The sequence below is a fragment of the Serratia sp. J2 genome (genome assembly GCF_046269175.1).
Lineage (GTDB): Bacteria > Pseudomonadota > Gammaproteobacteria > Enterobacterales > Enterobacteriaceae > Chania > Chania fonticola_C.
In genome coordinates this window covers 1-115343 of record NZ_JBKABN010000002.1, presented here as the reverse complement: position 1 = coordinate 115343, position 115343 = coordinate 1, and the positions used below count along the sequence as shown (strand labels likewise).

Annotated in this window: 92 protein-coding genes and 1 riboswitch (1 of these 93 running past the window's edge); of the genes, 34 read left to right on the top strand and 58 right to left on the bottom strand. The window is 54.1% G+C overall.

Going from position 1 to position 115343, the window contains the following annotated elements; genetic code table 11:
• On the bottom strand, positions 1-644 hold the 5' portion of the coding sequence (locus ACKWMY_RS02440; protein ID WP_409485833.1) for a nucleoside recognition domain-containing protein. 91 nt of this gene lie to the left of the window's left edge; 644 of the gene's 735 nt are visible here — the first part of the coding sequence; its start codon is at positions 642-644; the stop codon falls past the left edge of the window.
• 559 nt (positions 645-1203) lie between these two features.
• Complete coding sequence (locus ACKWMY_RS02435) at positions 1204-1974, bottom strand: histidine phosphatase family protein (RefSeq protein ID WP_409485832.1); 771 nt, start codon at positions 1972-1974, stop codon at positions 1204-1206.
• 475 nt (positions 1975-2449) lie between these two features.
• Between ACKWMY_RS02435 and ACKWMY_RS02430 the strand changes: the two genes are divergently transcribed.
• Positions 2450-3841 (top strand): M24 family metallopeptidase, encoded by a 1392-nt coding sequence (locus ACKWMY_RS02430; RefSeq protein WP_409485831.1) that lies wholly within the window; start codon positions 2450-2452, stop codon positions 3839-3841.
• Positions 3842-3891: 50 nt separating this feature from the next.
• On the opposite strand, the gene ACKWMY_RS02425 is transcribed toward ACKWMY_RS02430, so the two are convergent.
• From ACKWMY_RS02425 to macA, 4 genes are all read right to left on the bottom strand, one after another.
• A complete protein-coding gene (locus tag ACKWMY_RS02425) occupies positions 3892-4551 on the bottom strand; it encodes a 4'-phosphopantetheinyl transferase family protein (RefSeq protein ID WP_409485830.1) in 660 nt (219 codons plus the stop codon).
• A gap of 68 nt (positions 4552-4619) precedes the next feature.
• Entirely contained in the window at positions 4620-23984 is a 19365-nt protein-coding gene (locus tag ACKWMY_RS02420; protein ID WP_409485829.1) for an amino acid adenylation domain-containing protein, read from the bottom strand.
• A 169-nt stretch (positions 23985-24153) separates the two neighbouring features.
• Complete coding sequence (gene macB, locus ACKWMY_RS02415) at positions 24154-26100, bottom strand: macrolide ABC transporter ATP-binding protein/permease MacB (RefSeq protein ID WP_024529101.1); 1947 nt, start codon at positions 26098-26100, stop codon at positions 24154-24156.
• Positions 26100-27209 (bottom strand): macrolide transporter subunit MacA, encoded by a 1110-nt coding sequence (gene macA / locus ACKWMY_RS02410; RefSeq protein ID WP_024529102.1) that lies wholly within the window; start codon positions 27207-27209, stop codon positions 26100-26102. The genes macB and macA overlap by 1 nt, the downstream gene beginning before the upstream one ends.
• Before the next feature lie 931 nt (positions 27210-28140).
• Here macA and ACKWMY_RS02405 point away from each other — a divergent pair.
• On the top strand, positions 28141-28509 hold the full coding sequence (locus ACKWMY_RS02405) for a dTDP-glucose pyrophosphorylase (protein WP_233169583.1): 369 nt from the start codon (positions 28141-28143) through the stop codon (positions 28507-28509).
• Positions 28510-28579: 70 nt separating this feature from the next.
• Here ACKWMY_RS02405 and ACKWMY_RS02400 read toward each other — a convergent pair whose 3' ends face one another.
• The 8 genes from ACKWMY_RS02400 to ACKWMY_RS02365 form a co-directional block, all read right to left on the bottom strand.
• Positions 28580-29407, bottom strand: coding sequence for a hypothetical protein (locus tag ACKWMY_RS02400; protein WP_024529104.1), 828 nt, complete (start codon positions 29405-29407; stop codon positions 28580-28582).
• A gap of 79 nt (positions 29408-29486) precedes the next feature.
• A complete protein-coding gene (locus tag ACKWMY_RS02395; RefSeq protein WP_024529105.1) occupies positions 29487-30017 on the bottom strand; it encodes a fimbrial protein in 531 nt (176 codons plus the stop codon).
• Between the two features lie 15 nt (positions 30018-30032).
• Complete coding sequence (locus tag ACKWMY_RS02390; protein WP_024529106.1) at positions 30033-30521, bottom strand: fimbrial protein; 489 nt, start codon at positions 30519-30521, stop codon at positions 30033-30035.
• Positions 30522-30534: 13 nt separating this feature from the next.
• Positions 30535-31071 carry a fimbrial protein gene (locus ACKWMY_RS02385; protein WP_235163279.1) on the bottom strand — a complete coding sequence of 179 codons (537 nt, stop codon included), beginning with the start codon at positions 31069-31071 and terminating at the stop codon, positions 30535-30537.
• 64 nt (positions 31072-31135) lie between these two features.
• Positions 31136-31885 (bottom strand): fimbria/pilus periplasmic chaperone, encoded by a 750-nt coding sequence (locus tag ACKWMY_RS02380; RefSeq protein ID WP_024529108.1) that lies wholly within the window; start codon positions 31883-31885, stop codon positions 31136-31138.
• A gap of 8 nt (positions 31886-31893) precedes the next feature.
• On the bottom strand, positions 31894-34470 hold the full coding sequence (locus ACKWMY_RS02375; protein ID WP_370592667.1) for an outer membrane usher protein: 2577 nt from the start codon (positions 34468-34470) through the stop codon (positions 31894-31896).
• A 122-nt stretch (positions 34471-34592) separates the two neighbouring features.
• Positions 34593-35129 (bottom strand): fimbrial protein, encoded by a 537-nt coding sequence (locus tag ACKWMY_RS02370; protein ID WP_024529110.1) that lies wholly within the window; start codon positions 35127-35129, stop codon positions 34593-34595.
• Positions 35130-35198: 69 nt separating this feature from the next.
• Entirely contained in the window at positions 35199-35738 is a 540-nt protein-coding gene (locus ACKWMY_RS02365) for a fimbrial protein (protein ID WP_024529111.1), read from the bottom strand.
• A 762-nt stretch (positions 35739-36500) separates the two neighbouring features.
• Here ACKWMY_RS02365 and ACKWMY_RS02360 point away from each other — a divergent pair.
• Together ACKWMY_RS02360 and ACKWMY_RS02355 are read left to right on the top strand one after the other, a co-directional pair.
• Positions 36501-36821 carry a FaeA/PapI family transcriptional regulator gene (locus ACKWMY_RS02360; RefSeq protein WP_024529112.1) on the top strand — a complete coding sequence of 107 codons (321 nt, stop codon included), beginning with the start codon at positions 36501-36503 and terminating at the stop codon, positions 36819-36821.
• A gap of 115 nt (positions 36822-36936) precedes the next feature.
• Complete coding sequence (locus tag ACKWMY_RS02355; protein WP_074031253.1) at positions 36937-37716, top strand: helix-turn-helix domain-containing protein; 780 nt, start codon at positions 36937-36939, stop codon at positions 37714-37716.
• Between the two features lie 32 nt (positions 37717-37748).
• Here the strand turns inward: ACKWMY_RS02355 and ACKWMY_RS02350 are convergent, their stop codons facing one another.
• The 10 genes from ACKWMY_RS02350 to ACKWMY_RS02305 form a co-directional block, all read right to left on the bottom strand.
• Entirely contained in the window at positions 37749-38321 is a 573-nt protein-coding gene (locus tag ACKWMY_RS02350; RefSeq protein ID WP_074031252.1) for a type 1 glutamine amidotransferase family protein, read from the bottom strand.
• A 130-nt stretch (positions 38322-38451) separates the two neighbouring features.
• Positions 38452-38877, bottom strand: a complete 426-nt coding sequence (locus ACKWMY_RS02345; RefSeq protein WP_024529115.1) for an RbsD/FucU domain-containing protein — start codon at positions 38875-38877, stop codon at positions 38452-38454.
• An 89-nt stretch (positions 38878-38966) separates the two neighbouring features.
• Positions 38967-39731, bottom strand: a complete 765-nt coding sequence (locus tag ACKWMY_RS02340) for an SDR family NAD(P)-dependent oxidoreductase (protein WP_409485828.1) — start codon at positions 39729-39731, stop codon at positions 38967-38969.
• 35 nt (positions 39732-39766) lie between these two features.
• Complete coding sequence (locus tag ACKWMY_RS02335; protein ID WP_409485827.1) at positions 39767-41074, bottom strand: MFS transporter; 1308 nt, start codon at positions 41072-41074, stop codon at positions 39767-39769.
• 123 nt (positions 41075-41197) lie between these two features.
• Complete coding sequence (locus ACKWMY_RS02330) at positions 41198-42244, bottom strand: LacI family DNA-binding transcriptional regulator (RefSeq protein WP_211136077.1); 1047 nt, start codon at positions 42242-42244, stop codon at positions 41198-41200.
• 397 nt (positions 42245-42641) lie between these two features.
• The gene (locus ACKWMY_RS02325; RefSeq protein ID WP_409485826.1) at positions 42642-42947 is read right to left on the bottom strand and encodes a type II toxin-antitoxin system RelE/ParE family toxin; all 306 of its coding nucleotides are present in this window, start codon (positions 42945-42947) and stop codon (positions 42642-42644) included.
• On the bottom strand, positions 42947-43201 hold the full coding sequence (locus ACKWMY_RS02320; RefSeq protein WP_024529119.1) for a type II toxin-antitoxin system Phd/YefM family antitoxin: 255 nt from the start codon (positions 43199-43201) through the stop codon (positions 42947-42949). Before ACKWMY_RS02320 ends, ACKWMY_RS02325 begins: the two co-directional genes overlap by 1 nt.
• Positions 43202-43334: 133 nt before the next feature.
• Positions 43335-44084 carry a DUF3142 domain-containing protein gene (locus ACKWMY_RS02315; RefSeq protein WP_074031249.1) on the bottom strand — a complete coding sequence of 250 codons (750 nt, stop codon included), beginning with the start codon at positions 44082-44084 and terminating at the stop codon, positions 43335-43337.
• Positions 44054-46231: a hypothetical protein gene (locus ACKWMY_RS02310; RefSeq protein WP_409485825.1), complete on the bottom strand. Its 2178-nt coding sequence runs from the start codon at positions 46229-46231 to the stop codon at positions 44054-44056. The genes ACKWMY_RS02315 and ACKWMY_RS02310 overlap by 31 nt, the downstream gene beginning before the upstream one ends.
• A 121-nt stretch (positions 46232-46352) precedes the next feature.
• Complete coding sequence (locus ACKWMY_RS02305; protein ID WP_199063227.1) at positions 46353-46934, bottom strand: helix-turn-helix transcriptional regulator; 582 nt, start codon at positions 46932-46934, stop codon at positions 46353-46355.
• Between the two features lie 758 nt (positions 46935-47692).
• Here ACKWMY_RS02305 and ACKWMY_RS02300 point away from each other — a divergent pair.
• Both ACKWMY_RS02300 and ACKWMY_RS02295 read left to right on the top strand, forming a co-directional pair.
• Positions 47693-48508: a transcriptional regulator gene (locus ACKWMY_RS02300; protein WP_081375830.1), complete on the top strand. Its 816-nt coding sequence runs from the start codon at positions 47693-47695 to the stop codon at positions 48506-48508.
• 4 nt (positions 48509-48512) lie between these two features.
• Complete coding sequence (locus tag ACKWMY_RS02295; RefSeq protein WP_024529124.1) at positions 48513-48989, top strand: hypothetical protein; 477 nt, start codon at positions 48513-48515, stop codon at positions 48987-48989.
• Between the two features lie 19 nt (positions 48990-49008).
• Here ACKWMY_RS02295 and ACKWMY_RS02290 read toward each other — a convergent pair whose 3' ends face one another.
• Positions 49009-49905, bottom strand: coding sequence for a LysR family transcriptional regulator (locus tag ACKWMY_RS02290; protein ID WP_024482999.1), 897 nt, complete (start codon positions 49903-49905; stop codon positions 49009-49011).
• 261 nt (positions 49906-50166) lie between these two features.
• Here ACKWMY_RS02290 and ACKWMY_RS02285 point away from each other — a divergent pair, with 261 nt between their 5' ends.
• The 4 genes from ACKWMY_RS02285 (at position 50167) to ACKWMY_RS02270 (ending at position 55487) form a co-directional block, all read left to right on the top strand.
• The gene (locus ACKWMY_RS02285) at positions 50167-51483 is read left to right on the top strand and encodes a M20 family metallo-hydrolase (RefSeq protein ID WP_409485824.1); all 1317 of its coding nucleotides are present in this window, start codon (positions 50167-50169) and stop codon (positions 51481-51483) included.
• Positions 51480-52931: a M20 family metallopeptidase gene (locus ACKWMY_RS02280; protein ID WP_409485823.1), complete on the top strand. Its 1452-nt coding sequence runs from the start codon at positions 51480-51482 to the stop codon at positions 52929-52931. Before ACKWMY_RS02285 ends, ACKWMY_RS02280 begins: the two co-directional genes overlap by 4 nt.
• Positions 52932-53022: 91 nt before the next feature.
• Positions 53023-54549 carry a p-aminobenzoyl-glutamate transporter gene (gene abgT / locus ACKWMY_RS02275; RefSeq protein ID WP_409485822.1) on the top strand — a complete coding sequence of 509 codons (1527 nt, stop codon included), beginning with the start codon at positions 53023-53025 and terminating at the stop codon, positions 54547-54549.
• 119 nt (positions 54550-54668) lie between these two features.
• Positions 54669-55487: a shikimate 5-dehydrogenase gene (locus tag ACKWMY_RS02270; protein WP_024529128.1), complete on the top strand. Its 819-nt coding sequence runs from the start codon at positions 54669-54671 to the stop codon at positions 55485-55487.
• A 209-nt stretch (positions 55488-55696) separates the two neighbouring features.
• On the opposite strand, the gene exbD is transcribed toward ACKWMY_RS02270, so the two are convergent.
• Together exbD and exbB are read right to left on the bottom strand one after the other, a co-directional pair.
• Positions 55697-56119, bottom strand: a complete 423-nt coding sequence (exbD, locus tag ACKWMY_RS02265; RefSeq protein WP_021179543.1) for a TonB system transport protein ExbD — start codon at positions 56117-56119, stop codon at positions 55697-55699.
• Between the two features lie 3 nt (positions 56120-56122).
• The gene (gene exbB, locus ACKWMY_RS02260) at positions 56123-57115 is read right to left on the bottom strand and encodes a tol-pal system-associated acyl-CoA thioesterase (protein ID WP_080673357.1); all 993 of its coding nucleotides are present in this window, start codon (positions 57113-57115) and stop codon (positions 56123-56125) included.
• Positions 57116-57719: 604 nt separating this feature from the next.
• On the opposite strand from exbB, the gene ACKWMY_RS02255 reads away from it, so the two are divergent.
• A complete protein-coding gene (locus ACKWMY_RS02255) occupies positions 57720-58376 on the top strand; it encodes a DedA family protein (RefSeq protein ID WP_021806837.1) in 657 nt (218 codons plus the stop codon).
• Between the two features lie 14 nt (positions 58377-58390).
• Here ACKWMY_RS02255 and ACKWMY_RS02250 read toward each other — a convergent pair whose 3' ends face one another.
• On the bottom strand, positions 58391-59296 hold the full coding sequence (locus tag ACKWMY_RS02250) for a LysR substrate-binding domain-containing protein (RefSeq protein WP_409485821.1): 906 nt from the start codon (positions 59294-59296) through the stop codon (positions 58391-58393).
• A 150-nt stretch (positions 59297-59446) separates the two neighbouring features.
• Positions 59447-60340: a LysR family transcriptional regulator gene (locus ACKWMY_RS02245; RefSeq protein WP_074031241.1), complete on the bottom strand. Its 894-nt coding sequence runs from the start codon at positions 60338-60340 to the stop codon at positions 59447-59449.
• On the opposite strand from ACKWMY_RS02245, the gene ACKWMY_RS02240 reads away from it, so the two are divergent.
• Entirely contained in the window at positions 60341-61936 is a 1596-nt protein-coding gene (locus tag ACKWMY_RS02240; RefSeq protein WP_409485820.1) for an MFS transporter, read from the top strand.
• Here the strand turns inward: ACKWMY_RS02240 and ACKWMY_RS02235 are convergent.
• Positions 61931-62836, bottom strand: a complete 906-nt coding sequence (locus tag ACKWMY_RS02235; protein ID WP_029711192.1) for a LysR family transcriptional regulator — start codon at positions 62834-62836, stop codon at positions 61931-61933. The genes ACKWMY_RS02240 and ACKWMY_RS02235 overlap by 6 nt on opposite strands.
• Positions 62837-62941: 105 nt before the next feature.
• On the opposite strand from ACKWMY_RS02235, the gene ACKWMY_RS02230 reads away from it, so the two are divergent.
• Entirely contained in the window at positions 62942-63964 is a 1023-nt protein-coding gene (locus ACKWMY_RS02230) for a zinc-dependent alcohol dehydrogenase family protein (RefSeq protein WP_074031231.1), read from the top strand.
• Here ACKWMY_RS02230 and ACKWMY_RS02225 read toward each other — a convergent pair.
• Positions 63961-64845, bottom strand: coding sequence for an AraC family transcriptional regulator (locus ACKWMY_RS02225; protein WP_223499722.1), 885 nt, complete (start codon positions 64843-64845; stop codon positions 63961-63963). The two genes, ACKWMY_RS02230 and ACKWMY_RS02225, sit on opposite strands and share 4 nt — an antisense overlap.
• Before the next feature lie 221 nt (positions 64846-65066).
• Here ACKWMY_RS02225 and yqhD point away from each other — a divergent pair, with 221 nt between their 5' ends.
• The 4 genes from yqhD (at position 65067) to ACKWMY_RS02205 (ending at position 69081) form a co-directional block, all read left to right on the top strand.
• Positions 65067-66230, top strand: a complete 1164-nt coding sequence (gene yqhD, locus ACKWMY_RS02220) for an alcohol dehydrogenase (protein ID WP_024529132.1) — start codon at positions 65067-65069, stop codon at positions 66228-66230.
• Positions 66231-66386: 156 nt separating this feature from the next.
• Positions 66387-67433 carry an NAD(P)-dependent alcohol dehydrogenase gene (locus ACKWMY_RS02215; RefSeq protein WP_409485819.1) on the top strand — a complete coding sequence of 349 codons (1047 nt, stop codon included), beginning with the start codon at positions 66387-66389 and terminating at the stop codon, positions 67431-67433.
• A gap of 87 nt (positions 67434-67520) precedes the next feature.
• Positions 67521-68336, top strand: coding sequence for a 2,5-didehydrogluconate reductase DkgA (gene dkgA, locus ACKWMY_RS02210; RefSeq protein WP_024529134.1), 816 nt, complete (start codon positions 67521-67523; stop codon positions 68334-68336).
• A gap of 139 nt (positions 68337-68475) precedes the next feature.
• Positions 68476-69081: a transglycosylase SLT domain-containing protein gene (locus tag ACKWMY_RS02205; RefSeq protein ID WP_024529135.1), complete on the top strand. Its 606-nt coding sequence runs from the start codon at positions 68476-68478 to the stop codon at positions 69079-69081.
• Positions 69082-69212: 131 nt separating this feature from the next.
• On the opposite strand, the gene ACKWMY_RS02200 is transcribed toward ACKWMY_RS02205, so the two are convergent.
• Together ACKWMY_RS02200 and ACKWMY_RS02195 are read right to left on the bottom strand one after the other, a co-directional pair.
• Positions 69213-71378 carry a YgiQ family radical SAM protein gene (locus tag ACKWMY_RS02200; protein WP_021179531.1) on the bottom strand — a complete coding sequence of 722 codons (2166 nt, stop codon included), beginning with the start codon at positions 71376-71378 and terminating at the stop codon, positions 69213-69215.
• Positions 71379-71465: 87 nt separating this feature from the next.
• The gene (locus tag ACKWMY_RS02195) at positions 71466-72200 is read right to left on the bottom strand and encodes a GntR family transcriptional regulator (protein ID WP_024529138.1); all 735 of its coding nucleotides are present in this window, start codon (positions 72198-72200) and stop codon (positions 71466-71468) included.
• A 215-nt stretch (positions 72201-72415) separates the two neighbouring features.
• On the opposite strand from ACKWMY_RS02195, the gene ACKWMY_RS02190 reads away from it, so the two are divergent.
• Genes ACKWMY_RS02190 through ACKWMY_RS02180 form a run of 3 tightly spaced genes read left to right on the top strand, consistent with a single transcriptional unit; the run spans position 72416 to position 75764 of the window.
• Positions 72416-73432, top strand: a complete 1017-nt coding sequence (locus ACKWMY_RS02190) for an ADP-ribosylglycohydrolase family protein (protein WP_409485818.1) — start codon at positions 72416-72418, stop codon at positions 73430-73432.
• 8 nt (positions 73433-73440) lie between these two features.
• A complete protein-coding gene (locus tag ACKWMY_RS02185) occupies positions 73441-74838 on the top strand; it encodes a purine-cytosine permease family protein (protein WP_199063198.1) in 1398 nt (465 codons plus the stop codon).
• Entirely contained in the window at positions 74835-75764 is a 930-nt protein-coding gene (locus tag ACKWMY_RS02180) for a PfkB family carbohydrate kinase (RefSeq protein ID WP_199063197.1), read from the top strand. Before ACKWMY_RS02185 ends, ACKWMY_RS02180 begins: the two co-directional genes overlap by 4 nt.
• Positions 75765-75800: 36 nt before the next feature.
• On the opposite strand, the gene ACKWMY_RS02175 is transcribed toward ACKWMY_RS02180, so the two are convergent.
• Positions 75801-77060: a nucleoside permease gene (locus tag ACKWMY_RS02175; protein WP_409485817.1), complete on the bottom strand. Its 1260-nt coding sequence runs from the start codon at positions 77058-77060 to the stop codon at positions 75801-75803.
• 74 nt (positions 77061-77134) lie between these two features.
• Positions 77135-77956 (bottom strand): xanthosine phosphorylase, encoded by an 822-nt coding sequence (gene xapA, locus ACKWMY_RS02170; RefSeq protein ID WP_024529143.1) that lies wholly within the window; start codon positions 77954-77956, stop codon positions 77135-77137.
• 400 nt (positions 77957-78356) lie between these two features.
• Here xapA and ACKWMY_RS02165 point away from each other — a divergent pair, with 400 nt between their 5' ends.
• Entirely contained in the window at positions 78357-79271 is a 915-nt protein-coding gene (locus tag ACKWMY_RS02165; RefSeq protein WP_024529144.1) for a LysR family transcriptional regulator, read from the top strand.
• On the opposite strand, the gene ftsP is transcribed toward ACKWMY_RS02165, so the two are convergent.
• The 4 genes from ftsP to ACKWMY_RS02145 form a co-directional block, all read right to left on the bottom strand.
• On the bottom strand, positions 79268-80683 hold the full coding sequence (gene ftsP / locus ACKWMY_RS02160) for a cell division protein FtsP (protein ID WP_024529145.1): 1416 nt from the start codon (positions 80681-80683) through the stop codon (positions 79268-79270). The genes ACKWMY_RS02165 and ftsP overlap by 4 nt on opposite strands.
• 98 nt (positions 80684-80781) lie before the next feature.
• The gene (locus ACKWMY_RS02155) at positions 80782-81513 is read right to left on the bottom strand and encodes a 1-acylglycerol-3-phosphate O-acyltransferase (RefSeq protein WP_065684664.1); all 732 of its coding nucleotides are present in this window, start codon (positions 81511-81513) and stop codon (positions 80782-80784) included.
• 252 nt (positions 81514-81765) lie between these two features.
• Entirely contained in the window at positions 81766-84039 is a 2274-nt protein-coding gene (parC, locus tag ACKWMY_RS02150) for a DNA topoisomerase IV subunit A (RefSeq protein WP_024529147.1), read from the bottom strand.
• A 13-nt stretch (positions 84040-84052) separates the two neighbouring features.
• Complete coding sequence (locus ACKWMY_RS02145) at positions 84053-84175, bottom strand: hypothetical protein (RefSeq protein WP_409485816.1); 123 nt, start codon at positions 84173-84175, stop codon at positions 84053-84055.
• A gap of 142 nt (positions 84176-84317) precedes the next feature.
• Here ACKWMY_RS02145 and ACKWMY_RS02140 point away from each other — a divergent pair, with 142 nt between their 5' ends.
• Both ACKWMY_RS02140 and ACKWMY_RS02135 read left to right on the top strand, forming a co-directional pair.
• Positions 84318-84899 carry an NAD(P)H-dependent oxidoreductase gene (locus ACKWMY_RS02140; RefSeq protein ID WP_024529148.1) on the top strand — a complete coding sequence of 194 codons (582 nt, stop codon included), beginning with the start codon at positions 84318-84320 and terminating at the stop codon, positions 84897-84899.
• 45 nt (positions 84900-84944) lie between these two features.
• Positions 84945-85250: a putative quinol monooxygenase gene (locus ACKWMY_RS02135; protein ID WP_024529149.1), complete on the top strand. Its 306-nt coding sequence runs from the start codon at positions 84945-84947 to the stop codon at positions 85248-85250.
• A 1-nt stretch (position 85251) separates the two neighbouring features.
• On the opposite strand, the gene ACKWMY_RS02130 is transcribed toward ACKWMY_RS02135, so the two are convergent.
• From ACKWMY_RS02130 to nudF, 6 genes are all read right to left on the bottom strand, one after another.
• Complete coding sequence (locus ACKWMY_RS02130) at positions 85252-86148, bottom strand: LysR family transcriptional regulator (RefSeq protein WP_211134501.1); 897 nt, start codon at positions 86146-86148, stop codon at positions 85252-85254.
• Positions 86149-86240: 92 nt separating this feature from the next.
• Positions 86241-88136: a DNA topoisomerase IV subunit B gene (parE, locus tag ACKWMY_RS02125; protein ID WP_021179517.1), complete on the bottom strand. Its 1896-nt coding sequence runs from the start codon at positions 88134-88136 to the stop codon at positions 86241-86243.
• 89 nt (positions 88137-88225) lie between these two features.
• Positions 88226-88801: an esterase YqiA gene (gene yqiA, locus ACKWMY_RS02120; protein ID WP_065684669.1), complete on the bottom strand. Its 576-nt coding sequence runs from the start codon at positions 88799-88801 to the stop codon at positions 88226-88228.
• Positions 88801-89628 carry a 3',5'-cyclic-AMP phosphodiesterase gene (gene cpdA, locus ACKWMY_RS02115; protein WP_024529152.1) on the bottom strand — a complete coding sequence of 276 codons (828 nt, stop codon included), beginning with the start codon at positions 89626-89628 and terminating at the stop codon, positions 88801-88803. Before cpdA ends, yqiA begins: the two co-directional genes overlap by 1 nt.
• Before the next feature lie 27 nt (positions 89629-89655).
• Complete coding sequence (locus ACKWMY_RS02110) at positions 89656-90081, bottom strand: DUF1249 family protein (protein WP_021179514.1); 426 nt, start codon at positions 90079-90081, stop codon at positions 89656-89658.
• Entirely contained in the window at positions 90082-90714 is a 633-nt protein-coding gene (gene nudF, locus ACKWMY_RS02105) for an ADP-ribose diphosphatase (RefSeq protein ID WP_074031225.1), read from the bottom strand. It lies immediately after the preceding gene.
• 283 nt (positions 90715-90997) lie between these two features.
• On the opposite strand from nudF, the gene tolC reads away from it, so the two are divergent.
• Entirely contained in the window at positions 90998-92419 is a 1422-nt protein-coding gene (gene tolC / locus ACKWMY_RS02100) for an outer membrane channel protein TolC (RefSeq protein ID WP_074031224.1), read from the top strand.
• Positions 92420-92580: 161 nt separating this feature from the next.
• On the top strand, positions 92581-94530 hold the full coding sequence (dhaR, locus tag ACKWMY_RS02095) for a dihydroxyacetone kinase operon transcriptional regulator DhaR (RefSeq protein ID WP_409485815.1): 1950 nt from the start codon (positions 92581-92583) through the stop codon (positions 94528-94530).
• On the opposite strand, the gene dhaM is transcribed toward dhaR, so the two are convergent.
• Genes dhaM through ACKWMY_RS02075 form a run of 4 tightly spaced genes read right to left on the bottom strand, consistent with a single transcriptional unit; the run spans position 94527 to position 98820 of the window.
• Positions 94527-95957: a dihydroxyacetone kinase phosphoryl donor subunit DhaM gene (dhaM, locus tag ACKWMY_RS02090; protein ID WP_309046680.1), complete on the bottom strand. Its 1431-nt coding sequence runs from the start codon at positions 95955-95957 to the stop codon at positions 94527-94529. The genes dhaR and dhaM overlap by 4 nt on opposite strands.
• A complete protein-coding gene (dhaL, locus tag ACKWMY_RS02085) occupies positions 95954-96592 on the bottom strand; it encodes a dihydroxyacetone kinase subunit DhaL (protein ID WP_024528283.1) in 639 nt (212 codons plus the stop codon). Before dhaL ends, dhaM begins: the two co-directional genes overlap by 4 nt.
• 9 nt (positions 96593-96601) lie before the next feature.
• Entirely contained in the window at positions 96602-97669 is a 1068-nt protein-coding gene (gene dhaK, locus ACKWMY_RS02080; protein ID WP_024528282.1) for a dihydroxyacetone kinase subunit DhaK, read from the bottom strand.
• Between the two features lie 50 nt (positions 97670-97719).
• Positions 97720-98820, bottom strand: coding sequence for a glycerol dehydrogenase (locus ACKWMY_RS02075; RefSeq protein ID WP_024528281.1), 1101 nt, complete (start codon positions 98818-98820; stop codon positions 97720-97722).
• A 339-nt stretch (positions 98821-99159) separates the two neighbouring features.
• Between ACKWMY_RS02075 and ACKWMY_RS02070 the strand changes: the two genes are divergently transcribed.
• From ACKWMY_RS02070 to ACKWMY_RS02055, 4 genes are all read left to right on the top strand, one after another.
• On the top strand, positions 99160-99819 hold the full coding sequence (locus tag ACKWMY_RS02070) for a DUF1190 family protein (RefSeq protein WP_024483036.1): 660 nt from the start codon (positions 99160-99162) through the stop codon (positions 99817-99819).
• Positions 99820-99822: 3 nt separating this feature from the next.
• A complete protein-coding gene (locus ACKWMY_RS02065; protein WP_409485814.1) occupies positions 99823-100983 on the top strand; it encodes a glutathionylspermidine synthase family protein in 1161 nt (386 codons plus the stop codon).
• A 157-nt stretch (positions 100984-101140) separates the two neighbouring features.
• Positions 101141-101704 (top strand): glucose-6-phosphate isomerase family protein, encoded by a 564-nt coding sequence (locus ACKWMY_RS02060; protein ID WP_309046681.1) that lies wholly within the window; start codon positions 101141-101143, stop codon positions 101702-101704.
• Positions 101697-102479, top strand: a complete 783-nt coding sequence (locus ACKWMY_RS02055) for a glucose-6-phosphate isomerase family protein (RefSeq protein ID WP_309046682.1) — start codon at positions 101697-101699, stop codon at positions 102477-102479. The genes ACKWMY_RS02060 and ACKWMY_RS02055 overlap by 8 nt, the downstream gene beginning before the upstream one ends.
• A gap of 44 nt (positions 102480-102523) precedes the next feature.
• Here the strand turns inward: ACKWMY_RS02055 and ACKWMY_RS02050 are convergent, their stop codons facing one another.
• The 5 genes from ACKWMY_RS02050 to ACKWMY_RS02030 are packed head-to-tail and all read right to left on the bottom strand — an operon-like array spanning position 102524 to position 106871.
• Positions 102524-103345: a PTS system mannose/fructose/sorbose family transporter subunit IID gene (locus ACKWMY_RS02050; protein WP_024483040.1), complete on the bottom strand. Its 822-nt coding sequence runs from the start codon at positions 103343-103345 to the stop codon at positions 102524-102526.
• Complete coding sequence (locus ACKWMY_RS02045; RefSeq protein ID WP_261161210.1) at positions 103345-104145, bottom strand: PTS mannose/fructose/sorbose/N-acetylgalactosamine transporter subunit IIC; 801 nt, start codon at positions 104143-104145, stop codon at positions 103345-103347. The genes ACKWMY_RS02050 and ACKWMY_RS02045 overlap by 1 nt, the downstream gene beginning before the upstream one ends.
• Positions 104146-104161: 16 nt before the next feature.
• Positions 104162-104662 carry a PTS sugar transporter subunit IIB gene (locus ACKWMY_RS02040; protein ID WP_309046686.1) on the bottom strand — a complete coding sequence of 167 codons (501 nt, stop codon included), beginning with the start codon at positions 104660-104662 and terminating at the stop codon, positions 104162-104164.
• A 9-nt stretch (positions 104663-104671) separates the two neighbouring features.
• On the bottom strand, positions 104672-105100 hold the full coding sequence (locus ACKWMY_RS02035; protein WP_409485813.1) for a PTS sugar transporter subunit IIA: 429 nt from the start codon (positions 105098-105100) through the stop codon (positions 104672-104674).
• A gap of 4 nt (positions 105101-105104) precedes the next feature.
• Complete coding sequence (locus ACKWMY_RS02030) at positions 105105-106871, bottom strand: class I mannose-6-phosphate isomerase (protein WP_409485812.1); 1767 nt, start codon at positions 106869-106871, stop codon at positions 105105-105107.
• A 216-nt stretch (positions 106872-107087) separates the two neighbouring features.
• Here ACKWMY_RS02030 and ACKWMY_RS02025 point away from each other — a divergent pair, with 216 nt between their 5' ends.
• The 3 genes from ACKWMY_RS02025 to ACKWMY_RS02015 all read left to right on the top strand — a co-directional run bounded on the left by ACKWMY_RS02025 (position 107088) and on the right by ACKWMY_RS02015 (position 109238).
• Positions 107088-108098 (top strand): LacI family DNA-binding transcriptional regulator, encoded by a 1011-nt coding sequence (locus ACKWMY_RS02025; protein ID WP_065684683.1) that lies wholly within the window; start codon positions 107088-107090, stop codon positions 108096-108098.
• A gap of 103 nt (positions 108099-108201) precedes the next feature.
• Complete coding sequence (locus ACKWMY_RS02020; RefSeq protein ID WP_098929761.1) at positions 108202-108663, top strand: helix-turn-helix domain-containing protein; 462 nt, start codon at positions 108202-108204, stop codon at positions 108661-108663.
• Positions 108663-109238 carry a PIN domain-containing protein gene (locus ACKWMY_RS02015; RefSeq protein WP_098929760.1) on the top strand — a complete coding sequence of 192 codons (576 nt, stop codon included), beginning with the start codon at positions 108663-108665 and terminating at the stop codon, positions 109236-109238. Before ACKWMY_RS02020 ends, ACKWMY_RS02015 begins: the two co-directional genes overlap by 1 nt.
• Positions 109239-109263: 25 nt before the next feature.
• Here ACKWMY_RS02015 and ygiD read toward each other — a convergent pair whose 3' ends face one another.
• Positions 109264-110046, bottom strand: coding sequence for a 4,5-DOPA dioxygenase extradiol (ygiD, locus tag ACKWMY_RS02010; RefSeq protein WP_409485811.1), 783 nt, complete (start codon positions 110044-110046; stop codon positions 109264-109266).
• Between the two features lie 207 nt (positions 110047-110253).
• Between ygiD and zupT the strand changes: the two genes are divergently transcribed.
• The gene (zupT, locus tag ACKWMY_RS02005) at positions 110254-111021 is read left to right on the top strand and encodes a zinc transporter ZupT (RefSeq protein WP_021806868.1); all 768 of its coding nucleotides are present in this window, start codon (positions 110254-110256) and stop codon (positions 111019-111021) included.
• A gap of 59 nt (positions 111022-111080) precedes the next feature.
• Here the strand turns inward: zupT and ribB are convergent, their stop codons facing one another.
• Positions 111081-111734: a 3,4-dihydroxy-2-butanone-4-phosphate synthase gene (gene ribB, locus ACKWMY_RS02000; protein WP_024528279.1), complete on the bottom strand. Its 654-nt coding sequence runs from the start codon at positions 111732-111734 to the stop codon at positions 111081-111083.
• Between the two features lie 111 nt (positions 111735-111845).
• A riboswitch (FMN riboswitch) is annotated at positions 111846-112007 on the bottom strand.
• A 147-nt stretch (positions 112008-112154) separates the two neighbouring features.
• Here ribB and ubiK point away from each other — a divergent pair.
• Positions 112155-112430, top strand: a complete 276-nt coding sequence (gene ubiK, locus ACKWMY_RS01995; RefSeq protein ID WP_024528278.1) for a ubiquinone biosynthesis accessory factor UbiK — start codon at positions 112155-112157, stop codon at positions 112428-112430.
• Positions 112431-112459: 29 nt separating this feature from the next.
• Here the strand turns inward: ubiK and yjeH are convergent, their stop codons facing one another.
• Both yjeH and hldE read right to left on the bottom strand, forming a co-directional pair.
• Complete coding sequence (gene yjeH, locus ACKWMY_RS01990; RefSeq protein WP_409485810.1) at positions 112460-113713, bottom strand: L-methionine/branched-chain amino acid transporter; 1254 nt, start codon at positions 113711-113713, stop codon at positions 112460-112462.
• 100 nt (positions 113714-113813) lie between these two features.
• Positions 113814-115244, bottom strand: coding sequence for a bifunctional D-glycero-beta-D-manno-heptose-7-phosphate kinase/D-glycero-beta-D-manno-heptose 1-phosphate adenylyltransferase HldE (hldE, locus tag ACKWMY_RS01985; RefSeq protein ID WP_024528276.1), 1431 nt, complete (start codon positions 115242-115244; stop codon positions 113814-113816).
• Between the last annotated feature and the right edge of the window lie 99 nt (positions 115245-115343).

Genomic DNA, 115343 nt, shown 5'->3' with positions numbered 1-115343 from the left:
AACATGACGAGGATGCACAGGCCGATCGAGGCGGGAACCGCCAGGGTGCCGTCAGCGGCAACCAAAGTGAACAGAATGGCGCCGGAGGAGAAAAAGTTGGTGATCATTGCGCCTGCAGAAAACTGAAACATGGTGAAAACGTCTTTTTCATTCTCAGTAATCTGCGCCTCATCAGCCAGCTTGCGCGTCAGTGAGGCACCAACATCCGTGCTCTGCAAGCTGCCGATCATTGCCAAACCGGTATTACCACGTAGTCCCAGCAACGGGCGCAACAGTGGGGTTAACAGTTTACGTGCTGCATTCAGCGCACCGTAGTGCTCCAGTACATTGATCATGCCAAGGGCAAACATGACAGCAGGTATCAGGCCGAAGGCGAAGAGAAAACCATCCATGGCACCATTACCGCCGGTACCACGAAAGGTACTGTTGGAAACGTTTAATGCCTCGTTGCTTTGAGTCACACCACTGACGACTCGTCCGAAAGACCCGTTCAATGTCGTGAAATCAAACACGCCATACCATTCTTTACCGCCGAGAAGCCCGGAAAAGAATACCATGGCAAAAAGTAGCGCCACGTAGGCTCCCCAGCGAACGGGAGCCATTTCTGTAGCAGAGGAGGTAATATTTTGTTGCTGTCCGCTCATGTTATTTCCTTATCAGAGTGTCACAAAATAACCCAGTGCCAGTCATAACAGCATCGGCTTATGAATAGTCTACTGTGTGTATTTTTTGTTCATGCGCATCCTGATGGCGATCAATAAATCCTGCACAAAGGAAAATTTAACTTATAAAACATGACGTTGTTGGCATTTTATTCTGTCCCAAATAACGATTTATTAATGAAATCATGACAAAATATGTGTAGTTATTACCGAATGTGTTCACAACATGGTCTGATTTAGTCTGCTCATAGCATTGCCAACGGGTGCATTACTTGACCAACAGTGTTGTGATTTTTTTATTAATTTTTAATGTTTTATTAAATTAGCAGACTCATAATTAGAGCTTGCATTTTCGCCTGAGCTTATGCATCGATGTGGGTCGGCATAAGTTCCTGCGCAGAAAAAAAGTCGAAAACCAGCATCAGGGACTAAATGATCTTATCTATATGATGATGTGACAAGATTGCCGCTGATGCTGGTTAGATATTGAGGATTATGGAGACATAGTATTCTATTTAATTACCTTTAGCTCACCGCCCAATCAGAGCTTTGCACCTTTTTCTACATAGCTCATATCGCCCAGTTTACCTACGGTAAATTCACGGTTTTTATAAGTAATCTGCGTAACGCTAGCATTAGACAGTGGCCCAACAATGGGTGTAGAGCTCATATCCGCTATCATGGCCAGAATAGCTGCTCCATGTGAAACCAGGAGTACGTTACCGCCCCCTTGAGCTGCCGTTTCCTCAGCAATAGTTTTTAGCTCTGATTGCATACGTGCTTTGACGGTGGCAAACGTTTCGGCTTCACCGCTGGTATCGACCAGAGCAACACCGCCGAACATCTTGGCAAATGGCAATTTCCCTTTGGCAAAATCACCGAATAGCGCTTTTTCCGACTCATAGCCAAGCTTGGTGGCGATTGCTCCCCACATATTGGCATCGAGATCGCCTTCGTAAATACCGAAGCAGAACTCACGCAATTTCTCGCTTTCAACGATGTCCAACTGCTGCCCTTTTGCGGCTAATATAATACGTGCAGTTTGACGCGCCCGCCCCAGATCGCTGGCATACACCTTTTTGAATTCAACATCCTTCAGCCCCTTGCCAAGTTGTTCAGCAACCGTAACGCCTGCGGTAGTCAACGGGGTATCTGCCCAACCCTGAACCCGATGTACGGTATTAAACATGGTTTTCCCATGGCGGGTTACATAAATGGTGACTGTATTATCATCTACTGTTTCAGCGTAAACCAAGAGCGGGCTAAAAATAAGTGAAGATAATAGAGCAAGTAATAGTGAAAACCGTTTCATGGTTATTTCCTCAATGGTTATAGTTTGTATTATTGTTGGTCTTCCGTAGATGGATTATATATCCCCCACATCAGACGAATAGTTTTAAACGCAAGCGGGTTATGCCGTACATCAGGCTAGCCACGTTTTATTGGTCACTCACTCCATCAATAATTTCTTTTGCTGGTCGTTCATACCTCATCACTCTCTGTCGCGTTGCCGGGGTGCCAGCCTGTTGTATAAACCGATCTTGAGGCAAAAAAAAAACCTAAACCTCGGGTGGCGTGCTAACTAATAGCCAACACCACCCGAGGTTTAGGTTTTGCCTGTTAAACAGTAACAATCCTAATTTACAGTCCAATACGCTAACAGTTTGATAAATGAATGCAAGAGCTCAAACCTATAAAAGTAGAAACTGTGATCAAATTAACGCTAAGCTGTTTTACACTGGCCAATAAGTCTTAACCAAAAGCTCCCACCAGGCAGAGAGGATCACATGAAAAACCAGCAAGTAAGCTTAAAAACCATCCCAGAGCCGCAAAAGGACTGCACTGGCGTGCCCGTTGCGCTAACGGATGAAACCATCCAACAAAGAAAAACCCACATCCTCAGCAGGATGAAGCAGCGTGGGCTTGATCAACTGGTGATTTACTGTGATGTGGAGCACGGTGGTAATTTTGAATATCTGGTTGGCTTTTTCACCCGCTTTGAAGAAGCCTTATTGATTATCAACGCCGATGGCGAGATGACGCTAGTGCTGGGGAACGAGAATCTCAATAAGGTCAGCAAAGCGCGGATCCAAGCCAAGGCGGTACATCTATCTCAATTCTCACTGCCAAATCAACCCGGCAGAAGCGATAAGTCGATTAAAGAGCTGCTGGTTGAAGCTGGCATTCGGGAAAATGCCCGCACCGGCCTGGTTGGCTGGAAGATGTTTACCAACGGGCCTGAAATCGACAAGAAAATCTACGACCTCCCGTCATTTATTGTCGATACCCTCCGTAACATTGTCGGTGATGAGGCCTGTTTATCCAATGAGACCGACTTGTTTATCGGCGAGCACGGGGTAAGAACGGTCAATAATGCCAACGAGGTGGCTCACTATGAATATGGTGCCGCATTAGCCTCCGATTGCATTCTGGATGCCATGAATAAGCTGGCCCCGGGCGTCACAGAGCAAGCGTTAGGGGATTGCCTGGTGCGCTTTGGCCAGCACCCGAGTATCGTCACCATTGCTTCCAGCGGCCCACGCTTTATTAAAGGTAACCTGTTCCCAACCGACAACACCGTGAAGTACGGTGATACGATCTCTTTAACCGTAGGCTATCGCGGCGGGGCCTCCAGCCGGGCAGGCTATGCGGTCAATGCTAATGGTGAGTTATCAACAGAGGCGAAAAACTATCTGGATGCGGTCGCCAAGCCCTACTTCTCGGCCTATGCCCACTGGCTTGAAGTGATTAGCGTTGGCATGCGTGGCGGCGATCTGTTTGATCACGTGGAAGCGGTCCTACCGCGCTCAAAGTACGGTTGGTCGCTGTGTCCAGGGCATTTGACCGCTGAAGAAGAGTGGATGTCTTCGCCCATTTATCAAGGCTCTCAGCAAAAGCTGTTGAGCGGCATGATCCTGCAGATTGATATTATCCCTTCAGTGCCCAACTTTGGTGGCGTTTCTGCCGAAAGCACCGTGCTACTGGCGGATGAACAGCTCAAGTTAGAGATCCAACAACAGTATCCACAGCTGTGGCAGCGGATGCAGCAGCGTAGAAAATACCTGATCGAAACATTGGGGATAACGCTGTCAGCAGATATCTTGCCGATGTGCAGCACCGTTGCCTATTTGCGCCCTTATTTGCTGGACAAGGACAGCGCTTTTGTCTGCCAGAGCTGAGCGCCCCGCCATATCGCATACGGCTTTGGCAGAAAACGGCGACGATTAAGTCAGGCCAACAAAGTGTCAAAGGCTAACGAAAACAGTGCGGTGTCATAGGATGTTGAGGCGCAGGATAATACATATTCCCCCCCAATGTTCTGTGAGTACAAGTACCACCGTTTTTCAGCAACATCGACGGTTAAGCCATTGGCAAAAGGGTGAGGTAGGGTAAACGTGGTCGGAGATAAAGCAAAACCCCGGCCATCCGCTTTTATGATGGCTTCTTTCAACGACCACAGACGAAAGAAATCAACGTTTTCCCCCTGAACGAGTTGTGTAAACTCCTCAGGGGTGAGCACATCCTGGTAGTCACGTATGTCAATGGGGACTCTTTTTTCCACATCAACGCCGATATCCCCCTGCGTAGTATAGGCACATACGGCCCAGTCCCCCGCATGGGAAAGATTAAACCCCCCTTTCATTCCCATCACAGCAGGCTTGCCATAGCGGTTATAGTGCAGCCTGGGAAAATGACTTCCCTGATACCCAACATGTTTTTTTAATGCATAACGTAGCAGCATTCTCCCCAATAATGACCGGCGTTTATCGTCATCAAATCTAAACCGATCGAATAAGATCCGTTGGTCTCTATCAAGATAATCCCGCTGCGAATAAAGCAGTTCGCTGCTTAGCTCGTCAATACGAGAGCAGTAGATATAATTGGTCATGTTCTTTAACCCTTCACCGACAGCATGCTGGGCAGGTAATAGACCCCCTGCCCAGCGCCAAGAAAGAATTAGCGGATATGGCTAATCAACTCATCCTCCCTTTCTAGCAAGGTAAAGTGACTGGCTGCTATTTCAAACAGCTGTAGTTGGGCGATATTTTCAACACCAGTATCAATGTTGTTAAACCGATATTGCTGGTATTCCTCATTATCTATCTCCTCTGTCGCCTTAAACAGCACGATCTGCGTATGTTTTAACACGGCAGAAAGTGGCTGTGCATTCAACACCTTATCGCTTATGGCAACCGATTCGACATTATGTCTTAAATAATGTGGGATTTGTAACCGCTCCATCATAGAGTCCAGGTTAAAGGATGAATCATTACGCAGATAATGATCTTCGCTTAACAACCAGGTATCCAGCAGATAGACAGTGATCGCCTTAACCCCACGCGCTTCTAAATTGGCCGCGATCTCCAGTGCAATCTTCCCGCCCAACGACCAGCCTAATAAAGTGACCGGTTGGGTGATATCAAGCACGCGATCGATATGCTCCAGATAGAAACGTGCCAATTCATCAAGCCGCTCGACCTTCTGCTCGTGATAGAAGTTATATGAGTCAACCCCATAACAGCAGTAACGCTCACTCAACCTATTGGCCAAGGATTGGTAGACCGAACAGTTCCCCATCCCAGGGTGAACCATAAACATCTGTGGTTTTTGCGTTACCGTACTAAATGGCACTATCACCTCAAAGGACTTCCCCTGAGCCTGTGCAATGGCTTGCGATAACTCGCTTAGGGTGCGCGCATTGATAATATCAAGCAGACGTATTTTAACCCTCAGCACCTGGTTAATCCGGTTGTTCAGCCTCATCGCCAGGATGCTGTTGCCGCCCAACGCAAAGAAGTTATCCTCCATGCTGATTGCCTCAAAGGAAACTTGCAGCGTATCGGCGAGTAACTCACACAGCGTTTTTTCAACCTTGTTTTCCGGTGCCACGTAGGTCACGGAATGGGTTATTTGCGGCTCAGGTAACAACCTTCTGTTCAGCTTACCGTTGGAGGTCACCGGCAGCGCCATCAAATGAACAAATACGCCAGGTACCATATAATCTGGCAGGGTTTCCCGCAGATGAGCGCATAGCTTTTCGGTGGAAATTTCCTGCGCGGCAACATAATAAGCCACCAGATATTTATCGTTGCTGCCACGCTCACTGGCGATCACCACCGCATGATTCACGTCCGGATAGCTGGCCAGGCGCGTCTCGATTTCGCCCAGTTCAATACGGTAACCGCGCACTTTAACCTGGAAGTCATTACGGCCCAGATATTGGATATTGCCATCGGCTAAATAGCGTACCACGTCGCCGGTTTTATACATCCGGCCATTGTAACCCCGTCGCTTTTCCTTACTGCCCTGGAATGGATTACTCAGGAAAACCTTATCCGTCAATGATTTATTATTCACGTAACCTCTAGCAACACCGACGCCACCAATGAATAACTCGCCAATAGCCCCCGGTGGAATGGGTTGCATTTGTGCATTCAGCACGTAGGCGGAAGTATTGTCGATCGGCTTACCGATTAACACATCCTTGATGGAGCGTGCGTTACAGTCGTAGAACAGCACATCCACCGTCGCTTCCGTTGGGCCATAGAGATTGTGGATCTGGCAATGCGGCAGTAAGCGCTGGCATTTTCTGACTTCCCCCACGTTTAACGCCTCTCCGCTGCAAAACAGGTAGTTAAGGCTGCCCAGTTTTGCCTGCAACGCACTCTGCCCTTCCAGGGTTTCAAGGAATGCCGACAGCATTGAAGGAACGAAATGGAGCGTCGTGACCTGTTGCTGTTCAATCAGTTCTGCCAGATAAACATTATCTTTATAGGCCTCCTGCGAGGCAAAAACGGTACAGGCCCCGAACCAGTTAGCCCAGAAAAGCTCCCACACTGAAACATCGAAGGTGTAGTTGGTCTTTTGCAAGATACGATCCTGCGCAGTGATCGGATATTGCTTGTGCATCCAGACAATACGGTTGATCACGCTGTGATGCTCTAGCATGACGCCTTTAGGATTGCCCGTGGTCCCGCTGGTATAGATGATGTAAGCCAAATCGCTAGACCGCACCGATGAAGGCTGGTTTTCGCCTGGGTAGCGGGCAATATCAGCTGAGGTTTCCCGATCGGCGACATCAATAACGGTTCGGCCGGTTGCCGCTAGGGCAGCGGCTTTCTCATCGCCGGGGTGTGCCGTCAAGATGATATCAATACCGGCGTTGTCCAGCATGTAGCTCACCCGGTCATCCGGTGCCAACGGATCCAGTGGTACATAAGCGCCCCCAGCCTTGAGAATGGCCAGTATCGCGACCTGCATATGCTCAGAGCGGTTTAAACACAACGCCACCAGATCGCCAGTGCGGACAGCAAAGCGTTCTCTCAAGTAAACCGACAAGCGGTTAGCCCGTTCATTCAACTGCCGATAGGTCAGGCTCACGCCCTCAAACACCAGTGCGATATTCTCTGGGGTTCTTGCGACCTGTGCCTCGAACATTTCGTGGATCGTCATATCCCGTGGGTAGTCGCATTCGGTGCAGTTCCCCAGGCAGATGATTTGCTCGTATTGTGCCGTATCCAGGTACTGGAGCTCCGCAAGGGAACGCCCCTGGCTACACAGCGTACCCAGTTGGCGCAGGATATGCTGATAGGTCGCAATGTAGTTCCGCATCGTTTGCCCGTTGAACAGGGCCGTCGCATAGTTGAAGACGCCACCGATCGCCTCTTCACTGTCGTCCATCATTACGGTCAAATCGAACTTCGCTGCCCGATACGCCCCTTCTTGCGCGTCATACTGCTCAAACAGGCTTTCTCCTTCGGTACGTCCTGCTGCGCCAAACGATTGGAGACTGAACATCACCTGGAATATCGGGTGCCTTGAACTGTCCTTTTCCGTTTTCAGCACTTCCACCAGCTTTTCGAAAGGCAGATCCTGATGGGTATGCGCTTCACTGACCTGTTGGCCTGTTTCGCCAATAAATTCTCTGACCGTTTGGCTGACGTCTATCTGCCGTCTGAGGACCAGCGTATTGACGAACAGGCCCAGGGTGTCTTCCACCCCCGGGTAATGCCTGCCCGCTATCGGTGTCCCCAATACGATATCCTGCTGATTACTGTAAACCCCCAGCAGCAGGTAATAGCCGCTCAGCAGTACCGTATACAGGCTGACGTTCAACGAGGCAGCCAACGCCCGCAGCTCGGCACTGGTCGCCGCATCCAGCTGGAAGGTGATATCGTCGCCACGGTAATCCAATTGCAGTGGGCGCACATGGTCCGTCGGCAGGTTGAGTGGTTCATGGTCCGCCAGTTGCCCATGCCAGTAGGCCAGTTGCTTGTCCAGCGTGGCACCTTGCAGGTGTTGGCGCTGCCACAGCGCAAATTCCCGGTACTGCACCGGCGGGACCGGGAGTTCATGGCTGGCCTCTCCGGTGAACACGCGGTAATAGTGCAGCAACTCTTTTAACAGCAGATCCACCGACCAGCCGTCAAACGCGATATGGTGAATGACGATACTGAAATAGTGGTTCCCCGCCAGCGTATAACTGCTGGCTGCAATTGGGCACTCCTGCGCCAGATCAAATACCCGGTGCTGATGCTCATGCAGCCGCGCATGCAGCGCTTGCACGCTGTCGCATGTTTCGTGCGGTAGGCTCAGTGAGAATGTCTCGGCTGGCAGGATCCGTTGATACCCTTGCCCGTCGTCGTCACACAGGATCAGGGTGCGCAGCGCTTCATGACGCGCGATCACCTTCATCAAGGCCTGTGCCACTTTCTGCGGATCGGTACCGGCCTGCAGCTTGAGCGTCAGCGGGATGTTGTAGGCGTTGCTGCCTTCTTCATAACGGTCGATAAACCACAGGCGCTCCTGGGCAAACGACAGCCGCTGCTCCTCAGGCCGGGCGATCGACGGTGCCTGGATGATCTGGCTCCCCTGCGCGGTATTATCAATAAATGCCGCCAGCGCACGGATGGATCTCAGGCGGAACAGGTCAGAGACATGCACGCTTTTTTCTAACGCGCGGGTCAAACGGCCCACCAGCTTGATCGCCAGAATGCTGTTGCCCCCCAGGCGATAGAAGTCGTCCAGCACGCTGAGGCTGTCCTGCGGGAGGGCGAGCAGCTCGGCGAAGACCTCGGCCAGTTGCTGCTCGGTCGCCGTCGCTGGTGCCACCCGGTCTGCCTGCGCCTCAAACGTGGGGACCGGCAAGGCAGCACGATCAACCTTGCCGTTGACGGTCATCGGTAGCGACAGCAGGTGAATCAGGGCCGACGGCACCATATAGTCCGGCAGAACCTGTTGCAGATGAGCGCGCAGCGTCTCCTGTTCCAAGGGGGCCTGCGCGACGTAGTACGCCGTCAGATAGGTATGCCCCGCCGGATTCTCGCTCGCCAGGACCAGTGCCTGCTGGATGGCAGGATGCTCGATCAGCCGGGCTTCGATCTCCCCCGGCTCAATACGGAAGCCACGGATCTTGACCTGGAAGTCATTGCGGCCCAGGTATTCGATATTACCGTCTGGCAGGTAACGGCCCCGGTCCCCGGTTTTGTAAAGGCGGGCGTTTTCACCACGGCTACGTTCGGCATCGCTGCGGAACGGATTGGCAATAAACGCGTCCGCTGTCGCCTGCGGGTTATTCAGATAGCCGCGTCCAACGCCAGCACCACCGATATACAGCTCACCAATCGCACCTTGTGGGACGGGGCGCAGATGGCGATCCATCAGATAGACGCAAACGTTGTTGATCGCCTTGCCGATATTGGTATTGGTATCATTGGGTTGATAGATCCGCGCCGTCGCCCAAACGGTGGTTTCGCTAGGCCCGTAACCGTTGATCAAACGGACTCCGGCCTCACAGTAGCGGTCAATCATCGCCGCATCGATACACTCCCCACCAACGACCAGCGTGGACAGTTCCAGAAGTTCATTTTGTGCCAGTAACGCCGGAGGAATAAAGGCGAAATCGATAGCGTGATCCCTGATATAGGCAGAGAGCGCGATAAAGTCGAGACGTTGGTGTTCAGCCAGAATATGCAGGCAATGGCCATTCAACAAGGCACAGAAGACATCCAGCGCATGAGCATCGAAAACATATTCCGAGTACCACAACGTGTTTAGCCTGGCAGCCTGCTCATAGCCCGTAGGCATACCTAGCAGGTCTGACTGCCCTTGCGCCAGGTTGATTAACGAATGATGTTCAATCATCACCCCTTTTGGCCGGCCAGTGGTTCCGCTGGTAAAGATGATATAAGCCAAATCGTCTGGCTGCGTGCGTGACGGTACATTGCTGTCGTCGAGCTGCGCCAGCCTGTTGGCCAATTGCGGGTTATCAATATCCAGCAGAGGGAAACCACAGCCAGCGATGCGTGCATCATAATGCTGCTGCGTCAGGATCAACACCGGTTTAACGTCGTCAACCAGCAGACTCAAGCGCTCCAACGGTGCCTGAGGGCTAATCGGGACATAGGCCGCCCCGGCCTTGAGCACGGCCAGCATGGCAATGACCATATGGGTCGACTTATCAAAATAGAGGGCAATCGCGCTGTCAGGCTGTATCGCAAAGTTCGCCTGCAGGTAAGCCGCCAACTGGTTCACCCGCTGATTTAACTCGCGATACGTCAACCGAGTATCCTGATATACCAACGCCAAAGCATCCGGCGTTCTGGCGGCCTGCACTTCAAACATCTGACCGACCAGTTTATTTCGCTCCACGGCAACCTGAACCCGCGGCTGGTTTGCTACCAGCTGCGTATAGTCGTCCTTCGTCAGCAGCGATAACGCCTGGGGAGCCATGGCCGGGTCCGCGATCAACTGCTGTACGGTGAGCCGAATTCCCTGCAGCACGCCTTCAATGGCCGAACGGCTGAACAGCTCGCCCGCATAGTTGATCTTGAACTCAATCCGTCCATCCTGTTCGTACACCATGATGCCCAGCGGGTAATCCAGTTTTTCATCACTGTCCTCAAACTCGAGTTTGAACAGGCTCTCGCCGTTATCGGCAGGCACCGGATAGTTTTCAAACACGAATAGCGAGTTGAACAGACGTACCCCCACCTTTTGCAGTGTGATCAGGCTGATATTGCTGTAGCTATTGATGTCATTAATATGGGCCTGCAGGCGTTTGACATTGTCGATGATCGCCTCATCGGTATGTGCCAGAACGACAGGCAACGTATTGATATATAAACCAACAGAGCGCTCTATCTCCTCCACCGGCAGATTACGGCCAGACACAGTCATGCCCACAATCGTCACGTCCGCATGGCTATAAAGGCTGAGCTGTTGGTGCCAGCAATACTGCATCAGCGCATTCAACGTCACGCCATGCTGCCGCGAGAGCGCCTTCAGCCCGTGGTAAAGCTCACCGGCCAATGCGGTCGACACGCTCTGAGGGTCTTGTAAGTGTTTATATTCACTTAAATTGACGTGCTTCATCTCAGGCTTTAGCAGGCCGGTGAGATTCTCTTGCACTTCCAAGCCACCCAGATAGTTTTGCCAGAACTGCTCGGTTTCCTGGCTAACCGTCTGTAGCAATGCCTGCGCCTCCAGATAACTTTGATCTGCGGCTTGCTCCGGCGCGCTTCCCTGTTGCAGGGCCAGATAATTTTGGTGCACGTCGTTAAGCAAGATCGGCAGGCTCCAGCCGTCCAGAATCGCGTGATGGTTATTAAACAGACAAATGTAGTGTTCGGCCGCGCACTTAACGATATACAGCCGGAATAACCCGCTAGCAGACAAATCGAAATGGGTCTGCTGATCCTGCTTGATGAGTTCAGCCACGGTGCTTGCTCGTGCACGTTCGTCCTGCTCACTGATATCGATAAGCTGCCAACCAAAGGTGCCTTGCTTATCGACAATCTGCACAAACTCTTCCTGCCAGGAGAATCTTAGCCGCAGCGCCGGATATTTCGCCTGGCTGCATTGCCACGCCCGTTTTAACAGCTCGACATCCAACGCATTGCGATAGTGCCAGACCATTTGCGTACGATAGGCGTTGTCGACATCGCCTTGCAGTACGTAATGATAAATAAACCCTTGTTGCAGGCTGTTAGCCGGATAAATCGCCGCCACCTCTTCATCCTTCTGGAGGTGCGCTAACAATTCACCGGAGACCACGCCATTAACATCAGACTCGGTGAGATAAGAGCGAGATGACCGCTTAAGCTCGTCGATCAACTGGATTAACCGCTGGCGATAAGTCGTGGCGAACAGTTCGAGCTGTTCCGGGCTGAGATCACCCTCGACCAGGAACTGTAATTGGCCATTGAGCACACCGCCGTTCAGCGCTAAAAAGTCCGTTGTGCGGTTATTCGCTGATAATGCCGACCCCGTAGACTCCTGAACAAACGCCCACTCGCCATCCCGTTCATCACCATCAAACTGGCCAAGGTAGTTGAAGGTCACTGCCGGCAATGCCTGCGCATCATAGCCAACCAACACGCCATAGCCTAAGCCATGGTGAGGAGGGGTTCGCAGCCTGTCTTTAATCAGCGGTAAATTGCGTACAAGGTCACGATGCTCAATACGCAGATTGACCGGATACATGCAGGTAAACCAACCGACGGTATTGTTGATATCCACATCGTCAAACATCGCCTCTCTGCCATGCCCTTCCAGCAGGACATACTGGCTGTCACCGCCAACCACCTGCGACAATGCATCTGCCAGTACGGTCAGCAGAATATCGTTCACCTCGGTGTGATAAACATGATGAAGGTCTCGCAACAGACAACCGGTTTGCTGTTGCGACAGGCTTATCATCGTACGATTGAGCGTCCCCACGCGATGGGCGTCCAAACGCTGGTGCCAGGCGTCCAAATCCGTGGTCAGGTTCTCCCAGTAGTGCCTCTCATCCCTATGGTTGTTCACGGCAACGGCTGGGTAGTTTTGCAGCGAGTTGACCCATTGGCGGTAACTCGTGCCTTTCTGGCCCAGGATAGTTTGCGCATCAGCCGTCTCATCAAGGTTATCGCCTTGTGCTGCAAAGAACTGGTAAAGCGTGCGTAAGTCGTGGTTAATAATCCGCCAGCTGACCGCATCAATATTGAGATGGTGTACCGCTACATGGATACGCGCAGTCTCATCAGCGTAGCCTGCAATATAACCGATATGGAACAGTGGCCCTTCTGCCAGGCAAAAACGGTTCTGCCAGGCCGTCAACTGCGCATCGAGCTGAACGGCTGTGAAATCCTGTTGATTGATCGCATCAAATGGCAAGGTCGCTATCGTTTGACGGTAGTGGCCGACAGCGGCATCATTCGGGTAAACGGCACGCAAAATGTCATGATATTCAACCAGTTTAGCCACGCTCAAACGCAGTAACTCAACGTTTAACGTTGGCACTTTAACCATAAATGCCTGGTTCCAATGCCCAGCATCAGGCAATTTCCCCGACTCGACGGCCTGGAAGAACCAGCGCTGGATCGGCGCCAAGGGTAGCTCATCCGCCAGCATGCCCGCCTCTGACTGGATAACCGGCAAATTGTCCCCCTGACGTTGCAGCAGGTAAGTGCTCAATGCTTTGGCCGTTCTGTGGGCAAAGATGTCTTTCACCGTGAGATGGTGGCCAGATAACTTTTTGAGTTTATTCGCCAGTTGGATACTGCTGATACTGTCCCCGCCCAAGCGGAAGAAATCATCGGTGATCCCTACCGCATAATCCTTAAGCTGTAATACCTCCGCAAATACGCGGCAGATCAGCATTTCACTCTCGTTGGCTGGGGCCACGTAGTTCGCCTCATCCGTTAATATCGGCAGAGGTAAGGCTTTGCGATCCAACTTATTGTTCATGTTCATCGGCAATGCCGTTAAATGAACAAACGCCGTGGGGATCATATAGGCAGGCAAACGCTGTTGCAGATGCTCAGACAGCACATCTGCTGGCAATGCGTCTGGCGCAACATAATAGGCCACCAGGTACTTTTGCCCCGAGTCATGCTCCAGCGCCAGGACCACTACCTGTTCAATCTGTGGATATTGGGTCAGACAACTTTCGATTTCGGCCAATTCGATCCTGAAGCCACGGATCTTCACCTGGGCATCATTACGACCAATATAGTCAATCTTACCGTCGTTCAGGTAACGGACTAAATCGCCCGTTTTATACAGCCGATCGTGACGGCCTCGCGCTTTATCTTCATCACTTTGCAGTGGGTTGACGATAAACGCCTGATGAGTCGCCTCAGGGTTATTTAAATAACCACGGCCTACACAGTCACCACTGATATAGAGCTCACCCACGGCACCCTCAGGGAGCGGCCGTAGAGAACCGTCCAGAATATAAGCGTAAGCATTGCCTATCGGCCGGCCAATGATGGTATTGCTATCGCCCGTTTGGTAAACATTCCTGGTGACAAAGACCGTGGTTTCCGTTGGGCCATAGCAGTTAACTATTTTTACCCCCTGAGCGCTATAGCGCTCTATCACGCTGCTACTGGCCACCTCCCCTCCCAGGATTAGCGTGGAAAGCCCCAGTGTTTCATTGTTATTTAGCAGCGCAGGGGGCACAAAGCCGATATCAATGGCATGTTGTTTAATGTAGGCAGCAAGCGCACCGAAATTCAAACGTATCTCTTTAGACAAGACATGTAAGCAATGGCCGGTCAGCAACGGGCTGAACACATCCAGAACATGCGCATCAAAGGTATAATTTGAATAGAAAAGGTAACTTTTTGTCGGCTCTCCGACCTGGCAGATCTCAGTGCCAAAGATACTCCGCTGAGCCTCCACAAGATTGGCGACAGAATGATGCTCAATCATCACCCCTTTAGGAGTTCCCGTCGTCCCGCTGGTATAGATGACATAAATCAGATTGTCAGGTTTGGTTTGGGTTGCCACGTTAACCACCTGGTGACTGGCAGCCCGCGCTATCAACTCAGGATCGTCCACGCACAGCAGCGCCGTCTTCTGTGGATCAATCAGCTTGGCCAGCGCCTCTTGCGTGCCCAACTCCGTCAGAATAACGCGGGAATGAATATTTTCTATCGTCCAGAGCATTCTCTCTGCGGGCATATCGGGGCTAAGCGGTACATAGGCGGCACCGGCCTTCAACACCGCCAGGATACTCACGATCATGCGCTCCGATCTTTCCAGGCAAAGCCCGATCAGATCGTCCGGTTGTAAAACAAACTGCGCTCTCAAGTAAGCCGCCAACCGGTTGGCGCGTTCATTCAACTGCCGATAGGTCAGGCTCACGCCCTCAAACACCAGTGCGATATTCTCTGGGGTTCTTGCTACCTGCGCCTCGAACATTTCGTGGATCGTCATATCCCGTGGGTAGTCGCATTCGGTGCGGTTCCCCTGGCAGATGATTTGCTCGTATTGCGTCGTATCCAGGTACTGAAGCTCCGCAAGGGAACGCCCCTGGCTGCACAGCGAACCCAGTTGGCGCAGGATATGCTGATAGGTCGCAATGTAGTTCTGCATCGTTTGCCCGTTGAACAGGGCCGTCGCATAGTTGAAGACGCCACCGATCGCCTCTTCACTGTCGTCCAGCATCACGGTCAAATCGAACTTCGCCGCCCGATACGCCCCTTCTTGCGCGTCATACTGCTCAAACAGGCTTTCTCCTTCGGTACGTCCTGCTGCCCCAAACGATTGGAGACTGAACATCACCTGGAATATCGGGTGCCTTGAACTGTCTTTTTCCGTTTTCAGCACTTCAACCAGCTTTTCGAAAGGCAGATCCTGATGGGTATGCGCTTCACTGACCTGTTGGCCCGTTTCGCCAATAAATTCTCTGACCGTTTGGCTGACGTCTATCTGCCTTCTCAGGACCAGCGTATTGACGAACAGGCCCAGGGTGTCTTCCACCCCCGGGTAATGCCTGCCCGCTATCGGTGTCCCCAACACGATATCCTGCTGGTTACTGTAAACCCCCAGCAGCAGGTAATAGCCGCTCAGCAGTACCGTGTACAGGCTGACGTTCAACGAGGCGGCCAACGCCCGCAGCTCGGTACTGGTCGCCACATCCAGCTGGAAGGTGATATCGTCGCCACAGTAATCCAATTGCAGTGGGCGCACATGGTCCGTCGGCAGGTTGAGCGGCTCATGGTCCGCCAGTTGCCCATGCCAGTAGGCCAGTTGCTTGTCCAGTGTGGCACCTTGCAGGTGTTGGCGCTGCCACAGCGCAAATTCCCGGTACTGCACCGGCGGAGCCGGGAGTTCATGGCTGGCCTCTCCGGTGAACACGCGGTAATAGTGCAGCAACTCTTTTAACAGCAGATCTACCGACCAGCCGTCAAACGCGATGTGGTGAATGACGATGCTGAAGTAGTGGCTCCCCGCCAGCGTATAACTGCTGGCTGCAATTGGGCACTCCTGCGCCAGGTCAAATACCCGGTGCTGATGCTCATGCAGTCGCGCATGCAGCGCTTGCACGCTGTCGCATGTTTCGTGCGGTAGGGTCAGTGAGAATGTCTCTGCTGGCAGAATATGTTGATACCCCTGCCCGTCGTCATCACACAGGATCAGGGTGCGCAGCACTTCGTGCCGGTCAACCACCTTCATCAGGGCCTGTGCCACTTTCTGCGGATCGGTACCGGCCTGCAGTTTGAGCGTAAGCGGGACGTTGTAGGCGTTGCTGCCTTCTTCATAACGGTCGATAAACCACAGGCGCTCCTGGGCAAACGACAGCCGCTGTTCCTCAGGCCGGGCGATCGACGGTGCCAGGATGATCTGGCTACCCTGCGCGGTATTATCAATAAATGCCGCCAGCGCACGGATGGATCTCAAGCGGAACAGGTCAGAGACATGCACGCTTTTTTCTAACACGCGGGTCAAACGGCCCACCAGTTTGATCGCCAGGATACTGTTGCCCCCCAGGCGATAGAAGTCGTCCAGCACGCTGAGGCTGTCCTGCGGGAGGGCGAGCAGCTCGGCGAAGACCTCGGCCAGTTGCTGCTCGGTCGCCGTCTCTGGTGCTACCCGATCTGCCTGCGCCTCAAACGTCGGGACCGGCAAGGCGGCACGATCAACCTTGCCGTTGACGGTCATCGGTAGCGACAGCAGGTGAACCAGGGCAGACGGCACCATGTAGTCCGGCAGAACCTGTTGCAGATGGGCGTGCAACTCATCTTGCTCCAAGGGATCCTGTGCAACGTAGTATGCCGTCAGATGGGTATGCCCCGCCGGATTCTCGCTCGCCAGGACCAGTGCCTGCTGGATGGCAGGATGGTCGATCAGCCGGGCTTCGATCTCCCCCAGCTCAATACGGAAGCCACGGATCTTGACCTGGAAGTCATTACGGCCCAGATATTCGATGTTACCGTCCGGCAGGTAACGGCCTTGATCCCCGGTTTTATAAAGGCGGGCATTTTCACCACGGCTGCGTTCGGCGTCACTGCGGAACGGATTTGCAATAAACGCATCCGCTGTCGCCTGCGGATTGTTCAGATAGCCGCGCCCAACGCCAGCGCCACCGATATACAGCTCACCAATCGCGCCCTGTGGGACGGGGCGCAACTGTTCATCGAGTATATACAGCTGGGTATTACTGATTGGCTGACCGATGGGAACGGTGTAATCAAACCCCTGCGACGCCGTATTGGTCAAATAGGCCGTGGCGTAGGTTGTCGTTTCCGTCGGCCCGTAAACATGCACCAACTTGACCTGCGGATAAAGCGCTCTAAAACGATTAACATGGTTAACGGACACCTGCTCACCACCGAACAGCAGGTAGTTCAACTGCTGCAAACCAGGCAGTTCAGCATCCACCAACGTATTAAAGAAGGCGGTCGTGGCAAAGAAATTGCTGATCTGACGATCGACAATAAGCTGAGAGAGACGGTCTAAGTCCAGGATATTTGGCTTATCGGCAATCACCAATGCGGCGCCATTTAACAACGCCCCAAAGATGTCATAAATGGAGGCATCAAACTGATAGCCTGAAATACCAAGAATGCGATCCTGTTCACCGATCTCAACATAATTGGGATTAATCACCAGCCGGTTCACACAGCGTTGCTCTATCAACGTCCCTTTAGGATATCCCGTCGTGCCACTGGTATAAATGACATACGCCAGATCGTGGGGGCCGGTATTGCTGCATGGGTTATCTGTTGCACTGCGCGCCAAACGCGCGGTGGTTTCCGGTGCGTCAAGAGGGATAAGCATGGCGCCGGGTGCCATCTGGTCTAGCCTTTGCAAAGCCTGCCGTTGGCAAAGCACCGCTTTTACCTTGGCATCCGCAATAATATAGCCATTGCGCTCATCGGGGGAATCCGGATCCATCGGCACATAGGCCGCGCCCGCTTTCAGTATGGCCAGAATGCCAATGACCAACTGCTCACTGCGCTCAAGATAGAGACCCACGAGATCGTTGGCGCGTAGCTGGCAACATTGCTGTAAATAGTGCGCAAGCCGGTTCGCCTGTTGATTTAACTGTGCGTACGTTAACACCACGTCGTTAAATTCTACGGCGATGTTGTCTGGTGAGGCGGCCACGCGAGCTTCAAACAGTGCGGCGAGGGTTTTATCATGCTCGTAGGGCCTGCGGGTATCATTCCACTGGTGGATCATCGTTTGATACTGCGCCGCCTGCAGATAACGCAACTCGGTTTGAGACTGAGAGGCACCCTGAACAATATTTTCTACCAGCGTCCTCATCGTGTTCAGCAGTTGTTCGATCAGCACGTCATCAAACAGTTCACCGGCATAATGCAGGCTCAACGCCAGATGTTGCTGTTCCAACACGGTCACCACCAACGGATAATCTTGCTTCTCGTTAGCACTGCCGAAACGTAGCCGTAAATCGCTATCGATGTCCCCACTGGGCATCGGATAGTTTTCAAAGACGAACAAAGAGTTAAACAGGCGTTTACCTGCCGGTTGTAGCTCAGCCAGATTGACATGGCTGCGAGTGTTCGCCTCGTTAATCGCGTCCTGCAGGTTTTGAATAGCCGTGCGGATCGACACAGAAGCCTGATGATCGACGATCAGCGGCAGTGTGTTGATCAATAATCCTACCGTTTGATCCACGCCATCCACGGGCAGGTTACGGCCTGAAACCACCGTGCCAACGATGCTGGCCGCATTGCCAGAATAAATACTGAGCACTTTGTGCCAGCAATATTGCAATAGCGCATTCAGGGTTATCGCGTTCTCGGCGGTGAACAATTTCAGCTGTTGGTAACAAGGTTCATCAAACATCAACTGCTGTGTTTTCGGCGTTTTAATGTGCTTATATTCATTTAACTGAACGTGCTTCGCCTGCCCGCACAGCAAGATATTTAAATCTTCGGGTTCATCCTGTAGTGCCAGATAGTCCCGCCAATACGGTAAATGCTCGCTTTTGTTCGACTGTATATAGCGCTGAACCTGGTGGAAACCGTGGTCACCTTCCTGCTTCAACGTTTCACCACGCAACAATGCCAGATAGAATTTATGCACCGCTTCAATCAGTAGCGGGTTACTCCAGCCATCCATGATGGCGTGGTGGCAGCTGAAAATGCAACGGTAACGTTCATCCGCATTTTTGACCACATAGACACGGAAGATCCCGCTGATCGACAAATCGTAAGGCCGTGCTCGATCCTGGGCAGATAAATCAGAGAAGAAAGCTTGCTGTTGGTGCTCGTTTTTTCCACTGAGATCAAAGAAATGCCAGTTCAGTGCAGCATGGGCATCAACAATCTGCACCAACTCTTCATCCCAATTAAACCGCAGGCGGAGCGTTGGATAATGCTGCTGAGCATGTAACCATGCCTGCTTCAGACAGGCGATATCGAGCGCATTGTCATAGTCCCAGAACATCTGGGTATGGTAGGCATCGTCGACTTCACCCTGCGATAGCGCGTGGTAAATAAAGCCTTCCTGCAAACTATTGGCCAGATACACCGACTCCAGCTCGGTATCACGCTGCAGAGCGTCAAGTGTTGCTTGAGGTATTACCCCGTCAATATCTCGCGCGGTCAGATAAGTGCGGCTTTCCGCCAGCAAGCGCTCAATAACGCCTGCAATCGCCCCCTGGTAACGGCTCGCCAGGTGTTGCAATACTTCGTCTGCCAGGTAACCGGAGAGGCGTATTCTCAGTTCCCCCCCAACTACACCACAGTTGACGCTGAGCAGATGCGCTTCACCATTCTGATGCGCAACGGTTTGTCCGCTGTTTGTAGGGCTGAAGCACCATCCCTCCTGCTGCACCTCATCAAAGCGCCCTAAATAGTTAAAGCTAACCGGTGGCAGCAGGTCGGCGTCATACCCCATCAACGGCGCAAATCCAACGCCCCGGCGCGGGATCCCGCCAACGGTCTCTTTGACGGTCACGATCCGTTGACGCCAGTCCCCCTCGCTACTCAAGCGGACCGGGTACATTGTTGTCAGCCAGCCTACCGTACGGTTGATATCAACGCTGGTATCGAGCGCTTCCCGGCCATGGCCTTCCAACGTCAGATACTGGGTATGCAGCCCGGTAAACTCTTTGAGGATCTCAACAAAGCTCGCTAACAGAAGATCGTTGACCTGGGTATTGAACACATGATGCACCCCGCCCAACAGATGCTGCGTTAAGGTTTTGTTTAACGATAGCTCGCGCTGGCTCAAGGATGGCGAGGTGAAAAGCGGCGCTATCCGTTGGCGATAGTCACCAAGACCGCCAATCACAGTACGCCAATAAAGCGTTTCCTCATTGGCTCCCTGATGGTTGGCATAATCCTGTATCTGGGCAGCCCACTGACGATAACTGGTGGGCTTCTCACCTAAAATCTCAACGGGATCGCTAATACCCGCCGCGTTTCCTGCCAGCGCGCGATAAATCCTCTCCAGATCCTGTTTGATGATATGCCAACTTACCGCATCCATAATCAGGTGATGGAAAGCAAAATGTAGCTTCGCCCGCGGCGCATTTTCACTGTTTATATAGCCAATATGGCACAGCTTACCGCCGAAGATATCAAACTCACTTTGCCACCGATCAAAGAGCGCGATTTGTTGCTCGGCACCCACGGGTTCATCAATAACCGACAGCGGTATTTCGCCGACGTCTGATTGGTAGTGCTGGCTGTAACCACCATCACTGTCATGCGCAAAGACCAGTCTCAGGGCATCATGATAGGCAAATAACAACGCCAGGCTCTTGTTGAGTATGCCAATATCCAACTGGGGAACATCCAGCACAAAGGATTGGTTCCAGTGCTGGTAAGCGGCAAAAGTCCCCTGATCGACACGATCGAAGAACCACTGCTGGATCGGCAGCAACTGCGCAGGGCCGCTCAACATCCCCGACTCGGAGAGATGTTTGATGTGATGTTCATCGGCATCCAGCACGATATTCCGGGCAAGTAAACGCACGGTTTTACAGTCAAAAATATCTTTGACGCTGGCCGCCCCTTTTAGCCTTTGACGGATCATTCTCACCATCTGAATAGCGCTGATACTGTCGCCGCCCAGCTTAAAGAAATCGTCATTAACGCCGACATGACCCGGCGCCTGGCCTAATATCTCACCATAGATCTGGCATAGCGCCATTTCCATCTCATCGGCAGGAGCGACATAGTCATCCTGCCCGCTCAGATCTGGCAGCGGTAACGCCTTACGGTTTAATTTACCGTTAACCGTCATCGGGAACGCCGTTAAATGAACATAGGCCATCGGGATCATATAGTCAGGCAAAGCATCCGCCAGGTGCCCAATGATCTGCTCTTTGCCCAAGGCAACATCCGCAACATAGTAGGCAACTAACGACAGTGCTCCCGTCGGGAGCCTATGTGCAATGACCGCCGATTGGATAATCTGCGGAATTTGCACCAGTTGCATTTCAATTTCGCTTAATTCAATTCTGAAACCGCGGATCTTCAGCTGGGAGTCTCGCCTGCCGACATACTCAATGTGACCGTCGGCCAAGCGGCGGACAAGATCGCCGGTTTTATACAGCCGTGCCGCTTCATTGCGCTGCTTTTGCTCGTCGCTCTGGAAGGGATTGGCGATAAAGGCACGCTCGGTCTGCTGCGTATCATTCAGATAACCCCGGGCCAGGCCAACGCCACTGATATAAAGCTCACCGATCACACCGACGGGGACAGGTGCCAGGTGTTCATCTAAAACATGCACATCAAGATTCAGTAGCGGCAGGCCGATATTGAGGTTGCCATCGCCATTTTCGTAATAGTGCAACGTCGCACAGACACTGCTTTCCGTCGGGCCATAGGCGTTGATAACCGTTGTTCCCTGCGCACGATAACGTTGCATAATCTCACGATTACAAGGTTCACCAGCAACAACCAGAGTAGAGAGCGCTAAAAGGGAGTTTTTATCCAATAATGCCGGGGGAATAGTGGCAATATCAATGCGAGCATCGGCAATATATTCCGCTAACGCGTCAAAATCCTTGCGCTTATTTTCCGGCAAAATATGTATCACATGGCCATTGGCAATCGCCGTAAAGAGCTCAGAGACATGGGCATCAAAAACATAGGCGGCATACCAAAGACATTGCTTTATCGACTCCTCGTCAGGTGCCAAGCCAAACGCTTCGCCCTGAACCAGCGCCAGATTGATTAATCCCGCGTGTTCAATCATCACGCCTTTTGGCTTACCTGTCGTGCCGCTGGTATAAATAATATAGGCTAACTGGTGCAAATTTATGGCGATATCAAGGTTCTCTGACTGCTGCTGAGCAACCAGGTCGCGCTGAAACTGCGGGTTATCAACGGCAATAATCGGCACCTGTGGCAACTCTGCAATCTGATTCAAATAGCTCACGCTGGCGCTATCGCCCAAGATGGCTTTCGCTTGCGTGTCCTGCAGAATAAAACTTAGCCTGTTCCCGGCCTCGCCAGGGTTAAGCGGAACATACGCTGCCCCCGTTTTGAGTATGGCAAGAATACATACGGGCATTGCTGCCGACTTTTCAAGGCACAGGGCGACGAAATCGCCGCTCTTGATCCGCAGTTCACACCTTAGGTAATCAGCCAGACGGTTGGCCTGTTGATTAAGCTGTTGATAGGACAGTGTTTGATTGTCATAGACAACGGCGTTGCGGGCTGGGTAAGTCGCGGCCATACGCTCAAATTGTTCGACAATCGAATGTTGAGGGACTTTAGCCCCAGCGCATACATGCTGGGTGTGGCGTGGCGGCTGCGCAATCAGCGTGATGGTCTTTATTGGCGTGTCTACTTCACCTGCAAGCAGCTTATCAAGCGTATTAATAAACAGATCTTTATACAGATCGATAAAATTCTCAACCAAAGAGGCATCAAGGACGTTGCGATCAAACCTGACGCGATAGTTGATACCACTCGCTAACACCTCCTGTTCAAACAACAGTTCATTCACCAGGTCAATATGGAAGTCGTGATTGGCCGACTCATCCACGATGCCACTAAAATGGGTATGATGATCACGCAGGAAAGTTTGGGCAAAAGCGACATCCAGTACACCGGTGGCCTCACCACAAGCCAGGATCTCATGGACAGGTAAATATTTGGCTTTTGTCTGCTTTAATGCTTTGTAATAACGATGAACACTGGCAATAACGCTACGGATAGTCGCATCATCCGCAAAGCGATAATCGATAGCCAAGGTATTGATATGCGCGCCATACAACAGCTCCTTACCTTCAGAGATCGCCACCGGGTAAGCGAGCGCAACGGCTTTTTGCCCTGACATTTTGTGTAACAGCAGTGCCATGACCATTTGCCCAAACAGGTAAGTGGTCAACTTATACTTGCGCAGTAACAGCTTTACGCGTCGGCTGATATCTTCATCAAAACCAAACAGTAACTCGCTGATCTGACGCCGGGTTGCAACGGTTGTAAGCTGGCGGCCTGTTTGTAAAAAGCGTAAATCAACGCCTTCAAGATCGCCCAGACGCTCGCGCCAGAACTCACGCATTTGCTCGCCTTTTTCTTGCAGAAGCGTGGCGAAATTATGGCAAAGCTGCTGGTGCATAGCCCCTTGATCTTGCAGCGATGGCACCTGATAGTCGATGCCATTATAGCGTTTACGCCATTTGTCCCAGATCTCTTCGGTACTGATGCCATCGACAACAATATGATGAAAAATAAACAATGTACGGTATCGTTCTTCCCCAAGAGAAATCAAATGTATCCGTACCAGCGGATCATTTCTTAAGTCAAAGGGTGCAGAGACTAACGCATAAATTTCTTCATCGGTTAACGGGGTGTCGTGATAGGTGACTAAATTGAAAAAGGGCTCTCTCGGTATCCAAAAGGCTCCATCAGGCCCGTCATCAATGTTATGACGGGTAATAAAATGCTCGTTAAGCAGCTGTTCAAAACTATCGTTATACTTTTTTTTGTCTATTTCGCCGACAATAGTATTGTCGATCACCATATTGTAATCACTGCGATCGGGATCTTGTAGCCACTCATAATAAAAAATTGTCTGATAGGGGGTGAGCGTTATTTTTTCCATATTATTCGCCATGATTATTTTACTCCTTGAGATATTTTATTTATAAATATTTTGGCTGGCTTGAGCCATAGCACGGCCAACACCGTGAGCATCGACTCACAGCAATAGGTATCACCTGAACGTTATTGTGCCGAGGGTTCAGCAGTACTCGCGGATCAGGGTGAAATTATGGTTTGGCTGATTATTCCCGTGCCAATGCGTCAATGGGATCCAGCCGCGCAGCGCTGCGCGCAGGGAGATAACCGAACACGACGCCAATACCGGTGGAACACAGGAACGCACTCAGCAGAGCCACCGGCGGGAAGTTGATCTGCCAGCCCGGCATCGCCAGCTGCACCAGCAAGCCGATGGTGAACGACAGCGCGATCCCTAAAATCCCCCCTACCAGGCAGACCAGCACCGCCTCAATCAGGAACTGTTGCAGAACGTCGCCGGAACGAGCGCCTACGGCCATGCGGATGCCGATTTCTCGCGTTCTTTCTGTTACCGAGACCAGCATGATATTCATCACGCCAATCCCACCCACCACCAACGAAATCACCGCCACCAGGATCAGGAACAGTTGCAGCGTACGGGTGGTTTTTTCCGCCGTTTGCACCAGGCTATCCATGTTGTAGGTAAAGAAGTCTTTCTTGCCGTGGCGCAGCGTCAATAGTCGCGTCAGTTGCTGTTCCGCCTCCTGGCTGTTATAGCCATCGCGGATACGCACGGTGATCGAATCGAAGTAGTCGTTGCCCATCAGGCGATTGGCCATCGTGGTATAAGGCACCCAGACGCTGAGCATCTTGCTGCTGCCAAACATGGTTTGCTTTTCCTTCGCCACCCCCACCACGGTCGCAGGCATATTGCCAATCAGGATCACCTCACCCAGCACGTTTTTTTGTTGCGGGAACAGACGGCGCTGGGTGTTGGTATCGATCACCACCGTCTGCGTCTGGGACTCCACCTGCCTGACATCAATAGCCGTTCCCTGAGAAAACTCCATGCCGTACACCCGGAAAAACTGCTCGCTGACGCCTGCCACATTAGCCGCCACATCAATATTGCCAAAGCGCAGACGCATGCTGCTGCGAGTCATGGGAGAAAGCGCGCTGATATAAGGTTGTGCACTCAATGCACTCAGATCGTCATATTTCAACGCCTGGCGGAGGGTTGGGTCATCGTCACCAAAATCCTTACCAGGATAGACGTCCACGGTGTTGGTACCGATGGATTTGATCTCGGCCAATACCTGCTGTTGGACGGCATCGCCTATCACCAGGATCGAGATCACCGAGGCAATGCCGATAACGATCCCCAGCATGGTCAATAGGGTGCGCATCTTGTTGGCCGCCATCGCCCACCAGGCCATCGACAACGCCTCCCGGAAACGGTCGGCCATCTGCTGCCAGGAAGGGGCTGGCGTGGCCAGTTCCAACGACTTGGCCTGTGGCTTGCTCTGTGCCTGTGGCCGAGAATCGCCAATGATTTCGCCATCGTGGATTTCGATAATCCGCTCGGCTTGCTGCGCTACCGCCGGATCGTGGGTAACGATGATCACGGTGTGTCCCTGCTCGCACAGCTGCTTGAGGATCGCCATTACCTCTTTACCTGAGTGGCTATCGAGCGCACCGGTTGGCTCATCCGCCAGGATCACCTGGCCACCGTTCATCAATGCCCGCGCAATGCTGACACGCTGCTGCTGCCCACCGGACAGCTGGCTTGGCCGGTAGGCGATACGTTCTCCCAATCCCAGGCGTTGCAGCAAGGCCGCCGCCCTGGCATGCCGTGCCGAGTGACTCATCCCAGCGTAAACGGCAGGCACCTCCACGTTATGCGCCGCACTCAGATGTGGCAGCAAATGATAACGCTGGAAGATAAAGCCAAAATGCTCGCGCCGCAGCTGGGCTAATGCATCGCTATTTAGCGTGGCCACGTCCTGCCCGGCCACGCGGTAAATGCCGCTGTTGGGTTTGTCCAGACAGCCGAGAATGTTCATTAGCGTCGATTTACCGGAGCCGGAAGCCCCGATGATCGCCACCATCTCACCAGCATCTATCCGCAGGCTGATGCTTTTCAATACCTCCAGGGTTTGCTCACCGGATTGATAACTACGCCGGATATCACTCAGTTCCAACAGTGCGGCCATCAGCTTCCCTCCACGCCGCCGCGGCTGACAATCACCTCTTCACCGGCTGTCAATCCACTGACAATCTGCACATCCAGGTTGTTACGCATGCCGATCGTCACCTCCCGCAGCTGTTTCTGGCCCTGTTGCAGCACCGCAACGTGGTAACGGTTATCGGCGATTTGTTCCCCTAACGCTACCAGCGGAATAACCAGCGCATCGCTGGCGCCAGCCAACTGAATATGCACCTGCGCGGTCATTTGCAGGCGCAGCAACCCCTGCGGATTTGGCACTTCGAAACGCGCGTAATAAAAGATGGCGTTATTGACCTTCTCTGGGGTGGGTTGGATGTCTTTCAGCACGCCCTCAAAGCGTTTGCTCGGATCGCCCAGCACGGTAAACCAGGCTTTCAGCCCCGGCTTGAGGTGGATCACGTCCGCCTCGGAAACTTGTGCCTTCACCAGCATGGTACTCATGTCTGCCAACGTCAGAATGTTGGGTGCCTGCTGTGCGGCGATCACCGTTTGGCCCTGAAAGGTGGTGATCTGCACCACATCACCGTCCATCGGCGCTTCAATGCGGGTATAGGCCAGATTGATCTTGGCGGTATCCAGGCTGGCTTGATTTTTGGCGATCTGCGCCCGGGTGTTTGCCACCTGCGCCTTTTTCACCGCCAGATCGGTGGTCAATTTATCCAGATCCTGGTGCGAAACCGCCTGCACCTTGGCCAATTCGCGGTTACGCTGCAAAGTGACCTCTGCCAGTTGCTGCTCCGCCTGCGCCTGTTGCAGCTGGGCTTGCAGTTGCCGTAGCGTGGCCTCGCCTTCGCGAATGCTGTTTTGTGCCTGTTGGGGATCGATAATGCCGAGCAGTTGCCCTTTTTGCACCTTATCGCCAATCTCGACCTTCAGGCTCTCCAACTGTCCGCTGACCTGAGCCCCCACATCAACCTTACGTACCGCATCCAGTTGGCCGGTCGCCAAAACGTTCTGTTGAAAATCACGCTGGGTAACCTTAACCGTTTTAAACTCCGCAGGTAACGGTTGGCTGAAATGCCAATAGACCAGCATAGCAATCGCCGCTAAAGCGCCTCCCCCTAGCAGCCTACGTTTTGTTCGTCCTTTTAACATATGGATATTTTTCCCTAGCTATTTCGTCTATTCCTGCCAATTTCTAGCCACAAAGCCGCCATCGAATTAAACCATCACGTGAATCCATAATATTCCCCACCAAGGCCAATATGTGCAGCGAGACTATTATTGATATTCCTTATAACTTCCATCTATTTCATAATGCTTAAGCTATAAATAAAACCATTTACCCATCCTTCGGGAATGGCTTTTATCACGGCACACTGGCGCAAGCCGGATAGCAAAGCCGCTGATCCCCCCCATCGTGTGCCGGACCTGTAATGGGCCAATACGTTTAAATTGACATGAGTGATAATAGAACTGATTGGAATTTTGAATAACAACCATTATTGATTAATTTCTCTGATAGTTCAAATAGAATTTTCCCGTTAACAGCTAAGAATCCCTGCATTTATTGGTACTAATTCCGAACAACTAAGTTATTACTTAACAAAAAACAAGAAGTGTCTTAGCTATATTTAAGAGAGTATGACTCTCTGTCGTGCAGCTGGAAAACCGAGTTATTCATACAGATTATTTATTGGTGTACATCCTGAGCAATTAAGTTATTACCCAACAAGACAAGAAATATCTTATCTACATTTAAGACAATATGAGCAATTGTCACGTAGCTGGAAAATTGAGTTATTCAGACAGATTATTAATAGCGCCAGCTATTGGCACCGTTGACGCCAACATGATGCGGACCCCAACCAAGCACTTGAGGTTAGGAGAAACCCCCTTTAGTGGATGAATAAGAGTGAGCTAAATCCCGTTTTTCAAATTATCTGGCACCCGCTCTTGCTTGAGAGACGAAAAAGGAGGTTTTGTAGAGGGGATGTTCAGTGGGAGCAAACTAACACTCCTGCGGCAACTCCAGACAAAGGCTGACCCAATGACAGACTTATCCTCTTCGCCTAAGACTCTCGCAATGCCAGAAATCACTGGCGTCACCGTAGCTCATGATGGTCTGCATTATCTTAAGCCAGAGTTATTGCTGGATTTTATTAGTGTGACGCCGCTGCAACTAGTCTCCATAACGCCGCTTGCGGTGCTGTATGCCTCGATCGGCGTTTTGCAACGCATTGACCTGAGGAAGATCCCAGTCGCCATCAAGGGGCGAGTTATTTACCCTATTTGCCCCCAGTCCCTCCCCAACCTGCGGGCCAAACTGGTGATCAACGGACCGCTGAAGAAGGTTAAGTTTCAGGGAAGCCTCATCCCGGTCACAGAAGCTCAGTCGGTAAAAAACATGACGCTCATTGGCGTGGCGCTGGAGTTTACGGTGCGAAAGACCTGACGAATAGATCAAACGTGCGCAGCATACGGTTTGAACAACCTCAACCGTATGCTGCGCACGTTATCAACAACTAAGGCATCGTCAGTATTGCGGTGGCCGAACCGAAGAAATCACCTGCCTCCACGGTCCCTACTTTAGTCAGCGTGGAAACAAACTCTACCGGCATCTTGGTTGCCGCCAAAGCACGTATCCTGAGCCCGGTAGAGCCGCTCACCCCGCCAATGGTCAAGCGGCTTTTCAGGCTACCATCGCTTCTGAGATTAACCATACCATTTCCGCCCGCACCCGCAGCGTAGACCATAACGTCCATTGTTTGTGTGCAGCGGATATAACCCGTCTGCCGCGCCTGATTCCCCTCGATATCTTTCAGTTGGACTTGGCCATGGGTCAGTTCAATGCTGGTTTCAGTAAATTCACATTTACCTACCGGCGGCGGTACGATCCCGCATAGGCTGCTGGGCATCATGGCACTACCACCGGAACCTGCGGTCCCCGTTGTCGCTTTATAATACATCCCTACACATTCCTGCGTCACTGCCGGGCCAACGTGGGTTTGAGTTCCGCTGCGCGGTAGCGAATACTTTTGCTGAAATGCCCTACCTATGTCGCCGACCGTCGGCAAATTCTGGATGCCATCAAGGTATTCGTTACCATCTGAAACACCAGGGCCCGCCTCTCCAGCATCACTGTGCCGATGGCCAATAAATACCGTACATTGCCCCCACCTGTAACACGGATTTGGAGTAGCATCTACGGTGTCCCAGTACTCAATAGTCCACCAATATCTGGCGTTCTCGGGCGTGCCCTCACTGCGGGTAATATAAGAATAAATCGCGCTATTGGCGCTATAGGCCGTCAGCAACATGACGGCTAAAAGCATCACTCTAATGGCTTGCATAAATACCCCTGTGATCATCCCTTATCTACCGCGGACTCATTAGTCACACCGTCGATTTCAGGGTAAGCCGTATTACGGGCTACTCGTATTCCAATAAAAACGTCGCGCTGGCGGTAAAGTCGCCAGGGTTAATGGTTTTTTGGCTAATCGCATCGGGCTCACCCTGCACATAGGTTCGCAGGCTGATGGTATTGTTGCCCGAGATCAGCCCTTGGTTATAGCTACCGGTATTGATCGCGACCTTATTTCCCTGTTGCGTTTCAATACCGATGCCAATACCGCTGGTCTGGCTCGCCCCGGATATCGCCAGCAGACCGTTCAGCCTGCTATTTTCCGTGCCGGAAAAGGTCAGCTTGACCATATTCCCCAGGCTAAGATCGCAATCATCAAGATGTAATACCAATGGCACCCCTAGCGTACGGGTGTTGATATAAAGATATTTCTCAACGATCGAGCCAAAATCGATATTGATATTTTCATCCGTGACTCGCAATGTGCAAGGGTCAGCCACCAGAGCGCCTCTAAAGCGCACATTATCAACCGCCTGGGATACGCTGGATAAACCGCCAAGCCCTACAGCCAGGGATATTAACAGTGCCGAAAATCGCATGATAGTTCCTCCCTGTTATTGATAATCAGCCTGCAGCGTTGCCGTTGCTTCAAACGCGCCTTCCGTTAGAACTATGCCGACCTGCTGTACCGGCACGGCTTTAAGCTGGGGTCTACTGGACGGCGTAATGGTTATTTCACTGCCAAGAACAAAGGGTTGACCGTCACGCAGGATTTTAATCCCCAGCCCATTAATATTGGTTTGCACCGCGGCGTTATCAAAAGAAATGGGGTTCCCCGTAAGCTTCAATTTCAACGCCCAACCATGGGTATTTGGCTCACAAACCAGATCATAATTAATGTTCTGCATATAGTTAACGCCATCCACTTTTTTGACACCCACCTTAAGGCCAAAATCAACGATGATATTATTGCCGCTGTTAATGCTACAAGGAGGTGGCTCGAGCAGCGTTCCTCGAAATTTCATATCGCCCCCTGCGGCAAATGCCGTAGATACAAGGCCACTTAAACCCGCAGCCAGTAGGGATAACAGTAGAATTCGCATGTCTTATGCTCCCTTACTGGTAATCAATTAATAACGTGGCGGAGGCGGTAAACTCGCCCCCCGTCAAGGTGGCCCCGCTACGCTTGACCGGCACCGCATACAGTACCGGCTGATTGGGATAGGTGTAGTTAAACCAGGTATTGATATTTAACCGTTGCGTCCCATAGTACAAAGCGATACCCAAATCGTTTTTATTGGTGCTCAAAAATCCGGTCCCAAAGCCCGCAGTGCCGCCCTGAATGCTCATTTTCAGATCGTTGGATTTCTGGATGTCACAATTCAGGCTATAGACAATGGTCTGCTTATAGTTGACGCCATCAATCCGGGTCGTCATCACCTCATCGCCAAAGTCCACCCGAATGGTTTGATTATTATTAATCGTACAGGGCGGTGGCAGTATAACGGTTCCCCTGATATTCACCGGCATCGCGCTGACCGGAACGCTGGTCAGCACGACACTGAATAGCGCCCCGGCAAGGCAATAGCCTGAGACCCTCGATCTCATGCTCCCCCGGCGATGCTTACCAGGAACAGGATAATATTGTTGCATACGTTCTCTCCTTGCAGACCTGACCCCGCGCCCTCTCCCTGTAACCTGGCACGACCGGTTTCAATTAACTCTTCTTCGCCGGTTCCACCTGGCAGTCCGATGCGCCGCAACGGAACGTCAGCACTGGGCGGCCGCCATAATCGTTGACGTAGGTCAGTACTGGCGATCCTCCTAATACCGACGCGCTGATACCTAAAGGAGCACTGCTTTTCGGCTCCAGCATCAGCGGCTCAAAACCCGTTGCGCTGACACCCTTTCTGCTGCCCGCATCCACCAGTGTCACGTAGTACGGCGTCGGGTTGTTCACCACATACTTGTCGCCCTGCTTGGTCAACGTCAGCTGGTCCTGCCACGGCGTCGCCATCTCGGTGGTCGTTTTCACCAGCGCTTTTGGCCGATAGAACAGTTTGATGCGCGTCTGCAACGCCAGTTGCAAGGTGTTAGCCTTGTCACTCTTCGGCGGGATTTCACGCAGGTTGAAGTAGAACAACGTTTCCCGATCCTGTGGCAGTTGGCTCAACACCGGTAACGCCTGTACCTTTACCTGGCTTTTGGCACCTGGTTCGATGCGCTGTACCGGCGGCAGTACCGTTAGCGGACTGGTTACCTTGTTGCCCTTGGTATCCTCTATCCAGCCTTGCGCCAGATAGGGCAATTGCGGGTTGTCATTGTTGACGCTCAGGCTGACCGACTTATCGCCGCCAGGAAAGATGATCCGGGTACGATCTAGCGCGATCGCCGCCTGGGCCTGCGTGGTCAACGCGCACAGTAAGGTTACGGCGACCAGCGCCATTCCCGTATTGGTTTTCGTCATTTCGTATCTCATTGTATTGTCTCAGCCTTTTTCTGTATTGCCGCCAGGTCTGTGGTGTCTTTTTTCGCGGTTATCGCCCGGCAAGGCAGCAAGAGTTCAGCCATGCCGTTCGCTGGTAATACCGCTGGTAATGTCAGTTCACACTGCGCCTGCTCGTCCCAGTGAACCGTCATCGTTTCACCGCGTTCAATACCGCTCAGGTACACGCTGCCAGCGTCGCTGACGATCCCCACATCGCGTTTTTTCAGGTTCTGCACCGTCGCCCCAAACGGCGGCATAGTGCCGTCTGCCAGACGGATCACCGCCATGGCCTTCTCACCCGCTATCACGTCAAACCGGCGGTAGCCTATCGCTCCTTCCGTCAGCGTGGCCTGCACCACCGATTTCATCGCTTCGGCGTTATCCGGCAGCTTGTCCAGATCGATATTCACCCGGTTGCGGTAATAGCTGTTCATGTCGGCCACCACGGCTTTGCCGAAGCGGTTGGTGCGCACTGGGGCACCGTAGTTGCGAATAGGGATATCGGCTACGCCATCGGTGTCGACCAGCAAACGGGTACCGCCCGGAATAGCGACCCGGTGCATCGCAGCACCTTCCGCAGTCGCCGTTACCCCACCCTGCAATGCCAGCCCTACCGTGCTGTAGCTCCCTGATTGAGCACTGGCGGTAGCGTTAATCTGCGCCCAATCCGCCTCATGGCTATAGAAACCACTGGCCAATGCCCCTTTGCGAGTAAAGCCGGTGCTCACCTGATAGCTGCCACGATCCCCGACCCGATCGGAGTAGCTGACCCGGTGGGTGTTGTCATTGCGATCCAGTGTGCCGCTGTAGCTCATCGAACCGCTGTTACCCCATGGCAGCGACAGTGACAGGAATACCCCATCGTCATTCTGCCCGTTGTACTGATTGCGGTAGCCGGTCATCGACAGGCTAAGGTTCTTGAAGCGGCCAATATCCATGTAGCGCATGAGCGACAGGCTGTAGCGATCGTTGGCGTCCCGATCCCAGTAGGTCTGGTGGTCATAGTTCAGGTTGGCCGTTAGCCCTATATCGCGGAACTGCTGGCTGTAGGACACCGTGTACATCTCTTTGCTGCTCTGGCTACGGGTACCAAGGTTACGTACCTCCAGGAATTCCCCCATGGTCATAAAGCTGCGTTCCGAGAAGCGATAGCCGGCAAAGGTCACCTGGCCACCAATCTGGTCAAAGTTCTTCGAATAACGCAGGCGATAGGACCCCCCGCTCAGGGTATCCCCTTGAGGCAAATTGGCCCGCGATTGGGTCACGTCAAACGACAGTGCGCCAAACGCCATCAGGTCGCGGCCAATCCCCACCGCCAACGCGTTGTACTCGTCACCGGCCACCACGCCACCGCCAAACAGCGACCAGCCGTTGCTGACCCCCCACGAGAATTCACCGCTACCAAATAGCGGGCCTTGAGTACGGTGCCGCCAGTCTGTTGGCCTCCCGCTTGCCAGCTTGTAGCGCACCATTCCTGGTCTGGTCAGATAAGGAATGCTCGCCGTGCTGATAGTGAACGTCTGCACGCTGCCGTCCTGCTCTTCGATCCGCACGTCCATCAGCCCCGAAACCGCATTGCTCAAATCCTGAATACGGAACGGGCCGGCTGGCACCAGGGATTCATACAACACCCGCCCCTGCTGGCTGACCACCACACGGGCGTTAGTACGTGCCACGCCACTCACCTCTGGCGCATAGCCGCGCAGGTTCGGCGGCAGCATCGCGTCGTCGCTCACCAGGCTTAGCCCGGTGTAACGGAAGCTGTCGAAAATGTCGGAGTTGAGGAAGTCTTCACCCACCGTCAATTTGGCCCGCAGCCGCGCGATCGCCCGGTAAGCGGTATACTGTGTCCACTCAAAGTTGCGCTGGGTGGACTGCCCTGAGCCGGTTTGATGGTCAATCTGTGTCTGCCAACTGGCACGCAGCCGCCAGCTCCCTGCATTAGCGCCCACCACTCCGTTGCCGCTCAGGTTATAGCCTTTCTCGACACCGTCGTTTTGATCCTGACGTTGGCTCTGAGCGTTGAGGTTGTAATCCAGCAGCAACCCAGGAATACCGTTATCCCAGCGTGCAGGTGGATCCCAATCGGGAGAACTGTATTCCAGGTAAGCCTGTGGAATGCTGAGATAGAGCGTGTTGCTGCCCAACTCGGGGCGCGCCGTCATTCCCTTGAGGCTACCGATCACCAGGCATTGCCCGTTGTGCCACCAGGCCAGATCGCGGGTAAATTCCTCTTTCAGCCCCATTTGTTCCACTAAGGTGGGGGACAAACAGGCTTCGGTAACGCTCGGATCTTTGTCTGTGGGATAAAATGGGATCGTCTGTTCCGGCAGTTCCTGCTGGTTGACGTTGATCAGCAGGCTGTATTCACCCGGCATCACGTAACCACTGCGGGAAAAACGCCCCAAATCGATATTGCCGCGCTCCTGAACATCGAGCACGTCGGTATTGAATTCGATGGGTTTAGCGGCAGAAACCTGGCCATTCACCAGTGCCAGCGCAATCAACAGCGGCAACAAGCGGGTGCGCGGAACCTGTACTCCTACAAGTGGGGTGCTCATCATCCATTGACCTTTATGCGTTAAAACTTTCCCGGGCGTTATGTTTGTTATTAAAGGAAATATCCTGCCGGGGAAGTCAATCTGTCTTGGCGTGCTGACCGTCCATTATCATGTCAGCCTGCTGTTCAGTGATAATCCAACTGGTATCGCACTTGTGCACTATAGGTGCCGGTATGTAACGGCTGATTGTTGGCTACCATGCGTGCGGTGTAGTGCAGCAATATATCTTTACCCTGTAATACCGGCGTCTGTGCCGGCATTTCCTTACCTGGAACCGCCTGATTCCCCAGCGCATCGTTCAGCACCAGTGCTACGCCGCGCGCCTCACCCTCAACACCGAAGTACCCATCTTCATTGCGGCCGTCAAACGTGACGCGAAAGTGCTGCTTGCCCAAAATGTTATCGTTGCTATGCTTAAGCGTGCAGTTCACCAGCCTGATACTGAATGGCCGTGACAATGCCTGACTGTCATTAACAATCCTATCGAAGGGCAGCGTGCCCATATCAACGGTCTGATCTCGGCTGGTGGTGTCAATATCGCAGGCGGAAGCCACTATCGCCCCGTTCATGCTGAGTTGGCTTCCCTCCCCCCAAACCGGCAGCGCCGTGACAGCTCCCACCAGTAAAAACAACGAGGTAGCCGTAAAACTATTCACCGACATCCCTGGCTCCCTTAATGAACAAGGACAGCAAAAACTGCATGCGGAAACCGCATGCAGTAACATCCACTATTAGTTGTATGCCATGGTAAAGTTGGTGGTAGAGGTGAAGTCACCTTCTACGATATCGGTCAACGTAGTACCGGCATGCCCCTGTAGGAAGGCGGTGAAGCTCAGAGTGTTGTTACCCGCAATCAGGTTCTGCACGGTAGTCGCAGTACCCAGGGTGATCGGTTGGTTAGAACCATCAAACATCGCGATGCTTGCACCTTTTGCCGCGCCAGTGATGGCCAGCAGGGTGTTGGTGGTGCCAGTTGCGCCGCCATATGGACCAGCGAAGGTGACCTGCACTTTGTTCTTGCTAGAGATATCGCAACCTTGCAGTTTGATATCAAAGTTCACCACGTTAGTAGATTTACCACCATTCACCAGCTCCACATTAGCCACTTGGCCAAAGCTCTTGGTCTGGTCAATACTTTCTGGAGCGATAGAGCAAGGTGCATCAATGATTTTACCTTCGAATTTTACCTTGCCCGAACCCGCATCAGCATTTGCCAGAGAGACCATACCCAGAGACAGAACCGTAGCCAGCGCAATGTTAGTCAGTTTCATGTTTTCTTTATCCTTAAAACGTTAATTTAACGAGAAATCCAGACATACCTAACCCGACACAATTAAAACGGTGCCTATCAGAACAACGCTGTTTTATTTGGCGGTAATTGATATACCCGGCAGCATCCTTTCATTTGGTATAAAAGAAGGCATCCCTTTCCTTCCCCTTTATTTGCGAAGGGGGCAGTTCACCAGAAAAGACAAGCCTCTTCCGGTGCTTCATCCGATGAATAAAGCGAATTATTAAAATACAACTTTATGCGACACCCTTGAATAGATAGAATTCCGACCATAAAACAGCCACACATCAATTTAATCATTGATCAGGGTATTTATGATAGGAAAATTCTCACACCACTCCATCGGACAACCTCATCTCCTGTCGCCAAAAAATTATTGCAAATACCTATAAATTTTGAAAGTGTTGTTTTCCAAACAGAGCAATTTCGCCATAAAAACCTTATTTATATGCAAGAATATTCTTATTGCGACGACTACGGTCGCAAAAACGAATTACTTAGTATTTTATGCTGCAAAACGCGGTATTTGCGAACTCATTGATCGTAAATTTGGTTTTCACGAAACAATAGTCCATGATAGCTTAGAATGGTAAACTGACGCCTCATAAGGAAGAAATGGGGGTTATGATTCTGACAGTATTCCCCTGTGATCACCTAGAAAAGTTAGCAACAAAAGCAAGCAGCATAGGATTATTCCATTTCGAATAGCACCCATCAAGACGCATTAAAAGGAGGTAGTGACATGTCTTATCGCACCAATAAAGAAAGGGAAAAGCAGTTAAATAATGTTTTTATTGCCCTACAAACCCTTTGCAAGCGCGACATTCATCACACAGGCGTTCCCCCGCAGGTTCAATGGCCCAAAACACGGGAAATCGCAGAATACTCCGAGACGACAATATACCTTGCTCGTTACTATCTGCTGCGATTAGTTGAAAACAAAAAAGCTTATGTTACCTCTGGCGCTGTCAATAACAGTTTACGCTGGTATATTGCTGAACCCTCGCCATCACCTAAACATCATGAAAAAAGGGAAGCGCAGCCCGTTGCGGCGGAAGGCTAAATACGCCTCCCCCTTCTGACTTGTGTTTGATTTTTTTCTACTGACATTTATCTATCCCGTGTCTGCCACGGTGTTTCACGCAAGGCAGACACGCCGGTTGAAAGGAACTCATGCCATGAAACAACCTCTGTCCATCATGATAATCGATGCTGACCGTTATTTTACCCATGGTCTGGGCTTGGGGCTGCAAACCTATTTTCAGGCCCGTCGGCTGGACATCCGTCTACTTGAGGAAACACAGGTTGGCAGCGATATCGACATCATTTTCCTGGGCGATCTGGTCACTAGCTACCCATGGCATTACCGCTTACATCAGCGGAAAAATCATCCGATGGTATTCTTTATCACCGAGCAGGGGCGCAACAAAAACCAGCTCAAGCCAAGGGTGCATTGCGAACAATGCCATACCAGGGCGCTGTACCGGCACCAGACAATATCCTCATTATATGAGCGGTTGGATAGCGTGCTGTTTCCGCCTTTTGGGTCACCAGCAGCGTCCAGCTACGATTGCACATGTATGTCTCCGTTGACGTCGCGGGAAGAGGAGGTTTTGCGGTGCATACACATGGGAATGAATGGGCAGGATACCGGCAACTATTTGCAAATCAGCAATAAAACTGCCAATGCCCATAAGCAGAACGCCATGCGCAAGCTCAATTTCAGATGCAATCAGGAACTGTATCAGTGGCTACTGCAGGGGGGAGGACGCTATCTGAACGAACGGTCGTCAATCACTCTACCGCGCTTGCCGCTGCCATCAACGTTGCCGGCAGAAACCAACCTCATCTCTTCGGCACAACTAGTGGGACGGCAGAGAAAAGACCGCCCTTATGCTGCCTTATCTGCGCACAAACAGCCAGACACCCTCGGCCAGAGAGAGCCTGTCTCCACGTGAAGTGGCTCTCGGCGGCTATTTATAACAGTGGACTAGCCTGGCTTGCGGTGCTCAGCAGCATGCATCGCAAGGTAGGCATTGAGGTTTTCATCCCCCAGACCCAGAGTACGCAAGATTGCGGCCATAAAGCTGACCGGTGCGGTACCCGGTGCCGTGATAACGCGCCGATCGGCGATGGCATAAGGCACATCCTGATAGTATTGCGCACCGCCATAGTTCAGGCTCAACAGGTTTTCTGCCGAATTGGAAGTATGGCGGACCGCATCAAGCACACCCGCCTGCGCTAAAACGCGAGTACCATCGCAAATCCCCGCGACGATGGCGTTACTTTGATAAGCCGCAGCAACCAAGGCGGTAATATCCGGCGCCTGTGCGGTTTGCCAGATAGTGCCCCCGCAGACAATCAGCAGATCGACTTCATCAGGCTGAATGGCTTCTATTGCCAGATGGGGGGAAACCAGCATGCCACCTGAAGAGGTGACCTGGGCTGCGCCAGGGGTGGCAAAACGGCAGTCAAAACCGTAGTACCCACGCCCCGTCGAGTTGATCAAAGCGGTTTCCCAATCGGAAAAGTTTTCAGTCAGGAGGGTAATAGCACGTATCATCAGAGTGTCCTTGTCAGAAATAGGGGCAATTTTCAGGATTTTCCTACCCGCAAAAACCAAGTGTAGCCTGCACTGTTGACAGTTTCTGTCAGTAGCCAACAGAGACCCCTCCCGCAAAGATAACCCGCATTCAATCAGCCAACGACACCGGCGCCACGGTCAGCAGCAGGTTGGCAAAGCGCCGCATCTCACCGCTGGCGATAACCAATAATGTCTCCGGTGATTTTGCCGCATGATAGAAGGCCTCGCGGTTGAGATAATCGATGGGGCAACCGTCAGGCAGCAGTTGCTGATATTCGGCAGCGATGGTGTTGGTGAAACCTTGCGGCCAAGCCATCATCGAGGCATGTTCCACATTAATATGCTTGAGCACCTTTGCTAATATCACGCTGCTGGCGATCATTCCGGGGGCAAGATTCAGATAGACAATGGTGGCCTCTTTCGACGAGTTGGTGACGAACGAATAGTTACCATCGGCGATGAGGATCTGGGTCTTATGCCCGCACAGCGCCAGTGCACCCAACAGTTGCGGATGAATAATGTCGGCTTTGATCATAGTATTTTCCAGTAGGGAAGACAGGTGGGCGCAGCATGCAGCGCCCCTACGTAGTGAATCGGTTGCGGTTTATCAGCGGCTGGGTTGACTCACATACGGTAAATACCGCCGTTAATATCGATGGTGGCGCCAGAGACGAAGCCGTCATATTCCGAGGCGAGGAATTTAATCACCCGAGCGACGTCCTCCGGGCTCCCCGCGCGGCCAAGGGGAATACCGTGGATGGTTTCATCGGCAGATTCCTTGCTGGTATGCAGGTTATGGAAGCGAGTGCCAAGAATAAGCCCCGGCGCTACGGCGTTGACCCTGATGCCATGTTCACCCAGTTCCGCCGCCAGGGAGCGGGTCCAGGTTAATACCGCCCCTTTGGCAGTGGAGTACACCAGTGAACCAGAATGCCCGCCGGAACGGCCAGCCAGTGAGGCCAAATTGACGATGCTGGCTCCGTCCTTGGCGCTTTTTAAGTAAGGTAGCGCGCTTTGCGTGACGTTCAACATGGTCGTCATATTGACATCTATCACCGTCTGCCAGAATTGACGGTCGATCTCACCGAGCCATTTACGGGCGATAATGCCACCCACGTTATTGATCAGTATGTCTATCCCCCCCAGAAACTCAGCGGCGGCAGCGACGCATCGCTGCGTATCTTCGGTATCGGTTAAATTTGCATAACCATAGGCGGCGCGTTGACCGCGTGAATGGGCTAATTCAGCCAGTTCCTTTGGCCCCTCTTCGCCGCTGAAGTAGTGGATGCAGATGTCACACCCGGCGTTAATCAACTGCTCTGCGGTAGCTTTGCCAATCCCCTGCTCGGCCCCGGTAATAAACACTTTCTTACCCGTTAGATTTCCCATTTTATTGCCTCTTGATTATTTGTAGATAAAACCAGTTATGAGCGAATAACGCCTTCACGCTGTTTGGCGCAGTAAAAAATGCAGATCAATCCGGTAACCAATAAACACAGCGACAGGAAAACCAGCCCCGGAGTATTGCTGTTACTGACATCCTTTAATAACCCGACCACATAAGGGGCGACAACCCCCCCGATATTGCCGATACAGCTCACCACTGCCAGTCCGGCCGCTGCCGCCGCCCCGGTAGAAATATTGGCTGGCATGGAAAGGAATGAAGGAACCGAGGTATAGATACCTATGGCAGCCACGCTCAGGAACATCAGCGCGACAAACACGTTATAGTTAAAGAACACCACGGCACCTATCAGGCCAAAGGCAGCAACAATCATGCTGATGCCGGCAAACACACCAATTTTTTTGCTTTTACTGGCCCATAGGCTCCACGGATAAACCAGCAAGGCGGCCAACCCGTAGGGAATAAAGGCAATCAGGCTTACGCGGAAAATATCATCGCCAGAGATAGCCGTAATGATGGAGGGCAGCCACATCCCAAAACCGTAGATCCCGCACACCATGCCAAAATTCAACATGGCGTATAACAGATACTTTTTATTTTTTATGCCCTGCACAAAATCAGACAGCTTGACCTTGGAACCCGATTTACTGCGGGTGGTGTTGTCCATTAGCCAGGCTTTCTCTTCCACATCGAGATAGCCCACATCCTTCGGTGAGTTCTTGATAAGAAAAGGGATAAACAGGCCAATAATCACCGGTGGAATACCTTCAAGGATAAACAGCCACTGCCAGGGTTCCAGGCCAAACCAGCCATGCTCAACGTTAAGGATCAACCCGGAAATCGGTGAGCCGATAGCGTTCGACAACGGCTGTACGATGATAAACATGCCGAGGATTTTGGTGCGGTACTTCTCCGGGAAAAATACCGTGAAGTAATAGACGACCGAGGGGAAAAACCCCGCCTCACAGACACCCAGCATAAACCGACAGATATACAACTCCATCGGCGTGCGGACAAAACCCATCAATACGGCAAATATCCCCCAGGTGATAAGGATCCTGGCAAACCAGATACGTGGGCCAAACTTGATGGTTCCCGCATTACTGGGAATTTCAAACATAAAATAACCGATAAAGAATATCCCAGAGGCAAAGCCAAAAGCCGTGGCGGTTAACCCCAGGCTATCTTCCAATGCCATTGCCGCATAGGCCATATTATTACGATCTAAAAAAGCCAGAAAGTATAATAAGATCATTAACGGGACAATATTCAGCGTCATTTTTCTAATGGCACTGCGTTCAATTTCCTGAGGCGTTCTTTTTTGCATAATAGAATACTTCCAATGTTGTTAATCGGAATAATAATCTGCTACAGGCATGCCTGATGGATACAGGTATATTCACCTGATAATAAATAATGCTATTTAATCGTTCTCGTTACGCTATTCGCGTTATGGCGTAATGGTTATTACCGACTGGCGGCTGACTAACGTCGGCGGGAATATAAACTCTTCAGGGGCTAATGTAGGATCCCCTACGCGTTGCAATAGGCGCCCCACCATCACCTGGGCCATCTCGGCAAGCGGTGGCATGATGGAGGTCAGCGCGGGCCACACCAACCCCGAGAGCGGAATATTGTCGATACCCACCACCGATATCTCACCAGGCACCGCCACTCCCGCTTCCCGCAGCCCCGCCAACAGGCCGATACCCAGAGCATCGTTGATAGCCACCACGCCATCCGGGCGCGGAGAAAGAGCAAGTACCTGAGCGGCCAGGGTAAAGCCCAGTTCGGCCATCTCGGTATCGCCATACTCTCCGCTGGCTTTGCCTTCTATCACCCGCTGCTGAGCGGGCAGGCGATGATTACGCACCACGGTGAGAAACCCTTCAATCTTATGGCTGCGGCTCATGGTCAGACTGGCCTCGGTGGCAAAGACGATATTGCGACAACCGCGTTCGATCAGATGTTGAGCCGCCAACCGCCCGGCCTCTACGTTGTCCATTGAGACGCTGTCGAATAACCGGGCATCAGCGGTGAAGCTCCCCGCCATCCGGTTATCGTAGTTGACGATCATCATTCCCATTTCGGCAGCCTGTGCAAAATGGGTCTTACGGATATCACTCGCCGCAACGATAATGCCGCGCACCCCATGGGCGAACATATCTTCGATAAAGGTGCGCTCTTCATCTTCTTGCCGATAGGTGTTGCCCAACAACACCCGATAGCGGTGTTCTTTAGCCGCCAGGTCAACCTCGCGAGCCAGGGCAGAAAAGCTGGGGTTGACGATCGAGGGGACCAGCAGACCGATCATCCGGGCATGCCCGGTTTTCAACTGCTGCGCCACTCTGTTGGGCTGATAGTTCAATTCGCGCATCACCTGTTCGATACGCAGCCGGGTTTCCGGGCGCATTTGATTACTACGCCCATTTAACACGTTGGAAACGCTGCTCACGGAAACACCGGCGAGATGTGCAACATCACGAATATTGGCCATGTTTTCGCTCCCCCTCCGGTGCTGACGTTAATCGGTTAACTTATGCACGACACGCCATTAATTAACAGAATAATCAATGCATTAAATATACGACCTGGCATTATCTGTATCGTTTTAGTGAAACGATGCAGATCAATTTATAGCGGAGATATGACTCAATCAAGCGACTTTACCAGCCGCGCCGCGGTTGCGTGATGCTTTTGTGAAAGCTATCAAGCCTAGCGCCATGGCATTACTAAACATGGTTAAAATCCTCGGCTGTTTAGTGAGTGTTTAGTGGTGGGGGTTAAAGGCTGGAACGGGGTTTGGATGGGTACTGCATGCTACGCCCCTACATACATAGTCTGCAAAACGGGGGCGCAAAAAAACAGCCAAAGAGAGCTCCTTCATCCTATGTTCATATGCGACGATTTAATAACAACGTTGGTAGGCGACTCTGGTGAACAACGCCGATGATAGAAATTCCATCAGCGGCACGTTGATAATAGGTCGTATGGCTCATATACGGAAAACTCCATATATCCAACCCTAAACTCTCAACTTCATTAGTGCCCATCCCCGGCATATTAGCCAGATGCTGCATAGTGACACGCATTCCAGCCAAGTATTCCCGTGTTATCAACGAACCAAACTGCCTTAGAGAAAAACCCTTTATTTCGCACAAATCCTCTCGCGCATCGTCAGTCAGTTTGTAGTTAACCATTAAAGATCCTTCATCAACTCGTCAAATACCTGTTCACCCTCATGCAACTGGCCAGCCTCTGCCTGAGCAATGGACTGCGCAAGCTTGGCGCGCAAGCTTTGCAGTTTCAACGCCTCAAACTCGTTGTAATCCTCAACAGACATAACCACTACGGAAGGTTTACCGTTTTTGGTGATGCTGATCGGCTCACGCTGAGCTTTAGTTATCATCTCGCCAAACTGGGTTTTGGCCTGGTTGGCCGTAAAGCTAATCATGGCAATTTCCTCAGTCGTTCAAATAGGCATGAATCGTTCGATTCATACCTATTTTTAGACCAGTTAAGTTCTGCCTACTAGCATAAGCAAATAATATGATTATCCAATTGATATACTTATATAAAATCAACAACTACAGGCTCGTATTCAACAAAAAAACCACCTCACCGCGATAATAAGGCGATGTGGTCAGCCGCCGTTGCCACTCGGCGTTCCAGTCGCCCTGCTGCACCAGACCGATTTTGAAGGGGATTTGTAGCTTAAGTAGCGCGGGGAGATAGCGTTCATACTCCGTGACCGTGCGCCGCCCCTGATAGGTTTGGATCACCAACTCATCGATCGGTAATGCATTCAACTGGCTGACGTTACCGGTCTTTGCCCAATCGAGCAGGCCAGTCACCCCCAAAGCATATTCTTTGGGTAAACGACCGCGCAGTTTGTCGAGAAATTCCGCGTACTTATCCAGTTGATAGGTTGCCGCGTCAAAGTCGATCTGTAGCCCTACCACCCGATTGCCTGCCGCAGCCCAACGAGCAGGCAGACGCACCGCCGAGGCCAATACCTCGTCGGATATGTCCAGGGTTGCGACACGTACGGTGATCCAGACGGCAGGCGCCTGGAGCTTGCTCAACGGCAATCCCAGCTTCAGAAAACGAGCGCCCTGGCGGCCGTTCACGATTTCACCCTGATGGAGATAGAGCAAATCGGCCTGCTGCAACGCAGGCTGCGGCCAAACGCCGGACCAAAGCCAGAATGCGCGGTAATCATGCGCATTTACATACCGGCCAGCTGCGTTATCCGCCGCTGCGGCGGTTGCAGAGATTGGCAACCACAGCAGCAGCAATACGCGCATCACCAATAGTATTTGAGCTTTTGTTCCCACTGGTTACCTTTATACTGGCTCTTCAACAGGTTAAACCAACGTTGGCGAGTTTTTTGTGAGATCTCCTGCCGATCGCAGCTGTTGTAGCCGGAAGGTGAGAAACACATCACTGCCCGGTACAACGCATAGGTTTTATCTTCCGGTTCGGCCTTGGGATCGGCGATCACTTGCTGATAATATTTTAATCTGCCGTGCGCTTTATCTTTACTCAGTTCGACCCCAGCCAGATCATCCAACTGTTCATTGCCCCCCATTTCCGCTTCCGTGCTGATATCGGCAAAGGTGGTACGCAAGAACTCTGCCACGCAGTTCATGGCGTGTGCATCAGTCTTGTTCTTTGCCAATACGGCAACGTTAGCGTCTAAAGAAGCACAGAAATAACCAGGCTCCGTCCGGCTGCCATCCCAATCGAAAACGCTGAGTGCAACATCGCCAAACACCTGCGGGTCAGGCGTCTGTTTGATATTTTTTTTCAGTTGGCTGTCGTCAATAAACCCCTGATAGTCACCCACCATCAAATCCTTAAACAGCAGCGTATGCAGAGCGATGGTCTTTTCTTCGTCATTGGGTGCGCCTACGGCCTGCTGTTGCAGCAACGCTTTATTGGCCAGGCTTTTGAGCACCACGGAGCGATAACGCAGGTTATTGATTGGGCTGTCTGGGGCAAAAATAGCCGCCGTTTTATTTTCCTGCACCAAGGCGGTGGCCAACATCAGCTGCAGATACTGTTGCTGGTAAGGGGCAAGCTTCATGCCAAGCAGATGACGCCAATGGGCTTCGGCAGCCTGCCAATTTTCCTGCATCACCAGGGCATCGCCGTAGAGGACCTGTTGGCTGAACGCGATAAGATCGTTCGCTGCCAGCTGTGCCGCAGGCTGGATCGCTGCGGTGACCGCGGCATAATCCTTTTGCTGATAGAACAGCCAGGCATTATGCATATATTCCCAGAGCGGCAGCTGATTGGCGGCAACAAACATCGGTTTGTACCCCTGCAGCATCTCATCGGTCACTTTCGGCATTGACTGGTTATCGAGATTGTACTTGCGCAACCACTTCATGGTTTGGGTAAAGGTCAACAACGGGGCATCGGCACTGCTGACAAAGGGCGGCTCCGCACTGTCATAAGGAATGTTGCGGCTCAGTAGAATTTGGTCCCCTTCATCAATCATCGCGCCAAGCGTATTGATATCGGTGGCCGCGGTTATCTCGCTTTCATACAACTGTGCCAAACGCGGCCAGTCGGACAGATACCAATTCACCCGGCGCTGTAATCCCTGCACGGAATCCACATATTCGCCTTTGGGATAAGCGGCCAGATAGGCCTGCGCACGTTGCAATGCCAGGGCACCCGCCTCTTTATTAGCCCGCTGCGGATCGAACATGCCGTACTGATCCGTGGCATTTTCAGTGATCTGGTTCAAGGCCACACGGAACAGCATATAAGCGGCGGTTTCGGCTACCCAAGGCTGCTCCGATTCTTTAAGCCTTTGGAACCCGGTATCCGCATCAGCGAACTGCCCCTGATAAAACTGTTCCGCACTGGTGAGGTAATCTCTGAACGCCGCTGCATGGGAACCTGCGGCATAGTTTGCCATCAGCGGTAAAAATTGCTCCGGCTGCGCTTCCCCCCGGTAAATTTTGGCCCGGCGCAACGCCAGTAAGTCGCGTTCAGCCTGATCTAGCTGCTGGTCTGCCAGCAGGGCCTGGAAAAATTGGCTTAATGAGTCTGGATTATTAGAAACCCAACGCCCCTCGTTTTCTGTTGAAACCCCGGTTAATCCCGACGGTTTAATGCCTAAGCTTAACGCCTGTATATTGAGAGGATTATCCTGCAGTACGGCAGTTTGAGCAGGTGCGGTGGCCTGATCGGTTTCAGTGGCGGCTTCACCAGGGAACACGCCAAACGTGTATCCTCTGCTGCGGCTAATATCCTGCGGCAACGACGACAGTGCCACGGGTAATTTACGCATTCCCGCAGCCAGCATCAGCAGATTGACGCGGGTATCATTATCGGCGGCCAGGTAGGGCACACCGCCCATTGCGCAATAATCACTCCAACTGCACCCGGTTTCATCGGAGGAGGCCTGTGCGAACTGGCTGGTACCAGCGATGGTTGAGACCACCGCGGCTACTATGAGTTTTTTCATCGATATCCTTACTTATCTCCAGTGCTCACTCTCATCCCGAGTGAATTTTGCCTGAGATAGTGTCGTAAGCATGGAGAAAAAACAATACGGCGAAAACCAACCGGCAAGGTGACCTATTCCCCTACCACAGGCCACCTTGCCGCAGCCAGTAATATAATTCGCCATTACGCTTGAAGCCGAGCTTGCGCATCGCCGTGAGTTTATGGGTGCTGACGGTCTTGACGTTAAGCGAAAGTTTACTCGCGATCTCGTCAGGTGTTAATTCCTCTGAGATCCCTTGCAAAACGTCGCGCTCGCGCGGGGTCAGATGCAAATGCCGACACGGACTTACCGTATTGTCTGTCAGAGACGACCGACTTGCCTGCTCAAACATCTCCTCAACCAAATGCACCACGGCATCAGGCCGTTCCTTGCGACCTAATAGGGCGAGCTCATGCTGACGTATTATATTCTCAGCGGCCGTATCACGTATGATAATCGTCCCAAGCCGCCGATTTACCGGATTTTCCCGGCGGGAATTGAACCGCGATGACCAGCCAAAGGGGTTGACACAAACCATCAGGTCGATCGCTATCCCAGGCGCAACTGGCACAAAACTCCATGTACAGCCTTTAGCGAGAAAATAGTCCTGCAAAATATGTTGAATGCCCAGAGCAAAATAACGGTTGCTATCCTGAATAGTGATAACAATATGTGGTGTCATTTTAGTTCCTTATGAATCGGCAAGAAAACACGGCGATAATATGGGTTTCGTTTATATGGAAAATCATCCTTGACGCTGTCGCCCTCAAACAAGGGATGCGGATACCTCCGCATGCCCAAAATAGGTTATGCCTATAATGACGTAGCCGATTACTGGTCAGCTAAAGTGGAAGCTGGCAACCGCCTTGAATTTGCCTTTGGTAACAGTGGCAGACGCACCATCACCCTGCAGATAGGCAATGAAGCTCAAGGTATTATGCCTTTTTGCAGCTTTTGGATAGTGGTTGACTCAGTCAGTTTAATAGGACAGTTAGCATCCTCAATGACAAGACCAGCCCCAATTTACCAGGGTCTGCGACAGCACCAACGTTGCCTGTGAAGAAAGGAGTCACTTTACCGACTTCACCATTACGTACACTCTTTAAACGCTTTTGCCGGTGGTTTGGCGTTGCGATAAATCTTAATGATCAGATAATGAACAAGCAAAATAACCTGATTAATACACAAAAATTAGAATTAACCACTAAAAATTATCAATTTTAATATATTTAATGTCATTTTGAGCGAAAAAAAACCGATATGCGAGTAGGTAATACTGTCTTGAATTCAACTAGTTATTATTGCTGAAAAAATAGTTCAAATCAGGGTTGACTACGGTAGCGGGTTACCACTAAATTCCTACGCACAGTCAAACCATTAAGACTATTCTTATCACTGGACGCAGTTCAACACTAACACCAAGGATGCTCGGTTATCGCCATGAAATATATAATAAACCTTAATATTATCTTTGATCCTGACAATAGAATATTGACGGTTAAAAATGACATTCAGCAATCTGTTGAATTATCAAAGCCAGCAACCCGGTTACTCAGTGAGTTGATTAACAACAATAGGGTCAACCTTGCTCGCGATGACCTGCTAAAAAACGTCTGGGCGGACTATGGTTTTTCGCCGTCTAATGCCAGCCTGAATAACCATATTAGTGAGTTACGCAAAGCCTTCACTAATCTCGGCGTGAGTAAAGATATCATTTCCACCGTGCCCCGCGTCGGTTTTAGAATGGATGCGGAAATCCATCCGATACAAAAATCGGTTCAGGGAATAACAGAAGCAGCGCCGAACAACGGGGTTCCTGTCACTGACAAATACAGCACCTTTTCAGAAAACCCAGTGCCTACAATGACCGAGCAAGGAGAGCATCAATCTATCTATTTATCGTTAAAAAAACACAAGATGATAATTTACATACTTGCAGTTTTACTGTTACTGACCACGGTAACTGGCACGACTATGCTGAGACATAGCCAAAAAGAGAGCGTGAACTTCGTGGTGACTCATGAAAAATGTAGCATCTATAACTTAAATGATGACAAGCCAAATAAAGCTTTTACCGCTAAGATCATCAAAGAGATAGCAGCAGAAGGCATAGACTGTTCGCGGGAGGAGCTAGATGTTTTTTATGCAGAGGCACACCCTAATAACGACCGTTTCAGAGTCCGGCTGCTCGCTGCCTGCAGTAAAATTGATGCCGCCAGCTATAAAAATTGTTTAAATTACAAAACAGTAGAGTAAAAACATGAAAAAGATCGTCGTAGCCCTGCTGTTGGTTATTAGCTTATGTTCAACTCTTTTTTATATATATCAGGTACAGTCCCGCAAGCCGTTCCATTGCGATGCTCAATTGTTCGCGCACCTCAGAATCAATGAAGCTGACGAAGTTGAGGTCAACACTCATATCGACGTCATTTTCAGGTCGGCTTATGATGGGATTTTGAAATTTTCCGGCTCAATCAAGAATAAGGGCAATGACTATATCCTGCGAAGGACCGTCTACTTTACCGTCGCCCCATCGGAGCTGGAAAACGTGAACGAAATCGTCTTTACCCGAACAGAGAGCCACCCCACGGATAATACGCCAGCAGACCTTTGGCAGAACCGAGTATTACCGCAAACCCCGGGCATCGGGTTTTACTCAAAGATCAGGGGGTTAGATAAAAATGCCATTATTATCAAAGGGTTTACCAATCCTCTGATCGTCTGTATTCGCCACTAGCGGCACCACGGATAGGTGGCTACCGGCAGTGCTGCCTGAACAGGCGAGCCAGGTAGGCCCCCATCGGCGTGAGCGTCGTATCCTTTCGTTGGATCAGGTAGAAGGTAGCTTGTGGTAAGGCTTCGTCCAATTCCAATGCTACCAGATGGCGGCCCAGGATCGGATCGGAGATCACATCAACCGACAAAATGCTGACAAAGTCACTCTGCGCCACCAGGCTGGTACAGGCCATAAAGGTTTCGCAGGTGACGCTGATCGCCGGTGCCATCCCCATATCACCAAACAGTTCATGTAGCAGGCGGTAGTAGCTGCCATTGGGGGTTGGCATAGTCCAATCGCAATGTTGCAGCTCCTTGAGCGTGCGGGCGTTTTCACACGGGTGCCCCTTGCGTACCACCACCTTGTATTCTCTTTCCATCAGCCGCTCAAAGCTCAACTCATTGTCCATGCTGCTGGGGTAGTAGGTATTAATGGTAAAATCCAATTCCCCCTGGCGTAGCTCCGGGATCATCGAGACCAGTTGCCCCTCCACGATGCGCACCTTCACATTGGGATATTCGCGGTGAAACTGGGTGATCACTTTCGGCATTACCGTGCGGGCAACGCTGCCACCGACGCCGATATTGACAGAGCCACCCGCTAACCCCAACCGCTGCTGAATATCTTCCTGCGCCACCCGCAGTTCTTCGAGGATCAGGCTGGCATGCTGAAAAAAGTTATCACCGCAGTCGGTTAATACCACCCCTTTGCTGCGGCGGACAAACAGCTTGGCGCCGAGCACCTCCTCCAACTCCTGAATCGACTTGGTCAACGCAGGCTGGGAAAGGTTACAGGTACGGCTGGCGGCGCGAATACTGCCCTGGCGGCTGACTTCCACAAAGGCGCGTAACTGGTGCAATTTTATCGAGGCTGGCATAGGCGATTTGCGATAACCGTTGTTTATCAGTAGCAAGATATTGGCATCTTATTTAACCCGATACCATTGTGTACATTCGAAAAAAACAGAATAAATAACCCAATCATCATTTCGCTTATTTAAACGCAGTATCGCGCTCAATAAGCGCCATTCACGGCTTTTTAGTAACTAATTACGCAAATATTCAATTTTAATTTAATTGCCTGACCTCCACTGCTGCCTGAATTTCATTCAAGGCGTGATAACTAATGGAAAACTGCTATGAACACTCCGCTTTCAACGTTGGTGACCGAACTGTATCCGCAACTGCAAGCCTGGCGCCGTGACTTCCACCATCATGCCGAATCCGGCTGGCTTGAATTTCGTACCGCTTCGCTGGTGGCAGAAGAGTTGGATCGATTAGGTTACCAGTTGCAACTCGGCCACGAGGTGATCAACGCCGAAACCCGCATGGGACTCCCCTCTGCACAAATCCTGGCGGCGCAGGAACAGCGAGCCATCGAACAAGGTGCCCTGGCGAAGTGGCTACCCTTCTTTTCCGGCGGGTTTACCGGCATTGTCGCCACGCTGGATACTGGCCGCCCTGGCCCCACCATCGCCTTTCGCGTCGATATGGACGCGCTCGATCTCAACGAACTGCTGCATCCCGACCATCTGCCATTTCGTGAAGGTTTCGCCTCCTGCAATAGCGGCATGATGCACGCCTGCGGGCACGATGGGCATACCACCATCGGCCTGGGGTTGGCGCGGGTATTCAAGAGCCTGGAGCCACAGCTGCATGGCCGCATCAAGCTGATCTTCCAACCGGCCGAGGAAGGTACCCGCGGGGCCAAATCGATGGTGGAAGCCGGCGTGGTCGATGACGTCGATTTCTTTACCGCCGTGCATATCGGCACTGGTGTACCGGCCGGGGAACTGGTGTGCGGCAGCGACAGCTTTATGGCTACCACCAAGCTGGACGTCACTTTCCGTGGCGTGGCCTCCCATGCTGGTGCCAAACCCGAGGATGGCCGCAATGCGCTGCTGGCGGCGGCTCAGGCTTGCGTTGGGCTGTATGCCATTCCTCGTCACAGCGAAGGCAGCTCACGTATAAACGTTGGCGTGTTGCAAGCAGGCACCGGCCGTAACGTCATCGCAGACAGCGCCCTTATGAAGGTAGAGACACGCGGCGCCACCAATGAGATCAACGAGTTTGTTTACCAACAAGCGCTCAACGTCATCCGAGGGGCCGCCATCATGCACGGGGTGGAATACGACATCGCCCTGATGGGCGCAGCACAAAGCAGCCAGCCGACGCAACCTTGGGTGGATTACGTCCATCGCCAGGCACTCAGCATCAGCGAACTTAGTTCAGTCGTTGATCGCCGCGAGCAGGCAGCGGGCTCTGAGGATGCCACCTACATGATGGAACGGGTGAAATCTCACGGTGGGCAAGCAACCTATGTGATTTTCGGTTGCGAACTCAGCGCCGGTCATCACAACGAGAAATTTGATTTTGACGAGCAGGTCCTCACCGTGGCGGTAAAAACGCTGGCCAGCCTGGCACTGAACCTACCGACTTTTGGGAGCGCAGAATGAAACAGCCGGAACTGGTCTCTTTTATTCACCATTACATCAATAGCCATCAGGCCCGTTTCAGTGCCTTAAGCGATGAGATCTGGGATCATCCGGAAACCCGCTTTGCCGAAATCCACTCCGCCGAGCTACTGGCAAACGCCATGGAACAAGAGGGTTTTGAGGTTGAACGCGGCGTCGGTGGTATCGAAACGGCGTTTATTGCCAGCTTCGGTAGCGGCCATCCGGTGATCGCCTTATTGGGTGAATACGATGCGCTGGCCGGCCTGAGCCAGCATGCAGGCTGTGCTACCCCGTCTCCGCTGGTGGAAAACGGCAATGGTCATGGCTGTGGGCATAACCTGCTCGGCACCGCTGCACTGGCCGGGGCCTTTGCGGTTAAAGCCTGGATGGAACAGCAACAGTTAACCGGCACGATACGCTTTTACGGCTGCCCAGGAGAAGAAGGCGGCTCTGGTAAAACCTTTATGGTCCGTGAAGGGCTGTTCGCCGATGTGGATGCCGCTCTCACCTGGCACCCGGAAGGCTTCAGCGGCATGTTCAACACCAGCAGCCTGGCCAATATTCAGGCCGCGTTCCGCTTCAAGGGCGTCGCCGCTCACGCTGCCAACTCGCCACATCTCGGCCGCAGCGCGCTGGATGCCGTGACGCTGATGAACACCGGAGCCAACTTTCTGCGTGAACATATCGTGCAGGAAGCCCGGCTGCATTATGCGGTCACCAATACCGGCGGCAGTTCCCCCAACGTGGTGCAGGCCGATGCCGAAGTGTTGTACCTGGTACGCGCTCCCCAGCTCGATCAGGTGCAGGATATTTACCAGCGCCTGGTCAACGTTGCCAAAGGTGCAGCGCTGATGACCGACACCCAGATGACGGTGCACTTTGAAAAAGCCTTTTCCAACTACGTCCCCAATCGCCGCCTGGAAAAGGCGATGTATCAGTACGTGTGTGATTTCGGCTTGCCGGATTACAACGATGAAGAGCGGCGTTTTGCCACGGAGATCCGCCAAACGCTCAGTAAAGACGACCTGCGTAATGCCAAACTGAACATTTCACGTACTGGCGGGGTGGCCGGGCAGGAATGGGTACGGCAGTTGGGCGATAAGGTGTTGATGGACGAGGTCGCCCCCTACGTGGAGTCACAAGAAATCCTGTACGGCTCTACCGACGTCGGCGACGTCAGTTGGGTCACGCCAACGGCCCAGTGCTTCAGCCCCTGCTTTGCTCTTGGGACGCAGTTGCATACCTGGCAGTTGGTCGCCCAGGGCCGCACCTCAATAGCCCATAAGGGCATGTGCCTGGCAGGTAAAGTGATGGCCGCTACCGCCGTCGCCTTACTGAGCGATAACACCTTGCTGAACGCTTGCCGCGAGGAGTTCCGTCAGCAACGTGCCGAACAGCCATACCAATGCCCCATCCCTGCGGGGGTGAAACCTACGCCTTTGAAGTAAATCCCGGCCGTTCTGGCTCCCGTTCCGAGCCAGATCACCATCGCGATCCCTAAAACTATAAAAATCTGATTACGGACAAGAGGGTAATATCATGAGTGAGATAGCATCATCCGCCAATAAAAGCCCCGGGCGTATTTTTTACTGGGTAGAACGTATCGGTAATAAAATTCCCAATCCCTTCCTGTTATTCGTTTATTTAATCGTGGTGTTAATGCTCGCCACCGCGCTCATTTCCTGGTTGGGCCTGGTGGTGAAAAACCCGGCTACCGGGGAAATGATCCAGGTAAAAAATCTGCTGAGCGTGGAGGGAATACAATGGCTCCTCCCCAATATCATCCACAACTTCAGCGGATTTGCGCCATTGGGCGCGATCCTGGCGCTGGTGATTGGTGCCGGTCTGGCGGAAAAGGTCGGCCTGTTGCAGGCGCTGATGTACAAAATGGCCTCACACGTCAGCGCCGGCTACGCCAGCTATATGGTGCTGTTTATCGCCTTCTTCAGCCATATTTCCTCCGATGCCGCGCTGGTGGTGATGCCGCCGCTGGGGGCGTTGATCTTCCTGGCCGTCGGGCGTAACCCCATTGCCGGGCTACTGGCGGCGATCGCCGGTGTCGGCTCGGGGTTTACCGCCAACCTGCTGATTGTCACCACCGATGTGCTGCTTTCCGGCATCAGTACCGAAGCGGCCAAAGCGGTTGACGGCGCAATCCACGTCAGCGTGATCGATAACTGGTACTTTATGGCCACCTCGGTGATCGTACTGACCATTACCGGCGCGTTGCTAACGGATAAATTTATCGAGCCACGGCTACCAAAATGGCAAGGCACCTCCGATGACAAACTTGAAGCGCTCACCCCATTACAAAACCGTGGTCTGATGATGAGTGGTATCGCCGCGCTGGTGTTTATCGCCGTGATGGCCGCGCTGGTAGTGCCAGAGGGTGCCCCACTGCGCGATCCGCAAACCGGCTCGGTGATCCCTTCCCCCTTTATAAAAGGCATTGTGCCGATCATCATTCTGTTCTTTTTCACCGTCGCCATCACTTACGGCGTCGTCACCAAGAGCATCCGACGCCCGGACGATATCCCCAACCAGCTGGTCGAGCCGATGAAGAACATGGCAGGCTTTATCGTCATGGTGTTCCCGCTGTCGCAGTTTGTAGCGTTCTTCAACTGGAGCAACATGGGCAAGTTTATGGCCATCGGCCTGACGGATCTGCTGGAGGCGGCCGGAATGAGCGGCGCACCGGCGTTCCTCGGCCTGATGTTCCTGTCCGCCTTCCTGTGCATGTTTATTGCCAGCGGCTCCGCCATCTGGTCGATCCTGGCCCCGATCTTCGTGCCGATGTTTATGCTGTTGGGTTTTCATCCGGCCTTCGCTCAGATGATTTTCCGCATCGCCGACTCATCCGTGCTACCGCTGGCACCGATGTCGCCATTCTTGCCGCTATTCCTTGGCTTTCTGCAGCGCTACCTGAAAGACGCCAAACTCGGCACCTATTACGTGCTGATCATGCCCTATCCGTTGGTATTCTTCACCGTCTGGACCCTGCTGCTGGTGGTGTGGTACCTACTGGGGCTGCCTATCGGGCCTGGGGTCTACCCGAAAATGGGGTAAACCAATGCCGAAAAAATTGTGCTCAATAACCCGTCTTTTGGCGTAAGCTGAACCGATTATCCCCGCCGGATGCTTGCTAGCCGGTGGGGACACTTATTTCAATGCGCTAAGGACCTGCTATGAGTCGTGAAATCAACAAAGATACGCAGCTGTGTATGTCACTGGCCGGTCGGCCTGGCAATTTCGGCACCCGTTTCCACAACTATCTGTATCAGGAACTGGATCTGAACTTCATCTATAAGGCGTTCACCACCAAAGATATTCAGGCAGCGGTCGGCGGCGTGCGCGCTTTGGGTATTCGCGGCTGTGCGGTTTCCATGCCGTTCAAGGAGAGCTGTATTCCGTTCCTTGATGAGCTGGATGCGTCGGCCACGGCGATTGAGTCGGTCAATACCATCGTCAACGACGACGGCTTCCTGCGGGCCTATAACACCGATTATATCGCCATCGCCAAACTGCTGGCGAAATACCAGATCCCCCCGACCACCTCGTTTGCTCTGCGTGGCAGCGGCGGTATGGCCAAGGCGGTGACCGCCGCCCTGCGCGATGCCGGGTTCAAGAACGGCCATATCATTGCGCGCAACCCACAGGCGGGCCAGGCGCTGGCAGCGCAATATGGTTATCAGTGGCAGCCAGAAGTGGGCGACTTGCAGGCTGAGATGGTGATTAACGTCACGCCGATCGGCATGGCGGGCGGTAGCGAAGCCGAGCAGTTGGCCTTTGAACCGGCCACTATCAAGGCTGCGAAAATCGCCTTCGACGTTGTTGCACTGCCAGCAGAAACCCCGCTGATCCGCTATGCACGGGAACAGGGTTTGCAGGTGGTGACCGGTGCCGAAGTGATCGCTCTACAGGCTTTGGAGCAGTTTGTGTTGTACACCGGCGTGCGTCCCACCGATGAGCAAATCACCCGTGCTGCGGCACATGCTCGTGGCTAAATAGCCCGAGAAAATATCAACCGGCTCACCACGTAGGGGCGCTGCAGGCTGGCCCGTTGAAATAATCAATGGGTTAAGTCGATTGAGGTTGTCAGCAGTATCATGGGAATTAGGGGAGAAGGGGGCAGATTTCGCGGGGATAAACAGGTAATAGCGCCCTCTTCCTCGAGTTAGGCAACCCGAAGAAGAGGAAATGGCTGAGTTTCAGATTACTTGGCCACGCCTTCCATTCCCACCAGCCCCACTTTCAGGTAGCCGGCTTTGCGTAGCGTATCCATCACGCTCATCAGCGTTTCATAATCTACGGTCTTGTCCGCCTGGAAGAAGATGGTGGTTTCTTTATTCGCCTGCGTGCGTTGATCCAGCACCGCCGTCAGTTGTTCCGCCGTCACCGGCTCATCACCCACGTACAGCTGCTTGTCTGCCTTCACCGACAGGAACACCGGTTTTTCCGGACGCGGCTGCGGTTTAGCGGAAGAGGCGGGCAGATCGACACGAATATCTACCGTTGCCAGCGGCGCAGCCACCATAAAGATGATCAACAGCACCAGCATGACGTCGATAAACGGCGTCACGTTGATTTCATGCAGTTCGCCGCTGTCGTCCAGATCTTCATTTAAGCGCATCGCCATAACTCACCCCACCCGCAGTTGGTGCGCATGCTGCGAACGTTTGGCATCGGCCGAAGCCGCCAGATCCAGATCGCGGCCCAACAGCAGCAGCACCTGCGCCGCCACATCGCCCACCTGAGCACGGTGGCCGCCAATAACGCGAGCGAAGATGTTGTAGATCACTACCGCAGGGATAGCTGCAACCAGACCGAGCGCGGTGGCCAGCAAGGCTTCCGCAATCCCCGGGGCAACCACTGCCAGGTTGGTGGTTTGCGAATGGGCAATGCCGATAAAGCTGTTCATGATGCCCCATACGGTGCCGAACAGGCCGACAAACGGTGAAATGGCGCCGATGGTGGCCAGGAAGCCATTGCCACGCCCCAGCTGACGCCCGTAGGCCGCTACGCGACGTTCCAGACGGAAACCGGTACGCTCTTTAATGCCGTTGTTGTCGTTAGAAGCCGCCGACAGCTCCAGTTCGTTCTGCGCATCTTGCAGCAACACCGCACTGATGCTCTCTTGCGAGAAGCTTTGCGCCAGTTCGGAGGCATCGTCCAGCGAACGCACGTCGGCCAGCGCCAACTGCTCACGGCGCAGACGGCGCTTGGAACGAAACAGCTCACTGCCTTTGGCAAACAGAATGGTCCAGGTGACGATAGACGCCAGCACCAGGCCAATCATCACGATTTTCACTACGATATCGGCGTGCTGATACATGCCCCAGACGGAAAGGTCCATACCACGCGTTTCAGGCGGTTGGATGGTCGGTTCAGGATTAACCGGGGTGATATTTTCCGGGGTACCCGCCACTGGGGTTACCGCTGTTGGTGTGGCCGGTGTCGTTGCCGCGGCAACGCTTTCAGCGACTGCTGGTGCAGTGGCCGGAGCCGCCTGAGCGTTGCCCGCCAACCCCACCACCAATACCAGTGAGGCGATCACACTGCGCCCCAATGCGCCCCATTGCCCACGGCCTGCGCCCTGAGCACTTAGATTTGTCATTTTGCCAGCCGTTTTCACGCTGTGCCTCCACCCATTTCAACATTTAAGGAAGAATTCAGCGTGCGATCATATCAAACCAATCAGGGATTGATAGTAGTTATCATTATTATTTGAAGAATTACGCATCGACGAGCAAAAAATGATACACCCCCAGTCACTATCAGGGTTTGCGCGTCGTTTGGCATAACATTGCCTACCCATAATGCTAACAAAATCATCACTCGAACTGCGGCTTTTTACCCCAACAGGCCATAAATGGTGTCAATAATTCACGCCATCACTGCGGGAAAATGCCTATTGGATGACCAGACGAACGCAGTAGGCAAAGTATCTACGTAGAGTCGCCGGTTGATGAGGAGTGGCTAGAATAAAATCACACAGTAAGGCACGAGGTTTTACGGCGTTTTACTTGGCCATCCCAACGGTCGCCTGTACTTTTTCCGAGTTTTACGGCCTTTGCCACATTTTCTATGCTCTGTTTAATGTCCGCTTAAGCTAATAGCGGTACACTATATTGTGCTCTTGGGCCTCACCGCCGTGTGTGGCCTAAATTTACCGGTGAGCATGGCTATAACAGCACGGTAGCCTATAGAAAGTCAGCCCAGGCACCTCAGGATAAAAAATGGATGTATTAAGAGAGATTGTTCACGCACTGTGGACGCAAGACTTTACTGCACTTGCCGATCCCAGCGTGATTTGGGTGGTTTATGCCGTCCTTTTTACCACCTTGTTTTTGGAAAACGGTTTGTTGCCCGCTTCCTTCCTGCCCGGAGATAGCTTACTGCTGTTGGCCGGAGCCTTGATTGCCAAAGGCGTGATGAACTTTATCCCCACGCTGATTATTCTGACGGTCGCCGCCAGCCTTGGCTGTTGGCTCAGCTATCTGCAAGGACGATGGCTTGGCCATACCTCGGTGGTGAAAGGCTGGTTGCTACAGCTACCGGCGCAATACCACCAGCGCGCACACATGCTGTTTAACCGCCACGGCCTGGTCGCTCTGCTGATTGGCCGTTTTTTGGCGTTTGTACGCACCCTGTTGCCTACCATGGCCGGTATTTCGGGCCTCAATAGCGCCCGTTTTCAAATCTTTAACTGGCTCAGCGGCTTGCTGTGGGTAGGTTCGGTAGTCACATTGGGCTATGCCTTTAGCCAAATCCCGCTGGTTAAACGCCATGAAGATCAGGTGATGGCCGGGCTGATGATCCTGCCGATGGTGCTGTTGGTCGTTGGACTGCTGGGCGTGATGCTGGTCGTTTGGCGTAAAAAACGCGCCTCCTGAGTCAGGTGGCGCGACTATAGCGCCATCCTCGCAGGCAGGTGGCTGACCAGCGCATCCACCGCCAGCCGCACTTTCAAGGGTAAATGCGGCGTGAGCAGCCAGACAGCATGCACTTCAAAGTCTTTCCCCGGTACCTCCCCCAATACCTGCTGTAATCGGCCTTCCAGCAAGGCATCACGGATTAGCCAGCATGGCAGCCAGGCAATGCCAAACCCCGCCACCGACGCGTCGGCAATCGCCTGAAGATCGTCCATCAACAAGCGAGGTTTTGGCATCACTTCTCGCGTTGTTCCATCTGCCTGCGGGATCAACCAGCTACGTATCATTGAGGCGTAGCGATAAGCGATGGCATCGTGCTGTTGTAACTCCTCAACGCTAGCCGGGGTACCACAACGAGCCAGATACTCCGGCGAGGCGCATAGGGTCATGCGGTTATCCCCTAACCTTCTAGCCACCAGCCCGGCACTGTCCGGCAAAGGGCCATTACGCACCGCCAGATCGAATCCTTCCTCAGCCAAATCCACCACCCTATCGCTAAATGACAGATCGAGTTCCAATCCAGGATGCTCACGCGACAATGCGGTAAGCACCGGCGCGATACACAGGCGGCCAATCAGCACCGGCATCGAGACCCGCAACCGGCCACTGACCTGCCGCTTACCACTTTCCAACAGGTTCTCTGCGACGCGGATCTCCTCCAACGCCCGTAAACAACGCTCATAGAACAGCGCGCCATCGTCAGTCAGGTTCAGGCTGCGGGTGGTGCGGTGAAACAGGCGCACACCCAACCGTTGCTCCAGCCGGGCAATAGTTTTGCCCACCGCCGAACGGGAGAGATGCAACCTGTTGGCCGCCAGCGCAAAACTGCCCGCCTCCACCACGCTGACCAATACCGAAATGCCGCTTAATCGGTCGTTCATTCTTTGTAGCCTTTAAGAAAAAAATGACAAAGTGGCAATACTGTCGAAATGGTAGAGGTCGAACATGTTCGGTCTGAGCTAATCCATTGATTATTTAGACAGACGTAGCATACAGTGCCCCTATACCACGAATCTGTGGGTTGCGGCTATTTATCCATGCTTGAATAGTTGACTGCAAATAAAATCCACAAAAACCCGAATCTTTGGTGATAGATGCCGACTAGAGGGCCAGACGGCCCAGAAAATCCCCTGCTCCTTAGTATAACCATCAAGCAACGTTTCCAGTTCACCTCTAGCCAACACGTCTTTAACCAGAAAATCAGGCATGTAAGCAATGCCATGCCCGTCAATGGTCGCCATAAGCATTGCCTCCATATTATTCAACGTCAGGGAAGAATTTAGGCGCAACCGGGTTATTTCCGGGTCTGCCGTTAATGTCCAGTCCATGATTTTACCTGTCGTAACAAAACGGTAACGAAGGCAATCGTGCAACTCCAGATCGGGTAACTTCTCAGGTCGCCCTTTACGTTGCAGATAACCAGGGGCGGCACAAAGAACAAAACGGAAAGGCCCAAGCCTACGCGACATCAGCCGCGAGTCCACAAGGTCGCCGCTTCGTATCACCACATCAAACCCATCATCGATGAGATCAACGAGTTGATCGTTGAAATCCAACTCTAACTCAACTTCTGGGTAGGCTTTGCGGAAGTCAGGCATCATTGGTAACAGAAAGCGGTACCCGATAGTGGGCAGACTGACCCGCAAGCGACCTCGGGGAGCTTGAACAGAGTGCGACAGCATGGCCTCAGCGTCCTGTAAGTCATCAAGGATTTTCCGGCATCGTTCGTAGAACATTTCCCCTTCAACAGTGAGGTTAACCTTGCGGGTACTACGCTGAAACAAGCGAACGTTCATAGACGCTTCAAGCCTCGCAACATTCTTTCCTACCGCCGTCGCGGAAATGCCTATGGCACGTGCGGCAGAGACAAAGCTCAGCGATTCTGCGGTTTTCACGAACGAGAGGATGCTGGTGAGACTCTCCATATGATTATGACCTTTTTGTTCATTATAAGCGGAGTTTTAACCCATTTATTAAACATTGCGACCTCTATAGATTTAGTTTCCCAGATTGCTACAAAAATGAGGGATTACGCAATGGGTAATAATTCCGATCACTCCCTACAAAAAGGTCGTTACTACGTTCTCGGTGCTATTTGCCTAGCCGCCTTGGTATTACCGCTGAGTTTCACCGGGGGTGCCGTCGCCACCCCAACCATCAGCAAGGTTTTCAACGCCAGCCCATCTGCCCAAGCCTGGGTAACCAACGCGTTCATGCTGAGTTTCGGTAGCCTACTCATGGCCGCCGGCACGCTTTCGGACATTTATGGCCGCAAACGCATATTCACCCAGGGCCTTCTGCTATTCGTCATCGTCAGCTTACTTCTGGCCAATGCCACCAGCATTGTCTGGCTGGATATATTGCGGGCGGTTCAGGGGATAGCAGCCGCTGCGGCACTCGCTAGCGGTTCGGCCGCTCTGGCACAAGAATTCGAAGGGCATGACAGAACCCGAGCCTTTAGTCTGCTGGGAACGACCTTCGGCCTCGGCCTGGCATTTGGTCCAATGATTACTGGTGCGCTGATTGAACAATTCGGCTGGCGTTCGATCTTCATTACCACCGCAATACTCGCTGCAACGGCACTAATCGCCGCCGTTTCACAGATGCACGAAAGCAAGAATCCGCAGGCTCAAAAGCTGGATCTTCCAGGTTTGGCGAGTTTTTCAGCGATGCTCGTACTTTTCACCACCGGGATCATCCTCGCCCCGCAAGCTGGATGGGATTCATCGTTGATCGTGAGCTTACTTATCAGCGCGCTGACTTGCTTGATTGCTTTCGTGGTTATCGAGCTACGCTCAAAAGAGCCGATGCTCGAACTCAGCCTGCTCAGGCACACACGTTTCATCGGTGTCCAGTTACTTCCGTTAGGAACCTGCTATTGCTACATCGTTCTGATAGTGCTGCTGCCATTCAGGCTGATCGGCGTTGAAGGGATTTCCCCCATACAAAGTGGCTTGGTCATGCTGGCACTTTCGACACCGATGCTGGTGGTGCCGTTACTGGCTGCCTGGTTAACCCGTTGGATCTCTGCGGGCTCCCTCTCTGGCTTCGGTTTTCTGCTGGCGGCCACAGGGCTGTATATCCTCAGTCGAGTCCCTATCGGCGATCACCTGCAGTTGATTTTTGCCATGCTGATCATCGGTATCGGAGCTGGTTTTCCTTGGGGACTAATGGATGGGCTAGCGGTAAACGTTGTCCCCAAAGAACAAGCAGGTATGGCCGCTGGAATTTTTAACACCACGCGTGTCGCTGGTGAAGGTATAGCACTTGCAATCTCCATTGCCATGCTCACTACCCTGGTCAACAGCAGCCTCCTTAGGCTGCAACCGCAGAATGATAATAGCGAGCTGGTCCAACGCCTAATCATGGGGGATATGAGCCTCTCGCAAAATCTAGACCATGCGCAGGTACTGACCGCATACCAGGAGGGCTTTAGCACCCTAATGTTGATACTCTCGCTTTTTACTATTATTTCATCTTGCGCTGCGTTCTTCTTGCTGAGCCGGAAGGCGCGACTATAGCGCCATCCTCGCGGGCAGGTGGCTGACCAGCGCATCCACCGCCAGCCGCACTTTCAAGGGTAAATGCGGCGTGAGCGGCCAGACGGCATGCACTTCAAAGTCTTTCCCCGGTACCTCCCCCAATACCTGCTGTAATCGACCTTCCAGCAAGGCATCACGGATTAGCCAGCATGGCAGCCAGGCAATGCCAAACCCCGCCACCGACGCGTCGGCAATCGCCTGAAGATCGTCCATCAGCAAGCGAGGTTTTGGCATCACTTCTCGCGTTGTTCCATCTGCCTGCGGGATCAACCAGCTACGTATCATTGAGGCGTAGCGATAAGCGATGGCATCGTGCTGTTGTAACTCCTCAACGCTAGCCGGGGTACCACAACGAGCCAGATACTCCGGCGAGGCGCATAGGGTCATGCGGTTATCCCCTAACCTTCTAGCCACCAGCCCGGCACTGTCCGGCAAAGGGCCATTACGCACCGCCAGATCGAATCCTTCCTCAGCCAAATCCACCACCCTATCGCTAAATGACAGATCGAGTTCCAATCCAGGATGCTCACGCGACAATGCGGTAAGCACCGGCGCGATACACAGGCGGCCAATCAGCACCGGCATCGAGACCCGCAACCGGCCACTGACCTGCCGCTTACCGCTTTCCAACAGGTTCTCTGCGACGCGGATCTCCTCCAACGCCCGTAAACAACGCTCATAGAACAGCGCGCCATCGTCAGTCAGGTTTAGGCTGCGGGTGGTGCGGTGAAACAGGCGCACACCCAACCGTTGCTCCAGCCGGGCAATAGTTTTGCCCACCGCCGAACGGGAGAGATGCAACCTGTTGGCCGCCAGCGCAAAACTGCCCGCCTCCACCACGCTGACCAATACCGAAATGCCGCTTAATCGGTCACTCATCACTTGTAGCCTTTTAGGAAACAATCTTGTGAAATTTTATCGCCACTGGTGATTTTAAATCAACGCTATTATCTGTGAATATCTTCAACCCACCAGGAGCACCTCATGACCGAAACCATGCAACGTTGGACGATGAACGCCGTAGGGCGTGAACATCTGCAATTAACCGAGAGCGCCATTCCACAGCCCGGCCCACATCAGGTGCGGGTGAAAGTGAACGCCGTGGCGCTGAATTACCGCGATAAAATGGTGATAGAAGGCACCATGCCGTTGGATCTGCCGCTGCCGTTTACCCCAGCCTCGGATATGGCTGGCGTGGTAGACGCGGTGGGAAGCGGCAGCACGCGTTTTCGCCCTGGCGATCGGGTGATCTCTACCTTTAGCCCGGACTGGATAGAGGGTAAGCCTGATGGTGATGCGCGCATTCCACCTTATCGTACGGCAGGCGGTACCTATCAAGGGATGCTGGCCGAATACGTGGTGGTCGATGAAAACTGGCTGAGCGCAGCTCCCGGCACGCTAGACGATGCCGAAGCCAGTACCTTACCCTGCGCTGGGCTGACGGCCTGGTTTGCCTTGGTAGAACGCGGTCATTTGCGTGCCGGGGAATCGGTATTGGTACAAGGCACCGGTGGCGTTGCCTTGTTCGCGCTACAGATTGCCAAAGCCCACGGAGCACAGGTCTTTGTCACCTCCGGCAGCGAAGAGAAGCTGCTACGTGCCAAGGCGTTAGGGGCCGATCACGGCATTCACCGCCTGCGAGAGGATTGGGTGGAGTCGATCTATCAACTGACGCAGGATCGCGGTATCGATCATATTGTCGAAACCGTTGGTGGCAGCAATCTGGTCAATTCACTACGCGCCGTGGCGATACATGGCCGTATCTCGGTCATTGGCGTGCTGGAGGGTTTTGATATTGCCATTCCAGCTAGCCTATTGCTGCTGAAATCGCCGCAGATCCAGGGCATCGGTGTAGGCCACCGCCGCGCATTGGAAGATTTGGTACGCGCCGTCGACGCCAACGGCATCAAGCCTGTCATCGACCAGCGTTACCGTTTCGATCAGCTACCCGCGGCGCTCGATCACCTCGATCGCGGCCCGTTCGGCAAAATCGTACTGACGCGTTAACCTTGCATGATGGCGCTATTGTCCCGCAGCCGGGCGATCTCATCGCTCGGCGTAATGCCAAACAGCCGCTTAAACTCGCGGCTGAACTGCGAAGCACTCTCGTAGCCCACGCGGATCGCTGCCGTGCTGGCCTTAAGGCCGTCATGCAGCATCAGCAAACGCGCCTTGTGCAGACGATACGACTTCACATACTGCAGCGGCGAGGTATTGGTCACCGCCTTGAAGTTATGGTGAAACGCCGACACGCTCATGTTCACTTCGTACGCCAACTGTTCAACGTTGATGTTCTCGGCATACTGATTCTCAATCCGCCGCAACGCCTTGGCGATCTGGCTGAAATGGGTATGCCGGTTAACCAGTTCCTGCAACGAAGCACCGCAACTGCCACGCAGCACGTAATAAAGCAGCTCACGCACGATCTGTGGCCCCAGCACCCGAGCATCCAGCGGTTTCTCCATCACGTCCAACAGACGCTCGGTGGCGCACAGCATTTCATCGCTAAGCACTGAGAGATTAACGCCGCTGCTTTCCCCCCTAGGCTGCATCAGATAATCGTCATCACCGATATCGATCAGCAGATCCTGTAGCATCTGGGTGTCGATATTGACCGCCAGCCCCACCAGCGGCTGTTCCGGGCTGGCAAAGGTTTCACACTCAAACGGCAGCGATACCGTCATCAGCAGGTAATTGCGCGGATCGTACTGAAACACCTTGCTGCCACAGTAGCCCACCTTGTGGCCCTGAAAGATGATGACGATGCCAGGTTCATACATCACCGGCTGACGCGGGTAATACTCATCGCTATACAACACCTTCACCATAGGTACGGGCGTTGGGCTATAGCCTTTGGCGGCGGCAAAGCGCATCGCCTGGCGCGCCATACGGCTACGTAATTCAACGTTCTCCATCAGCAAGCCCCTCTAATCGCCTGAATAATTCGACACGGATAATAACCATAAAGATGCATTTTCTACAGTGTAGTGTAGAAATAGGCAAGACACCGACAGGAATGTGCATTGTGCGATCGGGCCAGGTTACCGACAATAGACTCCAGCTATTTTGCGCCGCTGGCGCTTCCCTGACACGAAAAGAGAATACGATAATGCAAAACTTCATCCTCCACACCCCAACCAAAATCCTGTTCGGTAAAGGCCAGATTGCCGAATTAGGCAAACAAATCCCGGCAGACGCCCGCATCCTGATCACCTACGGCGGTGGCAGCGTGAAGAACAACGGCGTACTGGATCAGGTCTATGCTGCGCTGGCTGGCCGTAACGTGCAGGAGTTCTCCGGTATCGAGCCTAACCCGACCTATGAAACCCTAATGAAAGCGGTAGAAATCGTGCGGGCAGAAAAGATCGACTTCCTGCTGGCAGTCGGCGGTGGCTCGGTGGTTGATGGCACCAAATTCATCGCGGCGGCGGCCGACTACCAGGCCGATCGCGATCCGTGGCATATCCTGAAAACCGTGGGCAGCGAGATCGTCAGCGCAGTACCGATGGGTTGCGTGCTGACCTTGCCAGCGACAGGCTCCGAGTCCAACAGCGGCGCGGTGATCACCCGTAAAAGCAGCGGTGACAAACAGCACTTCTTCTCACCGCTGGTGCAGCCTCTGTTCGCCGTGCTCGATCCGGTGGTGACCTATTCACTGCCACCGCGCCAAATCGCCAACGGCGTAGTGGACGCCTTTGTCCACACCATTGAGCAATACCTGACTTACCCGGTCGATGCCAAGGTGCAGGATCGCTTTGCCGAAGGCCTGCTGTTAACGTTGATCGAAGATGGCCCACGTGCGCTGGCCGAACCGGAAAACTATGCGGTGCGTGCCAACGTGATGTGGAGTGCCACCATGGCGCTGAACGGCCTGATCGGTGCCGGTGTGCCACAAGACTGGGCAACGCATATGCTCGGCCATGAACTGACCGCCATGCACGGTCTGGATCATGCGCAAACCCTGGCCGTCGTCCTGCCTGCCTTGCTGGTAGAGAAAAAAGCCCAGAAACGCGAAAAACTACTGCAGTACGCCGATCGCGTCTGGGGCCTGCGTGAGGGTTCCGAAGAAAGCCGTATCGACGGTGCAATCGCCGCCACCCGTGCCTTCTTTGAGCAAATGGGCGTGCCAACCCGCCTGTCTGATTATCAACTCGACGGTAGCTCTATCCCTGCGCTGCTCGACAAATTGCATCAGCACGGTATGACCGCGCTGGGCGAGCATGGGGATATTACACTGGAAGTCAGCCAACGCATTTATCAAGCGGCACGCTAATTGCCAGCACACGATTTCATCGCAACATCACAGTTTCCTGCTAGGCTTTAGTTTCTACTTACCGTGCCCGACCGATCATCGGGCACGGTTGTGCGCCTTATCCGCGCTTTCGATCGCATCGCATAACATCGTCTCGTTAACCCATGGGAGAATTTTATGGCGAATCAATCCAGCTCCGTATCTGACAATAGCATTCGTGCCTGGGCCGCGCCCGGCGAGGGACAGCCGCTTGAACCTTTTACCTTCGACGCCGGTGCATTAGGCGACGATGAGATTGAAGTTGCTATTGATTACTGTGGCGTCTGCCACTCCGATCTCTCCATGCTGAACAATGAATGGGGCATGACCCACTACCCGTTCGTACCCGGCCATGAGGTGGTGGGTAAAGTCACCAAGTTGGGTGCCCATGCGCAGAACAAAGGGCTGAAGATTGGCCAGGTGGTGGGCGTTGGCTGGAATCGCGGCAGCTGTATGCACTGTCACCCCTGTATGTCTGGGGATCAGCATCTGTGCAACGAGGTACAACCTACCATTATTGGTCGCCACGGCGGTTTTGCCGATCGCATCCGCAGCCACTGGGCCTGGGCGATCCCACTGCCGGAAGGCGTTGACGTGACCAGTGCCGGGCCGCTGTTCTGCGGTGGGATCACGGTGTTCAACCCACTATTGCAATACGATGTCCGCCCGACACAGCGCGTTGGCGTGGTCGGTATTGGCGGCCTGGGTCACATGGCGATCCGCTTTATGCACGCCTGGGGCTGTGAAGTCACCGCCTTCACCTCATCCAACAGCAAACGCGACGAAGCACTTTCGTTGGGAGCTCACCGCGTAGTGGCAAGCAATGACAGCGCCGCATTACAGGCCATTGCCAATCAACTCGACTTTATTCTGGTCACCGCCAGCGCCTCTTTAGATTGGGACGCCTTTATCGGTACCTTGGCCCCGAAAGGCCGCCTGCACTTCGTTGGGGCGATCCCCGACCCGGTACCCGTTCAGGTGTTCTCGTTTATCAGCAAACAGGCTGAACTTTCCGCTTCGCCTACCGGCGCCCCTTCACGCCTGGCTGACATGCTGGCCTTCTGCGCCCGCCATGGCATAGAGCCGCAGGTAGAACATTTTCCATTGAGCAAGGTCAACGATGCCATCGCGCATCTGGAGGCGGGCAAGGCCCGTTACCGTATCGTACTGGATATGCACGCTTGAGGTCGCAAACTCGGCAAGCACTGAGGTGGCGAACTAAAATTCATGTAAGCAGGCCTTGGCCTGAAAGCAGTCATAAGGAGATAACGCATGCAACCCATCATCAAACTCCACGATGGTAATCTGATGCCGCAATTGGGTCTCGGCGTATGGCAAGCCAGCATTGAAGAAACCACGCAGGCCGTCACCAAGGCGCTGGAAGTCGGCTATCGCTCCATCGATACCGCCGCGATTTACAAAAATGAGGAAGGGGTAGGTGCCGCGCTGCAAGCTACCTCGATCCCACGTGAAGAGCTATTTATCACCACCAAGCTGTGGAACGACGATCAGGGCAATCCGCAGGCAGCACTGGAAACCAGCCTGAAAAAGCTGAAGCTGGATTACGTCGATCTCTATCTGATCCACTGGCCGAAACCGGCACAGGATCAGTATGTCGAAGCCTGGCGCGGCTTGATCAAACTGCGTGAGCAAGGGCTGGTGAAAAGCATCGGCGTCTGTAACTTCCACACACCACATCTGCAACGCCTGCTGGATGAAACCAGCGTCGCGCCGGTGATCAACCAGATCGAACTGCACCCGCTGCTGCAACAGCGCCAGCTGCGCGCCTGGAATGCCACCCACCATATCGCCACCGAATCCTGGAGCCCGTTGGCGCAAGGGGGTGAAGGCGTCTTTGATCAACCCCTGATCAAGAAGCTGGCGGAGAAGTACAACAAGACGCCTGCACAGATCGTCGTGCGCTGGCATCTGGACAGCGGCCTGATCGTGATCCCGAAATCGGTTACGCCAGCACGCATTCGCGAAAACTTTGAGGTGTTTGATTTCAAACTGGATAAGGACGAACTGGGCGAAATCACCAAGCTGGATATCGGCAACCGCCTGGGACCGGATCCTGATTCTCTGTAAACATGGCGGGGCCGCACTGTCGGCCCCGTTGCTATATTGTTGGTAGCCTCTCGCGTTAATTGACTCTTAACCCAAGATCTTATCGGTCGCTGACGCTATGATATGGCGCAGCAATCCGATCACAGCAGCTTGGAGTTTCATGACTTTCTCTTTCTCATCTTTGCCGCGCCTGACCATGGTGTTAATGCTATTGGTGCTGGCAGGCTGTTCCAGCAAGCACCAGCGCACCAGCCACAATCCTCACGCCTATGACGATGAAATCGAAGACGCGGCCGACGAATACAAAATCGATCGCAAGCTGATCGCCGCCATTATTCAGGTAGAGTCCGGCTTTAACCCTAAAGCTGTCAGCCCTTCCAACGCCATCGGCCTGATGCAGCTTAAGGCGAACACCGCCGGTTGTGATGCCTACCGTTTTAAAGGCAAACGCGGCTGCCCGGATGATGACGACCTGTTGGATCCAGAAACCAATATCGATCTGGGGGCGGCCTATATCGGGGCGCTGCAACAGCAGCAACTGAAATGGATTGACGATCCGGTGACCCGCCGCTATGCCACTGAGGTGGCTTATGCCAACGGCGCGGGAGCCTTGCTACGTACCTTCTCCAGCGATCGCCAAAAAGCCATCAGAATGATCAACAGCCTGTCACCGGAAGCCTTTCACTGGCATGTGCGCCAGTATCATCCGTCTCCGCAGGCACCGCGCTATATGCTGAAGGTCGAGGCGGCGTATAACAGTTTGTAGCCTGGCAATAGCTAGCTCCATAGAGTCTTCCCTGAAAGGGATAACAAAATAATATCCTCACCAAGGGATAATGTATGGAATACCCCCTCTAGGGGATAAAAGAAAGGGAGCCACTTGGGCTCCCTGCTCTATCAGGCCTTACCGTTGCGGATAGGCTTGCGCGGTGGCTTGTTGGACGGTGTGCGCTGGCGGGTAATGTCCGTGTGCTTGGTCAACGCAGGGCGGGTATGCCGCTGTAAGCGCTTGGCCTCGCGCTGTTCGTCGATGCTTGGTGCTGGCACCAGGCATTCGCGACGGCCACCAATCAGGTGCTTCATCCCCATCTCTTCCAACGCCGTACGGATCAGCGGCCAGTTAAGCGGATCGTGATAGCGCAACAATGCCTTATGCAGGCGGCGCTGGCGATCGCCCTTCGGAATAAACACGTCTTCACTCTTATATCCCACCTTACCCAACGGGTTCTTGCCGCTGTAATACATGGTGGTGGAGTTCGCCATTGGCGACGGGTAGAAGTTCTGTACCTGATCGAGACGGAAACGGTTTTTCTTCAGCCACAGCGCCAGATTCACCATGTCCTCATCGCGGGTGCCCGGATGCGAGGAGATGAAATAAGGGATCAGATACTGCTCTTTACCTGCCTGTTTGGAATACTGATCGAACAGCTGCTTGAAACGATCGTAGCTCCCCATCCCCGGCTTCATCATCTTGGACAATGGCCCGGTTTCGGTATGCTCCGGCGCGATCTTCAGATAGCCGCCCACGTGATGGGTCGCCAGTTCCTTGATATAGCGCGGATCTTCAACCGCCAGATCGTAACGCACCCCGGAGGCGATCAGGATCTTCTTGATCCCTTCCAGCTCACGGGCGCGGCGGTAAAGTTTGATGGTCGGCTCATGGTTGGTATCCATATAGGTACAGATTTCCGGATACACACAGGAAGCACGGCGGCAGGTTTGCTCGGCACGCGGGTTGGTGCAGCGCAACATATACATGTTGGCCGTTGGGCCACCCAGATCGGAGATCACCCCGGTAAAGCCCGGCACCTTGTCGCGGATCTCTTCGATTTCACGCACGATCGAGTCTTCCGAACGGCTCTGGATAATGCGCCCTTCATGCTCGGTGATTGAACAGAACGAACAGCCACCGTAGCAACCACGCATAATGTTCACCGAGAAGCGGATCATATCGTAGGCCGGGATGCGCTCTTCGCCATAGGATGGGTGTGGCACACGCTGATACGGCAGGGCAAACACGCTGTCCATTTCCGGGGTGGTGAGCGGGATCGCCGGTGGGTTGATCCACACGTAGCGGTCGCCATGTTTTTGCATTAACGCACGGGCGCAGCCAGGGTTGGTTTCATGATGCAGGATGCGCGAAGTGTGGGCATACAGCACCTTGTCCGCCTTCACCTTCTCGAAGGAAGGCAACAGCACGTAGGTTTTTTCCCACGGCTTGGGCTTGGCGGCACGTACGGTGACCGGCTTGGCCTCTGGCTCTGGCGTGCTGCCGTCGGCACAGGGCAAATCTTCACCGTAAGGATTAGGAATTGGCTCGATACGGCCCGGCTTGTCCAGGCGAGTGGAATCCACCCCGCTCCAGCCCGGCATGGCCCCTTTACGCATCACTGCGGTGTTACGGATATCGTGGATATCCTGAATTTTTTCACCCGCCGCCAGGCGATGCGCCAACTCCACCAGCGGACGTTCGCCGTTGCCATAGATCAGCATATCAGCCTTGGAGTCCACCAGGACCGAGCGGCGCACGGTATCCGACCAGTAATCATAATGGGCAATACGGCGCAGACTGGCTTCGATACCGCCCAGGATGACGGGCACATCTTTATAGGCTTCTCTACAGCGTTGGCTATAAACCAGCGTGGCGCGATCCGGGCGTTTGCCGCCCACGTTACCGGCGGTATAGGCATCGTCATGACGCAGCTTACGATCGGCGGTATAGCGGTTGATCATCGAGTCCATATTGCCAGCGGTCACACCGAAGAACAGGTTCGGTTTACCCAAACGCATAAAGTCTTCTTTGTTGCTCCAGTCCGGCTGGGCAATGATCCCCACACGGAAGCCCTGAGCCTCCAGCATGCGGCCCACAATCGCCATGCCAAAGCTTGGGTGATCGACGTAAGCGTCCCCGCTGATCACAATCACATCACAGCTATCCCAGCCTAATTGGTCCATCTCCTCACGCGACATCGGTAAAAACGGCGCGGGGCCAAAACATTCGGCCCAATAAGGCTCGTAGGAGAACAATTCACGTTCGGGTTGGATCAGGCTGGTAGTGCTCATTCGGGTGCTCTTGTGCAGGTTAATTTATCGCCGGGCGGCGATTATACGCACTCGCCGCCAAAAGAGCATGGTTATTTCTCAGATAACTCAGCTTTTGACCTCAAACTCGTACACATCGCTGCGGCACAGCGTTTCGCTGAACTCCAGCACTTCGCCCTGGGCGTTGCGGCTGGTCTGGACAATGCGTAACAGCGGTGTGCCGCTTTGCACATTGAGCAAGCTGGCGTTTTCGTCACTGCTGGCAACCGCCTTCAATAAAAAATGCCTGCCCTCTGGCACAATACCTCGCGACTTCCATAGGGCATACAGCGAGTGTTCCAGCTCTTCGGGATCGGGCAGAAAACGGGTCGGGATATAGGTGGTTTCCAACGACACCGGATTGCCATCCATCAACCGCAGGCGACGTAGCTTGACCACGATACTGTCGCTTGCCAACTCCAGCGCCTTGGCTACCTCGCTGGGTGCCTTTATGCAGGAACGCAACAGCCATTGGTTACTGACGCTGCTGCCACTGCGCAAAACCTGCGCGGTAAAGCCGTTATCCTGATTGAGGGAATAGCCGATGTGCATAGCCACTCGAGTACCAATGCCCTGTTGGCGTGAGACCAGCGCTTTTTCTTCCAGCAACCTCATCGCCTTACTGACGGTAACGCGTGACAGATCCAATGCTTCAGCCAGCATGCGTTCCGGCGGTAAAAAATCGCCAACGCCCAAGACACGCTGTTTAATGGCAATTTCGAGGGAGTTCGCCAACTGGATGTAACGTGGTGCCGCCGCTGCCTGTGAAAACTGCTGACGCAGCCAGGCAATAAAATCATTCATCGGACCCACCTCTGATTTGTTCGCATTCCTCAACCGCCTCGTTTTTACCATATTTGTCACATTCAAGGTAATTACATCATGCGCGCTTGCATTGGACTTAGATTGGAATCACATTTTTCAACTATTGGACTTTAATTGGATCTATTTTACGACTAACATTAGCGACACTGATGTTTTGCATCGGTTAGCACCAACACCAGGGAACACCCATATAAATGAAAAATATAAAAAATCCTCACCACGCCATACTCGGGGCGCTCTATGGGCAAGCCGTAGGCGATGCGATGGGGATGCCGTCAGAACTGTGGCCAAGGCAGCAGGTTGGTGATTATTTTGGTTGGATCACCAGCTTCCTGCCTGGCCCGGCAGAAAATATCGCAGCAAACGGCTTTATCGCCGGGGAATACACGGATGACACCCAGCAGGCAGTGGCCTTGATGGATGCGCTGTTGGCCGCAGAGGGCCGGGTCGAGCCGGAACGTATAGCTCACCACATCATGCTGTGGGCAGAACGGATCGGAGCCTTTGAGAAAAATATCCTCGGCCCCAGCTCCAAAGCCGCGCTGTTGGCGTTCCGCGCCGGTACGCCGGTAGCAGAGATCGCCGCTAACGGCGTGACCAATGGAGCGGCCATGCGTGTAGCTCCGTTAGGTTGCCTGCTGCCAAGCGGCGATTTGCCAGCCTTTATCACAGCGGTAAGGCTGTCTTGCAGCCCGACCCACAAATCGGATATCGCCGTAGCTGGCGCTTTTGCCATTGCCTGGGCCGTTAGCCGGGCTGTCGAAGGTGCGGATTGGGCCACCATCAAGCAAGAACTGCCCGCACGGGTAGAGCAGGTGCAACAGCAACATATCACCACCTTCAGCCCTTCGCTCAGCCGCCGTCTGGTTTGGGCGCTGGAGTTCACCGCTAACCTGGGCCATCTGCCGGATAGCGAAGCATTGGCGGAGCTTTACCATACCGTCGGTGCCGGGATGGACACTATCGAGTCAATCCCGATGGCGTTGGCACTGGTTGAACTGGCAGACACCGATCCGCAACGTTGTGCGATCCTGGCCGCCAATCTGGGTGGAGATACCGATACCATTGGTGCCATGGCAACGGCAATCTGCGGAGCCTTACGCGGCGTAACCGCCTTCCCGGCGGAGTGGATTGCCACGATCAATAGCGCCAATCAAATAGATTTTGAGCCCTACGCGGCCGCTCTCCTTAGGCTGCGAAAACAGGAATAAATCGCACTATGAGTGAAATCAACCGCAGTGAGACATGGAAAGTAGAAAGCACAGGCATCGATCGCGTACCGGATGCTGAGCAGACAGGTAAACCGCTCGAGCTGTTCTGGATATGGTCTGCCGCCAACATCGGCATTCTTGGCGTGGTGTACGGGGCAATTATTGTCGCGTTTGGCCTGTCCTTTATCCAGTCCATCCTGGCCGCATTGGTCGGGGTAGCCAGCTTTGCTTTGGTCGGTTATACCAGCTTCGCCGGCAAACGTGGCCGTACCTCTACTTTGACCTTATCGCGGGTGATTTTTGGCCTGAAGGGCAACATTGCCCCCACCACCTTCAGTTGGATCAACCTGATGGGTTGGGAAGCGGTGAACGTCATCACCGGCACACTCACCCTGGCGGCGCTGTTCCAGGCCATAGGCCTGGGTGAAAGCCACTCCCTTACCGCTTTCAGCCTGTTGCTGTTTGGTGGCTTGACCATCGTAGTCAGCCTGCTGGGCCAGAACACGGTAGTCTGGATGCAGAGCTGGTTCAGCCGGATATTCGGCACCATGACGCTGATTGTGGTGCTGTATATCGTCTTTACCACCGAATGGGGCAAAGTGCTGTCACTGCCTTCCGGCAGTTGGTTGACCGGCTTCCTGCCTGCCGTTTCGGTGATCGCAGCAGGTACCGGTATCAGCTGGGCCATTGCCGGGGCCGATTACAGCCGTTATCAAAGCCCAGAATCTTCAGATAAAAGCATCTTTGCCGCCGTAGTGGGCGGTGCCTGTCTGCCCCTGATCCTGCTGATGTTCACCGGCATTCTGCTTTCGGTACAACTGCCGGATCTGGCCAGCGCCGCCAACCCGATTGCGTTAATCGGCTCGGTACTGCCAAAGTGGATGGCCATCCCTTATCTGTTGGCCGCGACCGCCGGTATCGTCACTATTGCCGTGCTCAGCCTCTACTCCGCCAGTCTTAACCTGCTAACGCTAGGCGTGAAGGTGAAACAATCGCTGGCCGTCTCCATTGACGCCGTGGTGATCCTTGGCATCGCCATCTATGTGCTGTTTATTTCTGGCGACTTTATGGGGCCATTTATCTCTTTCCTGGTGTTCTGTGGGGTATTCCTTGCCGCCTGGGAAGCCATTTTCATTCTCGATTATGCTAAAGTGCGCCGTCATCATGGTTACGACGGTAATGCCCTGTACGGTCTGAACGGCCAGAACCGGGGCGTGCGTAAGGTCCCACTATTCTGCTGGTTCCTCGGCGCCTTGTGCGGACTCTTGGTGACCAAAACCGGCTTTATCGATGGCCCATTGGCTAAAGGCCTGTTCGCTGATTCCAGCCTGGGGCTGTTCGTTTCCTTCCTGGTCAGCCTGGTTGCCTATGGCCTCTATCTGGCAAGTAACAAAGGACAGCAATGAGTGAATTTGTCGCAGTAAAACCCATTCTGGTGGTAGGCGGTGCCGTAGGTGACGTAGTTCTCACGCTGCCAAAGCTGCCAGCCAGCGGTGAAGATATCGAAGCGCAGCCACAAGAGCGGCAGATTGGCGGTTGCGCCTTCAACGTAGCACGGGCGCTACGCCGCCTGGATGTCCCCGTGATTAACGGTATGCCGGTTGGTAGCGGAGACTGGGGAGCGGCCATCGAAGCCGCCATGCAGGAACTGGATCTGCCGGTGCTGCTACGCCACGGCCAACTGGATAATGGTTGGTGCCTGGCGTTGGTGGAACCCAACGGTGAACGTACTTTTGTTACCGTGACCGGTTGTGAAGCCCATTGGAATAAGGCGCAACTGGCCACCCTGCCGCTAACGCCAGAAACGGTGGTCTATGCCAACGGCTATGAACTGGTGGGAGAACCCGGTGAAGCACTGAGAGACTGGCTTACCCGCCTGCCGTTCGATCAGTGGCGGCTGCTGGATCCCGGCCCGCGCGTCGATCAACTAGGTGAAGAGTTTTTCGCCATGCTTAGCGATAGCCACACCTTGCTCACCCTCAACCGCGACGAAGTCGCGATCTTGTGTGGGGAAGGCGACGCCGTCAGCGCCGCACAACGTTATGCCACAGCGCATAACATTACCCTGATCTGCCGGTTGGATCGTGACGGTGCCTGGGTCTGTGATGGCCGCAATGAACCGCAGCATGTGCCCGTTTACCCGGTTGACGTCGTTGATACCATCGGCGCGGGGGATGCCCACTGCGCGGGTTTGCTAGCCGGACTTTCCGCTGGCCTGCCGTTGGTACAAGCGGTCGATCTTGCCAACCGCGTGGCCGCCTGCGTGGTCGCCAGCCGTGGTGCCGCCGGAGCTCCAGACTGGCAACAACTGCAACAGCGTTTCCCTGCCTGATATCTCAGGGGCTGAACTCAGCCCCTGTGTTTTACCTTAATGCGCCTTCTGCAGTTCGCCGCTCATCGCTTCCGGCCGATGTTGGTAGTTGAAAGACAGGGCAAAAATCACCCCCAGCACCAGCGTATAGGCGGCAAACACCAGCCAGATACTCTGCCAATCTTTCACCCCGTTATGGGTGAAGAAGTCCACAACCTCGCCGCTGGCGATGGCTCCAACGTAAGCCCCTGCACCGTTGACCATGGTCATAAACAGCCCCTGAGCGCTGGCACGGATGCGGTGGTCGGTTTCTTTCTCCACAAAGATGGCGCCGGAAATATTGAAGAAATCAAACGCGCAGCCGTAAACGATCATTGAAAGCAATAGCAATAGGAAGCCGAACCCGGCAGGCGTACCGTAGGCCAGGAACAGGAAACGTAACGTCCAGGCCGCCATGCTGATCAGCATCACCTGCTTGATGCCATATCTCCGCAGGAAGAACGGGATGGTGAGGATGAAAAACACCTCAGAGATTTGCGACAGGGAGAGCAGCACCGAAGGATAGCGCACGCTGAGGCTGTCCTGATACAGCGGGTTAAGCGAGAAATCGTGCAGGAACGGATTGCCGAAGGTATTGGTGATTTGCAGCGCCGCTCCCAGCAACATGGCAAACAGGAAGAACACCGCCATGCGTTTTTGCTTGAACAGCACGAATGCATCCAGCCCCAACATGCTGACCCAGCTTTGCGAGCGTTTCACCTTGTTGGTCGGGCAATTTGGCAACGTCAGGGAGTAGATTGCCAATAGCAGCGACACCGCGGAAGCCAGATACAACTGCATATTGCTCAGTTCAATGCGGCTAAAGCTGATTAGCCACATCGCCAGAATAAAGCCCACGGTGCCATAAACCCGCACCGGCGGGAAATCCTTGACCGTATCAAAACCGTGCTTTTCCAGGCAGAAGTAAGAGATAGCGTTGGAAAGCGCCATGGTGGGCATATAGACCATCGCGTTGAACAGCATGACCCAGAACATCACCATCGGCTGATCGACCTGTGCGGCGTAGTACAACGCCACCGCCCCCAGCAGATGACACAGGCCATACAGACGGTTGGCCTTGATCCAGCGATCGGCAATGATCCCGGCCAGGCTTGGCATGATCAGCGCGGCGATCCCCTTCGAACTGTACACCATACCAACCTGCGCCCCGCTGAAGTGCAGGGTGTTGATCATGTAGGAACCCAACGTCACCAACCAGGTGCCCCAGATAAAGAACTGGAGAAAAATCATCACCTTCAATCGTGTTTTTATTGCCATTACCATCACCTTATTGTTGTGATTTACGCGGCAAGGTAGGGGCTTGCCGCGGGGTAGTCAGATGGAAATAAGGATTACAGCGTTTTGAAGAACTCACGGATCAGGCGCATAAAGTCGTCTGCCGCCAGCGCGGCACAGCTCAGCGTCTGCTCATGGGAAAGCGGCGTATCGGATAACCCTTCGGCATAGTTGGTCATCGCTGAAACCACCAACACTTTCAGGCCGCAGTGCCGGGCCGAAAGCACTTCTGGCACGATCGACATCCCCACCACGTCACAACCCAGCGTCTGCATCATGCGGATCTCGGCCGGGGTTTCAAAGTTCGGGCCGGTGTAGGCGGCAAACACCCCTTCTGCCAGTGGGATACCGGCTTTGGCCGCTACCGCCGCCAGCTGCGCACGCAGGTCTCGATCGTAGGCGTTAGCCAGGCTGAAGAAGCGTGGACCAAAACGCTCGTCGTTAGCACCCACCAGCGGGGATTCCGGCATAAAGTTGATGTGGTCGGTCAGCGCCACCAGGCTACCCGGGGCGACCGATTTACGCAGTGAACCAGCAGCATTGGTCGCCAGCAGGAATTCACAACCCAGCAGTTTGAAGGTGCGCACGGCGGTGGTCATCACCTGCATGCCACGGCCCTCATAGAAATGTCCGCGCCCTTTCATGCACAACACTGGCACACCTTCCAACCAGCCCGCCACCAGTTGCCCTGCATGGCCCACTACGCCGCTCACCGGGAAACCCGGAAGTTCGGTATAGTCGATGGTCACGGCGTCAGTCATTACGTCTGCCAGTGCCCCCAGCCCCGATCCCAAAATCAATGCAGCGCGAGGTTGAAAGCCGGGTAGTCTGGTCCGCAGCACGTCGGCACAAGAAAAAGCATCATCTTGATTAAACATAGTATTCTCTTCTGTAGGGGGATGAATTAGGCTGTGTCCCTTAATTGACCATGGTGCCGTCGCAGCCCCAAAAGCCCGTAATCAAGGCGGAGGGTGCAGGGCCTAGTGGGCTAAGTTCAAGCCCGACAACGCTGAGTACGGGCTTTTGGGGCGCGACCCTTAGGGCTGGGGCCATTTGGACGCGTATCTGCGTTTCTCCCCGCTTATTTGGGCCCACCAAACTTCACGGCTCGTGCCTTGCAACGCGTCCAAATGACCTCCAGCGGCGCTCATGTGCAATTAAGGGACACAGCCTGATCCCCATAGTAGAGAGCGACAGCGGGTGGCGACCAATACATTGTTGCCCGCTGATTTATTCTGTTTACCTATAAATACCCTGCATCGGGAGGCCCGAAAAACCATGAAAAAGCCACTACCCGACCCTAGCCGGATCAACTTTCGCCTGCTGCACTATTTCCGCGTGGTGGCGGAGGAGATGAACTTTACCCAGGCCGCACAGCGGCTGAACATGTCCCAACCACCGCTCAGCAAACATATCAAAGAGCTGGAAAGCCAGCTGGGGGTGGAACTGTTCAAACGCACCACCCGCTCCATGGCGCTGACGCAGGCTGGCCGCACGCTGTTCCATAACGTCGAAACGTTGCTCGATCAGGCGGGCAATGCGCTCAATCAGGTGCAGCAACTGGGCCGTGGCGAGGCCGGCCATATGGTGATTGGCATGGTAGGCACCTCTGTCTGGGGCGGTTTGATCCCGGCACTAAAACGCTTTACCGGGCAGGAAGAGAAGGTCACCTGGACGTTGAATGAACAAACTCCCAGCCAGCAGATCGTCTCATTGCAGAAGCGGCATATCGATATCGGGGTCTGGCGTGAGGCAAAACAACAGGCGCTGCCGGGGCTGGCCTGTCAATTATTGGCGCGGGAGAAGATCTCGGTGGTGCTGCCAACGGGGCATCCACTGGCAACCGGGGAAGAAATCCAACTGCAAGCCCTGGAGCATGACAAATTTATCGTGCTGCCGCCCAACGAGGCCAGCCTGGGGCTGTATCTGCACAACCTGTGTCTGCAACATGGCTTTGCGCCGGACATCGTCCATCAGGTTAATGAACCGCAAACCCTGATGGCGCTGGTGGCGGAAGGCTTTGGTATTACGTTACTGCCGGACAGCTACGGGCGCATACCCTGGCCGGGCGTACGCTTCTGCCCGTTGCAGGCGGCCCCTTCGGCGGATCTGTATGCGATCTACCACGCCGAAAGTGCCACACCGGTGGTGAAGGCGTTCCTGAAAATGCTGCGAACGCCCGGGGCTGTTTAAGCGGAAGCCTGAACCACAAACTGGCCGGTCGAACCGCGATCGGCCATTTCCAACGTCTGGCTGTAGAACAGGAACGGGAAGTGCTCCGAGGAAACCTGGTTGAAGTACACCAGCAGCTCCACGTCGCCGTCGACCCAGACGGTATCCTTCCAGCCGCGATCTTCCGCCATCGGCTGCGCGCCATTGACGCGCTTAATCAGGAACTGTACGCCCTGAATGTGGAACGCCTGCGGCGTATCGGCATGAATGGTCCAACGCTCCCAGGTGCCCTGCATCGTTTGTACGTCGATGCGGTTCATATCCCAGATAGCCCCGTTGATCCCGGCCATCTTGTCGCCCAGACGGAATTCACGTGAGCGGCTGACGTTACCATCCAGCAGTTGATCTGCCAGCAGGCGCATCGGCAGATTGTCGGTGACCAGCGGCAACAGGCCTGTCGGTTTCAACGTCAGTACCTGGGTGGAAACCAGCATGCTGGAAGGTTCAAACAGGCCACGCAGACGATCCATGATCCCTGCCGCTTCACCGGCGGTGAGAGTCACTTCGGCCCCCTGCGACATGTCGATCAGCACTTCGCGGCGCTCACCTGGAGCCAGAGAAAGTTGCTGTACCGCGACCGGTGCAGGCAGGAATCCCTGATCGCTGGCAATCACGTTGATCGGCCGCCCATCGCTAAGCTGCAACGAATAGCGCCGTGAGTTTGAGGCATTCAACAGGCGCAGGCGAACCCAGCCACGTGAGACTTCGATAAACGGGTTCTGCACGCCGTTGACCAACAGCGTATCGCCAACAAAGCCCCCCTGCGCCGGAGGATCGTATTCCGGCGTACCGAAGTTATCCAGGCGCTTATCCTGAATGATCAGTGGGAAATCATCGACACCGTAATGGTTCGGCAGCGGCAGGTTTTTACTGATTTCATCCTCGACCAGCCATAGGCCGGCCAGACCGTTGTAAACGTGCGGCGCCATACGGTTCGGCGTATTGGCGTGATACCAGCAGGTGGCCGCAGCCTGACGAATAGGGATAACTGGCGACCAGTCAACGTTGGGCGACATCATGCGCGGCGCACCGCCCATCAGGGTACCTGGCACCTGCAACCCACTGACTGTCATCGATACCGGCTCGGGCAGGCGGTTGCTGTAGATCAGTTTGACGTCGTCACCGTTGTAGACCCGCACCGTCGGCCCCAGATACATACCGTTGACGCCCCAGACGGACGCTTTGCGGTTGTCCATAAAGGCCCAATGGGCACGTTGCAGGGTTAAAAACAGCGGCTGACCACGGCGGGATTCCAGCAGTGGCGGGATCGGTAACGGAGTTGGCATCCCGCTCGCTTCGGCCCTCAGCGGCACGGTTCCCGCGCATAGCGCCAAGCCCGATGCCTGAATAAACTGACGTCGACTGAGTGACATATCTTCTCCATGAAAACAAAGCTGAACCGTGTGCAAAGCCCCGCTAAAGCGGGGCATAAACGGCATGAGGCCGTATGAAAATAGCTAACTGCGTTCTATTATTTTTTGGCGGCGTCTAACTTGGCGACTTCCGCATCCAACTGGTCAATCTTCGCCTTCATCAGCTCGCGACAATGGGCCGCCAGCTCACGCACCTGTTCTTTACTGTAATTACTGGTATCGACAGGTTCCAGCATCTCCACAATCACATGGCCGTTGTTCCAACGGTTCAGCTTGATTTTGTCGGTAGAAGAAACACAGATCGGCACAATCGGCACACCGGCCGCGATCGCCGCGTGGAACGCACCGGTTTTAAACGGCAGTAAACCACGGCCACGGCTACGGGTTCCTTCCGGGAACATCCAGATCGAGATGTCCTGTTTCTTGAAGGCATCCACCACCTGAGCAATGGTGCCATGGGCTTTAGCGCGGTTATCCCGGTCAATCAGCAGGTTACCGGTCAACCAGTAAAGCTGGCCGAAAAACGGGATCCACACCAGGCTTTTTTTGCCCACGGTCACGGTGCGTGGCTGTACCGCATTAGAAACCGTCACCATGTCGTAGTTGTTCTGATGGTTGGCAATGTAAATACATTTGCCGTTATTGTCCGCGCCAGCAGGCTTGCGGAGTTCAACCTGGATGCCGAACACTGTCGACAAGCGGCCGAATAGATGGCCAAAGGTCGCTACATGGCGGGGGTTACGCGGACTGAATAAACAGTATAACGAACCGAAAAAACTCACCAACAGGCAATAGACCGTGACAATGATCGCACGTAATATCAATAACATAACAACCTCATTAGCACACTGCCAACCCGGCCACTGAGCGGCCGCGAAGATTTCTTTTTGTATGAGGAGCGCAGGCAGAAGAACGCACGGCGCTTCTAAGTTCTCTATTTTCCCGCCAGCCAGCGATCGGCACAATAAATTTATAGCCGGAAAAATTAACTAACTTAAGAAAATAAACCAAGAAAAAAGTCTGATCGATAGTTAAGCGGGCGCAGTATGCTGCGCCCCTACGTTCTGCGAAACCGTTGAGATTTACTCTTCGCTGTCACCCATCGATTCGCGCTCCGGCATATCCACCTCAACCCGATCGATACGCTGCAGGCCACGTGGCAACAACGTGCCCTTACGGCCACGCTCGGCGCGGAATTTCTGCAGATCTTCCGGGCGCAGTTTCAGCTTGCGTTTGCCCACGTGCAGGGTGATCGAGGTCTGCGGCGGCAGTACGAACAGCCAGGCCAGTTTATCTTCCCCGCTGGCGGCCTGCGCCGACGGTATCGAGATAATCTTGTTGCCCTTGCCCTTCGACAGCTGTGGCAGATCGGCGACCGGGAACATCAGCATACGACCTGCGGCGCTGATAGACAGCAGCATATCGTCGCTGCCGTGGATTTCCATCGGCGGCAGTGCCTTGGCGTTGTCCGGCAGCGTAATCATCACCTTACCGGCGCGGTTGCGTGCAACCAGATCGTTGAAGGTACACACGAAGCCGTAGCCAGCATCGGAAGCCATCAGCAGCTTCTGATCGTCCGCAGCCATCAGCACCTGCTCGATGGTGGCACCCGGCGGTGGCGTCAGCTTGCCGGTTAACGGTTCACCCTGGCCACGTGCCGAAGGCAACGTCAGCGGATCGAGCGCATAGCTGCGGCCAGTCGAATCGATGAACACCACCGGCTGGTTAGTCTTGCCGCGCGCGGCGGCAAGGAAGCTATCCCCGGCCTTGTAGCTCAGGCCGCTCGGATCGATATCGTGGCCCTTGGCGCTACGCACCCAGCCCATTTGCGACAGCACAATCGTCACCGGCTCTGAAGGCACAAAATCGTGCTCGCTCATGGCCTTGGCTTCTTCACGTTCGGTCAACGGTGAACGACGATCGTCGCCATAAGCCTGCGCATCGGCCTGGATCTCTTTCTTGATCAGGTTGTTCAACTTGCGCTCGGAAGCCAGCAGCGCCTGCAGATGATCGCGCTCTTTTGCCAACTCATCCTGCTCGCCGCGGATCTTCACTTCTTCCAGCTTGGCCAAATGGCGCAGCTTCAGCTCGAGGATCGCTTCGGCCTGGGTATCGGAGATGCCAAACCGCTGCATCAACACCGGCTTCGGCTCATCTTCGCTGCGAATGATGTGGATCACTTCGTCGATATTGAGAAACGCGACCAGCAAACCTTCCAGGATGTGCAGCCGTTTAAGCACTTTTTCCAGGCGGTAATTCAGGCGGCGGCGCACCGTATCACGGCGGAAGACCAGCCATTCGGAAAGGATCTCCACCAGCCCTTTGACCTGCGGGCGGTTGTCCAGACCGATCATGTTCATGTTGATGCGGTAGCTGCGCTCCAGATCGGTGGTGGCAAACAGGTGGTTCATCACCTGATCCAGATCGATACGGTTCGAGCGCGGCACAATCACCAGACGGGTCGGGTTCTCGTGGTCGGACTCATCGCGCAGATCTTCCACCATCGGCAGCTTTTTGGCGCGCATCTGGCTGGCGATTTGCTCCAGCACTTTGGCACCTGAAACTTGGTGCGGCAAGGCGGTGATCACCGCGCTACCGTCTTCTTTCTTCCAGATGGCACGCATGCGTACCGAGCCACGGCCATTCTGGTAAATTTTGCGGATCTCTTCGCGCGGGGTAATAATTTCCGCTTCCGTCGGGAAGTCCGGCCCCTGCACAAACTCCAGCAAATCGTCGAGCGATGAGCCAGGCTTGTCGATCAGGGCTACCGCCGCGGCGGCAATTTCACGCACGTTATGCGGTGGAATATCCGTTGCCATCCCTACCGCGATACCGGTCGTCCCGTTGAGCAGGATGTTCGGCAGACGTGCAGGCAGCATCTTCGGTTCTTGCATGGTGCCGTCGAAGTTGGGCACCCAGTCCGTGGTGCCCTGGCCCAGCTCGCCCAGCAGCACTTCGGCATATTTCGACAGACGCGATTCGGTATAACGCATCGCGGCGAAAGATTTAGGGTCATCCGGTGCCCCCCAGTTCCCTTGGCCATCTACCAGCGGGTAACGGTAAGAGAAGGGTTGCGCCATCAGCACCATAGCTTCATAACAGGCGCTATCACCATGCGGATGATACTTACCCAATACGTCACCGACGGTACGGGCAGATTTTTTGAATTTGGCGTTATTGCTAAGCCCCAGCTCCGACATGGCATAGATAATGCGGCGCTGTACCGGCTTTAAACCATCGCCGATATACGGCAGCGCCCGATCCATGATGACGTACATGGAATAGTTCAGATAGGCGTTTTCAGTGAATGTGTGCAGCGGTAGACGCTCAACACCGTCATGAGTCAGTTCGCTCATTACTCAGATATCCTCAGACGACAAAGGGTCGATTCTGCCCGCGATAGTAACCCATCTGCGGGGTGGCTGTCACAGATGCTGCGTGGATCGGCCATTGATGCTGGCGATCGCCCCGGTTTATGCGAAGTTTTGCCATCAGTGGCCGCCTTTCTTGACTCACAGTCAACACTGTTGTGCGCTAGATCGCATTTTTCCCTGCTTCAGGAAGGATTACACTCCGTTTCAACGATATGCCTTACGGCCATCACATTCTACATTCTGACAGGAACCCAGCATCCATGAGCAATATCCTGATTATTAACGCCAAGAAGCAATTCGGCCACTCCAACGGTGAGCTGAACCAGACCCTGAGCGACGTAGCGGAAACTTTCCTGCGCGATGCCAAGCACGATGTACAGGTCACCGTAGTCGATGACGGCTATGATATCGACGCCGAAGTGCAGAAATACCTGTGGGCCGATACGGTGATTTACCAGATGCCAGGCTGGTGGATGGGCGAGCCCTGGATCCTGAAAAAATATCTCGACGAAGTGTTCACCGCTGGCCACGGCAGCCTGTATGCCAGCGATGGCCGCACCCGTTCCGATGCCAGCAAAAAATACGGTTCTGGCGGGCTGATCCAAGGCAAGACCTACATGCTGAGCCTGACCTGGAATGCCCCATTGGAAGCCTTTACCGACCCTGACCAATTCTTCCACGGCGTGGGCGTAGACGGCGTTTATCTGCACTTTCACAAGGCCAACCAGTTCCTGGGGATGGAAGCACTGCCGACCTTTATCTGCAACGATGTGATTAAACAGCCGGATATTGCCAACGATATCGCACGTTTGCGCGCACATCTGGGCGAAGTCTTTGCTTAACTGTGATGGGTTTTATCAATCATACCTTTAACCAGTGAGGCCGTAATGATCACCGTAATTGCAGAAATCAGAACCAGACCGGGTCATCGTGAAAGCGTATTAAAAGCGATTGAGAAGCTGTTGCCAGCGGTGTTGGCGGAAGAAGGCTGTGGCGGCTATCAGCCAATGATCGACGCCGACACCCAGGCACCGTGGCAGAAGCGCTCGCCGGATTCGATCTTTATGTTGGAAAAATGGCAGAGCCAGGCGCATCTGGAACAACACCTACAGACGGATCACATGCTCAAGCACCGTGAAACCATCAAGGACAGCGTGCTGGATACGACCATTTACGTACTGGATAACGCCTGACTCACATCTGTGCATCGGTGATATGCGCGCTGACATAGTCTAGAAAACAGGTGATCCGTGCGGCCAACTGGGCATTGCGATAATACACCGCATTGATTGGCTGGCGGACATCCAACGTTTCGGCCGCCAGCAACTGAACCAGACGCCCTTCCCGCTGATCTTCCCGCGTCATAAAATCGGCCAATTGGGCAATCCCTTCCCCCCGTAGCGCCAGTTGCCGCAGCGTTTCGCCGCTAGAGGCTGATAGCGTTGGGATAATGGCAAAGCGCTCCGCCTGCCGATGGCGCAGCGGCCACAGATTGAGCGACTCGGGCTGCGTAAAGCCCAGCAGGCTATGGTGGTTTAGCTCTTCGACACTCTGCGGTGCCCCAAAGCGGGCAATATAGTCCGGGCTGGCAAGGATGCGTAACCGGCTGGCCCCCAGCAAGCGCGCGTGGATGGTGGAGTCTCGCAATGCGCCAATACGAATGGCGATATCGGTGCGCTTCTCCAGCAGATCGATAATCAGATTATCGGTGTTCAGCTCCAGCTCAATCTGTGGGAAACGTTGGCGGAAACCGGCGACCAGCGGCACGATCACATGCTCCATAAAGGGCGCGGCAGCGTTAACCCGCAGCCTGCCCGCCGGGTTCAGACGACGTAGCGCCATCTGCTCCTCGGCATGTTCCACCGAATTGATAATTTCCCGCGCATGGGCCAAAAAGCTCTGCCCCTCTTCGGTCAATTCCAGACGACGTGTGGTGCGGCGCAGTAACGTGGTATCGAGTTTTTTTTCCAGACGGCTCAGCGCCCGGCTGATGCCAGAGGTGGTTTGGCCAAGCTGCTCGGCGGCGGCGGTAATCGAACCGCTGTCGATCACGGAGGTATAAGCCAATAGTTCTTCGAGGGTGATTTTCATGCATTCCGCCCTGGGTTATCGGGCGCAGCACGCAGTGCGCCAGGGATGGCACAATGTCAAAACGTGGGGCCGCGGTTGCGGCCCCACAGGCATCAGACTGAAAGCTCGGCGGTATCGCCCTTGTCTTGCAGCCAGTTGCGGCGGTCTTCCGAGCGCTTCTTCGCCAACAGCATGTCCATAATGGCCATGGTCTGATCGGTATTCTCGTCATCGATGGTCAACTGCACCAGACGGCGAGTGTTGGGATCGAGCGTCGTTTCACGCAGTTGCAGCGGGTTCATCTCACCCAGCCCTTTAAAGCGCTGTACGTTCGGCTTGCCTTTCTTACGCTTCAACTGCTCCAGCACGCCGGCTTTCTCTTCCTCGTCGAGGGCGTAGTAGACTTCTTTGCCCAGGTCGATACGGTATAGCGGTGGCATCGCAACGTGCACATGGCCACCCTTTACCAGCGAACGGAAGTGGCGCACAAACAACGCACACAGCAGCGTGGCGATGTGCAGGCCATCGGAGTCCGCATCCGCCAGGATACAGATTTTGCCGTAGCGCAGTTGGCTGAGATCTTCACTGTCGGGATCGATGCCGATCGCCACCGAGATATCATGGACTTCCTGCGAGGCCAACACTTCGTCTGAGGAAACTTCCCAGGTGTTGAGGATCTTGCCCTTCAGCGGCATGATCGCCTGATATTCGCGATCGCGCGCCTGCTTGGCCGAGCCGCCCGCCGAGTCCCCTTCCACCAGGAACAGTTCGGTCATGCTCAGATCCTGCGAGGTGCAGTCCGCCAATTTGCCCGGTAACGCAGGCCCACTGGTCAGCTTCTTACGCACCACCTTCTTCGCCGCACGCAGGCGACGTTGAGCGCTGGAGATCGCCAGTTCGGCCAGTTGCTCGGCCGCCTGGACGTTCTGATTCAGCCACAGGCTGAAGGCATCTTTCACCACGCCGGAAACAAACGCCGCGCACTGGCGGGAAGAGAGCCGTTCTTTGGTCTGTCCCGCGAATTGCGGATCCTGCATTTTCACCGACAGCACGTAGGCACAGCGATCCCAGATATCTTCCGCAGACAGCTTCACGCCGCGCGGCAGAATATTGCGGAATTCACAGAACTCGCGCATCGCATCCAGCAGCCCTTGGCGCAGGCCGTTTACGTGCGTGCCGCCTTGCATGGTGGGGATCAGGTTGACGTAGCTCTCCGTCAGCAGTTCCCCGCCTTCCGGCAGCCACAGCAATGCCCAGTCCACCGCTTCGGTATCACCGGCAAAATTGCCGACAAACGCCTTTTCCGGCAGGGTGATCAGGCCGTTCACCGCTTCCATCAGGTAGTCGGTCAGGCCGTCCTGGTAGCACCAGCGCTGCTCGGTGTTGTTCAGCTTGTCGATAAAGTAGATTTCAACGCCGGGGCACAGCACCGCTTTGGCTTTCAGCAGGTGCGACAGGCGGGAAACCGAGAAGCGCGGGCTGTCGAAGAACTGCTCGTCAGGCCAGAAGTGAATGCTGGTGCCGGTGTTGCGCTTGCCGCAGCTACCGGTCACCGCCAAATCCTGCACCTTGTCGCCGTTCTCAAAAGCGATGCTATAGACGTTACCGTCGCGCTTGACGTTGACTTCCACCCGTTTGGACAGGGCGTTAACCACCGAAATCCCCACGCCGTGCAGGCCGCCGGAGAACTGGTAGTTCTTGTTGGAGAATTTACCGCCCGCGTGCAGACGACACATGATCAACTCAACCGCCGGTACGCCTTCTTCAGGGTGGATATCCACCGGCATGCCGCGGCCGTCGTCGATCACTTCCAGTGACTGATCGGCGTGCAGGATCACGTCGATACGCTTGGCATGGCCCGCCAACGCTTCATCGACGCTGTTATCTATCACCTCTTGGCCGAGGTGGTTCGGACGCGTCGTGTCGGTATACATACCGGGACGACGGCGCACTGGTTCTAGACCGCTGAGTACTTCAATGGCATCAGCGTTATAGCTGGATTGAGTCATCGTTGATTATTTTTTCGTGGTTGAGGGAAGGTGCCGAAATCGCCCGCTGCCTGTTCAGTATATCTGTGATAGCTGAAGTTGCTGCGGCGTCATAGCCCTAAAAAATCCACAATCTGGGGGAAGTAGTGCTCGAAACCGACGAAAGCGTGGTTTCCGCCCGACTCCACCGTTTGCCGGCAGGCGGTGTAATAAGCCACTGCCTGACCGTAATCGAGAATTTCATCGCCCGTTTGCTGTAGCAACCAGATTAAATCCGGCGACTCCAAGGGATCGACCTGCATCACTTTCAGATCATAAACGTGGCGTGACTCTAACACATATTGCTGCCCGGTGTAGGGGTTCTCGTTGCTCCCCAGATAGTCGATCAACAGCTCATACGGCTTCACCGCAGGGTTTACCACTACCGCTGGCAACGCAAAACACTGCGATAACCAGGTGGCATAATAGCCGCCCAACGAGGAGCCTACGACGCCCATCGTCTGGCCTGCCCGCGCCATCACCATATCTTCCAGCATTTCCGCCGCCTCCGCCGGGTAGGGCGGCAACTGCGGTACCAGCATGTCGATATGGGGATGATTTTCCGCCAGCCAGGCTTTGAAAGCCGTGGCCTTGGCCGAAAGCGGCGAGCTGTTGAAACCGTGCAGGTAAAGTAAGGTTGAAGGCATCAGTAGCCGTCCGAATCCATGTCGGGGCGGAAGTCATCGTTTTCCAGCCGGAATACCTGGGTTTCCACCCGGCCATCTGGCAACAGGTCGAGATAGCGCCAACCTGGGGAAACGTCGTCGATCGTAAAATTGGTGCAGTGCGGCTTGAATTGCACGCAGGTGGACGGCGTGGCCAACAGCCGACGCCCGTGCCAACCCAGATCCAATTCCTGGTGGATATGCCCGCACAGCAAGGTATTCACTTTCGGATAGCGCCACAGCACGGCCGCCAGCGTATGCGGGTTACGCAAACTGTGTTGATCAAGCCAGGTGCAGCCGGAAGGCAACGGATGGTGATGCAGTAACAGCAGCGTGTAGCGCTCTGGATGAGCCTCCAGACAACGTTCCATCCACTCCAGCTGGTATTCACTCAGCTCGCCGTGCGGCACGCCAAACACCTGGCTATCCAGCAATAACACCTGCCAGTTGTCCCCCAGCAGCACCTGCTTGGAAGGTGAGATACCGGCTGCGGCCAGCGCATCTACCATCGCAGGCTGAAAATCGTGGTTCCCCGGCAGCCAGACACAGGGCGCGGGCAAACGGGTGATGCCATCGGCAAAGTGCCGGTATGCCGCCTGGGAATGATCCTGCGCCAGATCGCCGGTTGCCACGATCAGGTCGCACTCACGCTGCTGCGCGATCACCGCATCCAGCACCGCGTGATAGCTGGCATAGGTATTTATGCCAAGCAAGGTCTCATTCTTGCCAGCAAACAGGTGGGTATCAGTTATTTGTAGGATCCTGACCTTGGCCCCACTCGCCACGGGCAGTCTAAACAGGCTTTCCAAATGGTGTCCTTTGTTATCTCCGTCGACCTAACAAGCCGGAACCGCCATTGCTCCATGCGCTAAACAGTAGCGCAACCAATCAGCAAGAAACTGGTTAATTTGATGCTTTTCGTCACGTTGATGCAACTTTTTGTTCGGATAATCATAACGCGCTTTAAACCGATAGATCTGCTGACTGGAACACACTTCCGCAACCATCGCGTCGTGGTACAGCCGCACCGTCATCGCAGGCAGGCTCCAGTAGCTGACCGCAGGCGCAGTCTGCTCGATCTGCACTAGCGTAGTGTAACGGGTAGATTCAACAATAGTCAGACGATAGTGGGCGCCATTCACCTGATAAGTGACGGTTTCATCGACTTCGTCGTTACGCGGCATCAAACGCCGCAATTGCGCGAAGTTGGTTTCACACAATCTCATCATTTCGGGGAAGTCAGGGGTATAGCGCTTTTGCATTTAGTTGGCCCATTCTGCTTTAAGCGATTCATGGTGCAACGCCAGCCACTGCAATGCAATCACTGATGCGGCATTATCAATCGCGCCTTCTTCAACCCAGCGGTAAGCCTGTTCGCGGCTGACCACGTGGACACGGATATCTTCATGCTCTTCGGGCAATCCGTGGATCCCTTCGGCCGTCAGGGCGTCAACCTCACCAACCATAATAGACAGACGTTCGCTGGTGCCACCAGGGCTGGCCAGATAGCTCAGCACCGGCTTGCAGCGCCCCACCACCACGCCAGCCTCTTCCAATGCTTCACGGCGGCATACGTCTTCAACGCTCTCTCCCGTTTCGATCATACCCGCAACCATTTCCAGCAGCCAAGGAGAAGCTGAGCTATCGATGGCCGGGATCCGCAGTTGTTCAACCAGCACGACTTCATCCCTGATGGGATCATAGGGTAGCAACACCGCCGCATGGCCGCGCTCAAAAACTTCGCGAGTGACCTCACCGCTCATTTCGCCGTTGAACAGACGATGGCGAAAGCGATATAAGTCGAGTGAAAAAAAACCACGGTATAGCGTCTCTCGTGCAATAATTTCTACATCATTTTTGTCGAAAGTAACGGGTGAAGGTTGCGAGCGTTTCATCTACGAATTCTCCTGTGTGATTATGCCGGCAAAATAAAGGGATTTGATGACAGAAACGGCGGGGTTATCTTCACCCGCTTTGTGTTAGATTGTGAACCATGATATCAGGTAGCGCAGATGCAAATAGCCAAGTGTCAGTCAACGTAGCGTACACCAAGGTAAAAGTTCTGTGAGATGGCACATTAAGCCACCCTCAGCGCTCGGCAGACTCTGCTAGAATTGGCAACTATTCGTCTATCGTCAGCGCTAACATAGCAATATTGCTGCACAACAAGGAATGCAAATGAAGAAACTGCTCCCCCTTCTTATTGGTCTGAGCCTCGCAGGCTTCAGCACCATGAGCCAGGCAGAGAACCTGTTGCAGGTTTACAAACAGGCCAGGGAAAGTAACCCGGATCTGCGTAAAACCGCTGCCGACCGTGATGCGGCGTATGAAAAAATCAACGAGGCACGCAGCCCGTTGCTGCCACAGCTTGGCTTATCTGCCGGTTATACCTATAACAACGGCTTCCGCGATGCCAATGGGCTTAATAGCAACACCACCCAAGGCTCGCTGGCGCTGACCCAGACTATCTTTGATATGTCCAAATGGCGCGCGCTGACGCTACAGGAAAAGACCGCCGGCATTACCGATGTCACTTTCCAGACGTCATCCCAGAAATTGATCCTGGATACGGCCACCGCCTACTTCAACGTACTACAGGCGATCGATGCCCTGTCCTACACCCAGGCGAATAAACAAGCGGTTTACCGTACGTTGGATCAGACCACCCAGCGTTTTAACGTGGGCCTGGTTGCCATTACCGACGTGCAGAACGCCCGTGCCAACTACGATACCGTGTTGGCCAACGAAGTAACCGCCCGTAACAACCTGGATAACGCGGTAGAATCGTTACGCCAAATTACCGGCACCTTCTACCCGGAACTGGCCTCGCTGGATACCAACAAGTTCAGCACCAAGCGCCCGGATGCCGTCAACAGCCTGTTGAAGGAAGCAGAAAGCCGTAACCTGAGCCTGCTGTCTGCCCGCCTGAGCCAGGATCTGGCCCGTGAGCAGATCAAATCGGCGCAAACCGGCTATATGCCAACGGTTGATTTAAATGCTTCTACCGGGATCACCAATTCCAAATACAGTGGTTCCAGAGCTAACACTGGTACTAGTGGCAACGACTCGATTAATGGCCAGAACCAGGTCGGCATCAGCGTTAGCGTGCCACTGTACAACGGCGGCGTAACCAACTCGCGGGTAGAACAGGCGCAGTACAACTTCGTCGGTGCCAGCGAGCAGTTGGAAAGCGCCCACCGCAGCGTGGTGCAAACCGTACGTTCCTCCTTCAACAACGTTTCTGCGTCCATCAGCAGCATCAGCGCTTATAAACAAGCGGTGGTTTCTGCCCAGAGTTCTCTGGATGCGACCGAAGCCGGTTATGAAGTGGGTACCCGTACCATCGTTGACGTGTTGGATGCGACAACCACGCTGTATAACGCCAAGCAGCAGCTTTCCAATGCGCGTTATTCTTACCTGATCAACCAGTTGAACATCAAATCCGCGCTCGGCACGCTGAACGAAAACGATCTGATGATGCTGAACGGAGCACTAGGCAAGCCAATCTCCACCGCACCAGACGTGGTGGCCCCACCAACAACGGCGCAAGATGCCTACGTTGACGGTTCCAGCACCACCCGGCCAACGGCCAGCAGATAATCTGCAGCGGCTTTGAGCTACCGAATAACGGAGCCCGGTTTTTACCGCGCTCCGTTTTTTTATCCAATGATCCTGCTTCTGCCCATCGCCTCACAGCCTCTGTAAATGGGTTAATGTTATGATTAGTTCCCTATTTGGGTTTACCTGCTGAACGGGATCTGATGGACAACGCTTCACTCTGGCAACGGTTGATCACCGAAGGCGCGTTACCGCCACAGCTGCGCCCTTCCCCTGCCATTTATGCATCCTGGCTACGCTGCAGCCACCTGATGCAACCCGCCGTGTGGAAAGCCCCACATCGCGCCCTGGGCACCACCTTCGACTCGATCTGCCGGCGTAAGGATGATTTCATTACGCTCGGCCAGGCGGCGTTGGAGGATGCCTGGGAATATATGGAACAGCGCCACTGCGTGTTGCTGATCCTCGACGAAAGCGGCTGTACGCTGTGGCAATGTGGCGACAAGACGACCGGCGAACAGCTGCTCGAACTGGGTTTTGCTCCCGGCGCTTATTGGGCAGAAGGCGACATCGGCACCAATGCCCCTTCTCTGGCCGCATCCGAGGGCCATCCGGTACAGATCCATAGCGATGAACACGTGCGCCAGGCGCTGCATGGCTGGTCATTCTGCGCCGCACCGGTGCATGACAATAGCGGCCGCCAGCGCGGTATGCTGGCTTTGGGCTGCCAGTTGGCCGATTGTAATGCGGGCGATCTTTCCCTGATCCTGGCGATCGCCCGGGAGATCGGCAATGCCCTGAACGCCGACGGCCTGCTGGCCGAATCCAACCGCCATCTCAATCAGCTCAACGGGCTACTGGATAGCGTAGACGACGGTGTCATGGCCTGGGATCACCGGGGTTATCTGCAATATATCAACCCGCGCGCCGCCGCTATGCTGAAGCTGCACGAACAGCAGAGCCAGGGCAAGCCGCTGGCACAGTTATTGACGCTACCGGCCTTGCTTAACCGCGCCATCAGCCAACGCCAGCCGTTACAGCATGTGGAAGTCACCTTTGAAAGCCAGGGCCAGTTTATCGCCGCGCTACTCACCCTCAAACCGATCCTGGACGGTGAGCACTGTAGCTTTATCGCCTTGCTGCATCCCTTGGAAAGGCTGCATCAGTACGTCAGCAGCCAGATCGGCCGGGTCAGCCACACCTTCGAACAGATGCCTTCCGGCACCCAGGAAATGCGCCGCCTGATCCGCTATGGCCAGCAGGCGGCGAAGGGCCAGCACCCGATTTTACTGTGCGGTGAAGAAGGGGTGGGGAAAGAACTGGTCAGCCAGGCCATCCACAATGCCAGCGAACGTGCCGCCGGGCCTTATATCGCCTTAAACTGCCAGTTGCTGCCCGAAGCGCAAGGGTTGAAGGAGCTGTTGGGCAGTGACGCCAATGAAGAAGAAGCGGGCCAACTCAGTAAGTTCGAACTGGCCAACGGCGGCACGCTGCATCTTGAGCAGGTCGAATACCTGCCGCTGGCCATGCAGTCCGCTCTGTTGCAGGTGCTAAAAACCGGAGTGGTGATGCGTATGAATTCCAGCCGCGTGATCCCGGTGAACGTACGGGTGATCGCTACCAGCGCCGCCAACCTGCCGCTGTTGGTGCAGCAGAACCGCTTCCGCCGCCAGCTGTTTTATAGTCTGCAGGCCTTTGAGATCCAAATTCCGCCGTTACGCCAGCGCCTCAGTGACATCTCTTTGCTGGTTCAGCACCATCTGCGCGCCCTGGAGCATCACTTCCAATGTCGTTTCCGGGTGGACGACGACGTTATGACCCAACTTGGTCTGTACCTGTGGCCGGGTAACGATCTGGAACTGAAAGGGGTGATAGAGCGCGCCGCGATGATTTGCCACGGCCACCATATTCAACTGGCCGACCTACCCGCTCATTTGCTCAGCCATCAGCCGCTAGTGGAAAGCGACTCTCAACCGGCTATGCCACTGATGACGCTGGCGGAAATGGAGTTGCAGGCTATTATCCGCGTAGCCAACGTCAGCCACGGGCAGCTTAACGAAATGGCGCAGCTGCTGGGCATCAGCCGCACCACTCTGTGGCGTAAAGTCAAACAGTTGAATATCGATATCAGCCAGTTCAAGCTGCGGGGTTAATGGCTGAGCTGTAAGGTACCGCGCGCCGCGTCCAGCATCGCTTTCTGGCCGCTACGGGTCTTGCTCATACATTCGCTCATGCCGACCACCATCGGGATCCCCATCGCTTTGGCCAGAATAGCGGTGTGTGACAAGGCGTTGCCGCCGCTCAGGCAAATCCCGAGAACCATGCGCCGATCGAGCATCACGACGTCGGAAGGCATCAGCTCATCCATCACCAGGATCGCAGGCTCATTGAGCACGATCGCCGGAATAGGCTGCCGTGACAGATGGCTCAGCGTACGGCGCAGCATGTCACGCACGTCCAGTTCCCGCGCCTGCAAATACTCATCATCCAGCGCCCGATAATCGGCGGCAATCTGCTCCAGCTCCTGCCGCCACGCCAGTTCCGCGCTGCACTGCTGTTGGGCAATACGGGTAAAGGCAGCCTGTTGCAGATCGGGATCGTCTAGCAGCATGCTGTGCGCCCCAAAGATCGCCGCCTGCGGTTTGCCGATCAGGTTGCCAGTGCGATCGGCCAGCCTGTTCAAATCGTCTAACGTCTGCTGCAATGCGATACGCAGGCGCTGCTGTTCGTTGAGCACGTCATCGGCCCCTAGCTGGCGTTCTTCCGTTTGTGGCCAGAAGCTCGATACCTGGAATATCGGACCACTGCTGACGCTTTCCTCCACGGGGATACCGTGCAGCGAAGGCAGTTGCTGCTCAGATACGGTTTCGCCAAAATGCTGCTCTGCCAACGCCTTGAAAGCCGCCAGCGCTTCATCAGCCTGTGCGCCATCGGCAATCAGGCGGATAGTGTCGCCGTGGCGAACCTGCAACAAAGCCAGCTGATTAAGGCTGCGTGGGTTGGCACATTGGCCATGCTTTTCCAGCACCAGTTCCGCTGCAAATGGAGCCAGAGCCTCTGCCAGACGCGCTGCCGGGCGAGCGTGCAATCCGTGTGGATTCTGTACCGTCCAACTCAGGCTTTTTCCCTGACTCAGCGGTAAATTCAGTGGCTTACTGGCGGGTATCTCCTCACCGAGCTGTGCCTGCTTGGCCTGCAAGGCTCCTTGCGCCTCTGCCAGCACCTGCTCCAGGCTACCGCCCGCGTTAGCCGCTACGACCGCCGCCAACGTGCCTTCCACCAGCGGTGCCGCACACAGTACCACCTTGGCCGCCACCTCTGGGTCGAGCAGCTCAAGCGCGGTTTCCGCACTCAATAATGCGCTGCCGAGATCCATCAGCACCACGATCCCCTCTCCGTCAGCCACGGATTCGATCGCTTCCATCACTTTCATCGCATCGGTGCCGATCGGGTGTAACTCATCATCGACCCCCGCCGCCAACACCAGTTTGCAACCCTCACCGCGCATCATCTGGCGGGCAAGTTGCTCAACACCCTGGGCCAATTGCGCACTGTGTGAAACCACGACGATGTTGATCATCCTGCCTCCTCGACCACCTGGGCCAGCGTTTTTATCATCAACATGACGGAGGTTGCGCCTGGGTCCTGATGGCCGATGCTGCGTTCGCCCAAATAGCTGGCGCGCCCTTTACGGGCCTGCATGACGATAGTGGCCTGTGCGGCCTGCTCCGCCCGAACGGCGGCCTGTTGTAGCGCCTGGGTCACGCTGAGCTGCTGTTGTAACGACTCGCCCAGGCTTGCGACGACAGGCCCCCAGACATCACACATGGTTTTATCACCCGGCTCTGCCTTACCACGCATCGCTACGCCTTCCGCGCCTTCCTGGATCACCTGCCTCAACTCCGCCAAATCCAGGCTCTGCTTGGCGTTGGCCGCCTGAGCCGCACGGATGAAGAAGGTGCCGAACAGCGGACCACTGGCACCACCAACGCTGGAGAGCAGCGTCATACCGGTGTTTTTGAGAATAAAGCCGATGTCCTTGTCCGCTACCGAAGGCAGCTTTTCTACCACCTTGCTAAAGCCACGGTTCATATTCAGGCCGTGGTCGCCATCGCCGATATCGCTATCCAACTGAGTCAAGAAATCGCGTTCGCGGGTAAAGACCTCACCACAACGCATCAACCACTCAACGACCTGCTGTTTGCTTAATGTCATAATCCCTCCTCAACCCCAGCGCAGCGCTGGCGTGTTCACCGGCGCATCCCACAGCGATAACAGCTCGTCATCCACTTGCAGCAAGGTGATGGAAACCCCCTGCATATCCAATGCGGTGCAGTATGACCCCACCAGATTGCGCTCAATGACGATCCCGGCCGCAGCACAGCGCTGTGCCAAACGGTGGTAAACCCCGTACAGTTCGGAAAGCGGCGTAGCCCCCAGGTTATTAACCAGCGCAATCACCCGATCGCCCTGCGTCAAGGCTCGTTTGCTTTGGCTCTCTTCACGCCATTCCCCTTGCTGGCGATCCCAAACGCGGATCGTACGCTGGTAATCGCCGTTATCGATCAGGGTAGCGAACATGTCATCCACCGTTTGATCGAGGGTGGTGAACGTCCGCCGTTCGATCCCCGGTTCGCCGTGGATGCCAACGCCGAACTCCATCTCGTTATCCGCCAAAGTAAACGACGGTTTACCTGCCGCAGGCACGGTGCAAGCGCCCAGAGCAATCCCTAGCGAGTGGCCTTGGTTGTTGATTTTGTGCCCCAGTGTGACCAGCGCGTCCAGATCGTCACCCCGTACCGCTGCCGCGCCGAGCAGTTTCTCCATCAGCACCGTATTGGCAACGCCACGTCGGCCTGCGGTGAACAGGCTATCTTTGACCGCTACGTCGTCATCCACCAGTACCGTTGCCACTGGCACGCCGCTGTCATGCAGCAATTCGGTCGCCGTTTCAAAGTTGAGGATGTCACCGGTGTAGTTCTTGATGATCAGCAACACCCCGGCGCCGCCGTCAATAGCTTGGCCGCAGTCGTACATTTTATCCGGCGTCGGTGAGGTGAAAATCTCCCCTGGGCAGGCACCGTCCAGCATTCCCTCGCCCACGAAGCCGCAGTGCATCGGCTCATGGCCACTACCACCGCCAGACAGGATCGCCACTTTGCCTGGGATCGGCCCCGCCGTGCGGGTCACAAACACAGGATCCTGATGCACCTGCAGCTCCGGGTGAGCGGCAGCCATGCCGAGTAACTGTTCGTTAAGTACCGAATCGACCTGATTGATTAGCTTTTTCACGGTTAATTCCTCTGTAGAGAACAGCGGGCGCGTTGAGCGCGCCCGATGATTTATGCGCGTTGCAACCAGGCGCTGCCCAGTTTGTCTGCCGTCAGGATAGCCGCCAGTACGCTTTCCGGCGTCACGCTAAACGGCATGTTGTGGATGGTTTCACCTTTGGCACAGCTGGCCTCTGCCACCTTGCCGATTTTTTCTGTCAGTTCACCGGTGACGCCCATTTGTGCCAGGGTGATCGGTAACCCGACCTGCTGGCAGAAGTTCAGCACCGTTTCAATCTGTGCCATTGGGCTGTTTTGCAGCACCAACTGAGACAGGGTGCCGAACGCCACTTTTTCCCCGTGATACAGATGATGGCACTCTTCCAACACGGTAAAACCGTTGTGGATGGCATGCGCCGCCGCCAGACCGCTGCTTTCAAAACCAATACCGCTCAGATAGGTGTTGGCTTCAATGATGCGCTCCACCGCTTCGGTGACCACACCAGACTCCGCAGCCAGCTTGGCCTTAACCCCTTCAGCCAACAGCGTTTCATAACATAGACGCGCCAGATTGAGCGCCGCCAGCGTTGACTTGCCGCCCGCCATGCTGGTGGCCTGGGCATCGAAGCAGGCCTGAGCTTCAAAATAGGTGGAGAGCGCGTCGCCCATGCCCGCCACCAGCAGGCGTACCGGCGCTTTGGCGATAATGGCGCTGTCCATCACCACCATATTCGGGTTGGCGGGGTAGATCAGGTATTCTTCAAACTCGCCGCTTTCGCTGTAGATCACCGACAACGCGCTGGTAGGCGCATCCGTCGAAGCAATGGTTGGCATCAGAACCACTGGCACATGCTGGTAATAGGCAATCGCCTTGGCGGTATCCAACGTTTTGCCGCCACCGATGCCGATCACCCCTTTGCAGCCATGGCTTTTCAGCTCCTGGCCAAGGCGGTCGATTTCCTTGCGGCAGCATTCGCCATTAAACGTACCAGCGTGATACTTCACCCCGTGCTGATGCAGGCTGCCCATCACAGTATCGCCCGCCAGTTTCATGACGAAATCGTCGGCGATCACAAAGTAATGATCGGCAAGGGCTTTGGCATATTGGCCAACGGAGGCCAACGCATTGGCTCCCTGGATGTATTTGCTCGGGGATTGAATGATTCTCAACATAACTGACTCCTTGTAGAGACGTTAACCAAGTAACGTTCAGATTTCAGAGGGTGATATCGACGTATTGTTCTGTTGCTGACTATACGACCTGCCGGCCGCTTGGCGAGTAAGGAAAAAAGCGTTACATAATGGAACGTAGCTTCGGGCAAAACGTTCCATTATGTAACGCTTTTGCTGCAGTTATGCGCAGTAAAGCGAACTGGCGCACACCGTAACGTATAAGTGCGTAAAGAGTGGATCCTGCGGGTGTTTCAGCTTTAATTTTGAGCATCTTTCACCTATCCTATCGACCACTACTGGGCAAGGGCGAATACAGCCCGCATGATGGGATAAATATCGATGAAACGGACCAAAAACATCAACAAAGACACCTTCCGCAAATCCTGGCGCAGCTACCGTGTTGCCCCCGTGGCTTTGGCGATCAGCGCAGTGTTTATGCTGGCCGGCTGCGAACAGGCGGATGAGACGGTTTCCCTGTATAAAAATGCTGACGATTGTTCAACCTCCAACCCGTCGATGAGCGAGCAGTGCACCACTGCGTATAACAACGCGCTGAAAGAAGCGGAAAAAACCGCACCTAAATATGCCACTCGTGAAGACTGCGTAGCCGAATTCGGTGAAGCGCAATGTACTCAGGCTCCAGCACAGGCTGGCATGGCCGCAGAATCACAAAGCAGTGGCAGCATGTGGATGCCGCTGATGGCGGGCTACATGATGGGCCGCATGATGGGTGGCGGGGGCTACGCTCAACAGCCGCTGTTTTCCTCTAAAAACGCCGCCAGCCCAGCAAACGGCAAGTTTGTTGACGCCAGCGGTAAAAGCTATGGCCCGGCAACCGCAGGCGGCCGCTCCATGACGGTACCTAAAACCGCAATGGCCCCTAAACCCGCGGTGACCAATACCGTTACCCGTGGTGGCTTCGGTGAGTCCGTGGCCAAACAGACCAGCATGCAACGCAGCAGCGCTACCTCCAGCAGCTCACGCAGCATGGGCGGTTAAGACATGAAACGCGTTGCGATTAGCGAGCGCCCAGACTGGCGCGAAAAAGCCACCGAGTTTGGTTTCGCCTTTCACACCATGTACGGCGAACCCTACTGGTGTGAAGATGCCTATTACCAATTCACGTTGGCACAGATCGAAGAGATTGAAGATGCCACCGCCGAACTGCACCAGATGTGCCTGAAGGTGGTAGATAAGGTGGTCAACAGCGATCAACTGATGACCAAATTCTGCATCCCCAAGCACACCTGGGAATTCGTTCGCAGCTCCTGGCGCACTAATCAGCCTTCGCTGTATTCACGCCTCGACCTGGCCTATGACGGCATCAATCCACCCAAGCTGTTGGAAAATAACGCCGATACGCCAACCTCACTGTATGAGGCAGCGTTTTTCCAATGGCTATGGCTGGAAGATCAGATCAACGCAGGCAAGCTGGATCCCGCCGCTGATCAGTACAACAGCCTGCAAGAAAAACTGATCGAACGTTTCGCCGATCTGCAAGCCAACCACGGCTTTAGCCTGCTGCATCTGGCCTGCTGCCAAGACAGCGAGGAAGATCGCGGTACGGTGCAATATCTGCAAGACTGCGCGCTGGAAGCAGGCCTGCCGACCGAATTCCTGTTTATGGAAGAGATTGGCCTGGGCGAGAAAGGCCAGTTCACCGATCTGCAAAATCAGGTTATCAGTAACCTGTTCAAGCTCTATCCGTGGGAATTTATGCTGCGCGAGATGTTCTCCACCAAGCTGGAAGACGCTGGCGTACGCTGGCTGGAACCGGCCTGGAAGAGCATTATCTCCAACAAGGCTCTGCTGCCAATGTTGTGGGAAATGTTCCCGGATCATCCAAACCTGCTGCCAGCCTACTTTGCCGAGGACGATCATCCGCAGATGGATCATTACGTCACCAAGCCGCTGTTCTCACGCGAGGGTGCCAACATCCAGATCGTCCAGAACGGTCAGGAAGTGGCGCGCGTCGATGGGCCATACGGCGAAGAAGGCATGATTGTGCAGCAGTTCCATCAATTGCCCCAGTTTGAAGGCAGCTATACGCTGATCGGCAGCTGGCTGGTCAACGATCAGCCTTGCGGTATTGGCCTGCGTGAAGATCGCGAGTTGATCACCCAGGATCTGTCGCGCTTCTACCCGCATATTATTCTTGGTTAATCCGTAGGGTCGAACATACTCACCGGAGGGGCGTCGCACAATGCGCCCGATCTGAGGCGCGAAATTTTCGCGCCTTTTTTATTGGTCCTCCCTGGTGATTAATCGATTAACCTCATATACTCAAACGGTCTGTTCTCCTCGGGCGGAGCTACCAGATATGAAGCTGACTTCCCTTATCCCGCCGCAGGTAAACCTGCATGATGGGCGCTTTACCGCACCTGATGTACAACATAAATCCACCACCCTGGGCAACCTGGCAGGGATATTTGCCGATCATCACGCCTGGCAGGCAATGCCAGCAGAGTTTGCCGTCTACAGCGTTGAAATGCTGCCTTCCCCATCGCTGGAAGGTGAGTTGTTTGTCGGCACTACGCACTTGCAACCGGGTAAGGTGGGTAACGAGTTCTTTATGACCCGTGGGCACTTCCATCAGCGCCGTGAACAAGCTGAATTCTACTTCGGGTTGCGGGGTAAGGGTTTGCTGTTGCTACAACATCAGGACGGTGACTGCATCCTTGAGCAAGTGTTTGCTGGCAGCGTCCACCATATCCCCTCCTTCACCGCCCACCGTCTGATTAACACCGGCGATGAGGTACTCTCGGCATTAGCGGTCTGGCCAACGGTGGCCGGGCATGATTACAGCGCCTTACAGCCAAAGGGCTTCAAACTGCGGGTGTTCGCCGATGGCGCAGGTTGGAAAGCGGAGGCCCAATATGAGTGACTCAATGCTGCCGTATGGATTGGACGTGCGCGTTACCCGCGAGCCGATGGGTTTTGGCTATGGGGATGAGGTGATAGGGCCGCTGCCAGAGATCCGCACGTTGGATCAAATCCGCCCTTCACTTCGCGACCCCGACTGTGATGGCCCAGAGCAGGTATACGCCATCGTTATGGACGTGGCCAAGCAGCAACATCTGGTGGAGTTAAAAAAGCGCATGTTGTTATTTGGTATCGTAACCTATGCCAAAGGCCAACTGGGGCGTGAACCAATACGCAGCCAAGGGCATATTCACCGCGTCAGCCAGCACAGCGGCTGGTCTCCGCCGGAGCTGTACGAAATCTGGCAGGGCAAAGCGATCATCTATATGCAGGAACGGGTCGAACGGGACCCAGGACGCTGCTTTGCCGTCCATGCCGGACCAGGGGAGAAAGTGCTGGTGCCGCCGGGTTGGGCGCATGCCACCATTTCCGCCGATCCCCATCAGCCACTGACCTTCGCCGCCTGGTGCGATCGCGAATACGGCTTTGAGTATGAGGCGGTACGGGCCTACAAAGGGCTGGCATGGTATCCATTATTGCAGGGCGATAACATCGTCTGGCAGCAAAACCCGCATTATCAATCCGGCAGGTTGCACGCCATCGGGCCACGGCATTACGCCGAGTTTGGTCTGAGCGATAAGCCGCTCTATGCGCAATTTGAGGCGGACCCGGCACGCTTCCAGTTTATTTCCAAGCCGGGCAGCGTAGTGGAAAAATGGCAGAGATTTGAACCTTGATAGAAGACGGGCGCAACCTTTGGCTGCGCCCGATGGATGATGGTTCAGGAGAACAGGCCGCAGGCGACTCCGGCAGCGGCCAACACCAGCAGGCCTAGCATCGCCTTCACCGGTGAAAGCCCGCGCTTAGCCATCAGATACCAGGTAGCCAGCACCACGATCAGCGGCATCAGGTTAGGGAAAATACCATCCAGCATGTGTTGCAGCTGAATGTTCACCCCATCCTTGGTGATAAACTCCAGCCCTGTACCCAGCTTGACGTAGCTGGCGGCCACGCCGCCCATGACAAACACCCCCAGCAGGGAAAGTGCTTCACGCAGGCGGGAGGATTTGCTGCTGACCAGCATCTCCACCGAGCCGGACCCCATGTTATAACCCTTCATAAACAGCCAGTAAGAGCCAGGGATAACGATCAGGCTAAAGGCAATAATGTAAAACAGCGGCCCAATCACGCTGCCACCGGCGGCCAGTGCCATGCCGATACTCAACAGGATGGGGATCAACATCCCCGGCAACATGGAATCGCCGATCCCGGCCACTGGCCCCATCAGGCCCACTTTCAAGGTGTTGATGGTTTCACCATCAATCGGTTCCCCGTTGGCCCGTTTCTCTTCCAGCCCAATCACCATACCGTTGACGATCGCGCCCAGCTGCGGCTCGGTATTATAAAATGAGGTATGGCGGCGAATGGCTTCAATGCGCTGCTGCTTGTCCTGATACAGTTTTTTCAGCGCGGGCATCATGCTCAGGCAAAAACCATAAGACTCCAGCCGCTCAAAACTCATCGAGGACAGGTTATACATCATCCAGGCGCGCCAACAGCGGCGCAGATCCTGTTTATTCAGTTTAGGTGTTGGCGTTTCCATCAGAATTCATCCTCATCGTCGGCCTGGGGCCCAGCCTGCACGCTGGCGACCTGCGGCTCCGGCTTATAGTTGTAGTGGATCAGCGCTAACAGCGCGCCAACAATCACCAGCGCCACCATATTCAGCTTGAGGAACACGATGCAGATAAACCCCACCAGGAAGTAAATCAGCATGCTGTAGTTTTTAATGATCTGCTTGAGAAGAATGGCAATCCCCACCGCAGGCAGAATGCCACCGACCACGTTCATGGTGGTTAGCACCAGCGCGGGCAGGCTGTCCATGAAGGCGTTGATATAGCGCGCCCCGAAGAACACCGCGATAAAGGTCGGCACAAAGCGTAGCAGGAAGTTGGTCACCTGCGGCCAAATGGCGCTGTTAAGATAGATCCCCCGTTCATCCCCCTGCTCTACCGCCACGTCCGCTCGGTGGTTCCAATAGGAGTTGAGCACCATCATGGCGTTGAACAGCACGGTGCCCATGATGCCGATAGTCGCTGCCAATGCGACCGCTACCTCCGGGCCCTTGCCGGAAAGTATCCCCAGCGCAATCGCCGGGAAGGCGACAAAGTTGAGATCGGCCGGCATCGATCCTCCTGGTGTTACCATGGCGATATATACCGCCTGAACCGCAACACCGATGATGATACCGGTCTGTACATCGCCGAGGATCGCCCCCACCAGCATACCGGAGACCAACGGGCGGCTGAGAATATACCAGCCTCCGGTCAGCCCCAGCAGCCAAGGGCTACTCAGCGCGCCGAGATAGCAGAGTATCCCGATAAGCGTCGCTTCAAACCACATAGTTAACTCCTGTCAGTCAGACCTGTTTGAGTTTCTTTTTGGCGTCTAGCCAGCTGAAATGACTGGCGTCGGGTACCAGACGGAATTCGATCGCGTGGCCACGTTCGCTGAGAAAATCGAAGGCAGTGCTCTCTTCTTGATTGACCGACTGGTTCGGACCAATGGTTACGGTCTGTGCCCGTGCCGACATCGGCCCAACGTTGATCTTCTGGTTACGGTTTTTTAAATCGATACCGGCTTCCAACAGCCTGCGCAGCGTGACCGGCGATTTACCGATCACGAAGTATTGCTTGTCGCTAGCGATCACCTTCGGCAGCTTTTCTATCGCCTGTGCTACGGTGAATAACCACACCTTGGTGTCTTGTACCGCTCCTTTCATCACCGATGACAGCAACGGATCTGCCGCTACCTCATCGTCGATCGCCACAATCCCGTCGCAGGGCAGCTCCTTCGCCCAACGGGTAACCAGCTGGCCGTGGATCACCCGATCGTCGATACGTACAAATGAAATTGCCATGATTTTTCCTCAGAAATCGTCCGGTTGTGCTACTTGCGCCGGGCGGGCAACCACGATGGTTTCGCCCCCCTGCGCTACTAACTCTTGTGCGGCATGCTGCACATCCACGCCCTCCAGCAAGTCGGCACTCATCAGTAACATGGGGAAATTCACTCCAGTCACTACTGCCATCGGCACAGCGTTATTGGGGTCAAACGCATGCCGACAGGCCACGTTATAAGGAGTGCCACACAGCAAATCGCACAGCACCAATACACCATCAGCACCGGAGCTGACCCGCTGCAGTTCGGTGGCAAAATCCTGCTTGAAAGCCTCAATACCACCAGTCTCAAAGAGGCTGACGTAACTGGTGTGCGGCAACTCGCCATAAACCATGCTGGCGCTGGTCATCAGAGCCTCAGCCAGCGGGCCATGCGAGATCACAATCACTTTCAACATCGGTTTATCCCCTTACCCAGGCTTTGATGGTGGCGAGGGTTTTACCCTGGCTGCTGCCATAAGGGCTGATACGATAAGATCCCACCGCCGCCGGGACGATAAAGGTTTCCGCATAATGCACCACAAACGGCGCGAATCGGCCCTCAGGGCTATCGACGATCGCCTCCTCACCTTCAATCAGATTCAGCACGTTCACCCGCCCTTCGGTATGGTGCAACACCGGTTCATTGAACCAATGGCGACGAGTTTCAATAAATTCACGCTCATGCAGGCCGGTGCGCTCTTCCCGCCAGCCCGGCCCTTCGGCAACTGGTTCGATACGGTTTACTAAGTGCTCCTGCACCCAGGCGGTGTCACGCTGCCAGTCGATCACCTGCTCGCCATGCTCCAAATGTACCGGTCGCGGCTGCCCATCCAGCCCCAGACGACCCCAATCCCAGAGTTTGAAGGTGAAGATGTAAGGCGTGGCGCTGATTTCCAGCACCATTGCCCCATCGCCGGAACAATGTACCGTCCCCGCCGGGATCAGGAAGTGATCGTGTTTATTGGCCGGGAACTGGTTAACAAACCTTTCATCATCAAAGGCTTTTTCACCCCGCTGAGCAGCAGCCAGATCGGCCATCATAGCCTGTGGGTCGGTGCCGGTTTTCACGCCCAGATAAACCTTGGCTCCCGGCTCCGCCGCCAGAATGTAGTAACTTTCATCCTGGGTGTAATGCATGCCGAAATGCTGCTGGATATATTCGGTAATGGGGTGAACCTGGAAGCTGAGGTTTTGGCCGCCGACGGTATCCAGGAAATCAAAACGGATCGGGAATTCAGCGCCGAAGCGGGCATGTACTCGTTCCCCCAACAGAGGGCGAGGATACAGCAGCACCAAATCCTGTGAGGGGATCTCGACCCGGACGTCACCAAACCGCATTAGCAGGCTGTTTTCCTCGGGCACGCAGTCAAAACACCATGCATAGTTGGCTGCCGCCGGATCGAGATCGAACTGTTGCTTCATCCATTGACCGCCCCAAACGCCAGGGTCAAAAAATGGGACTACGCGAAACGGTTGCCGGGTGGCCTGTTGCAACCCGGCGTGGAACGCAGTACCGGCTACCAGCTTGGGTGAACCAGCCTGATTGGTATCCAGCACAAAGTTGGCTCGCTGCAACAAGGGGGTTTTGTGACGATCAAAGACCCGCCACTCTACAAAAAACGCGCGCTTATAACGGCGCAGTACGTCTTCATTCAGGTTGGCAACGCCCCAGTTGCCCAACTCGCCCCGGCGAAAACGTTGTTGTATCTCCCAGCGCGCCAGATCGGCATAAACCAGCACATCCCCTGCCGCGATGAGTGCCGCCCCTGGCCCATACACCACCACCAAGCCGCTTTCGACGGCCGCGATTGCCGCACGTTGCTGCTGCACGGCCTCATCGGCAAAAAACTCCGGCATTTCGTGGCAGGACAACACGCCAAAGACCCGGTCATCCGTCAGATTACGTTCAATCATCGCGTGGATATGGCTTTCATCATATTTGGCCTGCTCGGCGTTGAGTACCAGAGCGGGTAACAAGGGATCGATCAGTTGTGACTTGAGCTCCGCCAGATCCACGCCATGGTAACAATCCACAACCAGTACGGTTTTAGCCAATCCTTGCGCAGCGATATGGCTACTGATGGCCTGCACCACGGCTGGCCAATCTTGCCAGGCAGCGCGGTCAAACCCCTGCACCACCAGTTCCGGGTATTTGTCATAGTTTGCTTTACGATGTTGCTCGGACATGATCTGTTGCCTATGCTCTGAAAACATAACCAAAGATTAATCGATTAACCCAATCTTAAACAGCGTGGTTAACGGGATTAACCTCAAAAAACGGCGATAAAGCGGACTAAAGCCCAAGTTATTGCGATATATATCACAAATAATTTTCATCATTTGCCAACAAAAGGTTAATCGTTATACCTTAATGTGAGATCCCGCCTGCAAACAGGATATGAAATGAGCACCATCACGCTGGCCGACGTCGCCGCCAAAGCAAAAGTCTCCACCGCCACGGTTTCCATGGTATTGCGCAATCGTGGTCGCATCTCGGATGAAACCCGCAAGCGCGTACTGAGCGCCATCGATGAGCTAGGCTATGTCTATAACCAGACTGCGGCTAACCTGCGCAATCGCAGCAGTAATCAGGTCGGCCTACTGCTACACGACATCACCAACCCGTTTTATGCGGAAATGACCGCCGGGCTGAGCCAGGAGATGGAGCGCCACCAGCTCATGCTGTTTTTGGCTAACAGCGAAGAGTCTGCCCCCAGACAGCAAAAATTTGTCGACTCGCTTTTGCAGAACAATGCCAGTGGCATGGTGCTATGCTCCGCACGACAAACGCCGCCGCTGTTCTTTGAAACGCTCAAACGCCGCAAGATCCCGGCCATTATGGTGGTTCGCCCGGTTGCGGACGCTCATTTTGACTTTGTCGGTACCGATAACTTTTTGGGCACTCAGTTAGCCACGCAGCACCTGCTGGATCTGGGCCATCGGCATATCGCCTTTATTGGTGGTTCGGTCAGTTCCACCTCGCGCGCGCAACGCCTGGGTGGCTATACCAGCAAGCTGTTGGAAAAGGGCATTCAGGTCAGAGGGGAATGGATTGTTTGCAGTGAGGCTAGCCAAAGCTCCGGTGCTAAAACCGCAGAGCAACTGTTTACGACATACCCAGAGCTCACCGCCGCATTATGCTATCAGGACATCGTGGCGCTGGGGGTGATGCAGACTTTACGCAAACTTGGCCGCCAGGTAGGCCGCGATTTTGCACTGATTGGCTTTGACGATATTACCGAGGCTTCCCTGGTACAGCCGGGGCTAACCACGGTGTCCGTCGCCTCACGCGAGATTGGCCGTAAGGCCGGAGAACTGTTGTATAGCCGTATTCAGGGTAACGATGAACCGCCAAAGCGCATCATTCTACCGCCTTCGCTGGTGATCCGTGAGTCCTGCGGTTATGGGGTGTAATAGATTTTTTGTAGAGTTTCAGCAAGCGTTTCGAATATTGCGATTTTCGATTATTTCGAATATATTGTATTTCGTGCTATAGAAATCAGAGAGACATGCCATTATGACCAGTGCAACTTTTTCCAAAATCAACTTGCCTGGTGTGCAAGAAAAAGAGATTGCCCAAAAAGGTTATCGAGATTTATCGGCGATGTTGGCAACAAAACTAGATATTCGCCACTTCTCGATCAGGGACAATGAGCAAAATGAACACTCTATTGAGGTTCCACCTTCTGCGGTGAAAATGCTCGTTGAGATACTAGGAGAACTAGCAAACGGGAACGCAGTTCAGGTTGTGCCCGTTCATGCGGAATTGACTACCCAAGAAGCCGCCAATTTACTTAATGTATCCAGGCCGCATGTTGTGAAGATGCTAGAAGAAGGCAAAATCGAATTCCATAAAACAGGGCGTCATCGCCGCATACGCTTTGCAGACCTTATGGCCTACAAAGAGCAGCGAGACATCGAAGCTGCTGCAGCAATGGATGAACTGACTCGTCTTTCACAGGATATGGATATTTATTAATGACGCATTCGCCTTACCCAGCATTGCTTGACGCTTGTGTGCTTTACCCAGCAAGACTGCGAGATCTGTTGATGCATTTAGGCCTAAGAGGTCTTTATCAGCCCAAATGGACAGCGCAAATCCACGAAGAGTGGAAGCGTAATCTGCTGGTTAATCGGCGAGATTTGCAGGCCGAGCAGTTGGATCGCGTTCATGCTCTAATGGATAAGGCAATGCCGGATGCGAATGTAATAGGCCACGAACAATTGGTAGACAGCATTAGGTTGCCTGACCAAGACGATCGCCATGTTCTGGCAGCTGCAATAATTGCAAACGCTGAGGTCATCGTCACTTATAACCTTAAAGACTTTCCGGTAGATTATTTATCGACTTTTGGAATCGAAGCCATACATCCTGACGACTTCGTGTCAGACCTTATTGATCTTAACCATGCGTTAGCACTTGAGGCGGTGACAAATCTAAGGCAAGCACTGAAGAATCCCCCCATGACAGCGGATAGTTTTCTAGCTTCACTCACTCAAATTGAGATGGCAAAAACGGTTAAGGCATTGGAAGACTACAAGTTCATACTATAAGAAGCCCCGCAAAGGGGCTTCTATATCAACCAATCTGCACCGAAAGCATGCTCAGCGCGGCCATTTCGATCCCATCGATCGGTACCGAGATCGGCTCTTTACCATCCCAGCCGCCCAATACATACAGCAACGGCAGATAATGCTCTGGCGTCGGGTTCGACAACGCTGCGCCTTCATGCTGCATATAATTCACCAGCGGGTGATGTTCGCCCTGATAATCCAGGTTATCACGCACGTACTGGTTGAATGACTCCGCCCAAGGATACGGGCTGGTGTCCCCCTGCAATTTCACCATGCGCAGGTTATGCACCACATTGCCGCTGGCCACGATCATTATCCCCCGATCGCGCAGCGCCGCCAGCTTACGGCCCAGCTCAAAGTGGTATTCCGCTGGCTGAGTCCCATCGATGCTCAGTTGCACCACCGGGATATCGGCTTGCGGGTACATCTTGATCAGCACGCCCCAACTGCCGTGATCCAAACCCCATTCGCTGGTATCGGCAATCACCTGCGCCGGCGCCAACAGGCTTCGCAGCTCTGCCGCCAGCTCTGGTGAACCCGGTGCCGGATACTGTGTATCAAACAGCGCCTGCGGGAAGCCGCCAAAATCGTGAATGGTTTTTGGGTGTTCCATCGCCGTCACTGCCGTCCCACGAGTGTACCAGTGGGCAGACACAGCAACGATTGCCTTTGGCCGTGGTAATTGCTCACCCAACGCACGCCAGGCCTGAGTATAGCGGTTTTCTTCCAGCACGTTCATCGGGCTTCCGTGGCCAAGAAAGAGTGCAGGCATACGAGAGGTGGTCATAAAATATCCTTGGTTAGCGTGACAAGTGTTCTGCTGACTACATTACGCTGTTTGCCTTACCAAGGCAGCCGGATAACCCTGATGGTGATCTTCAAGAAATTTGAATGGCAGGAACGATTGAAACCATCAGCCAAATCCACTCGATTTATGGCTTGGCTCTGTTAGTATCAGAAACTGATAAATATTATTAGCATACAAGGAGAATGCATGTCTGTACCGCTGATCCTGACCTTGTTAGCCGGAGGCGCTACCTTTGTCGGTGCCCTGCTCGGCATTATTGGCCAGAAGCCCTCCAACCGCCTGCTGGCGTTTGCGCTCGGCTTTGCCGCAGGGATTATGCTGTTAATTTCATTGATGGAAATGCTGCCCGCTGCGCTGCACACCGTCGGCATGTCGCCCATGCTTGGCTACGGCATGTTTATGCTCGGGCTGTTAGGCTACTTTGCGCTGGATCGCATGCTGCCACACCAGCACCCACAAGACCTGGTGCAAAAACCCATCAAGCCCCATAACCTTAAACGCACCGCCATGCTGCTGACGCTTGGCATCAGCCTGCACAATTTCCCGGAAGGGATTGCCACCTTTGTCACCGCCAGCGCCGATCTGGAACTGGGGATGGGCATTGCGCTCGCGGTCGCCATCCACAATATTCCAGAAGGGTTGGCAGTCGCCGGGCCGGTATATGCGGCAACTGGCTCTAAAACCAAAGCGCTACTGTGGTCTGGGATCTCCGGAATGGCAGAAATTCTGGGTGGCGTACTGGCCTTCCTGGTGCTCGGCCCGATGGTTTCACCGGTGGTGATGGCGTCGATTATGGCTGCGGTGGCCGGGATTATGGTGGCACTGTCGGTAGATGAACTGATGCCATTGGCCAAAGAGATCGACCCACACAATAATCCAAGCTACGGCGTGCTGTGCGGCATGGCGGTGATGGGGTTTAGCCTGACTCTGTTGCAAAGCGGCGGTATCGGCTAAAGAATTTTAAGCACAAAAAAAGCCGCTTCATCAGCGGCTTTTTCACTTCAGTCAGCAACTCAGCTGGCTTTCTTTTCGCGTGACTGGCGATAGGCCACCAGATCTTCGATAGTCAGCACCACCATGTCATGCTGCTTGGCAAAGGTGATCACTTCTGGCGCATGCGCCATGCTGCCGTCATCGTTAGTCAACTCGCACAGTACGCCAGCGGGTTTGAAACCGGCCATTGAAACCAGATCGATGGTCGCTTCGGTGTGGCCACGGCGGTTCAATACGCCACCAGGCTGAGCACGCAGCGGGAACACATGGCCTGGGCGGTTCAAATCGCTTGGCTTGGCACCGTCTGCAATAGCTGCACGGATAGTCGTCAGGCGATCGCTAGCCGACACGCCAGTGGTCACGCCCTGCGCCGCTTCAATCGTCACGGTAAAGGCGGTCTGGAACTGACTGGAGTTGTTGGTGACCATCATCGGCAGCTCGAGCTGCTGGCGACGATCTTCAGTGATACACAGGCAAACAATGCCGCTACCGTGGCGAATGGTCAGCGCCATCTGTTCAACGGTCATGGTTTCTGCGGCGAAGATCATGTCACCTTCGTTTTCACGGTTTTCATCATCAAGCACCATCACACCGCGCCCGTTGCGCAATGCATCAAGAGCGCGTTCAACGCGTTCTTCCGGCGTGCCGAAATCTGAAAGTAGAGTCTGATTCATGGTAAAAAACCTCATTAAAATTATGGATTACCAGAACCAGGGCGATCTTGAGGAGTGGCTATGCCAATAGCCAAAAAAATAACGCAAGCGGGGCATAAGCCCGACAGGTGTCGTTACTCTCTCCCATCCGGACTATAACCGTCGGCCCCGGAATTACACCGGATCTGCTGACCTCTAACCCACTCCTGAGAGATAGGTTGAGCGCTCGCGGGCTTTCACCGTGAATGGTGATTTACCGCCGGTGGGGACTTGCACCCCGCCCTGAGAATAAGCATCTCGACTATAACCCCATCGCTTTAGTGTTTCAAGCCATCCGGTCGCGTAATGAGGGATCGCGCAGCAAATACGGTAATAGTTTATCCGGCGAGCAACTCGCATTACACTAAGCATCAGCCACCAAATATCAGAAAGGGAAACGCCATGATTGACCCGAAAAAAATTGAACAGATCGCACGCCAGGTCCAAGAGTCGATGCCTAAAGGCGTACGTGAATTCGGGGAAGACGTTGAGAAAAAAATCCGTCAGGTACTGCAAGCGCAGTTGACCCGTCTGGATCTGGTTAACCGCGAAGAATTTGACGTGCAGACCCAGGTCCTGCTGCGCACCCGTGAAAAGCTGGCATTGCTGGAACAGCGTCTGACCGAACTGGAAGGCAAGCTGAATACCGCGCCGGTAGCCAAGCCAGCAGACGAATAAGTTGTTGTAAGGGGCGCACCAGTGCGCCCTTATTGCTTGGAGACCACCGCCTGCGTTTTACGCGGCAGCACCAACCAGATCAGCACCAACATCGCCAACGCATACAGGCTTTTCCAGCCGATAATCACCAGCAATAACAAGCACAACGCGGAGCCAACGATCGCCATCAACCGCGAACGCCCCTGCAAGATCCGCCAACCCGCCAACATACACAGCAGATAAATCAGCACGAAAATGCCATTGGCGTATACCAGCAGCGTATCCAGCGGCAGCTTCAGGGTATAGATCAGTAAAGTGAACAGCAGACAGCAACCGACCACCGCGCTCAGTGCATTGACCGGCACCTGGCCCGCGGAGAGTTTGGCTAAACCGCTAGCAGGCTTTTCCTGGGCCTGAGACCAGACCAGGCGGGCAAAGCTCTGGGTGTAGATATTCACGCTGGCAAAACAGGCCAGATAGCCGATGATGCAGGCAATCCACAGCGCATGTTCGCCAAACAGTTGCACCACGATCCCCGGCAACGAAGCGGCCGCCGCCTGATGTTCGCCGTAAGCATGGAAGTGCAGCACGGCTACGGTACAGCCCCAATAGACCGCCCCCGCCACCAACAGCCCAAGCATTAACGCGCGCGGAAAGTCCCGCTCTGGATGGCGAAACTCGGTCGCCAGATGAGCAAAAGCCTCCAGCCCGACAAAGCACCAGAACATCACCGCCAACGCGTGGAACATATTAGGAGGAGAAATATCGCTGACCGCAGGCCATGGGATTTGGGATGGAGTAATGCCGCCTTGCCACCAGATAGCCCCCACCAGAGCTATCACCAGAAGGGCAATCAAGGTCTGAATATTGGCACTGGAACCGGCACTGCGTGTGCCAAGCAGCCAAATCACTACCAGCGTGACAATTTGCACCAGCAACAGGCCGTTGGCATCCCAACCCAAAGTAGCCTGCCAGAACCCTGCGGCGATTTGTAATGCGGCGGGCAAGCCAACAGGGATCACAGAGAGGAACAGCCAAGCGGTTACCTTTGCCATGCGTGGCCCAAAGGCCAGGCCGACAAAATGCGCGGCACCACCGGCGCTGGGGAAATGGCGGCCCAATGCCGCAAAAGCGATAGCGACCGGGAATACCAGCACAATCAGTATTGGCCAGGCCCACAGGCTGTCGCCGCCCGCCACCTGCGCCGCCAATGCCGGAACGGCAAAGACCCCGGTACCCAGCAGTGAAGTGGACAATAGCCCAACGCCCTGCGCTAAACTCAGCTCCTGCTTAAGTCCACTCACTGCAAACCACCCTGTTTACCCGTCGTCTTTCAAGCCGCAGCGTTGTTACCTGCGCTTACCCACAGCTTGAAATCCATAGGGTATAGATATATAGATAAAGTTAACCACGACCATCCTTGATAGCCTTGATGATGTTGGTGGTGGATAACCCATCTTCAAAGTTCAGTACCCGCACATCGCCACCGTTGGCCCAGACTTCAGCACTGCCAGCAATCTCATGCGGTTGGTAGTCACCGCCCTTCACCAGTAAATCTGGCAGCACTTCGGCGATCAGGCGTTGCGGCGTATCTTCTTCAAACGGCACGACCCAATCCACGGCTCCCAGCGCGCCCAACACCACCATACGGTTTTCCAGCAGGTTGACCGGGCGGGTTTCCCCTTTCAGGCGCTTGGTTGACGCATCGCTGTTCACCGCCACGATCAGGCGATCGCCCAATTTGCGCGCATTTGCCAGGTATGAGACATGGCCAGCGTGCAGAATGTCGAAGATGCCGTTGGTCATCACCACTTTCTCGCCGCGTTGGCGCGCCTGCGCTACCGCTTTTTTCAACTCGGCCTCGGTCATTACGCCAAAGCCGGTTTCGGCGCGGCCACGAATGGCGTTTTCCAGTTCGACTGGCGAGACGGTCGAGGTACCCAACTTACCCACCACCACACCGGCGGCGGCGTTAGCCAGGAAGCAGGACTCTTCCAGCGTATTACCCGCAGCCAGAGCGGCAGCCAGTACACCGATCACCGTATCACCGGCACCGGTCACGTCGAACACTTCCTGCGCCTGAGTTGGCAGATGCAACGGCTCACGGCCCGGCTGCAGCAGCGTCATCCCCTGCTCGGAACGGGTGATCAGCAATGCGGACAGTTCAAAGTCCGCCACCAGTTTCATCCCACGCGTCACCAGCTCTTCTTCGCTCTGACAATGACCGACCACGGCTTCAAATTCGGACAGGTTTGGGGTCAGCAGTGTGGCGCCACGGTAACGTTCAAAATCGGTGCCTTTAGGGTCGATCAGTACCGGAACCTTCGCAGCACGTGCCAGTGCGATCATGCCCTGCACCTTGCTCAACGCGCCCTTGGCGTAATCCGACAGTACCAGTGCGCCAATCTGCGGCAATGCCTGCTGGATACGCTCCATGATAGGCTGCGGATCGACGTTGGAAAAACCTTCCTCGAAGTCCAGGCGGATCAGCTGTTGGTTACGGGAAAGTACGCGTAGCTTGGTGATGGTCGGGTGCGTCGGCACCGAGACAAAGTCACAACGCACGTTAACTTCGTTGAGCTTGGCGCTCAGCGCACGCGCCGCGTCGTCGATCCCCGTCAGGCCCACCAGGCGTGAATTGGCACCCAACGAGGCGATGTTCATCGCGACGTTAGCTGCACCACCGGGACGCTCTTCGATGGTTTCAACCTTGACCACCGGCACCGGCGCTTCCGGTGAAATACGGCTGGTCGGCCCATACCAATAGCGATCCAACATGACGTCACCAACCACCAACACACCGGCGCGGCGAAAATCAGGTAGTGTAACTTTCATCCGATAACTCCAAACAAGTCATAAAAATAAATTCGGCAGATATTAGCATAATAGCCTGCAATACCCGTAAAAACTGCCCCCTCACCCCAACCCTCTCCC

What these genes read in the sequence shown, in the direction of transcription:
- ACKWMY_RS02175 (WP_409485817.1), bottom strand. Translation starts at nt 77,060, where the DNA reads ATGGCAATAAAAACACGATTGAAGGTGATGATTTTTCTCCAGTTCTTT.
- ACKWMY_RS02250 (WP_409485821.1), bottom strand. Translation starts at nt 59,296, where the DNA reads ATGAACGACCGATTAAGCGGCATTTCGGTATTGGTCAGCGTGGTGGAG.
- ACKWMY_RS02375 (WP_370592667.1), bottom strand. Translation starts at nt 34,470, where the DNA reads ATGATGAGCACCCCACTTGTAGGAGTACAGGTTCCGCGCACCCGCTTG.
- ACKWMY_RS02385 (WP_235163279.1), bottom strand. Translation starts at nt 31,071, where the DNA reads ATGCAACAATATTATCCTGTTCCTGGTAAGCATCGCCGGGGGAGCATG.
- exbD (WP_021179543.1), bottom strand. Translation starts at nt 56,119, where the DNA reads ATGGCGATGCGCTTAAATGAAGATCTGGACGACAGCGGCGAACTGCAT.
- ACKWMY_RS02360 (WP_024529112.1), top strand. Translation starts at nt 36,501, where the DNA reads ATGTCTTATCGCACCAATAAAGAAAGGGAAAAGCAGTTAAATAATGTT.
- dkgA (WP_024529134.1), top strand. Translation starts at nt 67,521, where the DNA reads ATGCAACCCATCATCAAACTCCACGATGGTAATCTGATGCCGCAATTG.
- ACKWMY_RS02185 (WP_199063198.1), top strand. Translation starts at nt 73,441, where the DNA reads ATGAGTGAAATCAACCGCAGTGAGACATGGAAAGTAGAAAGCACAGGC.
- yqhD (WP_024529132.1), top strand. Translation starts at nt 65,067, where the DNA reads ATGCAAAACTTCATCCTCCACACCCCAACCAAAATCCTGTTCGGTAAA.
- parC (WP_024529147.1), bottom strand. Translation starts at nt 84,039, where the DNA reads ATGAGCGAACTGACTCATGACGGTGTTGAGCGTCTACCGCTGCACACA.
- ACKWMY_RS02180 (WP_199063197.1), top strand. Translation starts at nt 74,835, where the DNA reads ATGAGTGAATTTGTCGCAGTAAAACCCATTCTGGTGGTAGGCGGTGCC.
- ACKWMY_RS02195 (WP_024529138.1), bottom strand. Translation starts at nt 72,200, where the DNA reads ATGAATGATTTTATTGCCTGGCTGCGTCAGCAGTTTTCACAGGCAGCG.
- xapA (WP_024529143.1), bottom strand. Translation starts at nt 77,956, where the DNA reads ATGTTTAATCAAGATGATGCTTTTTCTTGTGCCGACGTGCTGCGGACC.
- parE (WP_021179517.1), bottom strand. Translation starts at nt 88,136, where the DNA reads ATGACTCAATCCAGCTATAACGCTGATGCCATTGAAGTACTCAGCGGT.
- ACKWMY_RS02130 (WP_211134501.1), bottom strand. Translation starts at nt 86,148, where the DNA reads ATGAAAATCACCCTCGAAGAACTATTGGCTTATACCTCCGTGATCGAC.
- ACKWMY_RS02045 (WP_261161210.1), bottom strand. Translation starts at nt 104,145, where the DNA reads ATGTGGTTTGAAGCGACGCTTATCGGGATACTCTGCTATCTCGGCGCG.
- ACKWMY_RS02310 (WP_409485825.1), bottom strand. Translation starts at nt 46,231, where the DNA reads ATGAAAAAACTCATAGTAGCCGCGGTGGTCTCAACCATCGCTGGTACC.
- ygiD (WP_409485811.1), bottom strand. Translation starts at nt 110,046, where the DNA reads ATGACCACCTCTCGTATGCCTGCACTCTTTCTTGGCCACGGAAGCCCG.
- ACKWMY_RS02435 (WP_409485832.1), bottom strand. Translation starts at nt 1,974, where the DNA reads ATGAAACGGTTTTCACTATTACTTGCTCTATTATCTTCACTTATTTTT.
- ACKWMY_RS02255 (WP_021806837.1), top strand. Translation starts at nt 57,720, where the DNA reads ATGGATGTATTAAGAGAGATTGTTCACGCACTGTGGACGCAAGACTTT.
- ACKWMY_RS02365 (WP_024529111.1), bottom strand. Translation starts at nt 35,738, where the DNA reads ATGAAACTGACTAACATTGCGCTGGCTACGGTTCTGTCTCTGGGTATG.
- zupT (WP_021806868.1), top strand. Translation starts at nt 110,254, where the DNA reads ATGTCTGTACCGCTGATCCTGACCTTGTTAGCCGGAGGCGCTACCTTT.
- ACKWMY_RS02135 (WP_024529149.1), top strand. Translation starts at nt 84,945, where the DNA reads ATGATCACCGTAATTGCAGAAATCAGAACCAGACCGGGTCATCGTGAA.
- dhaL (WP_024528283.1), bottom strand. Translation starts at nt 96,592, where the DNA reads ATGACATTAAGCAAACAGCAGGTCGTTGAGTGGTTGATGCGTTGTGGT.
- hldE (WP_024528276.1), bottom strand. Translation starts at nt 115,244, where the DNA reads ATGAAAGTTACACTACCTGATTTTCGCCGCGCCGGTGTGTTGGTGGTT.
- ACKWMY_RS02340 (WP_409485828.1), bottom strand. Translation starts at nt 39,731, where the DNA reads ATGGGAAATCTAACGGGTAAGAAAGTGTTTATTACCGGGGCCGAGCAG.
- ACKWMY_RS02270 (WP_024529128.1), top strand. Translation starts at nt 54,669, where the DNA reads ATGAGTCGTGAAATCAACAAAGATACGCAGCTGTGTATGTCACTGGCC.
- dhaR (WP_409485815.1), top strand. Translation starts at nt 92,581, where the DNA reads ATGGACAACGCTTCACTCTGGCAACGGTTGATCACCGAAGGCGCGTTA.
- ACKWMY_RS02015 (WP_098929760.1), top strand. Translation starts at nt 108,663, where the DNA reads ATGACGCATTCGCCTTACCCAGCATTGCTTGACGCTTGTGTGCTTTAC.
- ACKWMY_RS02050 (WP_024483040.1), bottom strand. Translation starts at nt 103,345, where the DNA reads ATGGAAACGCCAACACCTAAACTGAATAAACAGGATCTGCGCCGCTGT.
- ACKWMY_RS02060 (WP_309046681.1), top strand. Translation starts at nt 101,141, where the DNA reads ATGAAGCTGACTTCCCTTATCCCGCCGCAGGTAAACCTGCATGATGGG.
- ACKWMY_RS02345 (WP_024529115.1), bottom strand. Translation starts at nt 38,877, where the DNA reads ATGATCAAAGCCGACATTATTCATCCGCAACTGTTGGGTGCACTGGCG.
- ACKWMY_RS02400 (WP_024529104.1), bottom strand. Translation starts at nt 29,407, where the DNA reads ATGCAAGCCATTAGAGTGATGCTTTTAGCCGTCATGTTGCTGACGGCC.
- ACKWMY_RS02280 (WP_409485823.1), top strand. Translation starts at nt 51,480, where the DNA reads ATGAAACAGCCGGAACTGGTCTCTTTTATTCACCATTACATCAATAGC.
- ACKWMY_RS02355 (WP_074031253.1), top strand. Translation starts at nt 36,937, where the DNA reads ATGAAACAACCTCTGTCCATCATGATAATCGATGCTGACCGTTATTTT.
- ACKWMY_RS02155 (WP_065684664.1), bottom strand. Translation starts at nt 81,513, where the DNA reads ATGTTATTGATATTACGTGCGATCATTGTCACGGTCTATTGCCTGTTG.
- ACKWMY_RS02225 (WP_223499722.1), bottom strand. Translation starts at nt 64,845, where the DNA reads ATGGCGCGCCAGGCGATGCGCTTTGCCGCCGCCAAAGGCTATAGCCCA.
- ACKWMY_RS02235 (WP_029711192.1), bottom strand. Translation starts at nt 62,836, where the DNA reads ATGAGTGACCGATTAAGCGGCATTTCGGTATTGGTCAGCGTGGTGGAG.
- ACKWMY_RS02380 (WP_024529108.1), bottom strand. Translation starts at nt 31,885, where the DNA reads ATGACGAAAACCAATACGGGAATGGCGCTGGTCGCCGTAACCTTACTG.
- ACKWMY_RS02145 (WP_409485816.1), bottom strand. Translation starts at nt 84,175, where the DNA reads ATGGCAAAACTTCGCATAAACCGGGGCGATCGCCAGCATCAATGGCCG.
- ACKWMY_RS02240 (WP_409485820.1), top strand. Translation starts at nt 60,341, where the DNA reads ATGATTATGACCTTTTTGTTCATTATAAGCGGAGTTTTAACCCATTTA.
- ACKWMY_RS02200 (WP_021179531.1), bottom strand. Translation starts at nt 71,378, where the DNA reads ATGAGCACTACCAGCCTGATCCAACCCGAACGTGAATTGTTCTCCTAC.
- ACKWMY_RS02300 (WP_081375830.1), top strand. Translation starts at nt 47,693, where the DNA reads ATGAAATATATAATAAACCTTAATATTATCTTTGATCCTGACAATAGA.
- macB (WP_024529101.1), bottom strand. Translation starts at nt 26,100, where the DNA reads ATGGCCGCACTGTTGGAACTGAGTGATATCCGGCGTAGTTATCAATCC.
- macA (WP_024529102.1), bottom strand. Translation starts at nt 27,209, where the DNA reads ATGTTAAAAGGACGAACAAAACGTAGGCTGCTAGGGGGAGGCGCTTTA.
- ACKWMY_RS02350 (WP_074031252.1), bottom strand. Translation starts at nt 38,321, where the DNA reads ATGATACGTGCTATTACCCTCCTGACTGAAAACTTTTCCGATTGGGAA.
- ACKWMY_RS02405 (WP_233169583.1), top strand. Translation starts at nt 28,141, where the DNA reads ATGCCAGAAATCACTGGCGTCACCGTAGCTCATGATGGTCTGCATTAT.
- ribB (WP_024528279.1), bottom strand. Translation starts at nt 111,734, where the DNA reads ATGAATCAGACTCTACTTTCAGATTTCGGCACGCCGGAAGAACGCGTT.
- ubiK (WP_024528278.1), top strand. Translation starts at nt 112,155, where the DNA reads ATGATTGACCCGAAAAAAATTGAACAGATCGCACGCCAGGTCCAAGAG.
- ACKWMY_RS02320 (WP_024529119.1), bottom strand. Translation starts at nt 43,201, where the DNA reads ATGATTAGCTTTACGGCCAACCAGGCCAAAACCCAGTTTGGCGAGATG.
- ACKWMY_RS02040 (WP_309046686.1), bottom strand. Translation starts at nt 104,662, where the DNA reads ATGGCAATTTCATTTGTACGTATCGACGATCGGGTGATCCACGGCCAG.
- ACKWMY_RS02190 (WP_409485818.1), top strand. Translation starts at nt 72,416, where the DNA reads ATGAAAAATATAAAAAATCCTCACCACGCCATACTCGGGGCGCTCTAT.
- ACKWMY_RS02165 (WP_024529144.1), top strand. Translation starts at nt 78,357, where the DNA reads ATGAAAAAGCCACTACCCGACCCTAGCCGGATCAACTTTCGCCTGCTG.
- ACKWMY_RS02030 (WP_409485812.1), bottom strand. Translation starts at nt 106,871, where the DNA reads ATGTCCGAGCAACATCGTAAAGCAAACTATGACAAATACCCGGAACTG.
- ACKWMY_RS02020 (WP_098929761.1), top strand. Translation starts at nt 108,202, where the DNA reads ATGACCAGTGCAACTTTTTCCAAAATCAACTTGCCTGGTGTGCAAGAA.
- ACKWMY_RS02230 (WP_074031231.1), top strand. Translation starts at nt 62,942, where the DNA reads ATGACCGAAACCATGCAACGTTGGACGATGAACGCCGTAGGGCGTGAA.
- ACKWMY_RS02110 (WP_021179514.1), bottom strand. Translation starts at nt 90,081, where the DNA reads ATGCAAAAGCGCTATACCCCTGACTTCCCCGAAATGATGAGATTGTGT.
- ACKWMY_RS02055 (WP_309046682.1), top strand. Translation starts at nt 101,697, where the DNA reads ATGAGTGACTCAATGCTGCCGTATGGATTGGACGTGCGCGTTACCCGC.
- ACKWMY_RS02330 (WP_211136077.1), bottom strand. Translation starts at nt 42,244, where the DNA reads ATGGCCAATATTCGTGATGTTGCACATCTCGCCGGTGTTTCCGTGAGC.
- abgT (WP_409485822.1), top strand. Translation starts at nt 53,023, where the DNA reads ATGAGTGAGATAGCATCATCCGCCAATAAAAGCCCCGGGCGTATTTTT.
- ACKWMY_RS02420 (WP_409485829.1), bottom strand. Translation starts at nt 23,984, where the DNA reads ATGGCGAATAATATGGAAAAAATAACGCTCACCCCCTATCAGACAATT.
- ACKWMY_RS02370 (WP_024529110.1), bottom strand. Translation starts at nt 35,129, where the DNA reads ATGTCGGTGAATAGTTTTACGGCTACCTCGTTGTTTTTACTGGTGGGA.
- dhaM (WP_309046680.1), bottom strand. Translation starts at nt 95,957, where the DNA reads ATGATCAACATCGTCGTGGTTTCACACAGTGCGCAATTGGCCCAGGGT.
- ACKWMY_RS02035 (WP_409485813.1), bottom strand. Translation starts at nt 105,100, where the DNA reads ATGTTGAAAGTGATTGTGATCTCGCATGGCCCGCTGGCTGAGGCTCTG.
- ACKWMY_RS02140 (WP_024529148.1), top strand. Translation starts at nt 84,318, where the DNA reads ATGAGCAATATCCTGATTATTAACGCCAAGAAGCAATTCGGCCACTCC.
- ACKWMY_RS02245 (WP_074031241.1), bottom strand. Translation starts at nt 60,340, where the DNA reads ATGGAGAGTCTCACCAGCATCCTCTCGTTCGTGAAAACCGCAGAATCG.
- ACKWMY_RS02285 (WP_409485824.1), top strand. Translation starts at nt 50,167, where the DNA reads ATGAACACTCCGCTTTCAACGTTGGTGACCGAACTGTATCCGCAACTG.
- ACKWMY_RS02215 (WP_409485819.1), top strand. Translation starts at nt 66,387, where the DNA reads ATGGCGAATCAATCCAGCTCCGTATCTGACAATAGCATTCGTGCCTGG.
- ACKWMY_RS02425 (WP_409485830.1), bottom strand. Translation starts at nt 4,551, where the DNA reads ATGACCAATTATATCTACTGCTCTCGTATTGACGAGCTAAGCAGCGAA.
- ACKWMY_RS02335 (WP_409485827.1), bottom strand. Translation starts at nt 41,074, where the DNA reads ATGCAAAAAAGAACGCCTCAGGAAATTGAACGCAGTGCCATTAGAAAA.
- ACKWMY_RS02205 (WP_024529135.1), top strand. Translation starts at nt 68,476, where the DNA reads ATGACTTTCTCTTTCTCATCTTTGCCGCGCCTGACCATGGTGTTAATG.
- ACKWMY_RS02305 (WP_199063227.1), bottom strand. Translation starts at nt 46,934, where the DNA reads ATGACACCACATATTGTTATCACTATTCAGGATAGCAACCGTTATTTT.
- ACKWMY_RS02430 (WP_409485831.1), top strand. Translation starts at nt 2,450, where the DNA reads ATGAAAAACCAGCAAGTAAGCTTAAAAACCATCCCAGAGCCGCAAAAG.
- ACKWMY_RS02075 (WP_024528281.1), bottom strand. Translation starts at nt 98,820, where the DNA reads ATGTTGAGAATCATTCAATCCCCGAGCAAATACATCCAGGGAGCCAAT.
- tolC (WP_074031224.1), top strand. Translation starts at nt 90,998, where the DNA reads ATGAAGAAACTGCTCCCCCTTCTTATTGGTCTGAGCCTCGCAGGCTTC.
- ACKWMY_RS02065 (WP_409485814.1), top strand. Translation starts at nt 99,823, where the DNA reads ATGAAACGCGTTGCGATTAGCGAGCGCCCAGACTGGCGCGAAAAAGCC.
- nudF (WP_074031225.1), bottom strand. Translation starts at nt 90,714, where the DNA reads ATGAAACGCTCGCAACCTTCACCCGTTACTTTCGACAAAAATGATGTA.
- ACKWMY_RS02295 (WP_024529124.1), top strand. Translation starts at nt 48,513, where the DNA reads ATGAAAAAGATCGTCGTAGCCCTGCTGTTGGTTATTAGCTTATGTTCA.
- ACKWMY_RS02390 (WP_024529106.1), bottom strand. Translation starts at nt 30,521, where the DNA reads ATGCGAATTCTACTGTTATCCCTACTGGCTGCGGGTTTAAGTGGCCTT.
- ACKWMY_RS02395 (WP_024529105.1), bottom strand. Translation starts at nt 30,017, where the DNA reads ATGCGATTTTCGGCACTGTTAATATCCCTGGCTGTAGGGCTTGGCGGT.
- ACKWMY_RS02325 (WP_409485826.1), bottom strand. Translation starts at nt 42,947, where the DNA reads ATGGTTAACTACAAACTGACTGACGATGCGCGAGAGGATTTGTGCGAA.
- ACKWMY_RS02290 (WP_024482999.1), bottom strand. Translation starts at nt 49,905, where the DNA reads ATGCCAGCCTCGATAAAATTGCACCAGTTACGCGCCTTTGTGGAAGTC.
- ACKWMY_RS02025 (WP_065684683.1), top strand. Translation starts at nt 107,088, where the DNA reads ATGAGCACCATCACGCTGGCCGACGTCGCCGCCAAAGCAAAAGTCTCC.
- yqiA (WP_065684669.1), bottom strand. Translation starts at nt 88,801, where the DNA reads ATGCCTTCAACCTTACTTTACCTGCACGGTTTCAACAGCTCGCCGCTT.
- ACKWMY_RS02070 (WP_024483036.1), top strand. Translation starts at nt 99,160, where the DNA reads ATGAAACGGACCAAAAACATCAACAAAGACACCTTCCGCAAATCCTGG.
- ftsP (WP_024529145.1), bottom strand. Translation starts at nt 80,683, where the DNA reads ATGTCACTCAGTCGACGTCAGTTTATTCAGGCATCGGGCTTGGCGCTA.